The 110,935-nt window shown below is 67.3% G+C and carries 111 protein-coding genes, 4 pseudogenes and 1 riboswitch (1 of these 116 cut by a window edge); of the genes and pseudogenes, 48 read left to right on the top strand and 67 right to left on the bottom strand.

Going from position 1 to position 110,935, the window contains the following annotated elements:
• The 3 genes and pseudogenes from glyA to WS46_RS28465 form a co-directional block, all read right to left on the bottom strand.
• A pseudogene (glyA, locus tag WS46_RS34675) lies at positions 1–146 on the bottom strand (serine hydroxymethyltransferase); the annotation flags it as partial.
• A 320-nt stretch (positions 147–466) separates the two neighbouring features.
• On the bottom strand, positions 467–1,246 hold the full coding sequence (locus WS46_RS28460; RefSeq protein ID WP_059692484.1) for an SDR family NAD(P)-dependent oxidoreductase: 780 nt from the start codon (positions 1,244–1,246) through the stop codon (positions 467–469).
• Positions 1,247–1,279: 33 nt separating this feature from the next.
• Complete coding sequence (locus tag WS46_RS28465; protein WP_059692485.1) at positions 1,280–2,527, bottom strand: D-arabinono-1,4-lactone oxidase; 1,248 nt, start codon at positions 2,525–2,527, stop codon at positions 1,280–1,282.
• Positions 2,528–2,788: 261 nt separating this feature from the next.
• On the opposite strand from WS46_RS28465, the gene WS46_RS28470 reads away from it, so the two are divergent.
• A complete protein-coding gene (locus tag WS46_RS28470) occupies positions 2,789–3,814 on the top strand; it encodes a helix-turn-helix domain-containing protein (RefSeq protein ID WP_059533784.1) in 1,026 nt (341 codons plus the stop codon).
• Positions 3,815–3,960: 146 nt separating this feature from the next.
• Here WS46_RS28470 and WS46_RS28475 read toward each other — a convergent pair whose 3' ends face one another.
• From WS46_RS28475 to WS46_RS28520, 10 genes and pseudogenes are all read right to left on the bottom strand, one after another.
• On the bottom strand, positions 3,961–4,389 hold the full coding sequence (locus tag WS46_RS28475) for a hypothetical protein (protein ID WP_059692486.1): 429 nt from the start codon (positions 4,387–4,389) through the stop codon (positions 3,961–3,963).
• Between the two features lie 44 nt (positions 4,390–4,433).
• Positions 4,434–6,284 carry a peptidase S10 gene (locus WS46_RS28480; protein ID WP_059692487.1) on the bottom strand — a complete coding sequence of 617 codons (1,851 nt, stop codon included), beginning with the start codon at positions 6,282–6,284 and terminating at the stop codon, positions 4,434–4,436.
• Positions 6,285–7,011: 727 nt separating this feature from the next.
• Positions 7,012–8,823: an ExeM/NucH family extracellular endonuclease gene (locus tag WS46_RS28485; RefSeq protein ID WP_059692488.1), complete on the bottom strand. Its 1,812-nt coding sequence runs from the start codon at positions 8,821–8,823 to the stop codon at positions 7,012–7,014.
• Positions 8,824–9,012: 189 nt separating this feature from the next.
• Positions 9,013–9,952 (bottom strand): annotated as a pseudogene (locus WS46_RS28490) (copper resistance D family protein).
• On the bottom strand, positions 9,949–10,329 hold the full coding sequence (copC, locus tag WS46_RS28495) for a copper homeostasis periplasmic binding protein CopC (protein WP_059533811.1): 381 nt from the start codon (positions 10,327–10,329) through the stop codon (positions 9,949–9,951). The pseudogene WS46_RS28490 and the gene copC overlap by 4 nt, the downstream one beginning before the upstream one ends.
• Before the next feature lie 14 nt (positions 10,330–10,343).
• Complete coding sequence (locus tag WS46_RS28500; protein WP_059692489.1) at positions 10,344–10,691, bottom strand: copper-binding protein; 348 nt, start codon at positions 10,689–10,691, stop codon at positions 10,344–10,346.
• 73 nt (positions 10,692–10,764) lie between these two features.
• Complete coding sequence (locus WS46_RS28505; RefSeq protein WP_059692490.1) at positions 10,765–12,060, bottom strand: multicopper oxidase family protein; 1,296 nt, start codon at positions 12,058–12,060, stop codon at positions 10,765–10,767.
• A gap of 1 nt (position 12,061) precedes the next feature.
• Complete coding sequence (locus WS46_RS28510; RefSeq protein WP_059692491.1) at positions 12,062–13,549, bottom strand: TolC family protein; 1,488 nt, start codon at positions 13,547–13,549, stop codon at positions 12,062–12,064.
• The gene (locus tag WS46_RS28515) at positions 13,546–13,839 is read right to left on the bottom strand and encodes a hypothetical protein (RefSeq protein ID WP_059692492.1); all 294 of its coding nucleotides are present in this window, start codon (positions 13,837–13,839) and stop codon (positions 13,546–13,548) included. Before WS46_RS28515 ends, WS46_RS28510 begins: the two co-directional genes overlap by 4 nt.
• 88 nt (positions 13,840–13,927) lie before the next feature.
• Entirely contained in the window at positions 13,928–14,308 is a 381-nt protein-coding gene (locus WS46_RS28520; RefSeq protein ID WP_059692493.1) for a hypothetical protein, read from the bottom strand.
• A gap of 266 nt (positions 14,309–14,574) precedes the next feature.
• Between WS46_RS28520 and WS46_RS28525 the strand changes: the two genes are divergently transcribed.
• The 3 genes from WS46_RS28525 to WS46_RS28535 all read left to right on the top strand — a co-directional run bounded on the left by WS46_RS28525 (position 14,575) and on the right by WS46_RS28535 (position 18,050).
• Positions 14,575–15,246 carry a heavy metal response regulator transcription factor gene (locus WS46_RS28525; protein ID WP_059533764.1) on the top strand — a complete coding sequence of 224 codons (672 nt, stop codon included), beginning with the start codon at positions 14,575–14,577 and terminating at the stop codon, positions 15,244–15,246.
• Positions 15,243–16,658 carry a heavy metal sensor histidine kinase gene (locus tag WS46_RS28530; RefSeq protein ID WP_059692494.1) on the top strand — a complete coding sequence of 472 codons (1,416 nt, stop codon included), beginning with the start codon at positions 15,243–15,245 and terminating at the stop codon, positions 16,656–16,658. The genes WS46_RS28525 and WS46_RS28530 overlap by 4 nt, the downstream gene beginning before the upstream one ends.
• 114 nt (positions 16,659–16,772) lie before the next feature.
• A riboswitch (yybP-ykoY riboswitch) is annotated at positions 16,773–16,948 on the top strand.
• A 91-nt stretch (positions 16,949–17,039) separates the two neighbouring features.
• Positions 17,040–18,050: a sodium:calcium antiporter gene (locus WS46_RS28535; RefSeq protein WP_059533760.1), complete on the top strand. Its 1,011-nt coding sequence runs from the start codon at positions 17,040–17,042 to the stop codon at positions 18,048–18,050.
• 67 nt (positions 18,051–18,117) lie between these two features.
• On the opposite strand, the gene WS46_RS28540 is transcribed toward WS46_RS28535, so the two are convergent.
• From WS46_RS28540 to WS46_RS28560, 5 genes are all read right to left on the bottom strand, one after another.
• Positions 18,118–18,486, bottom strand: a complete 369-nt coding sequence (locus WS46_RS28540; RefSeq protein WP_059692495.1) for a copper-binding protein — start codon at positions 18,484–18,486, stop codon at positions 18,118–18,120.
• Entirely contained in the window at positions 18,483–21,689 is a 3,207-nt protein-coding gene (locus WS46_RS28545; RefSeq protein ID WP_059692496.1) for an efflux RND transporter permease subunit, read from the bottom strand. Before WS46_RS28545 ends, WS46_RS28540 begins: the two co-directional genes overlap by 4 nt.
• Positions 21,686–23,197: an efflux RND transporter periplasmic adaptor subunit gene (locus WS46_RS28550; RefSeq protein ID WP_059692714.1), complete on the bottom strand. Its 1,512-nt coding sequence runs from the start codon at positions 23,195–23,197 to the stop codon at positions 21,686–21,688. Before WS46_RS28550 ends, WS46_RS28545 begins: the two co-directional genes overlap by 4 nt.
• Positions 23,198–23,208: 11 nt before the next feature.
• Positions 23,209–24,501 (bottom strand): TolC family protein, encoded by a 1,293-nt coding sequence (locus tag WS46_RS28555; protein ID WP_059692497.1) that lies wholly within the window; start codon positions 24,499–24,501, stop codon positions 23,209–23,211.
• Positions 24,502–24,592: 91 nt separating this feature from the next.
• Positions 24,593–24,973 carry a hypothetical protein gene (locus WS46_RS28560; protein WP_059692498.1) on the bottom strand — a complete coding sequence of 127 codons (381 nt, stop codon included), beginning with the start codon at positions 24,971–24,973 and terminating at the stop codon, positions 24,593–24,595.
• Positions 24,974–25,230: 257 nt separating this feature from the next.
• Between WS46_RS28560 and WS46_RS28565 the strand changes: the two genes are divergently transcribed.
• On the top strand, positions 25,231–25,419 hold the full coding sequence (locus tag WS46_RS28565; protein ID WP_257130065.1) for a hypothetical protein: 189 nt from the start codon (positions 25,231–25,233) through the stop codon (positions 25,417–25,419).
• Positions 25,420–25,440: 21 nt separating this feature from the next.
• Entirely contained in the window at positions 25,441–25,809 is a 369-nt protein-coding gene (locus tag WS46_RS28570; RefSeq protein WP_059692500.1) for a hypothetical protein, read from the top strand.
• Positions 25,810–25,968: 159 nt separating this feature from the next.
• On the opposite strand, the gene WS46_RS28575 is transcribed toward WS46_RS28570, so the two are convergent.
• From WS46_RS28575 to WS46_RS28585, 3 genes are all read right to left on the bottom strand, one after another.
• The gene (locus tag WS46_RS28575; RefSeq protein WP_059692501.1) at positions 25,969–26,889 is read right to left on the bottom strand and encodes a LysR family transcriptional regulator; all 921 of its coding nucleotides are present in this window, start codon (positions 26,887–26,889) and stop codon (positions 25,969–25,971) included.
• Positions 26,890–27,026: 137 nt separating this feature from the next.
• The gene (locus tag WS46_RS28580; protein ID WP_059692717.1) at positions 27,027–28,487 is read right to left on the bottom strand and encodes an FAD-binding oxidoreductase; all 1,461 of its coding nucleotides are present in this window, start codon (positions 28,485–28,487) and stop codon (positions 27,027–27,029) included.
• 234 nt (positions 28,488–28,721) lie between these two features.
• Positions 28,722–29,066, bottom strand: coding sequence for a cupin domain-containing protein (locus tag WS46_RS28585; protein WP_059692502.1), 345 nt, complete (start codon positions 29,064–29,066; stop codon positions 28,722–28,724).
• Between the two features lie 197 nt (positions 29,067–29,263).
• On the opposite strand from WS46_RS28585, the gene WS46_RS28590 reads away from it, so the two are divergent.
• From WS46_RS28590 to WS46_RS28600, 3 genes are all read left to right on the top strand, one after another.
• Positions 29,264–30,133 (top strand): helix-turn-helix transcriptional regulator, encoded by an 870-nt coding sequence (locus tag WS46_RS28590; protein ID WP_059692503.1) that lies wholly within the window; start codon positions 29,264–29,266, stop codon positions 30,131–30,133.
• Between the two features lie 165 nt (positions 30,134–30,298).
• Positions 30,299–31,249 (top strand): agmatinase, encoded by a 951-nt coding sequence (speB, locus tag WS46_RS28595; RefSeq protein WP_059692504.1) that lies wholly within the window; start codon positions 30,299–30,301, stop codon positions 31,247–31,249.
• Positions 31,250–31,271: 22 nt separating this feature from the next.
• A complete protein-coding gene (locus tag WS46_RS28600) occupies positions 31,272–32,753 on the top strand; it encodes an aldehyde dehydrogenase family protein (protein ID WP_059692505.1) in 1,482 nt (493 codons plus the stop codon).
• Between the two features lie 72 nt (positions 32,754–32,825).
• Here WS46_RS28600 and WS46_RS28605 read toward each other — a convergent pair whose 3' ends face one another.
• Positions 32,826–33,230: a nuclear transport factor 2 family protein gene (locus WS46_RS28605; RefSeq protein WP_059692506.1), complete on the bottom strand. Its 405-nt coding sequence runs from the start codon at positions 33,228–33,230 to the stop codon at positions 32,826–32,828.
• A 243-nt stretch (positions 33,231–33,473) separates the two neighbouring features.
• On the opposite strand from WS46_RS28605, the pseudogene WS46_RS28610 reads away from it, so the two are divergent.
• The 4 genes and pseudogenes from WS46_RS28610 to WS46_RS28625 form a co-directional block, all read left to right on the top strand.
• Positions 33,474–33,650 (top strand): annotated as a pseudogene (locus WS46_RS28610) (hypothetical protein); the annotation flags it as partial.
• Between the two features lie 44 nt (positions 33,651–33,694).
• Positions 33,695–33,955, top strand: coding sequence for a hypothetical protein (locus WS46_RS28615; protein WP_059692508.1), 261 nt, complete (start codon positions 33,695–33,697; stop codon positions 33,953–33,955).
• A gap of 104 nt (positions 33,956–34,059) precedes the next feature.
• Complete coding sequence (locus tag WS46_RS28620; RefSeq protein ID WP_059692509.1) at positions 34,060–36,510, top strand: phosphocholine-specific phospholipase C; 2,451 nt, start codon at positions 34,060–34,062, stop codon at positions 36,508–36,510.
• Between the two features lie 491 nt (positions 36,511–37,001).
• Complete coding sequence (locus WS46_RS28625; protein WP_059533729.1) at positions 37,002–37,592, top strand: GNAT family N-acetyltransferase; 591 nt, start codon at positions 37,002–37,004, stop codon at positions 37,590–37,592.
• 20 nt (positions 37,593–37,612) lie between these two features.
• Here WS46_RS28625 and tam read toward each other — a convergent pair whose 3' ends face one another.
• Positions 37,613–38,398, bottom strand: a complete 786-nt coding sequence (gene tam, locus WS46_RS28630) for a trans-aconitate 2-methyltransferase (protein WP_059692510.1) — start codon at positions 38,396–38,398, stop codon at positions 37,613–37,615.
• A 122-nt stretch (positions 38,399–38,520) separates the two neighbouring features.
• Between tam and WS46_RS28635 the strand changes: the two genes are divergently transcribed.
• The gene (locus tag WS46_RS28635) at positions 38,521–39,417 is read left to right on the top strand and encodes a LysR family transcriptional regulator (protein ID WP_059692719.1); all 897 of its coding nucleotides are present in this window, start codon (positions 38,521–38,523) and stop codon (positions 39,415–39,417) included.
• Between the two features lie 16 nt (positions 39,418–39,433).
• Here the strand turns inward: WS46_RS28635 and WS46_RS28640 are convergent, their stop codons facing one another.
• The 3 genes from WS46_RS28640 to WS46_RS28650 form a co-directional block, all read right to left on the bottom strand.
• Positions 39,434–39,868 (bottom strand): GNAT family N-acetyltransferase, encoded by a 435-nt coding sequence (locus WS46_RS28640; protein ID WP_059692511.1) that lies wholly within the window; start codon positions 39,866–39,868, stop codon positions 39,434–39,436.
• 215 nt (positions 39,869–40,083) lie between these two features.
• Positions 40,084–40,284, bottom strand: a complete 201-nt coding sequence (locus tag WS46_RS28645; RefSeq protein ID WP_059692512.1) for a hypothetical protein — start codon at positions 40,282–40,284, stop codon at positions 40,084–40,086.
• A gap of 30 nt (positions 40,285–40,314) precedes the next feature.
• Positions 40,315–41,634 (bottom strand): DUF3422 family protein, encoded by a 1,320-nt coding sequence (locus WS46_RS28650; RefSeq protein ID WP_059692513.1) that lies wholly within the window; start codon positions 41,632–41,634, stop codon positions 40,315–40,317.
• A 161-nt stretch (positions 41,635–41,795) separates the two neighbouring features.
• On the opposite strand from WS46_RS28650, the gene WS46_RS28655 reads away from it, so the two are divergent.
• On the top strand, positions 41,796–42,671 hold the full coding sequence (locus tag WS46_RS28655) for a LysR family transcriptional regulator (RefSeq protein ID WP_044848057.1): 876 nt from the start codon (positions 41,796–41,798) through the stop codon (positions 42,669–42,671).
• A 33-nt stretch (positions 42,672–42,704) separates the two neighbouring features.
• On the opposite strand, the gene WS46_RS28660 is transcribed toward WS46_RS28655, so the two are convergent.
• The 3 genes from WS46_RS28660 to WS46_RS28670 all read right to left on the bottom strand — a co-directional run bounded on the left by WS46_RS28660 (position 42,705) and on the right by WS46_RS28670 (position 44,795).
• Positions 42,705–43,271, bottom strand: coding sequence for a hypothetical protein (locus tag WS46_RS28660; RefSeq protein WP_059692514.1), 567 nt, complete (start codon positions 43,269–43,271; stop codon positions 42,705–42,707).
• A 105-nt stretch (positions 43,272–43,376) separates the two neighbouring features.
• A complete protein-coding gene (locus WS46_RS28665) occupies positions 43,377–43,757 on the bottom strand; it encodes a hypothetical protein (protein WP_059692515.1) in 381 nt (126 codons plus the stop codon).
• Positions 43,758–43,877: 120 nt separating this feature from the next.
• Positions 43,878–44,795 (bottom strand): LysR family transcriptional regulator, encoded by a 918-nt coding sequence (locus WS46_RS28670; RefSeq protein ID WP_059692516.1) that lies wholly within the window; start codon positions 44,793–44,795, stop codon positions 43,878–43,880.
• Between the two features lie 325 nt (positions 44,796–45,120).
• Between WS46_RS28670 and fae the strand changes: the two genes are divergently transcribed.
• Genes fae through WS46_RS28690 form a run of 3 tightly spaced genes read left to right on the top strand, consistent with a single transcriptional unit; the run spans position 45,121 to position 48,174 of the window.
• A complete protein-coding gene (gene fae / locus WS46_RS28680) occupies positions 45,121–45,645 on the top strand; it encodes a formaldehyde-activating enzyme (protein ID WP_059692518.1) in 525 nt (174 codons plus the stop codon).
• 40 nt (positions 45,646–45,685) lie between these two features.
• Entirely contained in the window at positions 45,686–46,708 is a 1,023-nt protein-coding gene (locus WS46_RS28685) for an aldo/keto reductase (RefSeq protein ID WP_059692519.1), read from the top strand.
• 14 nt (positions 46,709–46,722) lie between these two features.
• Positions 46,723–48,174 carry an NAD-dependent succinate-semialdehyde dehydrogenase gene (locus WS46_RS28690; RefSeq protein WP_059692520.1) on the top strand — a complete coding sequence of 484 codons (1,452 nt, stop codon included), beginning with the start codon at positions 46,723–46,725 and terminating at the stop codon, positions 48,172–48,174.
• A gap of 205 nt (positions 48,175–48,379) precedes the next feature.
• Here the strand turns inward: WS46_RS28690 and WS46_RS28695 are convergent, their stop codons facing one another.
• Positions 48,380–49,255, bottom strand: a complete 876-nt coding sequence (locus WS46_RS28695) for a LysR substrate-binding domain-containing protein (protein WP_059692521.1) — start codon at positions 49,253–49,255, stop codon at positions 48,380–48,382.
• Positions 49,256–49,473: 218 nt separating this feature from the next.
• Here WS46_RS28695 and WS46_RS28700 point away from each other — a divergent pair, with 218 nt between their 5' ends.
• The 6 genes from WS46_RS28700 (at position 49,474) to WS46_RS28725 (ending at position 57,213) form a co-directional block, all read left to right on the top strand.
• Positions 49,474–50,412: a LysR substrate-binding domain-containing protein gene (locus WS46_RS28700; RefSeq protein ID WP_059692522.1), complete on the top strand. Its 939-nt coding sequence runs from the start codon at positions 49,474–49,476 to the stop codon at positions 50,410–50,412.
• 321 nt (positions 50,413–50,733) lie between these two features.
• The gene (aldA, locus tag WS46_RS28705; RefSeq protein ID WP_059692523.1) at positions 50,734–52,158 is read left to right on the top strand and encodes an aldehyde dehydrogenase; all 1,425 of its coding nucleotides are present in this window, start codon (positions 50,734–50,736) and stop codon (positions 52,156–52,158) included.
• A 130-nt stretch (positions 52,159–52,288) separates the two neighbouring features.
• Positions 52,289–53,617: a nitrate/nitrite transporter gene (locus WS46_RS28710; RefSeq protein WP_059692721.1), complete on the top strand. Its 1,329-nt coding sequence runs from the start codon at positions 52,289–52,291 to the stop codon at positions 53,615–53,617.
• Positions 53,614–54,831 carry a mandelate racemase/muconate lactonizing enzyme family protein gene (locus WS46_RS28715; RefSeq protein WP_059692524.1) on the top strand — a complete coding sequence of 406 codons (1,218 nt, stop codon included), beginning with the start codon at positions 53,614–53,616 and terminating at the stop codon, positions 54,829–54,831. Before WS46_RS28710 ends, WS46_RS28715 begins: the two co-directional genes overlap by 4 nt.
• Positions 54,832–54,847: 16 nt before the next feature.
• The gene (locus tag WS46_RS28720) at positions 54,848–56,515 is read left to right on the top strand and encodes a GMC family oxidoreductase (RefSeq protein ID WP_059692525.1); all 1,668 of its coding nucleotides are present in this window, start codon (positions 54,848–54,850) and stop codon (positions 56,513–56,515) included.
• Positions 56,516–56,625: 110 nt separating this feature from the next.
• On the top strand, positions 56,626–57,213 hold the full coding sequence (locus tag WS46_RS28725; RefSeq protein WP_059692526.1) for a class I SAM-dependent methyltransferase: 588 nt from the start codon (positions 56,626–56,628) through the stop codon (positions 57,211–57,213).
• Positions 57,214–57,388: 175 nt separating this feature from the next.
• On the opposite strand, the gene WS46_RS28730 is transcribed toward WS46_RS28725, so the two are convergent.
• The 3 genes from WS46_RS28730 to WS46_RS28740 all read right to left on the bottom strand — a co-directional run bounded on the left by WS46_RS28730 (position 57,389) and on the right by WS46_RS28740 (position 60,298).
• A complete protein-coding gene (locus tag WS46_RS28730) occupies positions 57,389–58,210 on the bottom strand; it encodes a glycine betaine/L-proline ABC transporter ATP-binding protein (protein WP_059692527.1) in 822 nt (273 codons plus the stop codon).
• A gap of 14 nt (positions 58,211–58,224) precedes the next feature.
• Positions 58,225–59,190 (bottom strand): proline/glycine betaine ABC transporter permease, encoded by a 966-nt coding sequence (locus tag WS46_RS28735; RefSeq protein WP_059692528.1) that lies wholly within the window; start codon positions 59,188–59,190, stop codon positions 58,225–58,227.
• Positions 59,191–59,260: 70 nt separating this feature from the next.
• Positions 59,261–60,298, bottom strand: a complete 1,038-nt coding sequence (locus WS46_RS28740) for an ABC transporter substrate-binding protein (protein WP_059692529.1) — start codon at positions 60,296–60,298, stop codon at positions 59,261–59,263.
• A 565-nt stretch (positions 60,299–60,863) separates the two neighbouring features.
• Here WS46_RS28740 and WS46_RS28750 point away from each other — a divergent pair.
• The gene (locus tag WS46_RS28750; RefSeq protein WP_059692531.1) at positions 60,864–62,015 is read left to right on the top strand and encodes a porin; all 1,152 of its coding nucleotides are present in this window, start codon (positions 60,864–60,866) and stop codon (positions 62,013–62,015) included.
• Between the two features lie 297 nt (positions 62,016–62,312).
• Here the strand turns inward: WS46_RS28750 and WS46_RS28755 are convergent, their stop codons facing one another.
• From WS46_RS28755 to WS46_RS28760, 3 genes are all read right to left on the bottom strand, one after another.
• Positions 62,313–62,903: a class I SAM-dependent methyltransferase gene (locus WS46_RS28755; RefSeq protein ID WP_059692532.1), complete on the bottom strand. Its 591-nt coding sequence runs from the start codon at positions 62,901–62,903 to the stop codon at positions 62,313–62,315.
• Positions 62,900–63,187, bottom strand: coding sequence for a hypothetical protein (locus tag WS46_RS35700; protein ID WP_156443200.1), 288 nt, complete (start codon positions 63,185–63,187; stop codon positions 62,900–62,902). The genes WS46_RS28755 and WS46_RS35700 overlap by 4 nt, the downstream gene beginning before the upstream one ends.
• Before the next feature lie 185 nt (positions 63,188–63,372).
• Entirely contained in the window at positions 63,373–63,873 is a 501-nt protein-coding gene (locus WS46_RS28760) for an Lrp/AsnC family transcriptional regulator (RefSeq protein ID WP_059533702.1), read from the bottom strand.
• A 191-nt stretch (positions 63,874–64,064) separates the two neighbouring features.
• Between WS46_RS28760 and WS46_RS28765 the strand changes: the two genes are divergently transcribed.
• Entirely contained in the window at positions 64,065–65,081 is a 1,017-nt protein-coding gene (locus WS46_RS28765; protein WP_059692533.1) for a 1-aminocyclopropane-1-carboxylate deaminase, read from the top strand.
• A gap of 21 nt (positions 65,082–65,102) precedes the next feature.
• Here WS46_RS28765 and WS46_RS36810 read toward each other — a convergent pair.
• Positions 65,103–65,374 (bottom strand): annotated as a pseudogene (locus WS46_RS36810) (sel1 repeat family protein); the annotation flags it as partial.
• 336 nt (positions 65,375–65,710) lie between these two features.
• Between WS46_RS36810 and WS46_RS28770 the strand changes: the two are divergent.
• Genes WS46_RS28770 through atsR form a run of 3 tightly spaced genes read left to right on the top strand, consistent with a single transcriptional unit; the run spans position 65,711 to position 68,958 of the window.
• Positions 65,711–66,589, top strand: coding sequence for a helix-turn-helix domain-containing protein (locus WS46_RS28770; protein WP_059533697.1), 879 nt, complete (start codon positions 65,711–65,713; stop codon positions 66,587–66,589).
• A gap of 47 nt (positions 66,590–66,636) precedes the next feature.
• Positions 66,637–67,137 carry a molybdopterin-dependent oxidoreductase gene (locus WS46_RS28775; RefSeq protein ID WP_059692534.1) on the top strand — a complete coding sequence of 167 codons (501 nt, stop codon included), beginning with the start codon at positions 66,637–66,639 and terminating at the stop codon, positions 67,135–67,137.
• A 9-nt stretch (positions 67,138–67,146) separates the two neighbouring features.
• Complete coding sequence (atsR, locus tag WS46_RS28780; RefSeq protein WP_059533693.1) at positions 67,147–68,958, top strand: hybrid sensor histidine kinase/response regulator AtsR; 1,812 nt, start codon at positions 67,147–67,149, stop codon at positions 68,956–68,958.
• Positions 68,959–69,011: 53 nt separating this feature from the next.
• Here the strand turns inward: atsR and WS46_RS28785 are convergent, their stop codons facing one another.
• Positions 69,012–69,431 (bottom strand): secondary thiamine-phosphate synthase enzyme YjbQ, encoded by a 420-nt coding sequence (locus WS46_RS28785; protein ID WP_059692535.1) that lies wholly within the window; start codon positions 69,429–69,431, stop codon positions 69,012–69,014.
• Between the two features lie 10 nt (positions 69,432–69,441).
• The gene (locus tag WS46_RS28790) at positions 69,442–69,768 is read right to left on the bottom strand and encodes a thioredoxin family protein (protein WP_059533691.1); all 327 of its coding nucleotides are present in this window, start codon (positions 69,766–69,768) and stop codon (positions 69,442–69,444) included.
• A gap of 219 nt (positions 69,769–69,987) precedes the next feature.
• Between WS46_RS28790 and WS46_RS28795 the strand changes: the two genes are divergently transcribed.
• The 3 genes from WS46_RS28795 to WS46_RS28805 all read left to right on the top strand — a co-directional run bounded on the left by WS46_RS28795 (position 69,988) and on the right by WS46_RS28805 (position 71,980).
• On the top strand, positions 69,988–70,680 hold the full coding sequence (locus tag WS46_RS28795; RefSeq protein ID WP_059692536.1) for a flavin reductase family protein: 693 nt from the start codon (positions 69,988–69,990) through the stop codon (positions 70,678–70,680).
• Positions 70,681–70,724: 44 nt separating this feature from the next.
• Positions 70,725–71,057 carry a DUF2322 family protein gene (locus WS46_RS28800; protein WP_059533687.1) on the top strand — a complete coding sequence of 111 codons (333 nt, stop codon included), beginning with the start codon at positions 70,725–70,727 and terminating at the stop codon, positions 71,055–71,057.
• A 62-nt stretch (positions 71,058–71,119) separates the two neighbouring features.
• Positions 71,120–71,980 carry a hypothetical protein gene (locus WS46_RS28805; protein WP_059692537.1) on the top strand — a complete coding sequence of 287 codons (861 nt, stop codon included), beginning with the start codon at positions 71,120–71,122 and terminating at the stop codon, positions 71,978–71,980.
• 243 nt (positions 71,981–72,223) lie between these two features.
• Here WS46_RS28805 and WS46_RS28810 read toward each other — a convergent pair whose 3' ends face one another.
• Together WS46_RS28810 and WS46_RS28815 are read right to left on the bottom strand one after the other, a co-directional pair.
• Complete coding sequence (locus tag WS46_RS28810) at positions 72,224–72,793, bottom strand: hypothetical protein (RefSeq protein WP_059685249.1); 570 nt, start codon at positions 72,791–72,793, stop codon at positions 72,224–72,226.
• 219 nt (positions 72,794–73,012) lie between these two features.
• Positions 73,013–73,471 carry an Lrp/AsnC family transcriptional regulator gene (locus WS46_RS28815; protein WP_006486309.1) on the bottom strand — a complete coding sequence of 153 codons (459 nt, stop codon included), beginning with the start codon at positions 73,469–73,471 and terminating at the stop codon, positions 73,013–73,015.
• Positions 73,472–73,596: 125 nt separating this feature from the next.
• Between WS46_RS28815 and WS46_RS28820 the strand changes: the two genes are divergently transcribed.
• The 3 genes from WS46_RS28820 (at position 73,597) to surE (ending at position 75,624) form a co-directional block, all read left to right on the top strand.
• Positions 73,597–74,334 (top strand): AzlC family ABC transporter permease, encoded by a 738-nt coding sequence (locus WS46_RS28820; protein ID WP_059533681.1) that lies wholly within the window; start codon positions 73,597–73,599, stop codon positions 74,332–74,334.
• Positions 74,324–74,626, top strand: a complete 303-nt coding sequence (locus WS46_RS28825; RefSeq protein ID WP_082721853.1) for an AzlD family protein — start codon at positions 74,324–74,326, stop codon at positions 74,624–74,626. Before WS46_RS28820 ends, WS46_RS28825 begins: the two co-directional genes overlap by 11 nt.
• Before the next feature lie 218 nt (positions 74,627–74,844).
• Complete coding sequence (gene surE, locus WS46_RS28830) at positions 74,845–75,624, top strand: 5'/3'-nucleotidase SurE (protein WP_059533679.1); 780 nt, start codon at positions 74,845–74,847, stop codon at positions 75,622–75,624.
• A 90-nt stretch (positions 75,625–75,714) separates the two neighbouring features.
• On the opposite strand, the gene WS46_RS28835 is transcribed toward surE, so the two are convergent.
• From WS46_RS28835 to WS46_RS28855, 5 genes are all read right to left on the bottom strand, one after another.
• Positions 75,715–76,536, bottom strand: a complete 822-nt coding sequence (locus WS46_RS28835) for an SDR family NAD(P)-dependent oxidoreductase (RefSeq protein ID WP_059692538.1) — start codon at positions 76,534–76,536, stop codon at positions 75,715–75,717.
• 69 nt (positions 76,537–76,605) lie between these two features.
• Entirely contained in the window at positions 76,606–77,073 is a 468-nt protein-coding gene (locus tag WS46_RS28840) for a cupin domain-containing protein (protein ID WP_059692539.1), read from the bottom strand.
• A 140-nt stretch (positions 77,074–77,213) separates the two neighbouring features.
• The gene (locus tag WS46_RS28845) at positions 77,214–78,566 is read right to left on the bottom strand and encodes a pyridoxal-dependent decarboxylase (protein ID WP_059692540.1); all 1,353 of its coding nucleotides are present in this window, start codon (positions 78,564–78,566) and stop codon (positions 77,214–77,216) included.
• Between the two features lie 20 nt (positions 78,567–78,586).
• Entirely contained in the window at positions 78,587–78,886 is a 300-nt protein-coding gene (locus WS46_RS28850) for a helix-turn-helix transcriptional regulator (protein WP_059508066.1), read from the bottom strand.
• Positions 78,887–79,081: 195 nt separating this feature from the next.
• A complete protein-coding gene (locus WS46_RS28855; RefSeq protein WP_059692541.1) occupies positions 79,082–79,969 on the bottom strand; it encodes a LysR family transcriptional regulator in 888 nt (295 codons plus the stop codon).
• A gap of 127 nt (positions 79,970–80,096) precedes the next feature.
• Between WS46_RS28855 and WS46_RS28860 the strand changes: the two genes are divergently transcribed.
• Complete coding sequence (locus WS46_RS28860; RefSeq protein WP_059692542.1) at positions 80,097–81,134, top strand: aldo/keto reductase; 1,038 nt, start codon at positions 80,097–80,099, stop codon at positions 81,132–81,134.
• A 60-nt stretch (positions 81,135–81,194) separates the two neighbouring features.
• Here the strand turns inward: WS46_RS28860 and WS46_RS28865 are convergent, their stop codons facing one another.
• Positions 81,195–82,673, bottom strand: a complete 1,479-nt coding sequence (locus WS46_RS28865; protein ID WP_059692543.1) for a PLP-dependent aminotransferase family protein — start codon at positions 82,671–82,673, stop codon at positions 81,195–81,197.
• Between the two features lie 131 nt (positions 82,674–82,804).
• Here WS46_RS28865 and WS46_RS28870 point away from each other — a divergent pair, with 131 nt between their 5' ends.
• On the top strand, positions 82,805–83,281 hold the full coding sequence (locus tag WS46_RS28870) for a GNAT family N-acetyltransferase (protein ID WP_059692544.1): 477 nt from the start codon (positions 82,805–82,807) through the stop codon (positions 83,279–83,281).
• Positions 83,282–83,312: 31 nt separating this feature from the next.
• Here WS46_RS28870 and WS46_RS28875 read toward each other — a convergent pair whose 3' ends face one another.
• Positions 83,313–84,038: a bifunctional 2-polyprenyl-6-hydroxyphenol methylase/3-demethylubiquinol 3-O-methyltransferase UbiG gene (locus WS46_RS28875; RefSeq protein WP_059533662.1), complete on the bottom strand. Its 726-nt coding sequence runs from the start codon at positions 84,036–84,038 to the stop codon at positions 83,313–83,315.
• Between the two features lie 216 nt (positions 84,039–84,254).
• Between WS46_RS28875 and WS46_RS28880 the strand changes: the two genes are divergently transcribed.
• Positions 84,255–85,268 carry a hypothetical protein gene (locus WS46_RS28880; RefSeq protein WP_059692724.1) on the top strand — a complete coding sequence of 338 codons (1,014 nt, stop codon included), beginning with the start codon at positions 84,255–84,257 and terminating at the stop codon, positions 85,266–85,268.
• Between the two features lie 229 nt (positions 85,269–85,497).
• On the top strand, positions 85,498–86,307 hold the full coding sequence (locus WS46_RS28885; RefSeq protein ID WP_059692545.1) for a TlpA disulfide reductase family protein: 810 nt from the start codon (positions 85,498–85,500) through the stop codon (positions 86,305–86,307).
• Between the two features lie 96 nt (positions 86,308–86,403).
• On the opposite strand, the gene WS46_RS28890 is transcribed toward WS46_RS28885, so the two are convergent.
• Positions 86,404–86,808, bottom strand: a complete 405-nt coding sequence (locus WS46_RS28890) for a hypothetical protein (RefSeq protein ID WP_059692546.1) — start codon at positions 86,806–86,808, stop codon at positions 86,404–86,406.
• A gap of 448 nt (positions 86,809–87,256) precedes the next feature.
• Between WS46_RS28890 and WS46_RS28895 the strand changes: the two genes are divergently transcribed.
• The 7 genes from WS46_RS28895 (at position 87,257) to dbpA (ending at position 94,310) form a co-directional block, all read left to right on the top strand.
• Positions 87,257–87,646, top strand: a complete 390-nt coding sequence (locus WS46_RS28895) for a fucose-binding lectin II (protein WP_059533655.1) — start codon at positions 87,257–87,259, stop codon at positions 87,644–87,646.
• Between the two features lie 121 nt (positions 87,647–87,767).
• Positions 87,768–88,502, top strand: coding sequence for a fucose-binding lectin II (locus tag WS46_RS28900; RefSeq protein WP_059533653.1), 735 nt, complete (start codon positions 87,768–87,770; stop codon positions 88,500–88,502).
• A gap of 374 nt (positions 88,503–88,876) precedes the next feature.
• Positions 88,877–89,752: a mechanosensitive ion channel family protein gene (locus tag WS46_RS28905; RefSeq protein ID WP_059533650.1), complete on the top strand. Its 876-nt coding sequence runs from the start codon at positions 88,877–88,879 to the stop codon at positions 89,750–89,752.
• Between the two features lie 125 nt (positions 89,753–89,877).
• Positions 89,878–90,207: a hypothetical protein gene (locus WS46_RS28910; RefSeq protein WP_059692726.1), complete on the top strand. Its 330-nt coding sequence runs from the start codon at positions 89,878–89,880 to the stop codon at positions 90,205–90,207.
• A 503-nt stretch (positions 90,208–90,710) separates the two neighbouring features.
• The gene (gene mqo / locus WS46_RS28915) at positions 90,711–92,372 is read left to right on the top strand and encodes a malate dehydrogenase (quinone) (RefSeq protein WP_179949197.1); all 1,662 of its coding nucleotides are present in this window, start codon (positions 90,711–90,713) and stop codon (positions 92,370–92,372) included.
• Between the two features lie 341 nt (positions 92,373–92,713).
• A complete protein-coding gene (locus tag WS46_RS28920) occupies positions 92,714–92,911 on the top strand; it encodes a hypothetical protein (RefSeq protein WP_059447636.1) in 198 nt (65 codons plus the stop codon).
• 1 nt (position 92,912) lies between these two features.
• Positions 92,913–94,310, top strand: a complete 1,398-nt coding sequence (dbpA, locus tag WS46_RS28925) for an ATP-dependent RNA helicase DbpA (RefSeq protein WP_059533646.1) — start codon at positions 92,913–92,915, stop codon at positions 94,308–94,310.
• Between the two features lie 29 nt (positions 94,311–94,339).
• Here dbpA and WS46_RS28930 read toward each other — a convergent pair whose 3' ends face one another.
• Positions 94,340–95,224, bottom strand: a complete 885-nt coding sequence (locus WS46_RS28930) for a LysR substrate-binding domain-containing protein (protein WP_059692547.1) — start codon at positions 95,222–95,224, stop codon at positions 94,340–94,342.
• 121 nt (positions 95,225–95,345) lie between these two features.
• Here WS46_RS28930 and hndA point away from each other — a divergent pair, with 121 nt between their 5' ends.
• Complete coding sequence (hndA, locus tag WS46_RS28935; RefSeq protein ID WP_059692548.1) at positions 95,346–96,296, top strand: 2-hydroxy-1-naphthoic acid nonoxidative decarboxylase; 951 nt, start codon at positions 95,346–95,348, stop codon at positions 96,294–96,296.
• A gap of 80 nt (positions 96,297–96,376) precedes the next feature.
• On the opposite strand, the gene WS46_RS28940 is transcribed toward hndA, so the two are convergent.
• From WS46_RS28940 to WS46_RS36610, 17 genes are all read right to left on the bottom strand, one after another.
• Positions 96,377–97,279 (bottom strand): transporter, encoded by a 903-nt coding sequence (locus tag WS46_RS28940; protein WP_059692549.1) that lies wholly within the window; start codon positions 97,277–97,279, stop codon positions 96,377–96,379.
• 67 nt (positions 97,280–97,346) lie between these two features.
• Complete coding sequence (locus tag WS46_RS28945) at positions 97,347–98,168, bottom strand: alpha/beta fold hydrolase (protein WP_059692728.1); 822 nt, start codon at positions 98,166–98,168, stop codon at positions 97,347–97,349.
• Between the two features lie 37 nt (positions 98,169–98,205).
• Positions 98,206–98,400 carry a 2-hydroxymuconate tautomerase gene (locus WS46_RS28950; protein ID WP_257130074.1) on the bottom strand — a complete coding sequence of 65 codons (195 nt, stop codon included), beginning with the start codon at positions 98,398–98,400 and terminating at the stop codon, positions 98,206–98,208.
• A gap of 24 nt (positions 98,401–98,424) precedes the next feature.
• Complete coding sequence (gene dmpH, locus WS46_RS28955) at positions 98,425–99,213, bottom strand: 2-oxo-3-hexenedioate decarboxylase (RefSeq protein ID WP_059692551.1); 789 nt, start codon at positions 99,211–99,213, stop codon at positions 98,425–98,427.
• A complete protein-coding gene (gene dmpG / locus WS46_RS28960; protein ID WP_059692552.1) occupies positions 99,210–100,256 on the bottom strand; it encodes a 4-hydroxy-2-oxovalerate aldolase in 1,047 nt (348 codons plus the stop codon). The genes dmpH and dmpG overlap by 4 nt, the downstream gene beginning before the upstream one ends.
• A gap of 44 nt (positions 100,257–100,300) precedes the next feature.
• Complete coding sequence (locus WS46_RS28965) at positions 100,301–101,221, bottom strand: acetaldehyde dehydrogenase (acetylating) (RefSeq protein ID WP_059692553.1); 921 nt, start codon at positions 101,219–101,221, stop codon at positions 100,301–100,303.
• A 41-nt stretch (positions 101,222–101,262) separates the two neighbouring features.
• Entirely contained in the window at positions 101,263–102,045 is a 783-nt protein-coding gene (dmpE, locus tag WS46_RS28970) for a 2-oxopent-4-enoate hydratase (RefSeq protein WP_059692554.1), read from the bottom strand.
• Between the two features lie 28 nt (positions 102,046–102,073).
• Positions 102,074–103,585, bottom strand: coding sequence for a 2-hydroxymuconic semialdehyde dehydrogenase (locus WS46_RS28975; RefSeq protein ID WP_059692555.1), 1,512 nt, complete (start codon positions 103,583–103,585; stop codon positions 102,074–102,076).
• A 60-nt stretch (positions 103,586–103,645) separates the two neighbouring features.
• The gene (locus tag WS46_RS28980; RefSeq protein WP_059692556.1) at positions 103,646–104,095 is read right to left on the bottom strand and encodes a heme-binding protein; all 450 of its coding nucleotides are present in this window, start codon (positions 104,093–104,095) and stop codon (positions 103,646–103,648) included.
• 20 nt (positions 104,096–104,115) lie between these two features.
• Positions 104,116–105,060 (bottom strand): catechol 2,3-dioxygenase, encoded by a 945-nt coding sequence (locus tag WS46_RS28985; RefSeq protein WP_059692557.1) that lies wholly within the window; start codon positions 105,058–105,060, stop codon positions 104,116–104,118.
• A gap of 25 nt (positions 105,061–105,085) precedes the next feature.
• Positions 105,086–105,442 carry a 2Fe-2S iron-sulfur cluster-binding protein gene (locus tag WS46_RS28990; protein ID WP_059692558.1) on the bottom strand — a complete coding sequence of 119 codons (357 nt, stop codon included), beginning with the start codon at positions 105,440–105,442 and terminating at the stop codon, positions 105,086–105,088.
• A 1-nt stretch (position 105,443) separates the two neighbouring features.
• On the bottom strand, positions 105,444–106,508 hold the full coding sequence (locus WS46_RS28995) for an NADH:ubiquinone reductase (Na(+)-transporting) subunit F (protein WP_059692559.1): 1,065 nt from the start codon (positions 106,506–106,508) through the stop codon (positions 105,444–105,446).
• 25 nt (positions 106,509–106,533) lie between these two features.
• Complete coding sequence (locus WS46_RS29000) at positions 106,534–106,890, bottom strand: phenol hydroxylase subunit P4 (protein ID WP_059692560.1); 357 nt, start codon at positions 106,888–106,890, stop codon at positions 106,534–106,536.
• 74 nt (positions 106,891–106,964) lie between these two features.
• Positions 106,965–108,515, bottom strand: a complete 1,551-nt coding sequence (locus WS46_RS29005; protein ID WP_059692561.1) for an aromatic/alkene/methane monooxygenase hydroxylase/oxygenase subunit alpha — start codon at positions 108,513–108,515, stop codon at positions 106,965–106,967.
• A 38-nt stretch (positions 108,516–108,553) separates the two neighbouring features.
• The gene (locus WS46_RS29010; protein WP_059692562.1) at positions 108,554–108,823 is read right to left on the bottom strand and encodes an MmoB/DmpM family protein; all 270 of its coding nucleotides are present in this window, start codon (positions 108,821–108,823) and stop codon (positions 108,554–108,556) included.
• A 36-nt stretch (positions 108,824–108,859) separates the two neighbouring features.
• Positions 108,860–109,855 (bottom strand): phenol hydroxylase, encoded by a 996-nt coding sequence (locus WS46_RS29015; RefSeq protein ID WP_059692563.1) that lies wholly within the window; start codon positions 109,853–109,855, stop codon positions 108,860–108,862.
• Positions 109,856–109,871: 16 nt separating this feature from the next.
• A complete protein-coding gene (locus WS46_RS36610; RefSeq protein ID WP_257130068.1) occupies positions 109,872–110,258 on the bottom strand; it encodes a phenol hydroxylase subunit in 387 nt (128 codons plus the stop codon).
• A gap of 130 nt (positions 110,259–110,388) precedes the next feature.
• Here WS46_RS36610 and WS46_RS29025 point away from each other — a divergent pair, with 130 nt between their 5' ends.
• Positions 110,389–110,935 carry the 5' portion of a sigma-54-dependent Fis family transcriptional regulator gene (locus tag WS46_RS29025; protein WP_059692565.1) on the top strand. It continues 1,142 nt past the right edge of the window, so 547 of the gene's 1,689 nt are visible here — the first part of the coding sequence; the start codon lies at positions 110,389–110,391; its stop codon lies beyond the right edge, outside the window.

Below are 110,935 nucleotides of genomic sequence, written 5' to 3' on the forward strand. Positions count from 1 at the left end.
CCCTGTGCGGCCATCACGGCCGGGCTCGTGTAGTTTTCCGACGCGATCAGCTCGATGTGCTCTTCCTGGCGGCGGTTCTCGTCCTGAATGGCAGTCCAGAGTTCCGGATCGACGTTGGCGACGGTGCTGGTAGTGCGATTGAACATGATGATTGATCAAAAGAAAGTGATGGATTGACCCTGGTATGCCGGACTTGCCCGGACCCGCGAAGCCGGGCGCCTGACCGGCGCCCGACGACGTCATCGCCCATGCCGCCCCGCGATGCCGGCTGAACGGTGATTCGGCATTGCCATTCCAGCAGACGCAAATCGGTTCAGATAGAAGGATTACGACAATCCGCTAGGACGCATCGCGCGACGACCCAGCAAAAAAAATCGAAGGTCCGCATCGCTGCGGAACCTTCGACGGAACCTGCCGCTCCTGGAGAACGCGTGCCTGCCCTTCGGCCTCCTGCGAATATCGGGGCCTAAACGGCGGAAAAACAGTTGTCGACGAACAGGTGCGTGCCGTTGACGAAGCTCGATTCGTCCGACGCCAGGAACAGCGCGGCCGCGGCCACTTCCGACGGCTCGCACAGCCGGCCTTGCTGCACCGCGATGGCCGCTTCGGTCGCGTCCACGCCCATCGCCTGCAGATCCTTCAACTCGCGCATCCCGTGCGGCGTGCGGATGAACCCGGGCGCCAGCGCGTTGCAGCGGATGCCGCGGTCGCGGTACTCGACGGCGATCGCCCGCGCGAACATGTGGCACGCGCCCTTGGTCGCGTCATACAGCACCTCGCCGGGCGTCGCGCACACGGCCGAGATCGACGACGTGCAGACGATGCTGCCGCGCCCCTTTTCCAGCATCTGCGGGAGGACCGCCTTCGTCATCAGGAACATGCTCTTCACGTTCACGCCCATCAGCCAGTCCCATTCCGACTCCTCGATGTCGAGGAACGGTTTGACGATCAACGTGCCCGCGTGATTGAACAGGATGTCCGCATTGCCATACTGCCCGCGCGCCGCGTCGACCGCCGCCTGCACGTCCGACTGCCTCGACACGTCGGCGCCGAGGCCGATCGCCTGCAAGCCGGCATCGCGCAGCCGCGACGCAAGCGTTTCGGCCGCGTCGCCGTCGCGGTCGACGATCGCCACCTTCGCGCCCTGTGCGGCGAACAGTTCGGACGCGGCGGCGCCGCATCCGCCCGCGCCGCCGCTCACAATGGCGACCTTGCCGGCCAGGCGCCCGTCAATCTTGGCATTCATTCGTCGTTCTCCAGTCTGGTTCGTTCGGATTGCTCAGCTGAACAGCGTCCGAAGATGATCGTTGAGGAACCGGCCTTCCGGGTCCACGCTGCGGCGCAGTTCGCGGAACGCTTCGGCTTTCGGGAACCAGCGATCCACGTCGTCGCGGTTCGTGAAGTGCAGCTTGCCCCAGTGCGGACGCGACCCGTAATCGCGCAGGATGTCGTCGACGTCCTTCAGGAACGGCCAATAGTCGACGCCGTTCGGCCCGCCCGAGCACGAGATGGTTACGCTGTCCTGATTGTTGAACGGGCTGATCCACGCCGGATCGCCCTTCGTGAAGCGGTACTCGACCGGGAAGATGCAGTCGCGATGCTTCGTGAGGATCAGGTCGCGCACGCGGCGCAGCGCTTCCTTGCCGTGTTCGGCAGGCACTGCGTATTCGAGTTCGTGGAAGTTCGCGACGTAGTGAATCGCATAGACCTCGGCGCTGTACGCGATCTTCTCGTGCTCGCCTTCGAAGAACGTGCGTTCGTCGGTGAGGTCCATCACCTTGATTTCGCACACGTCGTAGTCCTTCTTCGAGTTCGACACCTTCGCGGTATCGGGCAGGCAGTACAGGTGGCGGCTTTCGGACGTCGGGCACCAGAAGAAACCGAAATGCCGGTGCGTGGCCGCAAGCTCGTCGTACTTTTCCATCAGCGCCTCGAAGTCCTCGCGCCACACGCGGTCGTGCAGCCAGAACGCGTCGGTCACCTGCAGCGTCAGCTCCGACACCACGCCGAACAGGCCGAGGTTCACCTGCGTCGCATGCAGCAGGTCGAGGTCCTGCCCGTCGCTCACTTCCATGACCGAGCCGTCGGGGCGAACGATCCGCATCCCGACCACCTGTGACGACAGATTGCTCAGCGTCGTCCCCGTGCCGTGCGTGCCGGTTGCGAGCGCACCGGCAATGGCCTGCGAATCGATGTCGCCCTGGTTGACGAGCGAGAAGCCGATGTCCTTCAGATGACGCGTCACCGCGTTGATCCGCGTGCCGGCCTTCACCGTGACGCGCTTTCGTTGCGCGTCGACCGCGACGATGCCCTGGTAATCCTTCAGCGACAGCAGCAGGCCGCTCGTCGCGACGACCGGCGTGAACGAATGCCCCGATCCCGAGCATCGGACGTTCTTGCCCTGGCTCGTCGCGGCATGCACCAGCTCGGCGATCTCCGCCTCGCTGGTCGGCGACGCCATGTGCGCGGCAACGCACGACTGATTGCCCACCCAGTTGCGCCAGAATCCGCCACGTGGAAGCTCCATCGACGTCTCTCCAGAAGTGTGCCGCCGGGCCCACGCCGGCAGCCGTGTTCGGTTCGTCCGGCAACGAAGCGGGAGGCTCCCGGCGCCGGCGCGATGCGATACGTTGTGTTCCGTCCGTGCCAAAGGTATTGCGCCGGCCGGCTTTTCACTATCGGATTTCGGCAAGCGAGGGTTTCTTCGGGGAATCGGGCCATCGGGGTTTTTGACCGGCTCGGGCAGCGGCTACAATGCATCGATCCGGCCCGCCCCTTCCCGACTCCGATGACGCCGTCCGCCGATCCGAGCGATTTTTCTGGCGCCCCGCCGCTCGCACGAACGGTGGCGTTCTGCGCGTTCACCGACGTGGAGGAGCAGGCGAGAATCTTCGACGGCTGGGATCTCAACTACACGCAAATCTCGGGCGGCCGGTTTCATGGCTCGTCGTCCATCGTGTCGCTCGGCGGCATCCGGCTCCTGGTCGAGGACCTCGACAAGGTGATCCTGCAGCAGGGCGCGGTGCCGTCCGACCGCATCGCGGTGGCCGTGCCGCTGGAGCTCGAAGGCCATGCGCGCATGTGCGGCGAGAAGAGCGGGCGCGACAGCCTGCACGTGTTCTCGAGCCAGCCCGTGTTCGAGTTCTATTCGCCGGACCGGCACGTGCTCGTGAACGTCGAGATCGAGCCCGACAAGCTGTCGACGGAGGCGATGCGCACGCTCGCCGCGTCGCTGCGCGCGCGCACCTTCGCGCCGCTGATCCCGATGACGCCCCAGGTCGCGGACCGCTTGCGCGACCTGCTGCGCCACACGATGGCCGCGGCCGCGAAAAGCACGCCGATCGACGACGTGACGACGCAGGAGCGGATCGAGCTGCTCGAGCGGACCGTGCTGTATGCGATTGCCGAAGCGATGACGACGCCCGCGCCGGACGCGGACGCCCTCGCGACACGGCCGACGAAGTACTGGTCGCTCGTGAACGCGGTGCAGGAGCGGCTGCAGGACGCGTCGACGTGTCCGCTGTCGATCGCCGAACTGTGCGTGCAGCTCGGCATCAGCCGGCGTACCGCGCAATACGCGTTCAACGACACGCTCAACCTGAATCCGATCGCGTATCTGCGCGCCGTCCGGCTGAATCACGTTCGTCGCGAACTGCGGCTCGGCGGGTCCGTGACGTCGGCCGCGACGAAGTGGGGCTTCTGGCACCTGAGCAGCTTTGCTCAGGACTACCGCGCGATGTTCGGCGAGTTGCCGTCGGCGACGGCGCGGCGTTACGCGCACCGGGAAGCCGAACATCGATCACGCGATGCGTGACGCGGCTTCGCGCTGCCCGCGCATGAACTGAACCTCCATGAAGAAAGCCGCAGCCGAACGTGCGCCGCGGCGGGTTCAAAACAGACCGTCGGTGCAGGGAGACGGCCCGCATCGGCCATCACCCCGCGCACGACCTCGCTACACCGTCACTCCTGCTGTTCCTGCTCCGCCTGCACCTGCCGCTGCTGGATGAACTGCCGCACATCGCTCATCGTCACGCGACCGGTGTGTTTCGCATCGATCTCGTCGAAGTGCTTCGCGACGAAGCCCAGCCCGCTGCTCTGCGCCTGCGCTTTCGTCACCGCCGCGCCGTTGCTCAGCATCGTGTTGCCGCCGAGCCGGGCGTCGACGCGCTTCTGCGCCTGCTGTTGCAGCGTCGCGCCGGTCGACGGCAATACCGGCGCCACGCGGGTCGCAGGAAAGAACGGACCGTCGACGCCGTGCCCGCCGCGCGGCAGCTTCACCGGCGCCACCGCCTGCGGCGGCAGTGCGTGGGCGCTGCTCATCACGGCACCGAGGACGATCAACGGAGACATACGCCGCATCAAGTTGATTAGGGACATGATCACTCGCATTCAATGGATGAATTGAGGGTTCCTTTTCGCAAGGAGTCCGTCGTTTACGGTGCGGCCGCCAGCGTCGTCGCGGCCGTCGCGCCCGGCACGCTGCCGGTCGGCGTGCCGGCCGGGTTCTCGTCCGGCCACGGCGGCGGCAGTGTGCGCAGCGTCAGCGCGGTCGGAATCCGCCTGCCCTGATAGAAGATCGTCAGGTCGCGCTTCATCTGCGGACGGGCCACGTCATCCAGATACGTCATGTGCCCGCCCTGGAAGAAGTTCACCTGCAGCTTCGGATTCAGGCCCTTCACCGTCTGCAGCCGTGCGAGCTGCTTTTCGGTGTTGAAGAACGGCGTCGCCAGGTCGTGGAGGCCGTTCTCCGCGAGCACCCGGAGCTTCGGATTGAGCTGCAGCGCGCCGAGCAGATCGGGGATCGAGTCGGGCATCGGCTGGCCGTCATGCGAGAAGTCCCACACCTGGATGATGTTGTCGTTCAGCGGCAGGTAGGTCGCGTTCGGCGCGGTGTAGCCGAGGTAGTCGGGCATCTGCGTCGCGAGCGCGTTCGTGAACGGCTGCGAGATCAGGATGTCCGACGGATCGCCGTCCGTTTGCAGCCGCGGATCCGAGTTCGGCAACGACACGCGTCCGTCGTAGCGGCCGATCGTCGTGCCGGGCAGCAGGCTCGTGCCGAACGGATTCGCGTTGAAGTAGCCGCGCAGCGCCTGCTGCGTGAGGCTCGACGGCAGCGACCACAGCTTCAGCGTCGCATCGCTCGGGAACACCGGCGTGCCGAGCGCATCCGGAATGCCGAGCTGGCTCAGCACCCACGACTGCGAGTACTGCTGCAACTGGTTGTAGATCAGCGTCGTGAACAACTCGGTCTGCAGTGCGTACAGATACGGGTTGACCGGCGCCGGCGACACCTGGTTGAAGTACGCCGCGACCGCCGCATAGCCGGGCAGGTAGCCGGCCACGGTATCGGTCTCGAGCAGCAGCCCTTCGGTCGACTGCGTGATCGCCACCGCTTCCACCGCATCGGCGAAGTAGTTCAGGATCGACGATTGCAGCACGATCCCCGTCAGGTGCACGCCGGCCGATTCGAGCGCCAGCGCGAGCATGTCGGTACGCGGCGTGCCGTACGATTCGCCGTACAGGTAGATCGGCGACGTGCCGCGGCTGTTGACGTTCAGGTAGCGCTGGATGAAGTCGCGCATGATGTTGACGTCCGCGTCCGAACCCCAGTACTTCTGATTGGTGTTCGGCAGCACGGCTTCCGACAGCCCGGTTCCCGGCGGATCGATGAACACGAGGTCGGTCGTGTCGATCAGGCTGTCCGCGTTGTCGACGAGCGGATAGTTCGGCCAGTTGTTGCCGAACAACGGATCGGGCGTGGCGACGCGCGTCGGCGCGAAGGAGCCGAGGCGCAGCCAGATCGACGACGAGCCGGGGCCGCCGTTATAGACGAACGTGACGGGGCGCGGCTTGCCGTTCGTGCTCGGCGCGGTGTACGCGACGTACGACATCGACGCTTCGGCGTTGCCGTTCGCGTCCTGCGCGGTCAGGTGGCCCGTGGTCGTCGTGTAGCTGACCGTCGTGCCGCCGGATTTCCACTGGTAATGCATCACCGCCGCCTTCTCCGAGACCTGCGCGGCCGCGAGGCCGTCGGTCGCGTTCATCGAATACGCGACGGGGTCGACGTAAGGCTGGTTTGCCGCCGGCGACTGGCTGGCGGCGGCCGCTTGCGCGCTGGCCTGCTGGCTGGCGGTGGCCTGCGCGAGGCTCGACGCGCCGACCGACGACGAATCGTCGCCGCCGCAGCCCGCGAGCACGAGCGTCACGATGGTCAATGCGCCTAGCCCGGCCAGCCTGCCGCGACGCTCGCGGCGGCTGCCGGTACTGCTCCTGTCTGGTTTCATGCCTCGATCCTTGTGTTGAGTCGGATACCGCTTCACACAGGCCGCCATCGCCGGCGAAAAACGCGCAGGCATACCCGCCACTCGCGTTGCACGGTCGGCAGACGGCGGTTGGGGATTGGACTTCTTCGAGAGACTGAACTTGATGCAGACACAGCAAACTGCTGGCGGAGAATGATGCGGGAACGCCGCCCCCTGGCAGTTTCGACGACTTATCGTATTACCTGAATTTACGACACCACAAAAATAGGCGGTGCTGCGCCGCGTTGTCAAAGATCATTCCGATATTAAAAAATCTCTTATGATGCGAACGGCGATCAGTGTCTGGCATTTGAAAGAAAACACGATTGTTCGCGTTCAGGTCGTTATACGAGGCATTTTTATTGGAATGAGGCGGCGTTTTCGCATGTCGCACCGCCCTTGACGGGATTGGAAAGTGCGCGTTGATCCCCTTCAAATCGACAGGATTTTTCTTTCATTTTAATTATCCCGGATCAATTAGTGAGATTCATTGAATAAAAACCGGCATCGCCCATAAAATACCGATGCCGATTATTTCGCGGAAACACAGCGGAATTATTTACCCGATACCGGAATGAAACTGTGGAGTGCGCCAACCGGCATTGATGCGTCATGCGCAGGCATTCGCGCCGCTCATTCCGGATCGCATGACAGCGCGAGCGGCGCAACCGCCGCCCGCGCGCCGTACTTCAGATACTCGATTCAGCGATCAGCGCCCGCCGCCCGGCAACGCGATATCGATCAGCACCGGATCGTGGTCCGACGAACGATACGGATCCGGCGCGTAGAAGGTTTTCTGCTGCTCGGCCGACTTGTACGCGAGCGTGTACTGCAGCGCGAGCGGCTCGTCCGCGTTGATGTGCCATTCGTGCACGGCCTTCACGTGCGACGCGAGCGGCAGCGATGCAAGCGCGTGATCGAGGTAGCCGGCTTCGCCGTTGTACACGTAGCTGTACGCATTGGCGCCGATCCAGCGCGACACCAGGTTGCGGTAGCCGCGCGATTCGAGCAGGCGGATCGGGTCTTCATACGTGTAGCTGTTGAAGTCGCCGATCAGCAGCGTGCCCTGCCCCGCGATGCCCGTCGGCGTGCCGGCGAGCCAGTCGGCCAGCTTCGCGGCCGCGCGCGTGCGGGTCGGATTCCAGCAGCCCTGGCCGTCCCCCTGGTCGCGGTCGTCGTTCGCCGCGTCCGGGCAGTTCTTCGACTTCAGGTGGTTGACCGCGATCGTCAGCGCCTGCTTGCCGCCGATCCGGCGGAACGACTGCGCGAGCGGCTGGCGGTTCTTGTCGTCGATCGCGAGCGTCGACGTGCGGCCGACGGGTTCGACCGCGCGGCTGTCGTAGATCATCGCGACCGCGATCGCGTCGCCGCCGAGGCGCGACGTGCCCGGATCGACGACGCGCCAGTGGCTGCCGAGCTTCGCGGCGAGCTGGCGCACCGCGCTCAGTTCGCCGTAGCCGTTGTTCTGGATCTCCATCAGGCCGATCACGTCGGCGTCGAGCGCCTTCAGCGCGCTGACGATCTTCGCTTCCTGGCGCTGGAATTCCTGATAGGTCTTCGCGCCGCGGTTGTTCGGATCGTCGAAGCCGCCGCCGAGACCGTTGCCGTTGAAATAGTTGAGGACGTTGAACGACGCGACGCGCAGGTTCGATTTCGGATCGCGCGCCGGGGCGTTGGTGCGCGGGTTCGAACGCGTGTCGAACGTCGGCGCGGCCGCGCCGGGCAGCGGCTGCACGCGCCACGCGCCGTAACGCACCTCGAGCACGCCTTCGACGTCGCGCACGGTGTAGCCCGAGCGCAGCGGGTTCGCGGCCGACAGTTCCGGCGCCGGATACGGCACGGTCGCCGGGTTCTGCTTGTTCGAGCCGTCGTCGAGGATCAGCCGGTTGCGTGCGTTCGCATCGATCTGCGTCTGCGCCTGCGACGGCGGCACCACGCTCGTCGGCGTGCGCAGGCGGCCGTTGCTCAGCATCACGCTGCCGTAGCGGCCGAGTTCGTAGTTGTCGGTGACGGTGAGCGTCTGCGGCAGGCGCACGCGCATGCCTTCATATGCGGCGAACGCGTTCGGGTTGTCGACCGGCAGCGTGAGCGTGGCCGGCGTGACCGTCTGGCCGTTCGCGCACACCGCGATCGCGCCCGACAGCGTGAGCTGCGTCTGCCCGTACTTTTCCTCGACCTTGCCGGTCACGTGCACGAGATCGCCGGCCTTCGCGCGCACTTTCGGCGCATAGACGAACAGGCCTTCGGAGACGCCCGCCTGGTTGCGGCGCTGCGCGTCGGCCTGCTGGACGAAGAAGCCGCCGAAGCCGTCCGTGCCGCCGAAATCGGCGGTGACGACCGCTTCGATCGACACGTTCTGGCCGGCGAGCGGCGACGGCGCGCCCGGCCCCTGGATGTCGGCGATCGGCGTCGTGCTGCCGCCGCAGTTCGGACTGACGGGCGCGGCGGTGGCGGCGAAGACCGGCGCGGCAAGCGTGGGCAGCAGCAATAGCGGGGCAAACAGGCGGATTGTCGAGCGCATGACGGGGAATCCCGGTTGTGAGGGTGGCGAAAGCTTAGCGGCGCTCGGTGACAGTTTTTAGTAACCAAACGACAGATGGATGTAATCGTCCAGCTTTGCTACCCCGGTCGGAAAGCGGGAAATCGTCTGATCAAAACCGCCGCTGTTCCGACGATTTCCCGTTACCGGCCTCGCCTGCCGACCGTGGCGCTAAACCGTCCCCGGCAACGCGCTCGACACGAGCACGGCGGCCACCATCAGCACGCCGGCCAGCACGACCGCCTCGATCCGCAACACCGCGCCGAACCGTCGCAACAGGCCGGCCGGCGTCGCGGCCGCCGGATCCTTCAGCGCGGCCAGCAGCTTCGGCATCTCGAAGAAGCGGTTGTGTCCGCCGAGCGCCGCCGCGATCAGCACGAGCGCGAGCTTGAACAGCAGGATCTGCCCGTACGTCGACCCGAGCAGGTTCGCGGGCGTATCGACACCGCGCCAGCCGTTGTAAGCGCCGGTCGCGAACAGCACGATCAACGCATACGTCGACGCGTCGGACAGCGACTGCACGAACGATGCGCCGGTCGCGCGTTCGCTCGCGGGCATGCCGGCAAGACGCGGCATCACGCCGAACGCCGTCACGAACACGAGCCCGACCCACGCGCTGATCGCCAGCAGATGCAGCCAGTCGACCCACACCGGCACGCTGAACAGGCCCGCGTCGACCGGATGCCCGCCGTTGCTGCGCGAGTGCGACGCCCGCGAGCGCGGCCCAGATCGCGAACGGAAAGCGCGTATCGTTCGCACGCCGGAACAACGACAGCAGCACGACGACCGCCGTGAACACCGCGCCGGCCAGCCACGCGTGGCCGAAGCCGGTGCCGGCGAGCATCGCGCGGACGGCCGGCCCGGCGTCCAGCATCGACACGTCGCTCATCAGCGCGCAATGCGCCCAGAACGCGGTGACGCTCGCGAGCAGCGACACGCTGGACGCGATGCGCAGCGTCGCGACGAGACGCCGCGCGATGCCGCGCTGCCACGCCGACTCGCCGCGCGCGAGCCAGTGGCTGCCGAGCAGCGCACCGACGATGACGGCGAACCCGGTGTTCTGGATCGCCACCGACACGAGCCTCAAAAGGCCGACGAAGCCCTCGTTCACCCCTTCACCCTGAACGAATAGGCGCCCTTGGTGCGATGCGCGTCGGCCGTCATCGCCACCCACTGCACCGTGTACGCGCCGGGCGCGAGCTTCGGTATCGCGACGGTCATCACGCGCGGGTTCGACGCATCGACTTTCGCCTTTTCGTGCGCGACGGCATTGCCGTTCGCGTCCGACACCTTCACCGAGCTGAACGCCGGTTCGAGGTCTTCGTTGAACGTCAGCCGCAACGTGTCGGGCGCGGTATCGACCGCGCTGCCCGTCGCCGGTGCGGCGCTTTCCAGCTTGCCGTGCGCGAATGCCGCGGCCGGCACGGCGGCGGCGATCGCGCCGGCCGCGGCGAGGGCGGCCAGCCGCCCGAGGGGGGTGATCTTCATGGTCATGCCCGGCGTCACGGCTTCTTCAGCTCGACGACGGTCAACGCGCCGCCCACGTCCTCGGCGACGAAGTCGACCTTGTCGCCCACCTTCACCTGCGACAGCATCGCCGGGTCCTTCACCTTGAACGCCATCGTCATCGCGTCCATCCCGAGGTTGTCCAGCGGGCCATGCTTGATCGTCAGCTTGCCGGCGCCCGTGTCGATCTTGCGGATCTCGCCGTGCGACATCTCGTGCTTCGCGGCGGCGCCCTGCATCGCGCCGCCGCTCATGTCCATGCCGGCCATGTCGCCGGCCGCGTACGACGCGGCGGAAAACGCCAGCATGCAACCCGTTGCAATCGAAACCAGTTCCTTCTTCATCGTGCGTGCTCCTGAGTGAATGAAACGAAAACCGGCGGCCGCGTCATCACGGCCGCCGCGTGCTGCCCGCGGCTCAACCGTCCGGCAATTCGCCGGTGTATTCGTACGCGACGGTGCCCTTCGGATGCCGGAACCAGCCCGGATCGCGATAATCGTTGCGGCCGAGCCCCTGCCGGACCTTGCAGACAGTGAACATGCCGCCCATCTCCAGCGGCCCGAACGGGCCGGTGCCCGTCATCATCGGCAGCGTGTTGTCGGGCAGCGGCATTTCCATGCCGCCCATCGCGCCGCCCGTGCTGCCCATCGCCATGTAGTCGGGCACGAGCTTGCCGATCTTCTTCGCGAGATCCTTCTGCGGCACGCCGATCAGGTTCGGCACCTGATGACCCATCGCATTCATCGTGTGATGCGACTTGTGGCAATGGAACGCCCAGTCGCCCGGACGATCGGCGGTGAACTCGATCGCGCGCATCTGGCCGACCGCGACATCGGCCGTCACCTCCGGCCAGCGCGCCGCCGGCGGAATCCAGCCGCCGTCGGTGCCGGCCACCTCGAAGCTGTAGCCGTGCAGGTGGATCGGATGATTCGTCATCGTCAGGTTGCCGAAACGAATCCGCACGCGGTCGCCCGCCCGCACCGGCAGCGGGTCGATGCCCGGGAACACGCGCGAGTTGAACGTCCACATGTTGAAGTCGGTCATCTCGTTCACGCGCGGCGTGTAGCTGCCCGGATCGATGTCGTACGCGGCGAGCAGAAAGACGAAGTCGCGATCGACCGGCATCGTCGCGCGATCCTTCGGATGCACGATGAACATGCCCATCATCCCCATCGCCATCTGCACCATCTCGTCGGCGTGCGGGTGATACATGAACGTGCCGTGCGCCTCCAGCTGGAACTCGTAGACGAAGGTCTTGCCGGGCGGAATATGCGGCTGCGTGAGGCCGCCGACGCCGTCCATCCCGTTCGGCAGCCGCAGCCCGTGCCAATGGATCGTCGTGTGCTCGGGCAGCCGGTTCGTCACGAAGATCCGGACCTTGTCGCCTTCGACGGCCTCGATCGTCGGGCCCGGCGACTGGCCGTTGTAGCCCCACAGGTTCGCGTTCATCCCGGGCGCCATCTCGCGCACGACGGGCTCGGCCGTCAGGTGGAATTCCTTCCAGCCGTTTTTCATTCGCCACGGCAGCGTCCAGCCGTTCAGCGTCGCGACGGGCGTGTACGGGCGGCCGTTGGGCGGCACGAGCGGGGGCTGCGTGCCGGCCTTCGCCATCGTGGGCGCGTCGGGCAGCGACGCCGCGCCGGCCTTGCTGACCATCGCCGCACCGAGCAGCGCGGCGCCCGAGCCGCTGAGAAATTGTCGACGGGACACCATGTCAATGACCTTCCGGATGCGTTGCGGGCGCCGGTTGCGCCACGGGTGAAGAAGCCGGCTGCGGCGCAGCGTCGGTCGTGGGTGCGGCGGACGCGTCCGCGCGCTGCGTCGGCTGCGTCGGCTGCGCGGTCGGCAGACGGCCGCCGACGGCCGCCTGCAGATCGGTTTCGGCGAGCCAGTAATCCTTCAGCGCGTCGATGTAGCCGTTGACCGCGCCGACCTGTTCGCGCGCATCGCTCAGCAGCTCGAACACGCTCGCGAGCATCCCGTTGTAGCGCAGCAGCAGTTCGTCCGAGATCGTCTTGCGCAGCGGCACGACTTCGTCGCGATAGTGCTTCGCGACGTCATAGCTCGTCGTGTATGCCGCGTACGATTCGCGCACGTCCGAGCGCGCGTCGATCGCCGTCTGCGCGAGCCGGTTCGCCGACTGCATGTAGACAGCCTCGGCCCGCGCGACCTTCGCGTCGCCCCAGTCGAACAGCGGAATCTCGACGCTGATCTCGTAGCCGTGCTCGTGCCCCTTGCCGGTCTCGTAGTTGTTCACGTAGCCGAGATCGACCGCGTTGACGAAGCGCGTCGCCTTGCTGAGCCCGAGCGACGACGCGACGCCCTGCGTCTGCAGCTTCGCGGCCTGGATGTCGAGGCGATTGCTCATCGCGTAGCGTTCGAGATCGGGCAGATCGGGGCGTGCCTTCGGCAGGTCGGGCAAGCGCTCGGGCAGCGCGTACCGCGTGCGCTCGCCCCACAGCCCCATCGCGCGCGTGAGCTTCTCGCGCGCGGCCACGGCCTGCTGCTGCGCCTTCGCCTGCTGCGCGACGGCATCCGCATGGAATGCCTGTTCGCGTGCATAGTCGAGCCGGCTGAAGTTGCCGGCCTGGCGCATGCGCAGCGCGAGCTCGGCGCCGGCGCTCGCGGCATCGCGGACCTGTCGCGCATAATTCGCGGCCTGTTCGGCGGCGACGGCTTCGACATACGCGCGGCGCGCGTCGGCCGCGACTTTCAGCATTGCGTCGGCGGTTTCGAGCCGGGTCTGCTCGAAACGGCGGCGTTCGATGTTCGTCGCGAGCGGCAGCGTCAGCAGCGCGAACACGTTGGCCGAGAACGTGCGGCCGAGGCTCAGTTCGCCGTCGCCGGCCCGCGTGCGGCTGAACGAGAAGCGCGGGTTCGGCAGCCGGCCGGCCTGCACGAGATCGGCCTCCGACAGCCCGAGTTCCGCGTACGACGCCTGCAGGCCACGGTTGTTCAGCAGCGCGAGCTGCACCGCGTCGTCCATCGACAGCGGTTTCTCGAGCAGTTCCTTCGTCCGCTTGTCGACGGCTGCGCGGTCGGCGTCGGTCCTGACGATGACGGCGTCCTTCCCGATGCGCTCCGATGCGACGGACGACACGGCGTCGAAGCCGCCGTCCTTCGAGAACGTCGTGCAGCCGCCGAGGAATGCGAGCACGAGCACGATCGCGCCGATTCGCGGTGAAATCGCAAGTCTCGTCATTGCGCGGCCCCTCCGTGCATCGAACGGGACGCGCCGGCTGCCGCATTGCCGGGTTTCGCGTGTCCGGCGGTGTTTCCCTTCGCGGGCCGCGCCATCACGTCCCGGTTCAGTTGCTTCCAGCCCGGGCCTGCATCGTCCCGATACGGCACGTAGCCGTCGAACGCGGACGTCACCGTGACGTCCGGCACCGACGCGGCCGCGTCGGCCGGATCGGGAAAGGCGGTTTGCGCGGGCGCGAGCGACGGCACGAGCGCCGCCGCGCCAAGCAGCGCCGCAGTAATCAATCGCATGGATGTTTCTCGTCGTGAGTCGTGCGGCGGACGTCGCGCGCTCGCCGGCACGGTTTGCGGATCGCGGCCGGTCGGCCGCGGGCAAGGATTAGACGGGAATCCGGCGTGGCGGCCGGTCGATGCCGCCGGTCAAAAACGACACGACGACCGTCGACGGTGCGGACGAGACGATCGCGAGGCCGACGTCCGACGTAACGGACACGGCAGGCGCCTCCACCATGCCCGAGCCGAAACAGCAGGACCCGCATGCGGAACAAGGCGTCGCATGGCGTGCGGGGTCGTCGTGCTGATGCCGCACGCCGTGCGCGCCCGGCATCGCATGCGACGCGGCCTGGGCATCGACGCCGGCCCCCGCGTGCGGTGCGGCAGCGGCAGCGCCCGCGCATGGCGTCGACACGGTCGCGAACGACTGGATCGGCACGCACAGCGCCAGCAGCACGACGAGGATGAATTTGCGCCAGTACGACATGGATGCGGAATCACGCAGACAATGACCGGATGAACGGGAGCGGCGCCGCGACGACGCGCTCCGGATACAAGACGGCCGCAGCTTATCGCCGCCGGCGTGACGACGACATGGCCGAAACATGACCGAATTTTCATGAAGCGCGGCCACGCATTGCACGCACGCTTCATGACAATTCCGTCATCCGGCGGTCATCTTTCGCGCACGCGCTGCGCCGTAAGCTCACGCGTTACACTGACCGGCTGGAATCACGAACGGCCTGCTCCACCATGCGGATACTGATAGTCGAAGACGAACCCAAGATGGCGTCGTACCTCCGCAAGGGGCTGACGGAGGCGAGCTACACGGTCGACGTGGCCGAGAACGGCCAGGACGGGCTGTTCCTCGCGCTGCACGAGGATTTCGATCTCGTCGTGCTCGACGTGATGCTGCCGGAACTGGACGGCTTCGAGGTGCTCCGCCGGCTGCGCGCGCAGAAGCAGACGCCGGTGCTGCTGCTGACGGCCCGGGAGGCGGTCGAGGACAAGGTCACGGGGCTCGAACTGGGCGCCGACGACTACCTGCTGAAACCGTTCGCATACGCGGAGTTCCTCGCCCGCATCCGTTCGCTGCTGCGGCGCGTGCCGCGCAATTCCCGCGAAATCCTGCAAATCGCCGATCTCGAAGTCGACCTGATCAAGCGCCGCGTGCGGCGCGCCGACGCCCGCATCGACCTGACCGCGCAAGAGTTCGCGCTGCTGCAACTGCTCGCGGAACGCGAGGGCGAGGTGCTGACGCGCACCTTCATCACGTCGCAGATCTGGGACATGAATTTCGACAGCGACACGAACGTCGTCGATGCGGCGATCAAGCGCCTGCGCGCGAAGATCGACAACGCGTACGAGAAGAAACTGATCCACACGATCCGCGGGATGGGCTACGTGCTCGAGGATCGCGCGTGACAAGCGGCCCCGCGCCCTATTCGCTGCTCCGGCGCCTGACGCTCGCGTTCGCGGTCGTGGCCGCGCTCGTGTTCGCGCTGACCGGCGCGTATCTGTATCGCTCGCTGTCCGCCGAGTTGACCCGGCGCGACGACATCGAGATCGCCGGCAAGCTCAACCAGTTCCTGCAGCTCGCGCGGGCGAGCGGCTCGACCGCCGCGTTGCGCGCCGATCCGGCCGTCTTCCATGAAGTGCTGCTGTCGCATCCGGGCGTCTATCTCGGCATCTACGACGGCGCGAACCATCCGCTCGTCGAACACACCGACGAAGCCGGCCACTCGCTCGCGTCGGTGATCGCGCGGCCGCAGCCGGCCGGTGCAGCGGGCGCGGCGGCCAGCCCGTTCACGTGCTCGCCGCCCGGCATCGGCACGTCGCGCTGCGTCCGTGCGCGCGCCACGCTGCCGTCGGGCGAAACCGTTCAGGTCGCGCTGGCGCGCACGGCGGCGGATCGCCAGTCGCTGCTGGAAAGCTATCGCGTCGACATCTGGCTCGCGGCCGCGCTCGGCGCGCTGCTGGTCGGCGCGCTCGGCTACGCGGTCGCGTCGCGCGGCCTGCGTCCGGTCGAGAGCCTCGGCCGGCAGACGTCGCGCATCGAGGCGCACAACCTGACTGCGCGCCTCGATGCGCGCGGCGGCCCGATCGAGCTGCGCGAGCTCGCCACGTCGGTCAACCGGATGCTCGACCGACTCGAGCGCGCGTTCGTGCGGCTGTCGCAGTTTTCGTCCGATCTCGCGCACGACATGCGCACGCCGCTCGCGAACGTGATCAGCTCGTCGCAGGTCACGCTGTCGCGTGCCCGCACCACCGAGGAATACGAAGCGCTGATCGATTCGAATATCGAGGAATGCGAACGACTTCAGCGGATGATCGAGAACATGCTGTTTCTCGCGCGCACGGACAATGCGCAACAGCACCTGAAGACGGTCGAACTCGACGCGGGCAACGAGCTGCGCCGGCTCGCGTCGTATTTCCAGGCGCTGGCCGACGAGACCGGCGTGCGCCTCGACGTGCACGGCGCCGCGCCGGTCGTCGCGGACGCGACGCTGTTCCGGCGCGCCGTCAGCAACCTCGTCTCGAACGCGCTCGAACACGCGGAAGCCGGATCGACGATCGAGCTGGCCGTATCGACCCGGCCCGGCTACGCGGTCGTCGAAGTCACGAACCGCGGCGTCGCGATTCCGCCCGAACAGATCGAGCGGATCTTCGAGCGCTTCTACCGGATCGATTCGTCGCGGCACGGTGCGGCGCGCAACACCGGGCTCGGGCTCGCGATCGTCAAGTCGATCGTCGAGCTGCATCGCGGCAAGGTCGAGGTCGCGAGCCGCGACGGACGGACGACCTTCGCGCTGCACTTCCCGGCCCGCGTTTCGTGACATGCGGACGATGCCGCCGCACGCGCATGCCGATTGCTTCCCGACACGCCATGGCATCCGTCACGACGCGGCTTGACCGCGCGCTTGCCGAAAGCGGCCGCCTCGGCTAGACTGGCCCTCGTCTTTGGGGAGTAGCCTGCTTTCCATCCCCGGAAAGCGAACGCGTCAACACACTCGGCCTGCGGCCGTGGCGCATTCGGCCGAATCGGTCTGGCGAGACCATCGACGCATCGCGTCGTTCCTGGTCGGACGTCGGCAGATGCGTCATGGTTCGTCCACGTCCGACCACGGAGTCCCCATGTTCCTTCCAGCCTTCCCCCTGCGTTTCGTTCGCTGCGTCCGTTCCGCCCCTGCCGGCGTGCCTGCCTGCGGAGGTGCCGCATGACGTTGATGCTCGTCGAACTGGCGTTCATGCTGATCGTCATCCTGATCGCCGCCGAACTCTTCACGAATGCGCTCGAACATCTCGGCGAGCGGCTGAAGATTTCGGAAGGCGTGACCGGTTCGCTGTTCGCCGCCGTCGGCACCGCGCTGCCCGAAACGATGGTGCCGTTGCTCGCGCTCGCGGGCGGCACGTCGAACGCGGCCGTGAACGAGGAAATCGGCGTCGGCGCGATTCTCGGCGCGCCGCTGATGCTCGCGACGCTGACGACCTTCCTCATGACGCTCGCCGTGATCCGCTCACGCGGGCTGACCGGCACGATCGCGCCCGAGCGCACCGGCTTCGTGCGCGACCTGAACTACTTCATCGCCGCCTTCACGCTCGCCACCATCGCGATGTTCGTCCCGCATCACGTGTGGGCGGTCCGCGCGCTGCTCGCCGCGATGCTGGTCGGCATCTACGTGATGTACGTCTTGATGACGTTCCGCGCGTCGACGCAACTCGTCGATGCCGGGCATGGCACCGAGGCGCCGCATGCGATGTTCCTGTCGCGCGTCGGGCTGCCGACCAACCTGGCGACCATCGCGCTGCAACTCGCGCTCGGCGTCGCGTTGCTGGTCGGCGGCGCGAAGGGCTTCATTCACGGCGTCGAGGGCGTGTCGCACCTGCTCGGGATCTCCGCGCTGCTGCTGTCGCTGATCATCGTGCCGATCGCGACGGAATTGCCGGAAAAGGTCAACAGCGTGCTGTGGATCCGCCGCAAGAAGGACACGCTCGCGTTCGGCAACATCACCGGCGCGATGGTGTTCCAGGGCACGCTGCTGCCGGCGATCGGCATCATGCTGACGCCGTGGGAACCGCGCCCCGAAGTGCTGACCGGCGTGGTCATCACGCTCGCGGCGGCGGTGTGGCTGCGCGTCAATGCCCGCGCGCGCGGGCTCGCGATCTGGGCGTTGCTGGCGAACGGCGCCGGGTACGTCGGCTATCTGTTCGTGACGCTGACGCGCTGAAGGCGCGGATCGGGCGGTCGCCCGACGACGCTCGATGCGGGCGGCCTTGCCGCCCGCCTTCCCGCGCTTACGACACCTTCACGAGCTTGACGATCGTCAGCGTGCCGTTGATGTTCTCGACGCGGACCTTCACCTTGTCGCCCGCGTGAACCTCGGCGAGCATGGCCGCGTCCTTCGCCTTGAACGCCATCGTCATCGGCGGCATCCCGACGTTCTCGAGCGCGCCGTGCTTCAGCGTGATCTTGCCGCTCGCGAGGTCGATCTTCTTCACCTCGGCATCGGTCAGCACGGCATTCGATTCGGCTGCGGCACCCGACGACATCTTCATGCCGGACATGTCCATGCCCGACATGTCGCCCGCGGCCAATGCGGGTACGGCGAACGCGCCGGCGGCGAAAACGGCGGCGGCGGTGGCGATCAATTGATTCATCTTCATCGAGATTCTCCGGTTGGGGTGGATGGCACGTTCATGCCGTGAGGAACTGCATCGGACTGCCGCTGACGGCTCGCGCCTCGCGCGCGACGGCGCTGAAGCAGAAGCCATGCGGCGGGAATGACGAACATCGACAGCAAAGGCGCGGTGACCATGCCGCCGACCATCGGCGCAGCGATACGCTGCATCACTTCGGAGCCGGCGCCGTGTCCGACCATGATCGGCACGAGGCCGGCCAGCACGACGGCGACCGTCATCGCTTTCGGCCGCACGCGCAGCACCGCGCCTTCGCGAATCGCGTCGAGCAGCACCGCATCGGTCAGCGGCGCGCCGGCATCCAGGCGGCGCTGCAGCGCGCCCTTCAGGTACAGCAGCATCACGACGCCGAACTCGGCGGCCACGCCCGCCAGCGCGATGAAGCCCACCGATGTCGCGACCGACACCGCATGGCCCAACGCCCAGACGAGCCAGAAGCCGCCGACCAGCGCGAACGGCACCGTCGACATCAGCAGCAGCGCATCGGCCGCCGAGCGGAACGTGACGAACAGCAGCACGAAGATCACGACGAGCGTCAGCGGCACCACGGTGCGCAGCGTCGCCGCCGCGCGTTCGAGATACTCGAACTGCCCCGACCACGCGATCGAATAGCCGGGTGGCAACGCGACCCGTTGCGCGACCGCCTGCTGCATCGCGCGAACCGCCGTGCGCAGGTCGGTGCCGCGCAGGTCGACGTATACGTAGCCGGACAGCCGCGCGTTCTCGCTGCGGATCATCGGCGGCCCGTCGGCGATCGCGACGCGCGCGACGTCGCCGAGGCGGATCTGCGCGCCGCGCGCTGTGACGACCGGCAGTTGCCGCAGGTTCTCGAGCGAATCGCGGATCTCGCGCGGATAGCGGATGTTGATCGGGAAGCGCTCGCGCCCCGCGATCACTTCGCCGACATCCTCGCCGCCCACCGCCGACGACACGACCGCCTGGACGTCGGCCACCGACAGCCCGTAGCGCGCGGCCGCGAGCCGGTCGACATCGACGTCGATGTAGCGGCCGCCGTTCAGCCGTTCCGCGAGCGCGGACGTGACGCCCGGCACGCGTTTCACCGCCGCCTCGACCTGCGTCGCGATCGCGTCGATTCCCGTCAGGTCCGGCCCGGAAATCTTCACGCCGACCGGCGTCTTGATGCCGGTGGACAACATGTCGAGCCGGTTGCGGATCGGCGGCACCCACACGTTCGACAGGCCCGGCACCTTCACCGTCCGGTCGAGTTCGTCGACGAGCTTCTCCGGCGTCATCCCCGGCCGCCATGCGCTGCGCGGCTTGAAGCGGATCGTGGTTTCGAACATCTCGAGCGGCGCGGGATCCGTCGCCGTATCCGCGCGCCCCGACTTGCCGAACACCGTGTCGACCTCGGGCACGGTCTTGATCAACCGGTCGGTCTGCTGCAGCAGTTCACCCGCCTTGTCGGCCGAGATGCCCGGCAGCGCGGTCGGCATGTACAGCAGGTCGCCTTCGTCGAGCGGCGGCATGAACTCGCCGCCGAGCCGCGACAACGGCACGACGGTCAGCAACAGCGCGACGATCGCGACGCCGATCGCGAACCACGGGCGCCGCAGCGTCGCTTCGAGCAGCGGCCGGTACACGCGGATGAGCACGCGGTTGATCGGATTCGCGTGCTCGGGCGGAATGCGGCCGCGCACGAGATACCCCATCAGCACCGGCACCAGCGTCACCGACAACCCGGCCGCGGCGGCGATCGTGTAGGTCTTCGTGAACGCGAGCGGCGCGAACAGCTTGCCTTCCTGCCCTTCGAGCGAAAACACCGGAATGAACGACAGCGTGATGATCAGCAGCGAGAAGAACAGTGCCGGCCCGACCTCCGCGGCCGATGTCGCGACCAGCTCCCAGCGGCGCGCGGCCGTGATCGGCTCGCCGGGATGCGCATGGTCGTACGCCTCGAGATGCTTGTGCGCGTTCTCGATCATCACGATCGCCGCATCGATCATCGCGCCGATCGCGATCGCGATGCCGCCCAGCGACATCAGGTTCGCGTTCACGCCCTGATGGCGCATCACGATGAACGCGGCGAGCACGCCGAGCGGCAGCGACAGGATCGCGACGAACGCGCTGCGCAGGTGGAACAGGAACATCGCGCAGACGATCCCGACGATCACGAACTCCTCGATCAGCTTGTCCCTGAGGTTGTCCACCGCGCGCTCGATCAGTTGCGAGCGGTCGTAGGTCGTGACGACGTCGACGCCGGGCGGCAGCGAACGCTTCAGATCGGCAAGCTTCGCCTTTACCGCATCGATCGTCGTCAGCGCGTTCTTGCCCGACCGCATCACGACGACGCCGCCCGCCACCTCGCCCTGCCCGTTCAGCTCCGCGATCCCGCGCCGCATCGCCGGGCCGACCTGGATGCGCGCGACGTCGCCGAGCAGCACCGGCGTGCCGGCGTCGTCGGTGCGCAGCACCACGTGCCGGAAGTCGTCGAGCGTGCGCAGGTAGCCGGACGAACGCACCATGTACTCCGACTCGGCCAGCTCGACGACCGATCCGCCCGATGCCTGGTTCGCCTTGCCGAGCGCGTCCGCGACCGCCGCCTGCGTGATCCCGTACGCGCGCAGCCGGTCCGGGTCGAGCACGACCTGGTACTGGCGCACCATGCCGCCGATGCTCGCCACTTCCGATACGTCCGGCACGGCTTTCAGCTCGAACTTCAGGAACCAGTCGTTGAGCGCACGCAGTTGCCCGAGGTCGTGACGGCCGGTGCGGTCGACCAGCGCGTACTCGTACACCCAGCCGACACCGGTCGCATCCGGCCCGAGCGACACGGTCGCGCCGGCGGGCAGGCGGCTCTGCACCTGGCTCAGGTATTCGAGCACGCGCGAACGCGCCCAGTACGGGTCGGTATGGTCGTCGAACAGCACATAGACGAACGCGTCGCCGAACGACGAGTACGCGCGAACGGTTTTCGCGCCCGGCACGCCGAGCAGCGTCGTCGTCAACGGATAGGTGACCTGGTCCTCGACGACCTGCGGCGCCTTGCCCGGATACGACGCCTTCACGATCACCTGCGTGTCCGACAGGTCGGGCAGCGCGTCGAGCGGCGTCTGCCGCAGCGAATGAACGCCCCATGCCGCGATCAGCACGGTGGCGAGCAGCACCAGGAAGCGGTTGCGGACGGACCAGCGAATCACGTGCGCGATCATCGTGCGCCTCCCTGCGGCTCGACCTTCGTCAGTCGATAACCGTCATCGGTCTGCTCGAACGCGAAACGCACGGTCTGGCCGGCCTTCACGTCCGCGAATGCGTGCGCCGACGGCTTGCCGAACGCCATCGTCATCGCGCCCCAGCCGAGCGCCGGCACCGGCTGATGCGAGAACGTGATGTCGTCGTCGGTCACCTTCTCGACCTTGCCGATCGTTTCGTACACCGGAGGGGTCGCGGCGGCGGACGCGGCGGACGCGGCCGTCGCGCTGGCGCCGGCCGCGCGCGCCAGCCGCGGCAACACGCTTTTCAGGCTCGCTTCCGAATCGATCAGGAACTGCCCTGATGCCACCACCGTATCGCCTTCGTGCAATCCGTCGAGCACTTCCGTGTCGCCGCCGATGTCGTTGCCCACCGTCACCGACACCGGCTGCAGACGGCCGTCGCCGTTCTTCACGATGACGATCGAGCGCGTGCCGGTCGCGATCACCGATTCGGACGGCACCAGCAGGCGCGACACCGTCTTGCGCGCCGCGACGTGTACGCGCATCAGCATGCCGGGCGTCAGCTCGAGCGCCGCATTGTCGATCGCCACGCGCGCCTGCAGCGTGCGGCTGCCCGTGCTGATACCGGGCAGCACTTCGCGGATGCGGCCGGTGAAGTGCCGTGCCGGGTCGCCCGCGAAGGTTGCGTCGACCGACATTCCCGGCTGCACGTTCAGCGCGAGCGCTTCCGGCACCTCGACGACGAGCCAGAGCGTCGCCAGCCCGGCGATCTTCGCGAGCGTCTGCCCCGGCGCGACCATCGCGCCGTCCCGCACGTTCAGCTCGCTGACGACGCCGGTTTCCGGCGCGCTCAGCACGACGTGCGTCTGCGCGCGGCCGGTGCGATCGAGCGCGGCGATCATCGCGTCGGGTATCGACAGCGCACGCATCCGTGCGCGGGACGCATCGAGCAGCGTGCCGTCCATCCCGCCCCGCTTGAGCGCGAGATATTCCTCCTGCGGCGCAAGCCATTCCGGCACGAACAGCGATGCGATCGGCGCGCCCTTCTCGATGCGCTGCATCGGCGTCCGTGCGTAAAGCCGGTCGATGTAGCCGGTGACGCGCGACTGCACGACGTCCGCGCGCGATTCGTCGAATTGCGTCGTGCCCACCGCGTCGAAGCCGTCCGCCGTCTGCTGGCGGCGCACGACTGCATAGCGGATGCCGAGGTTCTGCTGCAGGCCCGGATCGATCCGGATGCCCGGTGCGCTACCGGCCTCATCCGCATAGACGGGCTGCAGCTGCATGTCCATGAACGGCGATTTCCCCGGCTTGTCGAAATGCTGGTTCGGCACCATCGGGTCGTGCCAGTACAGCACCTTGCGTCCCGCCTGCGGATCGGGCATGGCCGCCGTCGTTCCCGCGCCGCCCGCTGCATGGCGCATGCCCGCGACATACCCCGCGCCGAGCAGCGCCGCGCCGGCAACGGCCAGCGTCACCGCGCGCGCCAGTGATTGCTTCGTCATGAGGTTCTCCTTCACTGCGCGGCGACCATCGCCGACGGCACAACCTGATATTCGAGCTGCGCCCAGGTTCGCGACACGTCGCGATCGAGATCGAGCACCTGCAACTGCGCGTCCAGTTGAGCGCGCCGGGCGGCGAACGTATCGGCGAGCGAACCGGTGCCGGCACGGTAGGCGGCCGTGGCGAGCTGCACGCGCTGCTCGGCGGCGGGCAACAGCGCTTCGCGCAGATTCGCGATGCGTTCGCGGCCGCTGGCCAGCGTTTCGGATTGCGTGCGGATATCGGCCTGCACCTGGCGTAGCGTGTCCTCGTACATCAGGCGTGCCTTCGTCGCGAGCGCCGCCTTTTCGGCGACGTCGCGGTTCTGCCGGTTCTTGCGGTTGAGCGGCAACGGGATCGTGACGCCGACGGACACCATGTTCGAATACGCGCCGCCGCGCTGCTGGTACGCGATCTCCCACGTCCAGTTCGGGCTGCGCTCGCTGTTCGCCACCGCGGTTTCGGCCTCGGCGACCGCGATGTCGTCCGCCGCGGCGACGAGCGCCGGTTGCGACACGCGCAGTTCGTCCGGCGGCAGCGACGACACGAAGGATTCGGGCGCGGGTGGCGTGCCCGTCACGTCCGCGACGGGCATGGCCGTCCAGCGGCCGAGCGCGATGAGCGCGGTGCGATACGCCTGCCGCGCGTCGAGCACCTGATCCTGCGTCTGCGCCAGCATCGCGCGAGCCTGGACGACCTCGCCCGCACTCGCCTTCGCGCCGCGATACGATGCCTGCGTCGCATCGAGTTCATGCCGCATGTGATCGAGCAGCGCCTGTCGAAGCGCGAGCGCCTGCTTCGCGTAGACGGCATCGAGCCAGGCCGCCGCGGTCCGCTGGCGCACCGTCGCAAGCTGCGCGAGAGAGTCCGCGCGTTCGCGGCCGACCTGCTCGTCGGCCAGCGCCGCGCGCAGTCGCCGCTTGTCGGCGGACACCCATTCCTGCTCGATGCCGATGCGGCGCATCGTCATGAAGTCCTGGCCGACGGTGAAGCGCTGCCCGCCGTTGACCGGCAGGTTGTCGATGCCGGCCTTGAGCATCGGGTCCGGCAACTGGCCGGCCCGGGCGGCCGCTTCGAGCCGCGCGTGTACCGACGCCTGCGCGGCCTGCATCGACGCGGAATGATCGGTGGCGGACTGCAGCGCGGCGTCCAGCGTGACGGGCGACTGCTGCGCCTGGACGGCACCCGCCGTCAGCAGCGCGGCCCACAATACGGGCGCGCGCCGATACGCACGCCGCATGCGCGGCGTGCAGAAATCGAATGACATGGTGTAACCCCAGATCGGAATCCGAATGGATTCCACGTCCTGAGCACAGGACGAACCTCACCGCCTCGGCGGTGAACCGGTCAAATCGGGATCAGCTGATGCGGGGTGGACGCCACAACCCGTTCGGGTCGCGGATCGGGACGGACCGCGTGTAGTGGAAGACGATCGTGCTGGCGAGTGCAGCGGGACGGCTGACGTCGGCGCGGGTGGCCGGGTGATAGAGACTGCCGAACTGGCACTGGGCGGTCACCTTGCAGGCCATGCCTTTCGCTTTGGCCTTCGTGGTGTCGGTGGGCGACGCCTTCATCGAATCGCAGTCGCTCATGTCGGCGGGCATGGTCATGGCCGCGTTCGCGTCCATCGACATCGTGTACTGCATCGGACATTCACCGGTCAGGCCGCTCGCTGCCAGCCCGCTGATGGGCAGCACCGCGCAGAGCAGCAGCAGGATGAAGGTTCGAAGCAGTTTCATGCCCGCGATTATAGCGCCGCGATCTGCCGTGTGGCGCGCCGGCGTATGCAGAGTCGCTTCCTCCGCGCGGTTGCCGACGACGCACTAGCGTGCCGGGCCGTCCGCGGCCAGCACCTGCCTATCGATTCGCCGCGACGCGGGCGCTAATATCTCGCATCGGCGCGGTGCCGAGAAGAAGGCAGTCGTTTGTGCCGTAGTCACAAAAAAGTTACCGACCAGGGTTCAGCACGATGAAAACGAGTGCGACAGGATGTTCCGTGGAAGCGGCGATGCGCCTGCTCGGCGGCCGCTGGCGGCTGCTGCTCGTGTCGTACTTGCTCGACGGGCCGAAGCGCTTCAGCGACCGGCTGCGGCCCGTCGTCGAGGTCATGCGCGAGTTCGGGCTGTGGCTGAAGACGCGCGATGCGCATTTCGAGGTCGAAACGGAAACCGCGCTGCCCCGATAACCCCACATCGAGAGAAACATCATGGAACTCCATGCCACCGTCGGCGCGGCGACGTCCGACATCGACGACGACGAAAGCTGCGCGAACATCTATTGCCACGACGCGGCGCAGAACTATTGCTTCTCGCTGCTGCGCTTTCCGGAGGAAACGTCGATCGAGGTGATGGTGCTCGACCAGCTCACCGCGCACGTGAAGGATCTGACGGTGCGCCTCACGGGCGACACGATCGAAGTCGAACTCGACGAGCGCACCGCCGCGCGGCTCGACGGCAACACGCATTACGTGATTCATCTCGCACCCGGCGAGCACGATCCGGTCGTGCTGCGTGCCGCGCTCAAGGAAATCTTCGACGGCAAGAGCGGGTATCGCGACGACAGCGCAAGCACGTGACCCGGCCTGCCCGGCACTCGTCCGCATCTCACGCGTTCGCGCTTCGCTCATGACACGCGCTTCGCGATTCCAGCTGCTTCGCCGCCGCTGCTCGCGTTCAACGTCGACGACACCGTCACGGCGCGTGTCGAACGCATCGACGCCTGAGCAGGCCCCGCGCTACGCGGCCAGCGCGATCGATTTGATGTTGAACGCGCGCAGCAAATCCTCGCAGAACGCGTCGACGATCGGCTTGTCGCTCGCGCTGCGCTTCATCGCGAGATGCAGCGGCACGTCGAAGCTGAAGGTCGTGCGGCCGATGGCCTTCACGAGCCCGCGCTGCTCGAACGGCTCCGCGTAATGCGCGGGCAGATAGCCGAGATGGCCGCCCGACAGGATCAGGATCGTCGCGGCCTCGATGCTATCCGCGCTCGCGGTCACGCGCCGCTCCGGCAGCGGATACTGCTCCTCCGGCACCGGATAGGTGCGCCATACCCAGTCGTGCGCCTGCAGGTCGTCGGCCGACACCGGCCGTGACGCATGAAACAGCGGATGGCCGCGCCCGCAGTAAATCACCTGCTCCTCGGTAAACAACGGCGTGTAGTCGAGCCCCGGCACGCGATGCCAGAAATACCCGATCGCGAGATCGAGCTGGTTGTTGACGAGACTTTCCTCGAGTTCCTGCGGCGACGCCACCTTCATCGAGAACGTGACGGCCTGGTCGCGCTTGCGGAACGCGCCGATGGCATCGGCCAGGCGTGCGTTCTCGACGAGCGGCGCCTGCCCGATCAGGCCGATCGACAGCGTGCCGACCAGCTTGCGGTCGATGTCGCGCACGCGCGCGACGAACTCGGACGTCGCCGCGACGAGCGTGCGTGCCGTCGCCGCGAAGCGTTCGCCCTTCGACGTCAGCCGAAACCCGCCGCGGCCGCGATCGCACAGCTTGAAACCGACGCGCGCTTCCAGCGCGGACAGCTGCGTGCTGATCGTCGACTGCCGCACGCCGAGCGAGGCCTCTGCGGCCGTGATGCCGCGTGCGTCGACGACGGCGAGAAAGACCCGGATGAGCCGGAGATCGAGATCGGTGGTATTCGAAAACATGCTTCGAGCCGCTGCGCCTGAGCGCGTTGTCGGGCCGGCGCGACACCGGCCGTCTTCGCCGATGAACCTTGCCGGACGCGCGCCGCCATCGGCAACGGCACACGCCATACGCGTCGCTCGCGGACACCGCGCGCCGCTTACATCGGGAAGCCCATCGCCTTGATCCCGTTGATCCACGCGCGCTTCCAGCCGCCTTCGGCATCCGCGCCGTCGAACGCATGGAACGTGATCTTCGCGGCGACCCATCGCATCGGCTCGGGCGGGATGTAGCTCGGGCTCTGGTTCGCGATGTCGAGCTTGCGTTCCGGGCTGTCTCGATCGAACAGGATGTTCAGCCCCATGAACGCGCCGAACCGGCTCGCCGCGACGCCGAAACCCGTGTAGCCGGCGACGAACACCGCCTTGTCGCCGAGATAGCGCTTCGCGAACACCGAGCCGCGCGAGCAGTAGTCGATCGGGCCGCCCCATGCGTGCGAGAAGCGCACGTCGGCGAGTTGCGGGAACGTGCGATGGAACGCCTCCGCGAGCCGGTAGTAAGTTTGCCGCTCGCCGTCCTGGTGCGGCTCGGGATCGCCGTCGAAGTGATAGCTGACCAGCCCGCCGAAGATGATGTTGTTGTTCTTCGTCAGCCGGAAATAGTTCAGCTGCGTGCGCGTGTCGTACACGCCCTGGCGATTCTTCCAGCCGATCCGCGCGAGCTGTTCGTCGGTGAGCGGCTCGGTCGCGAGCACGTGATCGCGCACCTGCATCACGCGGCGGTTGATGTCGGGAATGCCGACCTTCGCCGTGCCGCTGCCGAACACGACGCGTGGCGCGCGCACGCTGCCCCTCGGCGTCTTCGCGTAGACCGTGTCGCCTTCGTCGGTGACCGTCGTGAGCGGCGTGTGTTCGTACAGCTTCACGCCGAGCGACAGCGCCGCGCGCTTGAGCCCCCACGCGAGCTTCGCCGGATGCACGATGCCGCTGCGATTGCGCGACCACAACGCGCCGGCGAACAGCGGCGAATTCAGTTGCCCGAGCGTTTCGTCGCGATCGAGCAGCACGACGTCGTGGCCGTATTCGCGATGCAGGTCGTAGTCGCCCTTCAGGTGCGCGACGTGCTCGGGGTCGACCGCCACCGTCATCTCGCCGTTCCACTCGATGTCGGCGTCGATGCCGTAGCGCTTCAGCGTTTCCTCGAAGCCGTCGAGGTTGCGATGGCCGAATGCCTCGAGTTGCGCGATGTCGTTCGGGAACACGCGCACCGCGTTCGGCAGCCCGTGCATCACCGATGTCGAGATGATCCCGCCCGCGCGGCCCGATGCGCCGTGCGCGACCTTGCCGGCCTCGATCAGCACCACGCTCAGGTGCGGCATCTGCTCCTTCGCCTGCACGGCCGCCCACAGCCCCGTGAAGCCGCCGCCGACGATCAGCAGATCGGCCGTCGCGTCGCCGACGAGTTCCGGCTCGGCGGCCGGTGCGGCCGGGTTGTCGAGCCAGTACGGGAACAGCTTCGTATTCGCGAGCGCCTCGGCGGCGCTCAGTGCGACCGGCGCGCGACGCGCGTCATGCGCGTGTGCCGGCGCGGCCTGCGTTGTTTCGTTGACTTCCATTTCCATGATCCCAGCCATCCCGCGTGATCGCGGCCCGCGCGTGCCGAGCGTGCGCGGCGTGCCGAATTCGCCGATGTCATCGGTTGTTCCGCCGATGGCAATTCGCGGCGCATGCACCGCAAGTCGCGATGTATGCCGTCGGCAAGCGCGCGACGGGTTTCGCTTGCGGTCGATCGAAAACGCAACCGCCGCCAGGCGCGCGTCGATCCAGCGACGACACCTCGGCGGCGGTCGCTCGCATCACGACTTCTCGAGCAGCACGTAGAACTTCTTCGCGTCCTCGATCGTCTCCCAGCGGCCCGCGAAACCGGCCGGCAGCAGGTAACCCTGGCCCGGCGTGAATTCCTTGCGGTTGCCTTCCACGTCGGTCAGCGCGATGCGGCCCTCGACGAGCCACACCGCCTCGTCCGCCGCCGTTTCCGGGAACGCCACCGAGCCGACCTTGCCTTCCCACCAGCCGATGAGGTAGCCGCCGCTCTTGCCTTCGGCCGCGCGCCAGTCGCTTTCGTCCATCCCGAAGTCGAGCTTCGTGAATTCGCCAATGCCTGCGCCGAGCGGCAGGATGTCCTTGATCAGTTTGGTCATCTGAATCTTTCGTCTCTTGATTGAAAAAGCAGAGACGAAGTTACTCATTTACACTGCCCCGGTATGCCCCCCTTCGGGGGGGACAAGCCGCGTTTTCCGCTGCGCGCGGGGCCGCAGGACTCCGTACCGTATTTCCCCCTAATGACGTTTTCGGCTTCCAACGCTAAAATCGCCGCCGCTTTTCACCGGGGAACCGCATGCTGCTCAACGTGAACCCCTTCCTCCGCGACACCGACCGCTTCAACGTGTCGTTCAAGGCGCTGGGCGAGCTGATCGAGACGGTCGGCACGCCGCACTTCGTGCCGCGTCTCACGCAATTGCTGAACGACGTGGTGCCGCTCGACGTCGCGCACGTCGAACGCTCGCGCGTCGACGGCACGATGCCCACCGGCTACCGCTGCGAATGGATCGGCAGCAGCGGCATCGGCACCGCGACCGCCGAAATCTCCGACGTGATGACGCTCTACTACGAGCGCTTTCTCGACAGCGACCCGCTGTTCGCGGGGCTGCGCGGCAAGACGGGCACGATGCTGGTCGTGCGCGATATCGCGGCGATTCCGCCCGGCGAATTCCGCCAGCGGCTGTTCGACGACGTGCATATCGGCCACGAATGCGTGCTCGCGCGCGGCACCCGCTACGCGCAGCATTCGATCGCGCTGGAACGCGGCCGCGATCGCCCGCCGTTCACGCTCGCCGAGATGAACCGCTTTCGCGGCATCAGCGACATGCTGTTCCCGCTGCTCGAGCTGCATGCGTCGACCACCGCCGCGCGACGCGTCGCGCATCCGATGCCCGAGGTGCATCCGCTCGCGCAGTTCGACGCGCGGATCGCGGCCGACGGCGTGAAGCTGTCGAAGCGCGAATACGAAACCTGCAAGCATCTGATCTCCGGCAAGACCGTGCCGGAAACCGCCGACATCCTCGGCGTGCGGGTCGCGTCGGCCGAGTCGTACGTGAAGCGTGCGTTCGCGAAGCTCGGTGTGCGCACGAAGCGCGAGCTTGCCGCATGGGGGTCGGCCGCGCCGCACCACGGCGACGACGCGCCGCCGCCCGCGATCGCGCGCTGATCCGGTCCGACGCCGACCGCCCGCCGGCGGTCACGCCGCGTCGATGCGGCCATGCCACTCGCATCGAGCCACATCGATGTAAACGTTGCGACTTCAAAATCTTCGCGTGCGCGTTCTCCTCTACCATCGGCCGAGCGTTTTTCACCAGAAAGAGGAGACGGCCCCATGCACCGCGAACTGAATCAACCGATGGGCGGCAACGAGATGCCGCGCTTTGGCGGCATCGCCACGATGATGCGCCTGCCGCAGGCCGACACGACCGACGGCCTCGACGTGTGCTTCGTCGGCGTGCCGCTCGATCTCGGCACGTCGAACCGCTCGGGTTCGCGCTTCGGCCCGCGTCAGATCCGCACCGAATCCGTGCTGCTGCGCCCGTACAACATGGCCACGCGCGCGGCCCCGTTCGATTCGCTGCAGGTCGCCGACATAGGCGACGTCGCGACCAACCCGTACGACCTGAAGGATTCGGTGCGCCGCATCGAGCAAGCGTATGACGAGATCGTCGCGAACGGCTGCCGGCCGATCACGCTCGGCGGCGATCACACGATCGCATGGCCGATCCTGCGCGCGCTGCACAGGAAGTACGGTCAGGTCGCCGTGGTGCACGTCGACGCGCACGCGGACGTGAACGACACGATGTTCGGCGAGAAGATCGCGCACGGCACGCCGTTCCGTCGCGCGGTGGAGGACGGCCTGCTGCATTGCGACAAGGTCACGCAGATCGGCCTGCGCGGCACCGGCTACCACGCGGACGATTTCGACTGGTGCCGCCAGCAGGGCTTCACGGTCGTGCAGGCGGAGGAATGCTGGAACAAGTCGCTCGCGCCGCTGATGGCGCAGGTGCGCGAACGCATCGGCGACACGCCGGTCTATCTGAGCTTCGACATCGACGGTCTCGATCCGTCGTTCGCGCCCGGCACCGGCACGCCGGAAATCGGCGGGCTGACGGTGCAGCAGGGTCTCGAGATCATTCGCGGGATGAAGGGGCTGAACATCGTCGGCGCGGATCTCGTCGAAGTGTCGCCGCCGTACGATCCGACCGGCACCACCGCGCTGGTCGGCGCGAACCTCGCGTACGAGATGCTCTGCGTGATGCCGGGCGTCGCCTACCGCTAACCCGATCGACAGGAAAACGTTGATGTCCACCGCTCAGCTTTCCCCTTCCGCCACGGCCAACGTGCTGCCCGCCGCGCGCATCGCCGGCCAGCCCGTGCGCACGCATTCCGATGAAGCCGGCGCGCCGATCTTCAATGCGTCGACCGGCGAGACGATCGGCTGGCAGGAATTCGCGACGGCCGCGCACGTCGACGCCGCGGTCCGCGCCGCGCGCGACGCGTTCGCCGGCTGGCGCGACACGCCGCCCGCCGAGCGCGGCCGCCTGCTCGCGACGATCGCCGCGCGCGTCGAAGCCGAGCGCGAACGCCTTGCGGCGCTGCAAATGCAGGTGAGCGGCAAGCCGCCGTTCGAAGCGGACGCCGACGTCGGCGACGTCGCCGCGACGTTCGCGTACTACGCGCAGCTGTGCGAGAACCCGGCGCTGTTCGCGGCCGAGCCGGTCGCGCTGCCGAGCGACGCCGTCGCCGCCGAGCGCTTTCACGATGCGGTCGGCGTGGCCGCGCTGATCGTGCCGTGGAATTTCCCGATGGTCACGACCGCGTGGAAGCTCGCGCCCGCGCTGGCGGCCGGCTGCACGGTCGTGATGAAGCCGTCCGAACTGACGTCGCCGACCGAGCACGCGCTGCTCGACCTGATCGCCGAAGCCGGCGTGCCGGACGGCGTCGTCAACGTCGTGAACGGTGGCGCGGAGGTCGGCGCGGCGCTGAGCGCGCATCCGCTGGTCGACAAGATCTCGTTTACCGGCAGCACGGCCGCCGGCCGCAAGGTCATGCAGGCCGCGGCCGAGGACATGAAGCGCGTGACGCTCGAACTCGGCGGCAAGTCGTCGCTGATCGTGCGCGACGACGCCGATCTCGACGTCGCGGTGTCGCTGGCGGTGGCCGGTGCGTTCACGAACGCGGGCCAGATGTGCTCGGCCACCGCGCGCATCCTCGTGCACGACAGCGTGTACCGCAGCTTCATGGCCGCGTTCGAGACGGCCGTGCGCGCGCTCGTCGTCGCGCCGCCTTCCGCCGGACACGTCGCGATGGGGCCGCTGATCTCGGCCGCGCAGCGCACGCGCGTCGAGGCGATGCTCGAGCAAGGCATCGCGGCCGGCGCGCGCATCGCGTTCAGCGGGCGCGTCGCCGAGGGGGGCGGCAATGGCTTCTTCATGGCGCCGGTCGTGGTCGCCGAACCGGCCGTCGACAACCTGCTGTGGACCGATGAAGTGTTCGGCCCGGTCGCGTGCGTCAAGTCGTTCCGCACCGACGACGAGGCGATCGCGCTCGCGAACGACACGCGCTACGGGCTCGTCGCGACCGTCGTGACGCGCGACGCGGAAATCGCGAAGCAGTTCCAGGCGCGCGTGCGCGCCGGGCTCGTGTGGATCAACGCGCCGCAACTCATCTACCCGCACGTGTGCTGGGGCGGCTTCGGGCTCAGCGGGATCGGCCGCGAACTCGGCGTGACGGGCCTGCGCAGCTACCAGGAACTGCGCCACGCGATGCGCGCGATCGATTGACCGGGGCGGTCGACCGAAGCATGCGATGCATGCTTCCGAAAGTGACGATGTCCGCGCACGATCGCGGCGTCGTCACGGTCGATGTGCCGCCGCTTCGGCCTCGGTGTCGTGATACTCGACGAACGTCGCGATCTTCCCGTTTTCGATCGTGAACAGATGCACCCAGTCGTCTTCGTACGTGCGACCCGTGGCATGAACATGCCAGCGTTGCGTGCCTAGCACGACGACCCGGTTGCCGCTCGCGATGAACTCGAGCGGCTCGAACCGTTCCGCGGTCTGCGTCGACGCAAGCGCCGCGAAGAACGCCGCGACCGCCTGCGGCCCATGTCTTCTGCCGACGAACGGAACGACGTCGGCCGGCCCCGGGATGAACCAGTCGATACTGTCGGAAAGCGTCTGCAGAATGCCGTCGATATCGGCCCTGCCGAACGCCGCGTATGCCTGCTGCACGAGTTGCACGTTGTCTTGTTCGCTCATCGCACCCTCCCGCCTTCGCCGGTTCGCCGCGTCGCGGCGCGGAATTCGGGCCGCGGACAATTCAGCATAGTCGAACCGCGAGGCGGCACTTATGCGTATTCTCCAGCAGTCGCGCGGCGTGAATTCCGTATGAGCAATCGGCGGTGGCGCTGACCCGACGCCACGATGACGTGCGCCTGAATCCTGCCGACCACCGGCCCGTCGCCATGACGGCCAGCAATGGCCGCGGCGGCTCGATATCACTGCTGCATCGTCACCGCGACCAACGTGGTCGTGACGCGTCCGATCGCCGCCGAGTTTGGAATCGAGCATCTACTCGGCATCGAGCGCGATACCGACGACGGCACGCCGGGCGGAAGATTCACCGGGCTGTCGCACGTCGCCGGCACGCGCGGATGGCCTGTCATGAAGTTGTTCTGATTCGAACGATATTCTCCGCTGTTCATTTCTTTTCTGGAGGGGCAATGAAAGCAGGAACAGGAACGACGCACGTCAATCACTCAGGAATCCGACTCGAATCGAGTCGCGACCACTCCGCTCCGCCCGCTGGTAAGGAAAGTCATTTCCCGCACTGGCGCGGCGCTTTCATGATCGCGCTCCTTTGCACGCTGGCCGGTTGCGGCGATGGCGATTCCGGCGCGGCCGGCAACCTCGCCGCGAACCGCGCATCAGCATCGGGCCCGGCCGCCGCGCCGGTCCTGCACTGCGCCACGGCTTGCCACTGACGGGCACCTGCCCTTGTCCGGCGTGACTGCGATCGCAACGCGCGGCGTTTGAAGCGCGAGGGCGTCCGGCCAGTCCGTCCGGCCATTCATGACAGAGAGCGAAAATGCAAAACAAATCCACGACACGACGTCAGTTCCTGGCCGATGCGCTGAAGCTCGCGGGCGCCACGGCAGTCACCGGCATGCTGCCCGAAAGCATCCTGCGCGCGCAGTCGATTCCGGCAGCGACCGTCACCGGCACGATCCAGGACGTGAAGCACGTCGTGATCCTGATGCAGGAAAACCGGTCGTTCGACCACTACCTCGGCACGCTGCGCAGCGCGCGCGGCTTCGGCGATCCGCGCCCGGTCGTGATCTCGAGCGGGTATCCGGTCTGGCGCCAGCCGTGGCTGCTGTCGTACGTGTTCCCGTTCAACCCGTCGCCGCCGGCCGGCAGCGCGAACGGCGACACCTATTACGGCGACCTCGACCACAGCTGGAACGGCACGCACAGCGCATGGAACAACGGCCGTTACGACAACTGGGCCGGCGCGAAGACCAGCGGCACGATGTACTACTTCACGCAGAACGACATCCCGTTCTATTACGCGCTGGCGAGCGCCTTCACCGTGTGCGACGGCTACCACTGCTCGATGCTCGGGCCGACCGACCCGAACCGCCTGTATCTGTGGACCGGTTGCTGCGGCAACGTGCCCGGCTACACGCCGTACACGACCAACACGATGACCGGCACCGGCTGGACCACGATGCCGGAACGGCTGAATGCGGCCGGCGTCACGTGGAAGTTCTACCAGGACAAGGGCAACGGGCTCGATGCCGCGCACGGTTACGGCGAGTACAACGGCTCCAGCAAGGATCTCTGGTGGAACGGCAACTACGGCGACAACGTCATCCTCAACTTCAGGCAGTACCAGAACCTCGGCGCGACCGATCCGCTCGCGCCGGCGCTCAACGGCACGCAAATCGACCCGACGGGCGGCGGCACCGAATACGACACGCGCCTGTTCAGCCAGTTGCAGGCCGACGTCGCGAACGACACGCTGCCGCAGGTATCGTGGATCGCCGCGCCCTACGCGTACTGCGAACATCCGTCGTGGGCCGCGAGCGGCGGCGAATGGTATGTGAGCAACGTCCTCAACGTGCTGACGTCGAATCCGAAAGTCTGGGCCAGCACGGTGCTGCTCGTGATGTACGACGAGAACGACGGCCTGTTCGACCACGTGCCGCCCGCCGTGCCATCCAGCGCATCCGCGGGCACCGGCCGTTCGACGGTCTCGACCGCGGCCGAATTCGTCGGCAGTAGCGGCGCGGCGTCCGACGGATCGGCCAGCGGCGACGTGCCGATCGGCCTCGGCCCGCGTGTGCCGATGTTCGTGATCTCGCCGTGGTCGAAAGGCGGCAAGGTCAACTCGCAGGTGTTCGATCACACGTCGGTGATCCGCTTTCTGGAAACGCGCTTCGGGCTGCAGGAAACCAACATCACGCCGTGGCGGCGCACCGTGTGCGGCGATCTCACGTCGGCATTCGACTTCACCAATCCCGACCAGACGGTGCCCGCGATCCCGAGCCCGGCCAGCAACATGGACCCGAACGGCTGGACGGTCATCATCCCGCCGGCGACCACCACCGCGGTGCCGGCACAAACGACCGGCCGCAATGCGGCATGCCGGCTGCCGTACGAGTTTTTCGTGCAGGGCAAGGTCAACCGCTCCGGCAGGACGCTCGCGCTGACGATGACCAATACCGGCACGGCGGGCGTGCATCTGCAGGCGTGGGTCGACGGCACCAGCACGATCCCGCGGCAATACACGATCGGCGCCGGCGCGAACGCGTGCACGACCCTGTCCGATTCGCTCGCGCTGAACTCGGCTGGCGGCTACGACTATTCGGTCTACGGGCCGAACGGATTCCTGCAGACGTTCCGCGGCAACGTCGGCGCGTCGGGCAATACCGGTTCGTCGGCCGAAGTCAGCCTCTGTTACGACGTGCAGAACGGCAACGTGCAGATCACGCTCGACAACACCGCCGGAGCGAGCGCGACGACGTTCCAGCTCGTCGACAACGCGTACGGAATGAACACGCCGCAGTCGGTCAGCGTGCCGGCCGGCGCGACGCAGGCCGTGACGTGGTACGGCGACGCAGGCTGGTACGACGCGAGCATCCGCGACGCGAACGACCCGAACTTCCTGCGCCGCGTGGCCGGCTGCGTGCAGGCGCAAGCGGGTGCACTGCTGACCGATTCGGCGATCGGCAATACGAACGGGAAATTCGTGCCCGCGCTGTCGTCGCAGGGCTCGTCGTACGGCACGCTGCGGTTCGACTACGTCGTGCCGCCTTGGCGTCACAGCCCGAAGAACTGGGTCGGCATCTACCCGCGCGGCGCGCAACCGACCAAGGGCGGCTACAAGTCGTGGGCGTATCTGCCGAAGAGCACGGGCTCGCTGCTGTTCTCGACGACGGCGAACAGCGCGCTGGCGTCGGGCCAGTACGATGCGTGGTTCCTCTTCGACGACGGCTACACGCCGCTGGCAGGCCCGGTCGCGATCAGCATCTGACGATGCGGCCGGCGACGCGCGTTCACGGCGCGCGTCGCCCGGCTCGGCTCTCATCAGCAAGTCTTCGTGGAACGCGCCGAACGGCCGCGTCGGATGCGCGCTCCGGATTTCGATTGATCGCGTGCATTCTTGCGTGCCGCATCGCGTCGAGCGAAAACGCTTCGCCGACGGCTTCCCGCTGCGTCGAATTCAACATGATGCTCCTGTGCCGGCGAATATGGGTCGGTTAGGTCGATCGCCATTTCGATATGCATCGCTGAACATATCGCGTTCCGCGCCGATGCGTGGCGTGATTGCATTCCCGTTCCAGGCCGGTGCAGCGTCGCTGCCGATATCCCGCATAATCGGGCGTTGAATCGCGCCGCGGGGAGAAGCATTGTGCGAGCGCAGCAATTCGAAACAGGAACGGGCGCGATCCGGCTCGCCGCAAGGCGGCGCTCGCCCCGGGGGAAATACTTGGCAATCCCGCTGAAGACAGGACACCGACACACATGGACCGAGCCGAGCACATCAGCATCGAACAGGCGGTCGATCTGCCCGCCGACGAACTGAACGGATGCGACTTTTCGTTCGAGATCGCGTGGGAGCTGAATGCGCCGTACCAGGATCTGCTCGATTTGCGCGCGCTGCCCGTGCGGCGCAAGGACTACGGCTTCGACCCGGCCGGCTGGGCGCGCGAGGCGTCCAACGGCACCGCGCTGTTTCGCGCGAGCGCGGGCGGGCGCCTCGCGGGATTCGTCGCGATCACCGAAAGCTGGAACGGGATGGCCGAGATCGCGGAACTCGCGGTCGACCGCGGTTGCCGGCGCCAAGGGATCGGCCAGTTCCTGCTGGCGGCCGCGGAAGCGTGGGCGCGCAACCGCGGGTTCGGCTTCATGCGGCTGGAAACGCAGGCGAACAACGTCGCGGCCTGCTGCACGTACGCACGTGCGGGCTTCGTCATCGGCGGCCACGACCGCTTCCTGTACGCCGACGGCGCGAACGACGGCGAAGTCGCCCTCTTCTGGTACAAGGACCTGCGTGACGGGCAGTCCGCGAAGAGCCGGACGGTCGATCCGGAATCGATGCGGCCGGCGTCCTGACCGACGACCATGCTTTCGCGTTACTTCCGCGTCGCGACGATGAACAGGCGCGGAAACGGCAGCAGCACGGTGCCGTCGTCGAGCAGCGGATAGCCGTCCGGACCGGCGAGCGCGTCGCGATAGCGCGCGACGAATGCGTCGCGTTCGCTTTCGTCCAGCGCCGCGAGGAACGGCCGCAGCGCGCTGCCCTTGAACCATTCGACGACCGCATCGACGCCGCCGCGCAACGGATGGTAGTAAGTCGTGCGCCAGACATCCACCCGCGAACACGACGGCGACAGCAACGCGTAGTAATACCGCGCGTCGAACCGCTCGGTGCGCGCCGCGTCCTTCAGCTTGTGCGCCCACGGTCCGGCCGCGGCGACCTCGCGCATCAGCCGGTGCGCGGGTTCGTCGAGGTTGTCCGGCATCTGCACGGCGAGATGGCCGCCCGGCGCGAGCCGGCCGACGAGCGACGGAAACAGCGTGTCGTGCGCGGGCACCCATTGCAGCACCGCATTCGACAGAATCAGATCGTAGCCGCCCGGATCGTCCCAGGTGGAGACATCCGCGAGATCGAAACGCAGCGCGGGCAGGCGCTTGCGCGCGGCCGCGATCATGTCCGGCGACGCGTCGATCCCGCGAACCGTCGCGTCGGGGGCGCGCGCGATCAGCGCTTCGGTCGAATTGCCGGGCCCGCAGCCGATGTCGATCGCGGTATGGATCGGCGTATCCGGCACGGCGGCCAGCAGATCGCGCACGGGCCGCGTGCGTTCGTCTTCGAATCGCACGTACTGGTTGGCGTATTGATCGAGTGATGTCGTCACGGCATGCCTCCTGGTCGGCGTGGACGGTGTCGGAATATCGACAGCCGTCGATGCAGCGCATTCTGCGATCTCGCCGTTCTTCAGTAAAATGAATTTAATATCGTCATTGATTCATGTTTCTGATGAAAATCGATACGCTCGGTGTCCAGGCTTTCGTCGCGATCGCCGACGGCGGCAGCTTCAGGCAGGCGGCCGACACGCTGCACGTCACGCAAACGGCGATCACGCAGCGGCTGCGCAAGCTCGAGTCGTTTCTCGGCGTCGCGCTGATCGAGCGCACGACACGCCGCACCACCCTCACCGAAATCGGCCGGCGTTTCCTGCCGCAGGCGCGCCGGCTGCTGAACGAGCTGTCGGATGCGCTGACCGAAATCCGCGAAACGGGCTTGAGCCAGCGCGGCGACGTGACGATCGCGTGCGTGCCGACGGTCGGCGTTCAGTATCTCCCCCGTATTCTGCGGGCGTTTTCCGGGCACCGGCCGCACGATCGCGTGAAGATCCTCGATCACGCGTCGGCGTCGGTATTGCAGGCCGTGCTACGCCGCGAAGCGGAATTCGGGATCAGCATCGCGGGCGACCAGCACCCCGAACTCGTCAGCGTGCCGCTCATGCATGATCCGTACGTGCTCGTCTGCCGCGACGATCATCCGCTCGCGAAGCGTCGGCGGATCCGTTGGGCCGCGCTGCAGCCGCATCCGCTGATCTTCGCGGGCGAAGTGAGCGGCAATCGCGGGCTGCTCGAAGGTGCGCTGAAGACGAGCGGCGTGACGCTGCATTCGTTCTACGAAGTGCAGCGCAGTTCGACCGCGCTCGGCCTCGTCGCCGAAGGCCTCGGCGCGGCCGTGGTGCCGAAGCTCGCGATCCAGAAGAACGCGTATCCGATGATTCGCACGATCGAACTCGTCGAGCCGTCGGTGTCGCGCACGCTCGTGCTGGTCAAGCGCCGGGCCGCGCAGTTGTCGCCCGCGGCGGAGGCGCTGTACGACATGATCGTCGAGCGCGCGACGCCGGGGCGGTGACGTCGGGCACCGTCGTTCAAAGCGCCTTGACCATGAACACGCGCGCCGTCCCTTCCGGCTCGCACGGCACTTCGCCGAATGCCTCGTACCCGTGCTTCCGGTAGAAATCCGGCGCCTGGAACGTAATCGTGTACAGCACCGCGCGGGCGCATCCGCGCCGCTTCGCTTCCGCTTCGGCCTCGCGCAGCAGTCTGCTGCCGAAGCCGCCGCCGCGCAGCGATTCCGGCAGGTAAAAAAGGTCGATGAAGAAGAGACCGAGCGACGTTCGGCCGGTGAGCCCGCCCAGGACCTCGCCGGTCGCGGGATCGGTCACGTAGACGTCGAGCGCTGCCGTGTCGCTACGGCCCGTCATCGCGTGGTTGAATTCGCCGAGCTTGCGGCTGATGAATTCGCGGGCAGCCGGTTGTTCGGTGTCGGTGAGCTGAAGGGAAACGGCGGGATGCGCGGTCATGGAATGGAGACGTGCGTGAAGGAGCCGCCGAACGTGCAGTGTTCGCGGCGGGCGTCGGGCGACTATAGCGCGTAGCGCGTTCGGCGGCAGCGGGAGTCTGCGCCGATCATGACGAACGTACAAACGACGGGCACATCCCGCACCCGCCGTTTCGTCACGCCTGGAGCCTGCTCAAGCCGCGGCGAATGCTTGAATCGACGCGATCCAAACCCGCGTCAGTTGTACCCAAGAATCGCCACCGCCGCGACATCCGGCCGATCGATCGTATTCCCGACGAGCGACGTCATCGGCTCCTGCAGCACGGCCTGATACGACGTCACATGCGCCTCCTCCGGCGCGCCGGCTTCGTCCCATACCGGCTCGTCGAATGCGTCGAGGCCACTGAAGAACCCGGGTTGCGTTTGCGTAAAAGTCATCTCCACTCCTTTTGATATGTCGTCGATGTTCTAATTTGCCTGTTTCAACGCCGCTGCCTGCACGGGTGCGCCGTCATGCGCGCCCTCCGACCGTGCAAGTTGCGCGCGCGTGCGCCGCGTGATGTGAATCACCGCGAACACGACCGGTGCGATCAGCAGGCCTTCCGCCAGTTCGGGATCGACCGGCAGGTTCATCACGTGCAGCGCCTTGAACGCCGCTGTCGCGAGCGACAGCACGTAGTACGAAATGGCCGCCACCGACAATCCTTCGACCGCGTGCTGCAGATGAAGCTGATTGCGTGCGGTGCGCTCCATGCCGGCCAGCAAGCGCGTCACGTCCTTTTCCTGCGCGAGATTCACGCGCGTGCGCAACAGGTCGACCGCGCGTGCGATCCGCGCGGCGATCTGCTCGTGACGCGCCCACACGCTGCGGCAGGTTTCCATTGCCGGCGCGAAGCGCCGCTCCATGAACTCGGCGATCGTCGGCATCCCTTCGATGCGCTCCTCGCGCAATTCCTGGATGCGCGCCAGCACGAGCTTTTCGTAGGCACGCGACGCGCTGAAGCGGCCGCCGGACCCCGACAGCGCCTCGACCCGCACCGCGAGATGCGTGAGCTTCACGAGCAAGGCCGCGTCGTCGCCGTCGGCGCCGCTCGCGTCCATCCGCTGCATCAGCGCATGCAGCGCCGCATGGATTTCGTCGAGCTCGCGGCTCATCCGCCGCGCGACCGGCAACGCGAGCAGCGCCATCATCCGGTACGTCTCGATTTCATACAGGCGCTGCAGCAGTCGGCCGCCCTGCTCCTCGCGAAAATCCTCGTCGACGACGAGAAAACGCATGAAGCCGTCGTCACGCACGTGCCAGTCGCAAAACACCTTGCCGCCGCCCAGCACGTTGCTGCCGACGAGCGCGGGCCCGTCGATCCAGCGGCGCATGTCACCGCACACGAGCCGCGCGGCATCGCCCGACAGCAACTCCATGCGCACCGCGACGAAGCGGATACCCGCGAGCCGCGCGAACCACGCGGCAGGAATCCCTTCGATCGCGAGATCGTCGAAATAGCCGGTGTCGCGACGCGGCGCGACGAACGTGAACGTCGAGAATTCGGTGTGGCGCTCCCACTTCAGATGCCAGCCGCACGGCGACTGCACCGCATGGTGGGTCGCGCCGTCCTGCGGCACGGCAATGCCGGTGTCGCGACACAGCGCGTGCAGCAGCGTTTCGTGGATGTCGGGCTGGCCGTCCGCGTAGATCGCGTAGTGCGTGAGCGACACGGCCTCGGCGAGCCGCAGGAACGGCCGGGCATGCAATTCCGCGGCCAGTGCGGCGCGCAACGGATGATCCATCATCGGTACACCACTCTTCCCTGTTCAACGCTGCGTGCCGGGCATGCCGGCGTGATGGCCGCACCGCATCGAACGAAACGGCGGGCTCGATGCCACTATGGCAGACACATAGCGACAATAAAAACGCATAATGCTGATCGTTACATTCAGTTTTCCTGATACCGATGAAGATGCTCGATCACGACGTGCTGGCCACCGTCGTCGCCGTTGCGGAAACCGGCAACATGACCCGCGCCGCCGAAGCGGTGAACCGCTCGCAATCGGCTGTGAGCATGCAGATCAAGAGCCTCGAGGACGCGATCGGCCGGCCGCTGTTCGTGCGCAAGCCGCGCAGCATCGTGCTGACGCGCGAAGGCGAGGTGCTGCTGGGATTCGCCAGACGAATGCTGGCGCTGCGCGACGAGGCGTGGGCGGCCGTAGTGCGGCCGGAAGTGACCGGCAAGGTCGTGATCGGCGTGCCGGACGACTATGCGTCGTCGCTGCTGCCGTCGGTGCTGAAGAAGTTCTCCGCGACCTATCCGAAGGTCGAGATCCAGGTGATCGGCCTGCCGAGTAGCGCGCTCGCGCCGCTCCTGAAGGACGGCACCGTCGATCTCGTGTGCGGCACGCGCATCAAGGGGCTGTCCGGCGACTTCATCCGCCACGAGCCGATGGCGTGGGCCGCGATGACGAACGGGCCGCGCGTGTGGGAAGAACGGCCGCTGCCGATCGCGGTGTTCATGCCGGGCAGCGTCGCGCGCGAGAACGCGATCCGCAGCCTCGAACGCGCGAAGCTGCCGTTTCGCACGTCCTATGAAAGCCCGAGCCTGCTCGGGCTGCTCAGCATGGTCGAGGCCGGGCTCGCGGTCGCGCCGCTCGCGCGCTGCGCGATTCCCGCGCAATTGTCGATGCTCGGCCGCTCGCACGGGCTGCCCGATCTGCCGCCGCTCGAGCTGATCCTCGCGCGCAGCACGAAATCGAAGCGCCCGCCGTGCGACTTTCTCGCGGAACAACTGATGGAAGACCTGCAGCGGCAAACCGGCCAGACCGGCGACGCCTGAACCGCGGCCGGACGCGCGCCGCCGCCCGCGCCGTCACGAACTGCCGGGCCGTGGATGGCCGGCCGCGAGCAGCGCCGCGTTGACGATGCCCGCTACCGTGTCGACGAGCGCCTCCAGCGTGTCGCCATGCACATGCCTCCCGGCCGGCGGAATGCATTCGGTACGCCGGCCGCCCCACTGCGACCCGGCCGTCACCGACAGCGTCGCGCCGAACCGGTTGCCGTGCCGCCGGCCGAAGATGCCGACGCGCTGCTCGCCCAGATACGCCTGCTCCGGAAGAAACAGCCGAATGTCGACCGCGACCTGGTCGGGATCGCCGGCGCGCGCGTTCGCATCGGCCGACGGCGCGAACGTCTTCGCGATGCGCAGCGTCACGTGCGAATCCCAGGCGGCCAGCGGCCCGCCGGCCGCGTCGACACGTTCGAGGTCGACCGACCACTGATGGCGGTCCGGCAGCCGGATCGCCTGACGCAGCAGCACGTCCGCCGCGCGCACGGTCACCCGCAACTGCAGGGCCAGCTGCGTGCCCGACGGCAACGTCACCACGCGCACGCGGCCGCTTGCCGGACGCGTGGTCTGCACTTCTTCCATGAGGTGCATGGATTCCTCCCTGTCAAGGGCCGGCGCCGCGTGCGACGCGGCGCACAAACGCTCGCCGCGACCGGCCCGCCCACGGCACGATGGCCGGCGAATCGGCGGCGAACCCTACGGTACGAGCAATCGGCGTTCCCCGGCCGGACGATCCTGCGTCGCCACGCGCAGACGGCGGGCAACGGGACCGATCACGGCATCGACCTGCTGCGCGATCAGCATGTGCAGCGTGAAGTCGAGATCCTCCGACGCGATGTCGAATTCCACATGGATCACGTCGCGCACGGTACGCGCGCTGACCACATACACGCCGAGCGGGGAATGCAGCAACGCCGCGAGCCGGGCGTGCGCGAGCGCGCCGGTGTCGGCCGTCAGCGTGACGGGCAACCGCAGGCGCGGGCGCGGCGGCGGAAACGGGATGACGGTCGTGCGCGCGCCGGCGCGCAGTTGGCGGCCGGCGATGTCGTATTCGGGTACGGGATGGATGAAGGTCATGGCGCGGACGGAGGGCGTCCTGGCTGTTGGACACGTCCCGAGCTTAGAAGGCGCCGCATCAATACCGTGCAAAAAAACGGCTTTGCAGTGAAAAAAACGGCATGCGTGCCGGCCGTACCGCTATGCGAACGCCTCGAGCGACGCCCGCCGCCGCTCGTCGACCATGGCTTCAATCAGCGAGACCAGATCGTCGGTCAGCGGATCGCAGATACCCGGCGAGCGATGCAGTTCGAGGTCGGCGGGCGGTAGCGGCGGCAAGCCGTCCGCTTGGTCGAGCACGCGCCAGTTCGCGGGCAGCGTGCAGCGGTCGATCATCGTCACGGCCGCGCCGTGGTTCACCGCGATCTTGATGCCGGTCGGGCTCTGGCTCGTATAGACGACGTGATACGGCCGCTCGGCGGTCGCGAGCGCCTGCAGGCCGCGCTGCCGATAGCAGCACGTTTCCGGAAACAGCGCGAGCGGCACCGATGCGTGCCGGTCGAGCGCGAAGTCGCGATGCGCGGCCCACACGACGTCGTGACGGCCAAGCAGCCGCCCGGCCGCATTCGGCCCGTGCCGCACCACGAGCGCGACGTCCAGCTCGCCGGCCTGCAGCCGCTCGACCAGCTCCAGCGACATCCGGCAATGCACGTGCAAGCGCGCGCCCGGCCGCAGCGCGTAGAACGACTTCAGCAAGTCGGGCAGCCACAGCTCCGCGTAATCCTCGGGCAGCCCGAAACGCACGACACCGCGGTCGCTGCTCGTCTGCTTCAACGCGATGATTGCGTCGTTCTGCACCTGGATGATCCGGCGCGCGTGGATCAGGAAGTTCTCGCCATCGCGAGACAGCTCGAGCCGCCGGCTGTTGCGCATGAACAGGTGCGTGTCGAGCCGCTCCTCGAGCGTGCGGATCCGCAGGCTGATGGTCGACTGCGTGCGATGCAGCTGCCGGGCCGCCGCGGTGAAGCCGCCGCTCTCGACGACGGCGACGAATGCGCGGATCAGCTCCGGGTCGAGAGAGCTGAGCTTCGACCAATCGGGTCTCTGAATGGCTGCCATCGGAATTACTCGCTTTCGAAAAAGGACGGGGCGTCGAAAGATAAGGCCCGGGGTACGCCGATTGTTGTCCAGACGCGCGCGGCGCTCCAACCCCTGCCCGGGTATGACAAACCCGGAGCCAGCACGCCGCCGCCCACCCGCACCGCCCGTTCCGCGACATCGTCCGGCAGCGCCGGCGGCCCGACCGGCGGGCGTTCGCGCGTGGCGGCCAGGGTTTTCACGGAGACGACGAAAACGCATACCTCGATCAGAAAACATCGATTCACCGGCCGCATCGCGGCCCCGGACAATCGCCTCACACCAACCTCATCGACGAGACACCGCAATGACCGCACCGCATCCCAGACAGCTTTTCATCGGCGAAGGCTTCGAAGGCCCCGGAGTCAACCTTGCGCACATCAACGTGCTGATCGGCCCCCGCGACGGCCCCGCCGGGCAGGCGTTCGCGACCGCGCTTGCGACGCCGTCGGCCGGCCATGCGCCGTTCGTCGTGATCGCGCAGCCCGGCATTCCGACCAAGCCGCTCACGCTGTACGTGAACAAGGCTCAGATCGACGGCGACTTCCACGGCAATGCGACATGGGGCGCCTCGCAGGCCGGCATCGCGAAAGCCGTGGCCGAAGCGCTCGAAAACGGCACGCTGCCGCCCGAAGCCGAAAACGACTGGGTCGTCGTGTCGGCGAACTGGGTCAATCCGCGGACCGACGATCTCGACGCCGTCTTCGAGAACAACTACCGCGCGTGCCGCAACGCGATCGTCGCCGCGATGGAAGGGCTGCCGCATCGCGACGCCGCGTTCGCCGCCGCGCGCGACGTATCGAATCCGTTCTACACGCCCAAAAAGAACTGACCGACAACGAGCGGCCGGCAAGGCCGTGACAGGAGGAAGCATGGAATACGTCCGCCTCGGCCAGTCCGGCCTGAAGGTGTCCCGCCTGTGTCTCGGCACGATGAACATGGGCACGCCCGAATGGAAGCCGTGGATCTTCGACGAAGCGCAGAGCGAGCCGATCGTGCGCCGCGCGCTCGATGCCGGCGTCAACTTCATCGATCTCGCGGATTTCTATTCGACGGGTGTCGGCGAGGAAGTGGTCGGCCGCATCCTGAAGCGCAACGCGCGCCGCGAGGAGCTGGTCGTCACGACCAAGGTCGGCTACGACATGGGCAGCTATCCGAACGCGGGCGGCCATTCGCGCAAGCACGTGCTGGACGGCATCGACGGGTCGCTGAAGCGTCTCGGAATGGATTACGTCGACATCTTCATGCTGCACTTCTTCGACGTGAACACGCCCGTCGAGGAAACGATGAGCGCGATGCACGACATCGTGCGGGCGGGCAAGGCGCGCTATATCGGCGTGTCGACGATGTACACGTGGCAATTCGCGAAAATCATGCAGGCGTGCGAGCGCAACGGCTGGGACAAGCCGATCAACATGCAGTTGCAGCTGAACCTCGCGTATCGCGAGGAAGAGCGCGAGATGGTGCCGTACTGCATCGACCAGGGCGTCGGCGTGTCCGTGTTCAGTCCGCTCGCGCGCGGCCTGCTGACATGCGAGCCGCAATCGACGCGCAACCAGACCGACTTCTTCACCGCGCAGATGTACGGCGACGCGTCGTCGCTCGCGATAGCCGAATCGGTCGCGAAGGTCGCGAAGCGGCGCGGCGTGCCGCCCGCGCAGATCGCCCAGGCCTGGGTGCTGAGCCGCCCCGGCATTGCCAGCATGCTGGTCGGCGCCGATTCCGTCGCGCAGTTCGACAGCGCGCTCGGCGCGCTCGAGACGCAACTCGGCGAAGACGAACTGCACGAGCTCGAGCGCAACTACACGCCGTGCGACCTGATCAACGACTACACCGCCGGCAAGCGCATCGCGCGCGAGTCGCGCCCGGCGCAGGGCAGTTTTGCGGCAGACTGAAGGAACGAAACGCAATGAGCGAATTTCTGAGAACGGGCCACTACATCGGCGGTGAATGGCACGAGCCGCATCGCGCGAGCGATGCAACCTATCCGGTGCTGAATCCCGCCACGGGCGAGACGATCGCGAAAGTCGCGAAAGGCGATGCCGAAGACGCCCAGCGCGCGATCGACGCCGCCGCGCACGCGTTGCCCGCATGGCGCGCGCTGACCGCGAAGGAGCGCGGCACCCGCGTCAAGCGCTGGGGCGAACTGATGCTCGAACATCGCGACGCACTCGCCGAGCTGCTGACGCGCGAACAGGGCAAGCCGCTCGCGGAGGCGCGTGGAGAAGTCGCCTACGCCGCGAGCTTTCTCGAATGGTTCGCGGAAGAAGCGAAACGCATGTACGGCGACGTGATCCCGAGCCCGAAGCCCGACACGCAGATCGTCGTCACGCGCGAACCGGTCGGTGTCGTCGCGGCGATCACGCCGTGGAACTTCCCGCTCGCGATGATCACGCGCAAGGCCGGCCCCGCGCTCGCGGCCGGCTGCACGATGGTGCTGAAGCCGTCCGAGGAAACGCCGCTGTCGGCATTCGCGCTGGCGGTGCTCGCCGAACGGGCGGGCGTGCCGGCCGGCGTGTTCAACGTCGTGTCGGGTGACGCGGTCGCGATCGGCGAGGCGCTCACGCATTCGCCGGTCGTGCGCAAGCTGTCGTTCACGGGCTCGACACGCGTCGGCAAACTGCTCGCCAGGCAATCGGCCGACACGCTGAAGAAGCTGTCGCTCGAACTCGGCGGCAATGCACCGTTCATCGTGTTCGACGACGCCGATCTCGACGCGGCCGTGCAGGGCGCTATCGCATCGAAGTTCCGCAACACCGGCCAGACCTGCGTGTGCGTGAATCGCTTTCTCGTGCAGGACGGCGTATACGAAGCCTTCACGCGCAAGCTCGCCGACTCGGTACGCGCGCTGCGCGTCGGCAACGCGCTCGCGGGCGACGTCGACCAGGGGCCGCTCATCAACGAAGCGGCACTCGACAAGGTCGAGCGGCACGTGGCCGATGCGACCGCGAAAGGGGCACGCGTGGTCGTCGGCGGCAAGCGCCACGCGCTCGGCGGCACGTTCTACGAACCGACGGTGCTGACCGGTATGACGCCCGACATGCTGATCGCCGAAGAAGAAACCTTCGGCCCCGTCGCCGGCTGCTTCCGCTTCACGACCGAAGACGAAGCGGTCGCCGCGGCGAACGACACGCCGTTCGGTTTGTCCGCCTACTTCTACACGCGCGACCTCGGCCGCGCATGGCGCGTGTCCGGCGCGCTGGAAAGCGGGATGGTCGGCATCAACGACGGGATCATCTCGACCGAGGTCGCGCCGTTCGGCGGCGTCAAACAGTCGGGGCTCGGCCGCGAAGGCTCGAAGTACGGCCTCGACGAGTACGTGGAGCTCAAGTACACGCTGATGGCCGGACTCGGCCGCTGACCACGACCGACGGTCGATGCGCGCCGCGCGACGAGGTTCGTGCTGGCCGGCGTGCTGCCGGCCGGGAAGATCGTGCCGATCGCGTGGGCGCCCCGGACGAAGCATTCGGCGCTGGAGGAGGCGGCCGGGCGTCGAGGCGCGCGCTCGCCCGGTTACGCCGGGCGGTCGCCCTATTCGACACGTCTCACGCTCGGCGTCCACATGCCTACCCCTTCCTCGCCGCTTGCGCCCGCAGCCACGCCGCGAATGCGCCCACATGCTCGACCACCGCGTTTTCCGGCGCGATGTCGAGCCAATAGCCGAACGGACCGATCGGCTGTACCGGCGACAACCGCACGAGGCTACCCTCGCCGATCTCCTCCTCGATCATGGTGAGGTCGACCACGGCAAGCCCCGCGCCCTTGCGGGCCGCGCGAATCGCCTGTTCGAGCGTCGAGAATTCGATGCCGTCGCCAATCCGCTCGACTGCGACGCCAGCCTGCTCGCACCAGTCGGCCCACAGCGTCAAACGCTTGCCCTCGTGCAGCACATGCAGTGACGGCAACCTGCGGAACAGCGCCTCGAGCGTATCGCCGCGATAACGCGGCGCACCGACCAGCGCGTGCCGCTCCATCATCAGCAGTTCGGATTGCATACCCGGCCGCGCCGCGCGCCCGAAACGGATATGGCAATGACAATCGTCGGCCGGCTCGGTGCGGATCGACAGCTCGACGTCCGGGAGTGCCTCCGCGAGCGTGCCAAGTCGTGGCGAAAACCACTGCGTGGCAAACGTCGGCGGCAGCGATACCGTGAGACGTCGTTTCGCGTCCGGCCGCGCGACGGCGATCCCGCCGATGCCGCGCTCGATCGTATCGAACGCCTTCCCGACGAACGGCAGCAGCCGCTCGCCGGCCTCCGTCAGGCGCACGCCCTTGTGATCCCGCTCGAACAGCCGCACGCCGAGCGCGTCCTCGAGCAACCGGATCTGACGGCTCACCGCGCCTTGTGTCACGCATAGCGAAACCGCCGCGCGATTGAAGCTCAGATGACGCGCGGTCTCCTCGAAAAACCGCAACGCGATCAACGATGGCAGGCGTCGCATGATATGTGTGTCCCTCTCCGTCTTTCGTCCGGCTGCCAGTCGGCCTGCCAGCAATCTCGAGCGCAGCTTTATCGCAGAAAAGCGCGCGCCCCGGCAGGCCGTGAAAACCCCGATATCCGTTGCGCGCGCGGCCGCCGCATTCGGCGTTCCCGTCTCGTCGTCTCCCCGCCTACAATGAGCATCCCGCACCAAAACGACACCGCCCCGTGAGACGCAAGATGCCGGCGCTGAATGCGCTGAAAGCCTTCGAGATGGCCGGCCGCACCGGCAGCTTCACGCGCGCCGCCGAACTGCTCAACGTGACGCAGAGCGCGGTGAGCCGCCAGGTGCGTCAGCTCGAAAGCCAGCTCGGCGAAACGCTGCTCGAGCGCCGCCATCACCAGCTCGAGCTGACGGCGGCCGGGCGTGTGCTGCTGCGCGCGCTGCAGCAATCGTTCGACAAGATCGAGCTGACCGTGCGCGGCCTGCAGGAGAAAACCCACCTGAACCGCCTGCGCGCGAACGTCCCGCCGACCTTCGCCGCGCGCTGGCTGGTGCCGCGTCTCGGCCGGCTGCGCGACGCGCATCCGGAATTCGAGCTCAGCCTCACGACGCGCATCCACGACAGCCTCGGCGAATCGCGCGTGCTCGACTGCGCGATCCGCTTCGGCGACGGCGAATGGGACGGCTTCGACAACGCACTGCTGATGCAGGAGCAGCATATCGCCGTCTGCGCCCCCGCGCTCTATGCGCGGCTTAGGCAGGACGGCGCGCCGATCGGCCTGAATCGCTTCACGCTGCTGCACGTGCTCGCCACCGACGACCAGCGCTACCTGACCTGGCAGCACTGGCTGAAGGCCGCCGGCATCGCCGACGTCGACACGCGCGGCGGCTACGAATTCGACCTGCTCGACCACGCGATCCGCGCGGCGATCGACGGCCTCGGGATCACGATCGCCGACCGCCACATGGTCGCGCGCGAACTTGCGACCGGGCAATTGATGCAGGTGCTCAACGTGCACGTCGACGGTCACCAGTCGTACTGGTTCGTCACGCGGCCCGAACAGACGAACCTGCCGCACATCGTGCAGTTCCGCGACTGGCTCCAGCAGGAAGTATGGCTCGCGAAGCGCCATCTCGAGCCGTCGTCGCCGCTGCCGCAAGTGCCGCTGGCCTGACGGGCGATCCGTCCCCGCCTGGCCCTCCATCGAGCCTCGGCCCCGGTCGCAGGCGAGACCTGGGCGGCTTCCGCGCCCGTGCGCACCTGGCCCCGTGTGAACCGGGCCCCGTCACCGTCCGGCGCCCCGGCGCGCGCCACGACAGTCTTGCCGGACGGACGATTCCGGCTGATCGGTGGAGTAACGTGCATTTTTCTCATGCACGGCGCGAAAATAAGTCGTTTGTCGTGCGATAAACGCATGAGCAGAATGGCTTCCGTCCCGTGCCGCGCGTTTCGCCGCTAGAAGCGATCCGCCCGCACCCATCGGAGGAGCCACTTCATGCGTACCGAACGCAACTACGTGAACGGCCGTTTCGTCGCCCCGGAAAACGACGCGACCATCGCCGTCCACAATCCCGCCACCGAAGCACCGTTCGCGCGCGTGCCGGCCGCGACGCCGGCCGACGCGCTCGCGGCCGTCGCCGCCGCGGCCGTCGCGCAGAAAACGTGGCGCAAGCTGCCGAGCGCCGAACGCGCGACCTGTCTGCACAGGCTTGCCGACGCGCTGACCGCACGCGCGCCCGCCATCGGCGCGACGCTCGCGCAGGAATCCGGCAAGAGCGTCGAGGACGCAGCGAACGAAGCGGTCTACGCGGGCCAGATCACGCGCTATCACGCCGAGTGGGCGCGCCGGATCGAGGGCGAGATCATCCCGAGCGATACGCCCGACGAGAACCTCTTCCTGCAGCGCGAGCCGATCGGCGTCGTCGCGTGCCTGATCCCGTTCAACTTCCCCGTCTACACGCTGCTGCGCAAGATCGCGCCCGCGCTGATCGCCGGCAACACCGTGGTCGTGCGGCCGAGCAACCATACGCCGGTGTCGGCGTTCGAGATTGCGAAGGCCGTCGACGAAGCCGGCTTCCCGCCGGGCGTCGTCAACATCCTGACGATGGACCACGCGACGGCCGAAGCGCTGTGCACGCATCCGGCAGTCGGGATGATCACGCTGACGGGCAGCGTGAACGCGGGTCGCAAGGTGCTCGACTACTGCAAGGCGAACATCGCGAAGCCGTCGCTCGAACTCGGCGGAAAGACGCCCGCGATCATCAAGCCGGACGCCGACCTCGAGCGCGCGGCCGCCGCGCTCGTCGCATCGAAAACCACCCACTGCGGCCAGCTCTGCACGGCGATCGAGCGCGTGTACGTGCACGACAGCGTGCACGACCGTTTCGTCGCGCTGCTGAAGGAGAAGATGGCGGCCGTGCGAATCGGCGACCGTGCGGAAGACGCAACGCGGATGGGGCCGCTCGTGAGCGCATCGGCGCGCGCGCACATTCACGGAATGGTCGAACGCGCGATCGCGGCCGGCGCAACGCTCGAAACGGGCGGCGCGATCCCCGACGGTCCCGGCTTCTTCTACCCTGCCACGCTGCTCACCGGCGTACGGCAGGACATGGAAATCGTGCAGGAGGAAACTTTCGGCCCGATCATGCCCGTGCTGCGTTACGCGACGATCGACGAGGCCATCGCGTTCGCGAACGACCACCAGTTCGGCCTGTCGTCGGTGCTCTACACCGAGAACTACCGCACCGCGATGAAGGTGGCGAACGCGATCGAAGCCGGCGAGCTGTACGTGAACCGAACGCCGGCAGATCCGTACCAGGGCTTCCACGCCGGCTGGAAACGTTCGGGTCTCGGCGGCGACGACGGCAAGCACGGCATGCTCGAATTCACGCAGACGCGCCTCGTCGTCATGAAGTACTGACGCTCGCCCCCGGGTCCATTTCCGGCACGCGCGGCCACGACACCACGCCGCGCGCCGCCCCCAACGATCGAACGACACATAACGAATCTGCAGGCGTCCGCATCCGGAACGCCTGATGGAGGAAGACACCATGACGATCCAACCGTCGACGCCCGTCGCGTCGCTCGCGTCGCCCGGCGCCGCGCACGAGTCGCGCGCGCAACGCTATCTGCAACTGCTGCTGCTCGTGATTGCCGCGGGCGCGATCTATCCGATGCTGTACCTGCGGCAGGTATACCAGCCGACGATGCTGCAATTCTTCCGTATCGACGACGTGCAGCTCGGCTATCTGTACTCGTCGCTCGGCACGATCTTCCTCGTCAGCTATCTGCCGAGCGGCTGGCTCGCGGACCGCCTGTCGCCGCGCTGGCTGATCTGCTTCTCGTTGCTCGCGACCGGCGCGCTCGGTCTCGTCTATGCGACCGGGCCGTCGTTCAACGCGCTCGTGCTGATCTTCGGCGGCTGGGGGCTGACGACCGGCCTCACGTTCTGGGCGGCCGTGATCAAGCGCGTGAACATGATCGCCGGTCCCGACGAACAGGGCCGCTTCTTCGGGCTGCTGGACGGCGGACGCGGGCTCGTCGAGGCGCTGCTCGCGACCATCGCGATCACGCTCTTCGCATACGTGACGCAGGCACGCGGCGGCACCGACGCGGCCGGCTTCACGCTCGTCGTGCATCTGTACGCGTTCTTCTGCATCGCGCTGGGCGTGCTGCTCGCGCTGGTGAAGGATCCGGCACACGCGGACGATCGCGGGGCGGCAGCGCAACGCCGTCGCGACAGCGGCCGCCGGGGCAACGTGCTGACGGACCTGAAAACACTCGCGGCGATCCCCGAGCTGTGGCTCGTCGCCGCCATCGTGTTCTGCGGCTACCAGGTGTTCTGGGCGACCTACAGCTTCTCGGCCTATCTGCACGAAGGCAATTTCGGGCTTACCGCGACGGCGGCCGGCTTCATCACCACGCTCAAGCTGTGGATGCGACCCGTCGGCGGCATCGGCGGCGGTTTCCTCGGCGATCGCGTATCGAAGGTGTCCGTGCTGTTCTGGGCACTCGTGCTCGCGGCACTGTCGCTCGTCGGGCTGATCGCCGCGCCGCCGCACAGCCCGCAAGCGATGCTCGTCGTGCTCGTGCTGTTCATCGGCATCCTCACCTACGCAATCCGCGGCCTCTACTGGTCGCTGCTCGACGAATGCCGCGTGCCCGAGCACTGCGCGGGTCTCGCGATCGGCCTGATCTCGGTGCTCGGCTATTCGCCTGACGTGTTCGTGCCGCTGATCAACGGCTATGTCACGCAGACCTGGCCCGGCGCGCACGGCTACCAGCTCTATTTCGGCTATATCGCGGCCATCGCGCTGTGCGGCGCGGGCGCCGCCGCGCTCCTCAAACATCGCCTCGACCGCACCAAGGAGTCCGTATGAAGATCGTTTCACTCGACACCCATATCGTCGCCGTACCACCGCCGCACATTGGCGGGATGTACTGGATCTTCGTCACGCTGAAGACCGATTGCGGTATCGAAGGCGTCGGCGAAATCTATTCGGCGACGTTCCATCCGAAGGCGATGGGCCCGATCATCGACGACGTGTTCGAGCGCTACCTGCTGAACCACGATCCGCACCACGTCGAGCGGCTGTTCCGCCAGGCCTATTCGAGCGGCTTCACGCAGCGACCGGATCTCACGATGATGGGCGTCGTCAGCGGGCTCGAGATGGCGTGCTGGGACATCATCGGCAAAGCCGCCGGCAAGCCCGTGCACGAGCTGCTCGGCGGCAGGATCCACGAACGACTGCGCTCGTACACGTACCTGTATCCGAAAAACGCGAACGGTGAATACGACTACGACGATCCCGATCTCGCCGCCGAGTGCGCGGCCGAAAACGTGAAGCTCGGCTTCACGGCGGTCAAGTTCGACCCGGCCGGTCCGTACACGGCTTATTCGGGCCATCAGCTGTCGCTGGAAGTGCTCGACCGCTGCGAGCTGTTCTGCCGCCGCGTGCGCGACGCAGTCGGCAGCAAGGCCGATCTGCTATTCGGCACGCACGGGCAGATGGTGCCGTCGTCGGCGATCCGGCTCGCGAAGCGGCTCGAGAAGTACGACCCGCTGTGGTTCGAAGAGCCCGTGCCGCCGGGGCAGGAAGAAGCGATCGCGGAAGTTGCGAAGCACACGTCGATTCCGATCGCGACCGGCGAGCGCCTGACGACCAAGTACGAATTCCACAAGCTGCTGCAGGCGGGCGGCGCATCGATCCTGCAGCTGAACGTGGCACGCGTGGGCGGCCTGCTCGAAGCGAAGAAGATCGCGACGCTCGCCGAAGTGCATTACGCGCAGGTCGCGCCGCACCTCTACAACGGGCCGGTGGGCGCGGCCGCGAGCATCCAGCTCGCGACCTGCACGCCGAACTTCCTGATCCAGGAAAGCATCATGACCTGGGGCGGTTTCCATGCGCAGGTCGTGAAAACGCCGATCCACTGGGAAGACGGCTACATCATCCCGTCGAACGAGCCGGGCCTCGGCATCGAGCTCGACATGGACGTCGTGCGCCGTCACGCACCGTACACCGGCGAACGGCTTCACCTGCAGATGGGCGAACACCCCGTCGACGTGAAGGATCTCGCGCCCGCGAAGGGCTGACCGCGAAGGACGAAACATGACCTACGACTACATCATCGTCGGCGCGGGTTCGGCCGGCTGCATTCTCGCGAACCGAATGAGCGAATCGGGCCGCTATTCGGTGCTGCTGCTCGAAGCGGGCGAACACGACGCGTCGTTCTGGTTCAAGGTGCCGATCGGCTTCACGAAGACCTACTACAGCCGCCGCTACAACTGGATGTACTACAGCGAGCCGGAGGCGCAGCTCGCCAATCGCAAGCTGTACTGCCCGCGCGGCAAGGTGGTCGGCGGGTCGGGCTCGATCAACGCGATGGTCTACGTGCGCGGCCAGCGCAGCGACTACGACGACTGGGCGAAGGCCGGCAATCCGGGCTGGGCGTACGACGACGTGCTGCCGTATTTCCGCAAGCTCGAGACACACGCGGCCGGTGCGACCGATCCGCAGCATCATGGCTCGACCGGGCCAATCCATATCACGTCGATGAAGGCCGACGTGCATCCGATCATCCATGAGTTCCTGAAGGGCTGCGCGCAGCTGAACCTGCCACACACCGACGACTTCAACGGCGCGCAGTTCGAGGGTGCGGGCATCTACGACCTGAACACCAGGAACGGCGAACGCTGCTCCAGCAGCTTCGCGTACCTGCGTCCCGCGCTGCGCCGTTCGAACCTCACACTGCGCTCAGGTGTGCTCGTGCGGCGCGTGACGTTCGACGGCACGCGTGCGACCGGCGTGATCGTCGCGGGCGAACACGGCGACGAAACGCTCGCCGCCGCGCGCGAGGTGATCCTCGCAGCTGGCGCGGTCGATACGCCGAAGCTGCTGCAACTGTCGGGGGTGGGCGATCCGGCGCTGCTCGCGCGCCAGCGCGTGCCGCTCGTGCATGCGCTGCCGGCCGTCGGCCGCAACCTGCAGGATCACCTGTGCGTGAGCTTCTACTTCAAGGCGAACCGGCCGACGCTGAACGACGAGATGGGTACGCTCCTCGGCAAGCTCAAGATCGGCTTGCGCTACCTGCTGACCCGGCGCGGCCCACTCGCGATGAGCGTGAACCAGGCGGGTGGCTTCTTCCGCGGGACGGCCGATGCGCAGGAGCCGAATATCCAGCTCTACTTCAACCCGCTGTCGTACCGGATCCCGAAGAACGATCGCGCGAGCATCAAGCCCGAACCCTATTCCGGATTCCTGATCGCGTTCAACCCGTGCCGGCCGACGAGCCGCGGCACGATCGAGATCGCGTCGAACCGCGCGGAAGATGCCGCGAAGATTCGCATCAACGCGCTCACCACTCAAAAGGATCTCGACGAAGCCGTTCAGGGCAGCAAGGTGATTCGCGCGCTGATGCGCGCACCGGCGCTGACGTCGATGACCGTCGAGGAAATCTCGCCGGGGCCGCAGGTCGATTCCGACGAAGCGATGCTCCAGTATTTCCGCGAGCAGTCGGGCTCGATCTATCACCTCTGCGGCTCGTGCGCGATGGGGCCGGACGCGACGACGTCGGTGGTCGATGCGGCGCTGCGCGTGCACGGACTGCAGGCGCTGCGGATCGTCGATGCGTCGGTGTTCCCGAACATCACGTCGGGCAACATCAACGCGCCGACGATGATGGTCGCGGAGAAAGGCGCGGATCTGATTCTGGCGGATGCGTTGCGAGGCGAAGCGGCCGGCGCGCGGATGCACGAAAGGGAAGCGATCACGCCCTGACGCCACGGTCACGCCGCCACGCCGCCGCGGCAACCGGCCTTGCGCGTGCTCCCCGAACGTCGCGGCGGCGGCACGCTGCTTGCTCGTCGTCGAACCGGAGGGCAAACACCATGAAGACTCATCTCGGGCAAGCCGGCTTGCCGCGTGGCGTGATCGGCCGGATCGTCGGCCGCATCATGCGTCGGCACAACCGGCCGGACAACGCATGGACGCTGTCGCTGCTGGCGATCGCGGACGACGAGCATGCACTCGAAGTCGGGTTCGGCCCCGGCGATGCGATCCGGCTCGCCACCGAAGCGGCGCCGTCCTGCCGCATCGCCGGCGTCGATCATTCGCCGACCATGCTGACCGCCGCACGGCGCCTGAACCGCATCGCGATCGACCAGGGTCGCGTGCGGCTTGCGCTCGGTTCCGTCGATGCGCTCCCGTTCGCCGACGAGGTGTTCGACAAGGCATTCTCGATCAATTGCATCTATTTCTGGCCGGCGCCAACACGCGGCCTGCGCGAATTGCACCGCGTCGTCAGGCGCGGCGGGATCGTCGCGATCACCGTCCGCGACCTCGGGCGGACACCCTACGACGCATACCGGCCCGAGAAGCTGGCGCGGCTGATGACCGAAGCCGGTTTCGCCTCGGTTGCCGTGCATCGCAACGGCGTGCCGTCGCATCCGCTCGCTTGCGTGCTCGGCACGAAGTAACCCGCTCGCTGCCGGCGTCAACGGCCCGGACGTGCTGCAACGCAAGGGGTCGTACGACCAGGCCGCCCGGCGCATCCGACGTCCCGGGCCTGGAAATCGAAGGCGAAGGCGTCGCGGCCGGCGAGGGCGTGCCGACGAAGGCCGCGCACCGGACGGCGTGACCGGATACCGCGCGTCAGCTCACACTCGTGCGCTTCTCGACGAACCGCCGCACATAATCGTCCGCCGGCCGCGACAGGATTTCGTCCGGTGTCCCGACCTGCACGAGCGTGCCGTCGCGCAGGATCGCGATCCGGTCGCCGATGCGCAATGCCTCGTCGAGATCGTGCGTGATGAAGACGATCGTCTTCGACAGCGTCGCCTGCAGCTCGAGCAACTGATCCTGCATCTCGGTGCGGATCAGCGGATCGAGCGCGGAAAATGCCTCGTCCATCAACAGCACGTCGGTATCGGCCGCCAGCGCACGCGCGAGGCCGACCCGCTGCCGCATCCCGCCCGACAACTCGTCCGGATAATGCTCGCCGTAGCCGTCGAGCCCGACCTTCGTCAGCCAGTTGCGCGCGGCTTGCGTCGCGTCGTGGCGGTTTTCACCGCGCGTGCGCAGCGCATACGCGGCATTGTCGAGCACGGTCTGGTGCGGCAGCAGTCCGAAGTTCTGGAACACCATGCTGACCTTGTAGCGGCGCAGCTCACGCAGCCCGTGCGGATCGAGCTTGATCACATCGTTGCCGTCGATCACGATCTCGCCGGCCGTCGGCTCGATCAGCCGGTTGAAGTGCCGCACGAGCGTCGATTTCCCCGAGCCCGACAGCCCCATGATCACGAAGATCTCGCCCGACGCGATGCCGAGGCTCACGTCGTTCAGTCCGACGTTGCAGCCCGTTTCCGACAGCACGTCGGCCTTGCACCTGCCCGCGCGCAACAGATCGAGCACGCGCGGATGCGCCGCCTCCGGCCCGAACAGCTTGTACACGTGTTTGACTTCGATGGTCGCCATGTGTGCCTCCCTGGCTATGCGCGCGACGATTGCGCCGGCTGGTTCGAATCGGTGCCCGCCGGCGCCGCCTTGCGCGGCAGCCGGTACGGCACGCGCGACGCGCCCTTCTCGCGGCGCTGCCGCGCAAGCCGCCGCCGCGCACGGCGTTCCTGGCCGAAGCCCTGGCTGATTCGATCGATCACGATCGCGAGGATCACGATCGCGACGCCCGCCTGCGTGCCCTTGCCGACGTCAAGCGTCTGGATGCCCGCGAGCACGTCCTCGCCAAGGCCGCGCGAGCCGATCATCGACGCGATCACGACCATCGACAGCGCCATCATCGTCGTCTGGTTGATGCCGGCCATGATGCTCGGCCGCGCGAGCGGCAACTGCACGTTCACGAGCAGTTGCCAGCGTGTCGTGCCGAACGCGCGCGCGGCCTCGGTCACGTCCGGATCGACGTGACGGATGCCGAGATCGGTGAGCCGGATCAGCGGCGGCAATGCGTAGATGATCGTCGCGAGGATGGCCGGCACCTTGCCGAGCCCGAACAGCATCAGCACCGGAATCAGGTAGACGAAGCTCGGCAGCGTCTGCATCACGTCGAGCACGGGCAGCAGCAGCCGGCGCAGCCACGGGCTGCGCGACGCGAGAATGCCGAGCGGCACGCCGATCGCGACCGACAGCACCGTCGCGACGAGCATCAGCGCGAGCGTCTGCATCAGCTTGTCCCACAGGCCGAAGCAGCCGATCGCGTAGAGCAGCAGCATGAAGAGCACGCCGAGGCCGATGCGGCGCGTCGCGTTCCACGCGATCGCGCCGACCACGAGCAGCACGAGCCACGGCGGCGCAACGCGCAGCGCGCCTTCGAGCGGCACGAGCAGGTAGCGCAACAGCAGCGCGCTGAAGTGATGAAAGCTGTCGCCGTATTGCGCGACGAACGTCTCGAGCGCGCCGTTGACCCAGTCGGCGATCGACAGGTGCAGGAAGAAGCCGTTCATGATGATTCTCCGTCGCGCCGCAAAGGCGCGTGACGGCGGCGGCGGGTGCAGGCCCGCCGCCGCGCGCAGGTTACGCGCCCTTCAGGCTGCCGGCGATCTTCTGCGCGACGTCGGCCGGCACCCACTGCTTCCACATGTCCGGGCGCGTCTTCAGGAACTGCGTGGCCATCGCCGCGCCGTCGACCTTCTTCGTGGTCATCTCGAGAATCGTCTGATTCAGGAAATCCATCGGAAAGCGCACCTTGCCGAACACGCCGACGAGATCGGGGTTCGCGTCGGCGAACGGCTTCGACACGCCGACAGTCAGCCGCGACACCATGTACGACGACGCGCACTGATGCGTGCTGCTCTCGTCGCGCAGCGTCTTCCAGCAAGCTTCGTTATAGGCCGGCATCTTCAGCGCCGCGAACTTGTATTTCGCCATCAGCGCGGCCGGGCCCCAGTAATAGAACACGATCGGCGCACCGCGCTGGTATGCCGATGCGATCGCCGCGTCGAGCGCCGCGCCCGTGCCCGGATGGAAGTTCGTGTACGACTGGTCGAGCTTCAGTACCTTCAGGAGGCGCGTGTTCACGCGCTCGCAGTCCCAACCCGTCGGGCAGTTCAGGAAGCGGCCCTTGTCCGGCTCCTCCTCGTCGGCGAATACCTGCTTGAACTTCGGCAGATCGTCGACCGACGCGAGCCCCGGAGCGATCGGCTTGATGTTGCGCGCCGGGTCGCCCTTCACCACGTACTCGGGCACGAACCAGCCTTCCGTCGTGCCGCCCGGCAGCGTGTCGCCGATCAGCTTCACGGCGCCCGACGCGACGGCCTTTGCGGTGATCTCGCTGCGGCCCGTCCACTGCTCGGCCCAGATCTGCAGATCGTTGCGCGCGAGCGCCGTTTCCGTCGCCGCCGTGCTGCCGGGCACGACGTCGGTCTTGCAGCCGTAACCCTTCTCCATGATCTGCCGCAGCACCTCGGTCGCGAACGATCCGCTTTCCCACGTGATGCCCGCGAAATGGACCGTCTTGCCGTCGGCGCACGCGCCGCCGGCCGCATGGGCCGCGGGCGCGGACAGGATCGTCGCGGCGGCAAGAAGGACCGTTCTCAGTCGTCGAATCTGCATGGTGGGTCGTCTCCAAATCGAATCTGTTGTTTATGCGTCGCGGCATGCGCGGCGACCGGCGAATCGCGTATCCATCCACGTCCGGTCAGCCTGCATGGTCGAGCCGCCGATATGTTTAGGGAAACGAGTAATTCCGATCATTGCAATCGGCCGCGCCAATCGATCTCCGGCTGCCGCGTCAGGCCCGCCGAACGGGCCTCGCGGCCGATTCTCCGGGGCCGCTGCCGGCCCCGGCGCAGGCGCGTCGCGCCTGCGTTCGGCAACGGCTCGGCCGGCGCCGGCGCGCAGCCGCGGCACGCCGTACCGGCGGTCGAAAGCGGTCGGCGCACCCATCGACGAACCCGATTCCATCCATCGAAATTACTCGCTTTCGGTTCCGTTTCGGCTTCGGAACAATGCGCGGTGTCATCGGAGGAGACAGGATCGGACGCCGCCCGTCGGCACGCCGCCGCGCTCGCGCGGACCAGTGCCGCGCGCGCCGCGCCGCTTCGCCCAGGATGACGGGACGCGCCTCGCCAGACGCGCTCACGACAACCGATACAAGCTGGATACCCCGGAGATCTCAATGAACAGGAAACTGACCGCGCTCGCCGTCACCGCAGCCTTCGCGTCACCCGCATTCGCGCAAAGCAGCGTCACGCTGTACGGCGTGATCGATGAAGGCCTCAACTACACGAACAACGTCGGCACCGGCCACGTCTACGAAATGGCAAGCGGCTATGCGCAGGGCAGCCGCTGGGGCCTGAAGGGGAACGAGGATCTCGGCGGCGGCCTGAAGGCGATCTTCCAGCTCGAGAACGGCTTCGACGTCAACAGCGGCCGGCTCAACCAGGGCGGTCGCATGTTCGGCCGCCAGGCCTATGTCGGCCTGAGCCAGGCGCAGTACGGCACGCTGACCTTCGGTCGCCAGTACGATTCCGTCGTCGACTATCTCGCGCCGACCACCGCCAATGGCAACTGGGGCGGCTACCTGCTCGCGCACCCGTTCGACAACGACAACACCGACAACTCGTTCCGCCTCGACAACACGGTGAAATACGCGAGTCCGAACTTCGGCGGCTTCCAGTTCGGTGGCGCATACAGCTTCAGCAACAGCACGAACTTTTCGGACAATCGCGCATACAGCTTCGGCGCGCAATATCAGAACAACGGGCTGCTGATCGGCGCCGCGTACCTGCAGGCGAACCACCCCGGCGACGGTTCGGCCGGCGCGATCACCGCGAACGACGCCAGCTACATCGCCGAGCGCATGCGCGTGTTCGGCGCGGGCATCAACTACACGTTCGGTCCAGCGACGGTCGGCTTCGCGTACACGAACTCGAACTACAAGAACCCGACCGGCAACGGCTATCTCGGCACGCCGGGGGCGATCATCGCGCCGGGTGCGACGGTCAGCGCGATCAAGTACCAGAATTTCGAAGTGAACGGCGCCTACCAGATCACGCCGGCGTTCATGGTCGGCGCGCAGTACGTGCTGTCGCTCGAGAAATACGACGCGTCGACCGGCGACGCGAAGCCGAAGATTCACTCGGTCGGGCTGATGGCCGACTACAACCTGTCGAAGCGGACCGACGTGTACGTGCAAGCCGCATACCAGCACATCGCCGGCGACAAGACCGGATCGATTCTCGACCAGGCTTTCATCCCGGGCACCGACGCGCCGTCGTCGACGTCGAATCAGGTGGCCGTGCGACTCGCGCTGCGCCACAAGTTCTGACCCGTTTCGCCGTCTTCACGCGACACCCGCGCGGATCTGCCGTGGTGTCTTTGCCCGCCCGCAGGCGCAAGCCTGCCGGCGGGCTTTTTGCTTAGTGCCGGCGACGTGGCGGCGCAACGTGATTCATCGCAGGTCGTGCGTGCGGCCCGCCAACGCTGACAGGACAACCGCCGACTATCCACCGATACACGTGTACCGCCTCGACGCCCGGTGTCCTTCATGCCGGACGCCGCGACTTGAACCGCGACCGACGGCATCCGCAGGGTCGATGAAAGGAAGCGCGCCACGATGCGGGCATCACGCCACCTGTCCGATGGCGGCCCTGCGCATCGTGACGATGCGCGCGGGCGGAATATTTGCCCACACGATCCGGCTGGCGTCGGCAACAAATGCCGGATCGCGCAGCGGGTGACGCTCGGGCACGCGCAAATCATAGGTGAACTGGATCATCACGCCGTCGACCGACAGCACGCGCTCGCACTGCCCGACGATCGCCGTCACGTCCTCGCGCGGCAGCGTGCGCAGCGGCAGGCAGGACACGATCGCATCGACCGCCGCGTCGGGCGGCAGCAGCCGCTCGAGTTGCCGCGCGTCGCCCGACACGATGGAGATGCCGGGAAAGCGGCGTCGCAGGTGCTGCACGAACGCCGGCGACCGCTCGACCACGACGAGACGCCGTGGCGCGACGCCGCGTTCGAGCAACGCGGCGGTGATTGCGCCGGTGCCGCCGCCGAGCTCGACGACGAGTCCGTCGCCGTCCGGCACCGCATCGGCCATCTCGCGCGCCAGATGCCGCGAACTCGGGCACAACGCGCCCACCGCGGCCGGGCGGCCGACCCACTCGCGCACGAACAGTGCCGAGACACGCAACGCGTTCGGCCAGGTCATCGGCCGACCTTGCGCGGTTGCGCGTTCGGCTTCGACGTGCCAATGACTGCCTGCAACAGGGCTACGACGACACGGGGTTCTTTCACGTGCATCCTCCTGAGGAATCGGTTCGCCGCGCTCGCGCGGCGATCAATCGATTCTAGGAAATGCAAACTTAAGGCGACGTGAAGATTGTCCCTGATTGCGTCACCGATGCGGGCCGTGCAACCGACGGCGGCCCGATCAGCGGTCGACGCGCTGCTGAAACTGCGCGGGATACCGCTCGCCGACAATTCGTCGGTCAACGGTTCGCGCCGCCCCGCTGCCTCATCGCAGGTTGGTCCGCGCGTGCTCGACGCGCACGCTGAAGATCCCCGCACACCAGTCGTTTTCTCCGCGAAGCGCTGCCCTGCGGAGTGGCGCTAGCCCCTTCCGCTGGCCCCCGCATGCCGTTCAACGCAGCGTGCGCGGCCGACCACATCGCGATGCGCTACACCGGCAGCGCATGCGTCGACAGAATCTCCTTCAGCACCATGAACGAGCGCACCTGCCGCACCCCGGGCAGGTACAGCAGTTGTTCCGCGTGCAAGCGGTTGAAGCTCTCGTTGTCGCGCGTGCGCACCAGCATGAAGTAGTCGAATTCGCCGGTCACCACGTGACATTCGACACACCCCGACACCTTCTGCGCGGCCTTCTCGAACTCGGCGAACGCCTCCGGCGTCGAACGATCGAGCACGAAGCCGATCACCACCAGCATCCCGGCACCCAGCGGCTTCGGGTCGAGCAGCGCCACGATGCCGCGAATCAACCCCATCTCCTTCAACCGCTCGACGCGCCGCAGGCACGCCGGCGCGCTCAGCTTCACCTTCGCGGCGAGGCTCACGTTCGAGATCGACGCATCCTGCTGCAACTGCCGCAGGATCGCGCGGTCGATGCGGTCGAGCACCGGCGCCGTTTCGGCTGGCACTGCGCTTCCACGATCTAATTTCATTGCGTTTCCCGTACATTTTACGAATCAAAATTAACTATCTGATCGCTATTCCATCGTTAACGTAGGTCGCCAGTACTTATTTCGCAAGCTCATTTCGCGGGATCCTGCCTATCATTTTTCCATCGGGACACGGCGTGCCGGCCGCACCCGACCGACTCGAATTCCCGCCCACCGCCTTTCGGAGCTTGCCGATGAACCTGCAACGTTTCCCCCGTTATCCGCTCACGTTCGGCCCGACACCGATCCAGCCGCTCAAGCGCCTGAGCGCGCACCTCGGCGGCAAGGTCGAGCTATATGCGAAACGCGAGGACTGCAACAGCGGCCTCGCTTTCGGCGGCAACAAGACGCGCAAGCTCGAATACCTCGTCCCCGACGCGCTCGCGCAAGGCGCCGACACGCTCGTGTCGATCGGCGGCGTGCAGTCGAACCAGACCCGCCAGGTCGCGGCCGTCGCCGCGCATCTCGGGATGAAGTGCGTGCTCGTGCAGGAGCACTGGGTCAACTACGAGGATCCGGTGTACGACCGCGTCGGGAACATCCAGCTGTCGCGGATGATGGGCGCCGACGTGCGGCTCGTCGCCGACGGCTTCGACATCGGCATTCGCCGCAGCTGGGAAGAAGCGATGGAAAGCGTGCGGCAGGCGGGCGGCAAGCCGTATCCGATTCCTGCCGGGTGTTCCGAGCATCCGCTCGGCGGGCTCGGGTTCGTCGGCTTCGCGGAAGAAGTACGCGAGCAGGAAGCGCAACTCGGCTTCAAGTTCGATTACGTCGTGGTCTGCTCGGTCACGGGCAGCACGCAGGCGGGGATGGTGGTCGGCTTCGCGGCCGACGGACGCGCGGACCGCGTGATCGGCATCGACGCGTCGGCGACGCCCGAGCGCACGCACGAACAGATCACGCGCATCGCCCGGCACACGGCCGAGCTGGTCGGGCTGGGGCGCGATATCGACGAGCAGGACGTGGTGCTCGACACGCGCTATGCCGGGCCCGAATACGGACTGCCGAACGACGGCACGCTGGAGGCGATTCGTCTGTGTGCGCGGCTGGAAGGCATGCTGACCGATCCCGTCTATGAAGGCAAATCGATGCACGGGATGATCGACAAGGTGCGGCGCGGGGAATTCGAGCCGGGGTCGAAGGTGCTGTACGCGCACCTTGGCGGGGTGCCGGCGTTGAGCGCGTATAGCGGGATTTTTCGGGAAGGTTGATCTCGCCTTGCGGCAGACCGGCGACGCATGCGCGACGTCGGCGCCGCGGAAATAACGCGAGGCGGAAGTCGCAGGCGGCCTTCGACGGCTGCTTCAACGAAACGATGCGCGGATCCGTCGCCGTCGTCGGAATCGCCCTTTTTTGATAGGAAACCTGATCTTTAGGGCGATCGGAACACCCGGTGTCATCGCAGATCCGCACCATGTTGCCGGTGACGGACGCATCACGCGCATGCGGCCAACAGCAACAGCCCCGGCGCCAGCAAACGACGAACCGTCGTTTCTTCTCCCACGATCCATTTGCGCCGCACTGCTTCGCGCTATCTTGCCGCGAGCGCATACCCGGCTTGCGCGCGGCGGGGCGAATACAATTCACCCACGCCGACACGCAGTCCAAGGCTCTCTCAGGCTCTCTTCGAATCGTTCAGTCACGCGCTGGTTGCCGCTTTTCGCTGGGCCGACCGTCGTCGACACCGGCTTCCAAACATGACGCAACAAACAATAGTGACGTGGTGAGCAATAATAATGGAGAAAAATGGCATGTCAAGGTGATTCGCGATTTCAAAGTTTGCGCATCGCGTCACTTTTGAATATGCTCTTCGTCGCTCAAACCAGGAGACCCCTTCGAGATGCCCAATAGCGAGCAGGCCAACGCCGACCTCATCACCGCCACCAAGGTGCGCGATCTGCTGACGCGCAACGGCATCCCGCCGCGCAGTCACAACACGACGATCGCGAACGTGCTGGGCCTCAGTTTCTCGGTCGTCACGCGCAAGATGAAAGGCCTGATCCCGTGGAACCTGTCGCAGTTGCAGGACATCGCGACGCACTTCGGCGTGCCGCCCGCGATCCTGCTCGACGACAAGGGCACGCAGCCAGCCGCCGCCGAGATGATCGACGCGACGCTCGTGATCGAGTCGCGTCGTTTCCGCTGCCGCGCGGCGATCTCGGCGAAGGCCAGCAGCCAGACCGAAACGGATTTCGTCGCGTTGCAGTGGCAGGGCGAATGGATCGTCACCGAACGCCAGCACGCGCGCGAAGGCCGCCTCTATCCGGTCGACGTCATCGAACTGCGCTCGAGCCAGCCGACCGTGTACGCGGCGCGGATCGCGGTCGTCGACGATTCGCGGGACGTCGCCGAAACCGTCTGCGAATACTTCATCGAAAAAGGCGTGAACGCGATTCCGTACCATGACGGCGCGTCGTTCCGCAAGGCGCTGGAAGTCGAGGATTTCGACGGCTACATCCTCGACTGGATGCTCGGCGACCAGACGGCCGCCGAGCTCGTGCGCGGCATCCGTTCGAGCGAGAACGGCGGCGCGCCGATCTTCCTGCTGACCGGCAAGATCTCCACCGGCGAAGCGAGCGAGGACGAAATCGCGCACATCGTGTCGCACTACAACGCGCGCTGCGAGGAAAAGCCGGTGCGCCTGCCGATCCTGTTCGCCGAAGTCGCGCGCGAACTGAAGATCGCGCTGCCGGCCGCCACGGCCGCCGCCGCGAGCTGAGACCACGACAAGAACTCCACCACACGAACACGATCAAGGGGAAACACATGCGAATTTCGACCATCTGGGTCAAGAGCCTGGTCACGGCCTGCCTGCTCGGCATGGCCGCCGCGAGCTGGGCCGCGTCGTTCACGTTCACCGTCGACGGCAAGATCGGCCGCAGCAACCAGCCCGGCAAGACGACGTTCGTCTTCACCGAGCAGGCGCTGATGGCGCTGCCGCAGCACACGATCGTCACGTCGACGAGCTGGACGCCGAAGGCCACCTTCACGGGCCCGCGCCTGTCCGACGTGCTGAAGACCGTCGACGCGCACGGCACGCAGATCGAGTTCCGCTGCATCGACGAATACACGTTCACGATCCCCGTGTCGGATGCCGACAAGTACGGCGTGATCCTCGCGCGCACGATGAACGGCAAGGTGTTCGGCAACGACAACTACGGCCCGCTGTGGATCATGTATCCGCGCGACCAGTATCCCGACGAGCTGAAGACGCCGCTCGGCGAAGCCAAGTTCGCATGGCAGATCATCGGCCTGACCGTGAAGTAAGCGCGTGACATGATGCGCGGGCGGTGGAAGAACAGAAAGATCATCCTCATCCTGGGATCGTTGTGGATCCTGGGATTCGCCGCGTGGGCATTCCTGCTGTGGGACCTGCTCGCGACCTCGGTCAACGAGGGCGTGCTCGAAGGGCCGCGCGAAGGCGTGTTCTGGACGGCCGCGCAATACCGGAACGCCTACACGCGCTTCGACCGCCAGCTGATCCTCTACTCGACGCACGTGGACGACGACTTCGACCACGTGCAGATGCAGCTCGACAGCCTGTCGGTGTCGTTCGGGTTCCTGCAGCGGCCGTCCGAAGTGTCCGAATACTGGTTGCGCATCCCGCGCGCGCGCGCCGAAATCGCGGTGCTCGGCGCATTCATGGCGCGCCTGAAGCACGACGTGCCGCTGCTGCGCAACGCGCCACAGGATGCGCCGCACGTGATCGACGACGTCAACGCATACTGGCCGAAGGTCAACGGCCTCGCGAACTACTTCCGCGCGATCGAGATGGCGCAGCGCGACTTCACGTTCCATCAGCTGAAGGAAAAGCAGCGGGCGATCCTGTCGCTCGGCATCATCCTCGGCGTGATCCTGTGCGCGCTGTTCCTGCTGCTGTTCTACACGATGCGCACGCGCGACGACCTGCTCGAACGACAGGACGCGGCGCTCGATGCGGAGCGCAAGGCATCCGATCGCGCGTTCGAGATGATCGAGGCGAAGAACGCGTTCCTCGGGATGGTCAGCCATGAACTGCGCACGCCGCTGCAGGCGATCTGCGGTTCGATCGAGATCCTGCTCGCGCGGCCGCAGTCCGACGCCAACCTGAAGACGATCCGGCGGCTGCAGAATTCCGCGTCGTCGCTCGAAGCGCTGGTCAAGGATCTGACCGATTACATCAAGCTGCGCTCGACCAAGCGCCTCGCCGAAACCGAAACGGTCGGCATGGCGTCGCTGCTCGCCGAGGTGCTCGATCCGCTGCGCGAGAAGATCGCGGCCAAGCGGATCGCCGTCGCGCAGCGCGTCGAGCCTCACGACCTCGCGATCCGCTCCGATCGCAAGCTGTTGCGTCAGGTGCTGTCGAACCTGATCGAGAATTCGGTGAAATACACCGCCGACGGATCGATCGACGTATCGATCATGCTCGTCGACGCACCGGCCGGCCGCCAACTGAAACTCGCGGTGCGGGACACGGGCGCCGGTATCGCGAAGCAGCATCTGCCGAAGATCTTCGAGCCGTTCTACCGCGCGAACGACGCGGTCGGCCTGCATGTGGACGGAATCGGCATGGGGCTCGCGGTCGTGCGCGAGATCGTGACGACGCTGCGCGGCCACGTCGACGTGCGCAGCGTCGTCGGCGAAGGCAGCGAGTTCGTCGTGACGCTGCCGGCCGAGGTGCCGGATGCCGGCGAAACGACCGGCGACGCGCCCGCGTGGCCGGCCGTCGCCGCGCATCGCAACCGCCGCGCGCTCGTCGTCGACGACAACGACAACGCGCGCGAAACGCTCGGCGCGATGCTGTCGGCGCTCGGCCTCGACGCCGATCTGTGCGGCACCGGGCAGGAAGGCATCGCCCGTTTCGGCGACACGCATTACGACCTCGTCGTGCTCGATCTCGAACTGCCGGACCTGAGTGGCTTCGAAGTCGCGCACCGCATCCGGATGGTCGCGCAACCGGACGACGACGGAAAGTTTCCGTCGATCCTCGGTGTCAGCGCGTACGAATCGGCCGCGCTGCGCGAAAACCAGCGGGTGTTCGACGAATTCCTGCCGAAACCCGTTCACCTGCGCGAACTCGGCGCGCTCGTCGAGAAGCTGCTCGGCTGAGCGGGGACGCGACGCGTGACGGGCGTTCCGGCCGCCCGCTGCGCGTTTCCCGCTTACTCGCCGATCAAATGCAGCACGATGTCGCGCCGATGCGCGGCGCGACGATGCTCGAACAGATAGATGCCCTGCCACGTGCCGAGCACCATGCGTCCGTGCTCGATCGGGATCGACAGCTGCACTTGCGTGAGCGCCGTGCGCAGATGCGCGGGCATGTCGTCGGGGCCTTCGGTGTCGTGCTCGTAGCGCGTGTCGTCCTCGGGCGCGAGCGTCGCGAAGTAGCGTTCGAGATCGCGCTGCACGGACGGATCCGCGTTCTCCTGAATCAGCAGCGACGCGGACGTATGGCGGCAGAACACGGTCAGCAGCCCGGTGCGGATTGCCTGCTGGTCGACGAATGCGCGCACTTGCGGCGTGACCTCGACGAGGCCGCTGCCGCGCGCGTCGACGCCGATATGCGTGATGGCCTGTTGCATGACGACGGCCTCAGGCGAGCGCGGCGAAGCCGTCGGCCTCGATCTGACCGGCATCGGCGGGGCGCACGACGCGCGCGACTTCGACCCCGTCGCGCAGGAATACCAGCGTCGGCCACAGCTTCACGCCGAACGAACGGCCGAGCGGCCGACCCGGGCCATCCTCGATCTTCAGGTGCCGCACGGCCGGATGCGCGGAAAACGACGCGACGATCGCGGGCTGCGCGCCCGCGCAGATTCCGCACCAGTTCGTGCCGAATTCGATGACGGTCGCACCGGCCAGTGCGTCGACTTCCGCGCGCGTCGGCGCGTTGGCGGTGTAGCGTTGCTCGATGTCCATCGGTCCCTCGTGTGCAATTGCGGAACGTGGCCGCCGCGCGCCGGCGTGGGCGGCACATGCGACCTTCGATTTCCCACTGTAGCGGAAAAGCACGCGCGATGCCGACGGCGGCCGCGCCGCGCCACGCCGCGCCACGCGAATGACACGACAAGAATCGGAACGCCGCGCGGCGGCGACGCGATCAGCATGCGAACTGATCCCGTCACCGAAGGAAAGGCCATGAACGCCCCGCATCGCGTCACCGAACCCAACATCCTCTATTTCGGCACGCCCGTCGTGCTGATCAGCACGCTGAATCCGGACGGCACGGCCAATCTTGCGCCGATGTCGTCCGCGTTCTGGCTCGGCTGGCGCGGCATGCTCGGGCTCGCCGCCAGCTCGCAGACCACGCACAACCTGATGCGCACCGGCGAATGCGTGCTGAACCTGCCGTCGGCGGCGCAGGCGCAGGCGGTCGACCGCATCGCGCGCACGACGGGCACGCATCCGGTGCCCGAGTCGAAGCAGGCACGCGGCTACGTGTACGAACCGGACAAGTTCGGCACCGCCGGGCTCACCGAGACGCCCTCGCAGACCATCGCCCCGCCGCGCGCGCTCGAATGTCCGGTGCATCTGGAAGCGGTGGTCGCCGCCACGCACGGCATCGGCGACGAAGTACCCGACCTGCGCGGCCGCATCCGCGTGTTCGAGGTGCGCATCCAGCGCGTTCACGTACATCCCGACCTGCTGATGGACGGTCATCCCGACCGCATCGATCCGGACAAATGGTCGCCGCTGATCATGAGTTTTCAGAAGTTCTATGGCCTCGCGCCGCATCAGGTGCATGCGTCACGGCTCGCCGAGATTCCGGAGCGCGCGTATCGCAGCCCCGACATCGACCGCGCGCGCGAAGCGGGCATGTCGATCGGATAAGATACGGGCCGATCGACCCATGACCGAACCGACGGAGTGTTTCAGTGATTCAACCGACCCAAGTATTCAAGGACAATCTCGCGCAACTGCCGGCCATCGACGGTGTCGCGCGCATCGATCTCGTCGGCGCGAACGGCGACGTGGTCGCCAGCATCGAGAACCAGCCCGGCAAGCAAGGTTCGCTCGCGGTGTACAACTACCTGAAGCAGGCATTCGGCACGCTCGACGCGAAGGCCGCCGAGCACGGCCTCGCCGTGTTCGCGGAGCACACCGCCGACGCGCGTAACCGCCCGGGCGCACACCCGAACGTCGATCGTCTGCTGGCGATCGTCGACGGCGGCGACGCGCTGCGGATCGACGTGGTCGCGAAGGCCTGAATGCCCGGCGACGGGCACGCACGCAAACGGTCGATGCCCGTCCTTTCCCGGAGACCCTCCACATGCGTCGCATGACTGTCCGGCCGTTCACCCGCCGCGTCGCATCGTTCGTCGCCCTCGCGTGCGTCGCGCACGGCGGCGCGGCGTCCGCCGAGACGCTGCACACGGCTTCCGATATCGCCGGCGCGTCCCTGGTTCCGCTCGGCGCGCTGCCGCGCTCGCCGGAGAACGGCACGCTCGACGCATTCTGTGCGCGATATCGCGCGAAGACCGCAACCGCGGCCGGCCGCGACGTCGCGAAGCTCGGCTGGATCGTGACGTCGGAAGCGCCGCTCGGCCGCTATACGGTCGTCACGTTCGCGAGCGGTTTCAAGCCGGGGACGAGCGCGATCTGTTACGCGCGCAACGCAAACATCGGCGTCTTCGACGGCACGACGCTCGTCGCGCTCGGCTATACGGCACGCTCGGCCGGCTGGCAGCTCGGCTCGGTCGAGTCGCTGGAAAGCGGCGCGCTGCTGGTCTGGGGAGGCGACGGCCCGTCGGCGCCCGTCGGCGAGCTGCGCGAAGAGCATGGCGGCTTGCGGCTGACGGCGGTCGCCGCCGAACGCACGTATTGCCACGGCCGTGCAGTCGTGCCCAACGTGTACGGCAAGCCGCTCGATACGGCGCGCAAGATCCTGATCTCGCGTGGCTGGCAGCCGCTGCGTCCGCGCGAGAAGCCGGACCCGGCGGACGGCGCGGCCACGCTCGCGAAGCACGGGATCATCGAAGCCGAAGCGTGCTCCGGCACCGGCATGGGGTATTGCGCGCTGCGGTATCGGAGCGCGGCCGGCGTGCTCGGTGTGACGACGGCCGGCGGCGAGCCGGACACGCCGTCGGCGAATACCGTGATCGATTATCAGGTGGCCTGCAGGAAAGAGTGATCGGCGCGGTGACATTCGCCTGATTCATCGCTCCCGGCCACCCGTCGCTCGAGCGGCACGCGCGTCACCACGGTCGTTCAAAACGCGGACGATGCCGCGTCAGCAATCACATGCGCCGCCGGTTTCCCCATCTTTCGAGTCACGCAGGTCCGGCGCCCCGGCATGGCGTTCACGCGTATCCACCACCACGCGCAACTCACCGGTAGCGAATTCCGGTACCGGCGCGCGGCGCGCGCGCAATCGTCAGCGATTCGCGCCGAGCGCCACGCGCAGCCGCTCCATCAGCCGCGTGTAGTGCCGCACCACATCCGCCTTGTCCGTCACGTTCGCGGTCGAGAACCGCTCGGACCACGCGGCCTTCCACTCATACGTGCCGTGCACGCTGCGGTCGCCGTCCGGCGACTGGATCAGCGAACGGATCCGCGCGTCGCGCCCCGGCCCCGTGTGCATCTCGAACAACGCGTGGATGAACGTGTGATACGCGTCGTACACGTCGTCGTCGAACAGGTAGCGGTAGATGTGAAACGTGCGGTCGAGTTCGCGCTTCGCGCGGATCACGTCGTCCGGCGAGATGTCCTTCCAGTAGCCGATCCACGTGTAGAAGCACAGCAGCGCATTGAGCTGCGGCGCGACCGTGTCGTACAGCGTGAGGCGCTTCTCGATCAGCCGCTGGTTGGTCCACTGCACGAGCTCGAGCCGCTTCAATCGGCGCGCGACGAGCCAGCCGAGACACGCAACCGACAACGGCGTCAGCACGCCGAGCACGAGCTTGACGATTTCCAGCGAATTCCACGGATTGTTGAATGGCTGCATGAATGGCTCGACAAGAAGGACGCACCGCCCGGCGGATCGCATCGCGCGCAGCGCGCGCGTTCGCCGATCCCTTCGCGGTTGACCGTTAGTTGCTTGCGCATCGAAGTCACATCGTGATGCAGCGGATGCGCGGCGAAGCGGCTCGTCCCCCCAGTGTATCGGCCAAATGTCACTGGCCGGTGACGATTCGCCGAATCGTCGTCACGCGCCCGTGCCGCGTTACGTCGGCAGCGCCGACGTGAGCTTGACCTTCTGCATCGGAATGTCGGTCTTCACGCTCAGCACGCCCGGGATGCGCGTCAGGTATTCCATCTGGAAGCGCCGGTAGTCGTCGATGTCGGCGGCCACCACGCGCAGCAGGAAATCGCAGTCGCCGGCCATCAGGTGGCATTCGACCACTTCCGGCATCTGCTGGACGGCCTCGGCGAAGCGGTTCACGGATTCGGCGTCCTGCCCCTTCAGCCACACGCGCGTGAAGATCGTCAGCCCCTTGCCGACCTTCGCCGGGTTCAGCACGGCCACGTATTTCTCGATCACGCCCGCTTCCTCGAGCAGCCGCACGCGTCGCAGGCACGGCGACGGCGACAGCCCGACCTCGTGCGCGAGTTCCACGTTCTGCATGCGGCCGTCGCGTTGCAGCGCGCTCAGGATCCGCCGGTCGATAGCGTCAAGCTTCATTGGCATCAAATTCCAAAAAATTCGCGAATCGCTCACTCAATGCCAAATTCTCGTGAATATCGATCCGCAACGCAACCCGATTCGAGTCAAAAAAGCAGACAATCCTCCTCCCAGAAGGAGGAGTAATGAGCAGTAGCGTTTCAACGTCGTCCGGGCTTCGCGACAGGCCCGCCTATGTCGCCGAGATGGGCCGCGGATTGCGCGCGGCGCTACCCGTCATGCTGGGTTTCGTGCCGTTCGCGCTGGTGCTCGGCGCGCAGGCCGCGCAAAAGGGGCTGAGCCTGTTCGAGGTCCCGATGATGACGGGCCTGAATTTCGGCGGCGGCTCGGAATTCGCGGCGATCCATCTGTGGACGTCGCCGCCGCACATCGCGCTGATCGTCGCGATGTCGTTCCTCGTGAATTCGCGTCACATCCTGATGGGCGCGGCGTTCGCGCCGTACATCCGGCGCCTGCCGCGCCGCCGCGCGTTCGCCGCGCTGTTCTTCATGTGCGACGAAAGCTGGGCGATGTCGCTTGCCGACGCACGCTCGCGCTCGGCCACGCACATCAGCGTCCCGTATTACGCGGGCGTGTGCGCCGGGCTGTACCTGACGTGGATCTCGATGACGACGCTCGGCGCGGCGGTCGGCCCGACGATCGGCAACGTCGAGCAGTACGGCTTCGACATGGCGTTCACGGCCGTGTTTCTGGTGCTGCTGCGCGGGATGTGGAAGGGCATGCGCGCGAGCCGTCCGTGGTTCGTGAGCCTCGTCGTCGCGGCCGCCACGCACCTGGCCGTGCCCGGCGCGTGGTACGTCCCGGCCGGCGCGTGCGCGGGGCTGATCGCCGCGCTGCTGTGGGAGCCGCGCGATGCTGCCTGATTTCGCGACGGTCGCGACCATCGTGCTGATGGCGTCGACGACCTACCTGTCGCGCGTGCTCGGCTACGTGCTGCTGCGCAACCGCACGCTGAGCCCGCGGATGGCGTCGGTGATGGAGAACGTGCCCGGTTGCGTGCTGATCTCGGTGATCGCGCCGGCCTTCGTGTCGACGCGCCCGGCCGATCTGCTCGCGCTCGCCGTCACGCTGATCGCGGCGACCCGCCTGTCGATCCTGCCGACCGTCATCGTCGGCGTCGTGTCGGCCGGCCTGCTGCGGTATTTGCTCGGGTAATCGGGTAACGCGGTTCCGAGCGCCGCGCGGGCGGCACATCGAAGCGGAAGACGGGCGCGCCATGCGCCCGTTTTCGCATCCGCGCGCCGGCTTTGGCTCCGGCTTTGGCTCCGGCTCTGCGTGACGCGGCAAGCGGCACGCGTCGCGACGGGGTGTTAGCCTTGCGGCTATACCCGCGATGCCTTCCCCCTCATTGCCTGCCTGCGAGGATCGTCCCGATGCAAGAAACCCGCCCGCTGTTCGACCGCGTCCTGCTCACCAACGACGACGGATTCGACGCCCCCGGCCTTGAAGTGCTCGAACAGGTCGCCACGCAACTGGCGCGCGAAGTCTGGATCGTCGCCCCGGCGGAAGACCAGAGCGGCACGTCGCATTCGCTGAGCCTGCACGAACCGCTGCGCGTGCATCGCAAGGGCGAGCGCCGCTTCGCCGTGCGCGGCACGCCGGGCGATTGCGTCGCGATCGCGGTCAGCCACCTGATGAAGGACGCACGGCCCGACGTCGTGCTGTCCGGCGTGAATCGCGGCGCGAACCTCGGCACCGAAACGGTGTTCTCGGGCACCGTCGGCGCCGCGATGACGAGCATGCTGGTCGGCGTACCGGCAATCGCGCTGAGCCAGGCGTTCAGCGACCGCAACGCGGTGCCGTGGACCACGGCGCTCACGCATGCGCCGGACGTGATTCGCCGGCTGGTCGCGGCCGGCTGGGACAGCGACGCATGCCTCAACGTGAATTTCCCGGCGCGGCCGGCCGACGACGTGCGCGGCCTGAAGGTGACGAACCAGGGCGCCGGCACGCTGCAGGGCGTCGAAATCGTGTCGGGGCGCGATCCGCGCGACATCGAATACCACTGGCTGAAACTGGCGCGCGCACCGCGCGACGACGATGCGGATTCGGAAACGGTCGCGCTCGGCGAAGGCTACATTGCGGTCACGCCGCTGAAGTTCGAACGCACGCACGACCACGCGCTCGCGCGGCTGCGGTCGAATCTCGGCTGACCTCGGAGGTGATACCGGCCGGCGGCTTCGCCGTCGGCGCGCATCGCCCCGGCACAACGCCGCCGCGCCGCCCGCATCGCCCGTCCGCGGTCACGTCAGGTTCAATCCCCCGTCGAGCATCACGATCTCGCCCGTCACGTAATCGGACGCGACGAGCATCGCGACCGTCTGCGCGACGTCGTCCGGCGTCGCCGCGCGGCGCATCGGCGCGCGCTCGCGCCAGAGCTGCTGCGCGTCGGTCCAGTCGGCGGTCAGCGGCGTATCGACGAGCCCCGGCGCCACCGCATTGACGCGAATCGCCGGCGCGAGCGTGCGCGCCAGCAAGCGCGTCGTGTGATTGAGCGCGGCCTTCGCGGCCGCATACGGAATCGACGCGCCCTTCGGCCGCACACCCGCATGCGAGCTGACGTTGATCACGCAACCGGCGCGCCCGCTCGACGCCGCTTCGAGCAGCGCCGGCTGCGCTTCGGCGACGAGCCGGAACGGCGCGATCACGTTGATCTCGTGCATCTCGCGCCACACGTCGGGCGTCGCGGCGGCGAGATCGTCGTGCGGAATCACACGGCTGACGCCCGCGTTGTTGATCAGCACGTCGAGGCGGCCGTGCACCGCCACCGCGTCGCGGATCAGCCGCACGCGCTGCGCATCGTCGGCGAGATCGGCCTGCACGTAGGCCGCGCCGAGTTCGCGCGCCATCGCGCGACCGGTTTCGGCGGAACTGCGCGAATGCAGGATCACCGCGTAACCGTCCGCCGCCAGCCGTCGCGCGATGGCCGCGCCGATTCCCGACGTCGATCCGGTGACGAGCGCGACGGGCCGCTGCACGCGCGACGCGCGCGGCTCGGTGACGGTTTCGGTTTCAGGTTCCGTTTCGGAGACCGGGGCATTCATCGGCGGATGCGGCGCGTCCATGGCGTGGAATCCTGTCAGTGGCGTTCCCGCATCATAAGCATGACGGCGGCCGATGCGGATGCGTGCCGTCTACGGCCGTTTCGGCAGATCGACGAAATCCTCGAGCTCGCCGGCGATGTGAAGCCGCTTGCCGATTCTCGGGTATTCGCAGACGTCGTGTTCGAGGCGCTGGCCGAGGACGAACAGTTCCAGCGGCACGTCGCCGGTGTTCTGCAATGTGTGCGCATCGCCGCCGCGCGGGAAGCCAAGAAAGTCGCCCGGCCCGATTTCGCACGTGCGTTCGCCGATCGTGACCGTGCCGGTGCCGGACAGCACGTACACGCATTCTTCCTCGTACAGGTGGCGGTGATACTCGGCCGATTCGTGGCCGGGCATCAGCGTCAGCAGATGCGCGCCGATCTGCGTGAGGCCGGTCAGGTCGCCGAGCTGTCGTTTGAGGCGAACGGCGTTGGGATTGAGCGAATGCACCGCGCGGGTCGGTTCCATTTTCGCGATGTCGGCGGCTTTCAGCAGTTCCCGGGGAGGTGTCGTGGACATGGGGATCTCGTCGGCGTCAATGCAGCGGTTGAACGCGCCGCCCGGGCGGGCGCGGCGTGCATGCCGCGCTATTGTCCGACATTTTCACGCGGACGAGATCACCGGCACGATCCTCGTCCACTGCACCCTTGAGACGTCGCTCAGCTCACGTGCACGCCGCGCAGCTTCGTCAGCAAGGCGACGAGGCGATCGATGTGTTCGTCCTCCGTGCGCCACGACGACACGCTGATCCGGAACGCCGGCCGCCCCTGCCACACGGTCTGCCCGAACCAGACGTCGCCCGAATCCTGCGCGGCCTGAAGGATCGCGATCGTCTCGTCGTCGGTGCCGGCGCGCACGAGCACCTGGTTCAGCACGACACGGTTCAGCACGTCGTAGCCGGCCGCGCGCAGGCCGTCGGCGACGCGCTGGGCCTGCGCGCAATGCCGCTCGACCAGCGTCGCCACGCCGGCGCGGCCGAGCGCGCGCAGCGCGGCCCACACCGGAATGCCGCGCGCCCGCCGCGAGAATTCGAGGTTGAGGTTCTTCTGCGCGTCCTGCGCGCCGCTCAGGTAGACGGCATCGCTGTTCATCGCGGTCGCGAGCGCGGCCGCGTCGCGGCAGATCACCATCGCGCCGTCGTACGGCGTGTTGAGCCACTTGTGGCCATCGGTGGTCCAGCTGTCCGCGCCGTCGATGCCGTCGGTCAGCGCGCGCTTCGACGACGCGCGCGCCCACAGCCCGAACGCGCCGTCCACGTGCACCCACGCGCCGGCGGCCTTCGCGCGCGGAATCAGCGCCGCGAACGGATCGAATTCGCCGGTGTTCACTTCGCCGGCCTGCACGCAGAGGATCGTCATGTCGTCGAGCGGCGGCAATTGCGCGGGATCGATGCGGCCGTGCGGGTCGACCGGCGCGACGATCAGGCGCTTCATCCCGAAGCCGAGCACCCGCAGCGCCTTCTTCACCGTGATGTGCGCAAGCTCGGAGAGCACGACCTTCACCTCGGGTGCGCCGATCAGGCCTGCTTCGTCGACGTCCCAGCCCTTGCGCGCGAGCAGCGCACGCCGCGCGGCGACCAGCGCGACCAGCGTGCAGGCCGTCGCGCTCGTGCCGAAGCCGACCGCGCTGCCCTCCGGCAGCCCGAGCACGTCGACGACCCAGCGCGCGGCCTGCCGCTCGATCGTCGCGGCCACCGGCGAATTCGCGAACGACGACGCGCACTGGTCCCACGCAAGCATCAGCCGCTCGGCCGCCGCCGCGGCCGGCAGCGTCGCGCCGATCACGAAGCCGAAGTAGTTCGGGCCGTTCGATGCGACGGTCGCGGGCGTGCCGCGCTCGTCGAGCAAGCGCAGCACGTCGTCGGCCGGGTAGCCCGTATCGGGCAGCGGTTCGTCGAAGGCCGCAAGGCCGGCGAGCGCGGCCGCATCGGGGTACGCGCGCCGTTCGCCGATCGCTGCGAGATACGCGTGCGCGCGCCGGTCGGCGTCGGCCAGCAGGGCGAATTCATCCATGTCGTTTGCCTCTGTGAAAATCAGAGTTGCAGGAGATCGCGACCGAGCTGCTGCAGCGCATCGTCGATCCGCTTGTAGTACGTGAACTTGCCGACGCGCGTCGCCTGCACGAGCCCGGCATCCGCGAGGATGCGCATGTGGCGCGTGGTCGTCGCCGGCGCGATGCCGAGCTTCTCGGTGATGTACGTGCAGCACACGCCGAGTTCGTCGAAGTCGCCATGCGGCTGCGGCGGGAAATGCTTGCGCGGCTGCTTGAGCCAGCGCATCACGGCCAGACGGCTTTCGTTGGCCAGTGCGCTGATGCGGGTGACGTCGTCCATGGTTCGGCCTCGTTTGACGTTTCGAATATTAGCTAAATGACGAAACGTGGGCAACCGGTTGCGCGCGCGATCGTTGCGTTTGCCGGCGTGCGGGAAGGTGCCGGAAGCGGCCTCTGCGCTGCTGCGTCGCATTCGACGTCATCGCGTCGGAGGCCGACCCGGGAGCGCCAGCCGATGTGATCCGGTTGGCTGCGATCACTCGGCGGTCAGCGCCTGCGCCAACCTTTCGATCAGCGCCCGCACGCGCCGCGGCTGCACCGCACCGCCCGGATAGACGATCTGCAGGTCGACTTCGCCCGGCGAGAAGTCGCGGAGGATCTCGACGAGCGCGCCGGACGCCAGATCCTGCTCGACGTCGAGTCGCGATTTCAGCGCGATACCGCGCCCCGCGACGCACCACGCGCGCACAAGGGCGCCGTCGTTGGCCACGCGCCGGCCGCGCACCATCACGCGTTTCAGTTCGTCGTCGATGCGGAACGGCCACTCGGCATACAGCTCCTGGCCGAAGCGCATCACGATGCAGTCGTGCGCGGCGAGTTCGTCCGGATGCCGCGGCGTGCCGTGCGCGGCGAGATACGCGGGCGCGGCGCACACCACGCGGCGCGAACGGCCGAGCGAACGGCTGCGCAACGCGCTGTCCGCGAGTGTGCCGCGCCGGATCGCGAAATCGAGCCCCTGCCCGACGAGATCGACGTAGCCGTCGCCGAGATGCAGGTCGACCGTGACGCCAGGGTGCTCGGTCAGGAACGCGTCGACCACCGGCACGACGCGCGCCTGCCCGAGATCGGCCGGCGCGCTCAGCCGCACGGGCCCCGACAGCGTCTGCGCGCCCAGCCTCACGCGGCTTTCGAGTTCGTCGGCCTCGGCGAGCAGGCGCCGCGCGCCCGCGACCAGCGTGCGTCCTTCGTCGGTCAGGCTGATCGCGCGGGTCGTGCGCGTGAGCAGCGCCGCGCCGTAGTAACTCTCGAGCGCCGCCAGCCGTTCCGAAACCGTGGCCGGCGACAGCCCGACCTCGCGGCCGGCCGCGGCCAGCCCGCCCTTCTCCACGATGCGCAGAAACAGCGCCAGATTGTCGAGCAGCATTCTTCGCTTCCTCCGAAGGATATTTTCGAAGTCTGCCCAATTATCCGGATCAACCGCAAGCGCTAGAGTGAGCGCTACCTTTCCGGCGCGCTCACGCGCCGGCCTCGACGACGAGAGGGCACACGACATGGAATACCGCACGCTCGGCCGCTCCGGCCTCAAGATTCCCGTGCTGAGCTTCGGCGCAGGCACGTTCGGCGGCACCGGCCCGTTGTTCGGCGCATGGGGCAACACGGGCGTCGACGAAGCGCGCCGCCTGGTCGACATCTGCCTCGATGCCGGCGTCAACCTGTTCGACACGGCCGACGTGTATTCGGACGGCGCATCCGAGCGCGTGCTCGGCGCCGCGATCCACGGACGGCGCGACCAGGTGCTCATCTCGACCAAGACGGGCCTGCCGACCGGTGACGGCCCGAACGACGCAGGCACGTCGCGCCCGCGGCTGATCCGCGCGGTCGACGACGCGCTGCGCCGCCTCGATACCGACTACATCGACCTGCTGCAGCTTCATGCGTTCGACGCGGCCACGCCGGTCGAGGAAGTGTTGTCGACGCTGGACGACCTGGTGCGCGCGGGCAAGCTGCGCTATATCGGCGTGTCGAATTTCGCGGGCTGGCAGATCATGAAGTCGCTCGCTGCGGCCGACCGGCACGGCTGGTCGCGCTACGTCGCGAACCAGGTCTACTACTCGCTCGTCGGCCGCGACTACGAGTGGGACCTGATGCCGCTGGGCGCCGATCAGGGCCTCGGCGCACTGGTGTGGAGCCCGCTCGGCTGGGGCCGGCTCACGGGCAAGATCCGCCGCGATGCGCCGCTGCCCGAACGCAGCCGCCTGCACGACACGGCCGGTTTCGGCCCGCCGGTCGACGACGAACGGCTGTACGACGTGGTCGATGCGCTCGACGCGATCGCCGAGGAAACCGGCAAGACCGTGCCGCAGATCGCGCTGAACTGGCTGCTGCAGCGCCCGACCGTGTCGTCGGTGATCGTCGGCGCGCGCAACGAGGAGCAGTTGCGCCAGAACCTCGGCGCGGTCGGCTGGTCGCTGACCGACGCGCAGATCGCGAAGCTCGATGCGGCGAGTGCGGTCGAAGCGCCGTATCCGTACTTCCCGTATCGCCGGCAGGACGCGTTCGCGCGACTCAATCCGCCGATGCGCGGCTAAGCGGACCAGCGGGCAGGCACGCGCCGACGCAACGGCGGACCGGCGCGACGGACGTCAGTCTCATCGCCCGGCCAGCGCCCGGTCGATCATCTCGCCGATCCGCCGCGCGAGCGCGTCCATCCGTTCAGCCGGCACGCCGCCGTAGCCGAGCACGAGCCCGTTGTAGCCGTGCGCGGTGCCCGGCAGGCAGAACGACGACAGCGGCTGCAGGATCAGCCCGTGCGCCTGCGCGACGCGGCTCAGTTCAGTGTCCGCCACCGGCACGTCGAGCCGCGCGGACAGATGCATGCCGCCCGCACCGCCCGACACCGTCAGCCGCGTGCTCAATCGCCGCACCAGCGCGTCGTGCAGCGCATCGCGCCGCTCGGCATACACGCGGCGCATGCGCCGCAGATGCCGCGTGAAATGCCCGGCCTCGATGAAGTCCGCGAGCGCGCGCTGCTCGACCGCGCGGCCCTGCAACATCAGCGCGCCCGCCGCGTCGCGCAGCGGCTGCGCGAGCGCGGGCGGCACCACCATGAAGCCGAGCCGCAACGCCGGAAACATCACCTTGCTGAACGTGCCGAGGTAGATCACAGGCGCGTCGTCCGCGAGCCCCTGCACGGCCGCGTGCGGCGTGCCGTGGTGGCGAAACTCGCTGTCGTAGTCGTCCTCGACGATCCATGCGCCGGCCGCGCGCGCCTGCGCGACGAGCGCGAGCCGCCGTTCGAGGCTCATCACCGCGCCGAGCGGATACTGATGCGACGGCGTGATATAGACGAGCTTCGGCGGACGATCGCGCCAGTCGTCCGGATGCGGCGCCAGCCCCTGCGCATCGACGCCGATCGGCTCGACGCGCAGGTCGGCCGCGAGAAACGCGTTGCGCGCGCCGTGGTAGCCCGGGTTCTCGATCCATGCGACGTCGCCCGCGTCCGCCAGCGCGCGGGCGCACAGGTCGAGCGCGCCCTGCGTGCCGTCGGTGACGATCACCTGCGCGGCGTCGCAACGCACGCCGCGCGATGCGCGCAGATAACCGGCGATCGCGTCGCGCAGCACCGCGTCGCCTTCCGCCGATTGATAGCCGAGCTGCGCCGGCCCCGCCGCGCGCCATGCGCGTTCGACGCAGCGCCGCCACTGCGCGAGCGGGAATTCGTCGACGGCCGGCACGCCCGGCATGAACGGCAGCGATTCGTCGAGGCCGCTCGTCGCGCGCTCCGCCTGCGCGACGCGCCGCGACAGCATCGCCGCATCGCCGGCGGGCGCCGCGGCGACGATCCGCGCCCCGCGCAAACCCATCCGGGCGACCACCGTGCCCTGCCGCGTGCCGGTCACGAACCCTTCCGACGCGAGCCGCTCGTACGCGTACAGCACCGAGTTGCGCGCGATGCCGAGTTCGTCGGCCAGCGTGCGCGAGGCGGCAAGCCGCGCGCCTTCGGCGATGCGACCGCTCAGGATCGCGTCACGCAGACACGCGTACAGCCGCTGCTGCTGCGACATCCGCGTGACCGCGTGCGGCCCCGCCTCGCGCTCGACGGTCGACAGCAGCACCGCGTAATCCATCGTGGCTCCAGAATGTGGGAATGTCATGGGTCTACACATGGTGCCACGAACTTTCTATCGTGGATGTCCGTTCTCGTTTCCGGCCGCGCCGGCAACGCTTCAATTCATCCATCCTCGAAAGGTTCGCGACCATGAACGCTACCGACACCGGCCTGACCGTACGCCCCGTTCGGGAAGACGATTTCGACAACTGGCTGCCGCTGTGGGAGGGCTACAACCGCTTCTACGGCCGCTTCGGCGACACCGCGCTGCCGCACGAGATCACGCAGCTCACGTGGTCGCGCTTCTTCGACGGCTACGAGCCCGTGCATGCGCGCGTCGCGGAACGCGACGGCCGGCTCGTCGGGCTCGTGCATTTCCTGTATCACCGCAGCACGACGCTGATCGGGCCGACCTGCTATCTGCAGGATCTTTTCACGCTCGAGAGCGAACGCGGCAAGGGCGTGGGCCGCGCGTTGATCGAAGCCGTGTACGACGCCGCGCAGGCGCAACGCGCCGAACGCGTGTACTGGCAGACGCACGAGACGAATCGCACGGCGATGCGGCTCTACGACACCGTCGCGGAAAAAACCGGATTCGTGATCTACCGGAAGGTTTTGCCGCGCTGAGGGGGCCGCACGCGGGGGCGCGGCGGCGGGTTCATGCCAGCGGCCGCGCCTTGATCCACAGGAACAGCGGCACGCGCGACCACTGCTTCAGCGTGTCCGTGTCGGCGCGGTCGGGCGGCGGCTCGCGCAGCGACACGATCGCGAAGCCGGCCGCCTCCAGCGCATCCATGTAGGCCTGCAGCGGCAGCGACCAGCCCGCGAAATGCATCGACAACCCGTCGCGCGTTTCCACGCCTTCGAAATGCTCGCTGCCGAAATACGTGCCTTCGAGCACGAACGGCGCGTCGGGCTGCGGCCCCGCGAAACGGCCGCGATCGCGGAACGGATGCACGAGCGACACGAACAGCAGCCCGCCCGGCTTCAGCACGCGGCGCGCCTCGCGCAATGCGGCCGCCATGTCGTCGAGATCCATCAGCACGTTGTACGCCATCACGACATCGAAGCTTGCCGGATCGAATGGCAGCGATGCCGCATCGGCGAGTGCGTAGCGGTGCGCGGAATCCGCGCGACGGGCGGCGTCGAGCATCGCGGGCACCGCGTCGCTCGCGGTCACGTCGTAGCCGAGCGCCTTCAGCTCGCGGCTCACGCGGCCCTCGCCGCAACCGATTTCCAGTGCGTGGCCGCTGCCGCGGCCGAGGTAAGCCGCCAACCCCTCGCGATACTTCCAGAACGCATCGTGGCCCGGCCTGCCGGCCCAGTCGATCCATTGGTCGGCGACGTGCGTCCAGTGTTCGGTAATGGCTTTCGTGTCGGTCATGTGCGCTCCCGATCGGTGTGCGTCGTGCTGGCCCAGGATGCGCATGGTAAGCCGAAGCGTCGGTGCGCGTGAACGCGTTGCGCGAGTTGGGGCCGCCGCGACCGGTTTCCGTTTCCGGCGGCGGCGTTCTACAGTTACGAGAGACGACATGCGGCGCCAGCCACTTTCACGTTCGGTTCGCGTCCGTCGATACGCACCCGATTCCGAGGAATGTCCATGCCGAGTATCGTCGCCGGTCCCGCCCATCTTCCGCCGAGCCCCGTCGCCGCCGAAACGCGCATGGTGCACGACGTCGCCACGCTGCGGCTGTCGGACTATCGCTCGGCCGACGGTGCAGCGTGGGTCATCGCCACCCTCACGCCGGCCCCGGACAGCGGCGAAAACGTGACCGGCACGACCTACTTCGATACCGCGAAACAGCAAACCGTCGCGGTGCCCGACGCGCGCCGGCGTTATGCGAACCGCGGCACCTGGCAGGTTGTCGCGAGTTCGAGCCCGTCGGTGCCCGCCACCGGCCGCTACGACTGGCTGACGCTCGCGTGGCTGCCGATCAACCAGCGGCCGCTGCCGCAAACGCCCGAGCATCTGTATTCGCCGTTCATTCACGGCGGCACGATCGTTTATCGCTGGAATCCGGCCGCACAAGGCGGCGAGCAGTTCGGCAACGTGCGGATGATCTTTCCGGAGTGGCGCCAGCAGGTGGCGGACGTGCTGCGCGCCGCGTCCAGCGACAACGCGCAAGCGGCGGCCACCGCGTCTGCATCGGCGCTCGATCGCGTGAAGCAGGACGGCAACCCGATGGCCGCCGTGCTCGACTTCGGCGCCGCGCTGCATGAGGAACCGGCCGACCGGATCGCCGCACGCCTGCCGGCATTGCTGCGCGCGAACGACCTGCATGAAGTGTCGGCGATCGTGTTCCAGTGCTTCGCCGCGTCGCGCGAAGCGGACCGGCCGCGCTTCGTCGAAGCGATCAGCGCGTCGATCTTCTCGATCGACGACAGCGCGCGCCTGCTCGCGATCGCCTACGGCGCGTTCGCGGCGGGCAGGGCGAAGCCGCGTCCGTTCAGCGATGCCGCGCAGGCCGCGCGTATCGACGACGTGTTCGCGGCATTGAAGCAGCGGACGTCGGCGCTCGGCGTGCCGGTCGGTCAGGGTTCGCCGTGGTACGAGTTCTTCACCGCGTACCGGCTCGGCGGCGCATCCCCCGGCTCCGGCGGAAACAGGCAGTAATTACCGGTGCTGCGCGATCGTCAGTCGACCTGATGCTTCGAGACGCTTCGACGAAAGCAACGTCATCCTGAATGCTCGTACCCGGCATGCAATCCGCGCGCGCAGGGCGACGCATGTCGCGAGCTCGCAACGGGAACCCGCATGCGTCGCGCAGGGTCGAAACGCCACATGACCGGCAACGGTGTCGCCTTCACCGGTCGATCCACGATCCCCGCACTTTTTTCTTCCCATGTTGAGCATCGGTCCCTTCTCGATCCGCGTCGTCGCGGTAGCCGCCGCCGCGCTGCTGGCGTGGCTCGTCGCCCGCTTCATCCAGCGCCGCCCGCCCGACGGCCAGCACAAGACCGCGTCGAGCCTGATCCTCGACGTGCTGCTGCTCGGGCTGGTCGCCGCGCGCATCGGCTATGTCGCGCAATGGTGGCGCGAATATGCAACGGCGCCACGGTCCATCATCGCGCTCGGCGACGGCGGCTTCGACTGGCGCATCGGCATCGCCGTCGCGTTGGTGTTCGCCGTGTGGCGGCTGCGTCGCCTGCCCGCGCTGCGCCGCCCGGTGGCAGCCGGCATCGTCGCGGGTCTCGCCGCATGGGGTATCGCGCAAGGCACGCTCGCGACGCTGCAGCGCACCGCGCCGCCGTTCGCCGCGATGCGGCTCGAAGCGCTCGATTCGACGCCCGTGCTGCCGCAACGCTTTGCCGGCAAGCCGGTCGTCGTGAACCTGTGGGCAACGTGGTGCGCGCCTTGCCGGCGCGAAATGCCGATCCTCGAACAGGCGCAGCGGGAGCATCCCGGCATCACGGTGCTGATGCTCAACCAGGGAGAAAACGCGCAGGCGGTGCGCGCGTTCCTCGAACAGCAGGGGCTGCGCTTCGACAACGTGCTGCTCGATCCGCCGTTGCGTGCGATGCATGCATACGGGTCGCGCGGGCTGCCGACGACGCTGTTCTTCGATGCGAAGGGCGAACTCGTCGAATCGCACATGGGCGAGATCACCGCCGCGCGGTTGAAGGACGCCGTCGTGCAGCGCTTCGGTCAGTGATCCCGTCGGCCGCCTGCGCGCGGCCATGCTCGATCGTCGATGGCAGCGCACGTTCCCGCTGCCGCTGCTGACGCGCCCCACGACATGCCGCCACGCTTACGGCCTCGACAACACCATCACGCGCCCCGACACGCGCTGAAGCTTCAACCAACCCGTGTCGGCCGTGAATCGAAGCTGCTGCAACGGAAAATCGAACCCCGCCCGCTGCGCGGCGCTGACCACCGCGTCGGCGATCCAGCGGATCAGTTCCTTTCCTTCGTCGGTCGTCTGGTGACCGTTCTGGACGCCGTAGAAATAGCGATTCCCTGCGTTGACTTCGTTTTGCAGCTGCATCCAGTGCCCCGGGAGGCCCGGCAGGGTTCTGAACAGATCGGCCACGCGCTGCGTCGTCAGGCCACGCGCCCAAAACGCGCCATTCACCGCCGGCCGCGCCAGGTTGTGACGGTCTGCCTCCTGAGCCTGCCCCTTTATCTCGCCTTTCAGACTATCGGGTTTCGTCATCGCACTGTCCTCGTGAGGGCCCGGCAAGGGTCGATTGAATAAAAGCCGCCGAATATCAAGCGCGCGCCGTGCACGATAACTCCAATCTCGAAATTAATCGCCTGTCAGGTGTATCAGGCGAGCGCATCGCAACATTGAAGGAATAAATCTGCGCGTTCCGACGGGCGCCGAAGCCCGATCCTCCCGCTGTTCCCGCCCGCGCACCCGTTCATTATTCAAAAAAGCGTGACGCGCAGCGAAATCATTTCGCGGAAACCTATATCCATATTCAATTAAAAACTCATCATTAAATCGGACTGTTTCGATCTCCGATTTTCTGGACAATTTCCATTCCCGGTCGAATATTTTTTTATTTATTTTTCGCCATGCTTGGCCGCGTCGCGTTTTAAACGGCAAACGTTTGCGCGACGCACAAAACGCCTTATCCACCGACCTTCAGGAGGCAAGCATGGCCGACTCTCAAACGTCCTCGAATCGCGCCGGCGAGTTTTCGATTCCGCCGAACACCGACTTCCGCGCGATTTTCTTCGCGAACGCCGCCGAGCAGCAGCACATCAAGCTGTTCATCGGCGACAGCAAGGAGCCCGCCGCCTATCACAAGCTGACCACGCGCGACGGCCCGCGCGAAGCCACGCTGAATTCCGGCAACGGCAAACTCCGCTTCGAAGTGACGGTGAACGGCAAGACGTCGGCCACCGATGCCCGCCTCGCGCCGATCACCGGCAAGAAATCGGACGGCTCGCCGTTCACGGTCAACTTCGGAATCGTCGTGTCGGAAGACGGTCACGACAGCGACTACAACGACGGCATCGTCGTGCTGCAATGGCCGATCGGCTGACGGCCGAACGCTGACGAAGAATCGCGGCGCGGCATGTCCGGCGCGCCGCGCCACGCACGACACGGCGACATCCGCTCGCCGGCCGCATCACGCAAAGACAAACCATCAAGACGAGGACGACATGACACAACCCTTTACCCACGACGACCTGTATGCGCTTCTCCAGCTCGCCGGCAACGACGCAACCGCCGTACAGGCGAACGGCGACCAGGCGGTGCTCGACCGGATGCGTCAGTTCATGACCGCGCAGCTCGTGGAAAAACTGCCGCAATACGACGTGTTCGTCGACATCGCGACCATCCCGTACAGCTTCGACGTCGGCAGCTGGCAGAACAAGGTGAAGGCCGATGCGGCGGGCCAGGTGATCGCGTGCACGGTGACGTGGGCCGGCGCGCCCGGTGTCCTGCCCGGCGCGGCGGCGAAGTTCGGTGTCGGCGCGGTGGTCAATTACTTCTCGAAGGCGACGCCGCAACCCGCGCAGCCGGAACCGACGACGGCCGGCGGCGGCGAGCGCGACGGCATCTTCAACCTGCCGCCGAACATCGCGTTCGGCGTGACGGCGCTGGTCAATTCGTCCGCACAGCAGACGATCGAAGTCTATGTCGACGACAACCCGAAACCGGCCGCGACGTTCCAGGGCGCCGGCACGCAGGATGCGAACCTGAACACGCAGATCGTGAACTCGGGCAAGGGGAAGGTGCGCGTGGTCGTGACGGCGAACGGCAAGCCGTCGAAGATCGGCTCGCGCCAGGTCGACATCTTCAAGAAAACCTACTTCGGGCTGGTCGGCTCGGAAGACGGCACGGACGGCGACTACAACGACGGCATCGCGATCCTGAACTGGCCGCTGGGCTAAGCCGCTCGATCCTGTCGATGTTCGCCACGCCTTCCGGCGTGGCGATCCGCATCGACGCCGCCCGCCGGCGCGGGGCGGCGCGGCCGCATGCGCCACGTGCGGCCGGCGTCGCGAACCGCGCGTCCGCGCGCGGCGAGCGGTCGAGGTCGAGGTCCCGGCACGGGCATCCGACGAGCCCGTTTCCGCGGAAAACCACACCGCCGCGACGCGCTGGACGCGAAACCGGAATTCGCGTGCCGTCACCCATGCGTTCGCGCGAAAACCCGCATGGCGTGTACAGTCGAGGGCTGCCGACGCGCGAGCGCATGCCTGTCCGACATTGACGGTCGCCGGCATCCGTCGCGCGCCTTCCGCCCTCAACCCGGAATCCCGTCATGTTTCTCGATCATCTTCATCCGGAACGCTGGACGTTCCTGTGGAACGCGCTGTCCACGCTCTCGCTCAGGCTCTGCGCCGCCCTCGCGCTGCTCGTCGCGGGCTGGTGGCTGTCGAAACGCATCGGCAACTGGCTGAACCGGCTGCTCGCGAACAAGGAGCGCGTCGACGACACGCTGCGGCCGATCCTCTGCGACGTCGCCGTGTGGGGCATCCGCATCGTCGCGATCGTCGGCGCGCTGTCGCAGCTCGGCATCGAAACCGCGAGCGTCGTCGCGGTGCTCGGCGCGGCCGGCCTCGCGATCGGGCTCGCACTGCAGGGCACGATGCAGAACATCGCGGCCGGCATCATGCTGTTGCTGCTGCGGCCATTCAAGGTGGGCGACTTCATCGACGGCGGCTCGAACGTCGCCGGGACGGTGGAAGAAGTCGGGCTCTTCATGACGCGGCTGACGAAGCCGGACGGCATCTGCGAATACGTGCCGAACAGCGCGCTGTGGGGCAGCGCGATCCGCAACTACACGCGCAATCCGACGCGGCGTCTCGATCTGGAAGTGGAAGTGTCCGTGCACGACGACATCGATCGTGCACTCGACGCACTGCGCGCGCTGGCGGAAGCCGATCCCGACGTCCTCCAGGATCCCGCACCGGACGTGATGGTGATGCGTTTCGACGACAGCACGGCGATCGCGAACGTGCGCGTGTGGACGCACCCCGACACGTTCTGGGCGATGCGCTGGCGCCTCGCGCGCCAGGTGCGCAAGACGCTTGCCGATGCGGACTGCGCACTGCCGATCCGCACGCGCGAGCTGCACATCGTGCACGACGCCGAACAGCAGCGCCGGGCCGACACGCGCCGCGTGCAGGCGTCGTGACGCGCATCGCGCCGCGCGAGGTCACGTTCTCGTCGCGCGTGCCGGTGCCGGATGCGTGATCGAATCGTTCAAGCGCCCGTCCGCGGGCATCCACCGTCGAACCTCATCCCATGGAGCGCTACCGTATGAAGCATTGCATTTCTTCCGCGTCGCTTGCCGCCATGATCGCCTGCGCGCTTGCATTGGGCGCGTGCGCGACTCAGCCGGCTTCCCCTCTCCCACCCGATGTCGCCTGGCAGGACACGCGGGCCTCGCAGGCCGCGCAAACCGCCCAGGCCGCGCCGCCGATCGTCGGCGGCGATCGCGATGCGCATGGCTGCATCGGCTCGGCCGGCTACGCATGGTGCGAACGCACGCAGCAATGCGAGCGTCCGTGGGAACTCGCGAAGGCGCAAGGCTTCGCGAATTCGGCGCAGGCGTACGAACAGTTTTGCCGGAGCGCTTCGTCGAAGTGATGCCGTGACCGGAACCGGATCGCGGTGCAACGCCGCGGTCCGGATGAAGTATCGATATCGCGCGCGCCGCGACCGTTCCGACCCCGCCGTTCCTCCCGTTCCGCGCACCGTCGTTCCGGAAACCCGGACACGCAAAAAACCCCACGAAAACAAGGATATTCCGCGCCTGCGACACGGCAATCGAGTTCGGTTATATTACGCGCCCCTTGCCATCCCGCCCCCGCGAAACGCATTGCGCGCGGCCTCTTTCGACGCGGCCTGAAGCGCCGTCCGGCGAGGCCTCCGGCACGGGCCCGCGCGCGCCCGGCACGACCGCGAAGCATGCGATTGCGTGACGTCATGAAGTCGATCCGAAGGTGTCCTTCGCAACGGCTTCGCGTGCGCAAATGCAACGGCGAACGCGGCCGTTCCGGAATTCCGGATTCGCGATCCGGATCTCCGGATGCGCGGGCCGAACGCGAATCCGCATCGGCCGGGCGGCATGGCAAACCGATGCATCCAAGTTGAAAAAGGGATCTGCTGTGATCAAAACGTTACGGGTAATACTGTCGGCGCTCGCGCTGTGCGTCGCGGCGTCGTCCGCGCATGCCGCCGATACGAAGAAGGTCGACGTCCTGCTGGTGGGCGGCGGCATCATGAGCTCGACGCTCGGCGTGTGGCTGCACGAGCTTCAGCCCGACTGGTCGATGACGATGGTCGAACGCCTCGACGGCGTCGCGCTGGAAAGCTCGAACGGCTGGAACAACGCGGGCACCGGCCACTCGGCGCTCGCGGAACTGAACTACACGCCGGAGAAGGCGGACGGCAGGATCGACATCTCGAAGGCGATCGAGATCAACGAGTCGTTCCAGATCTCGCGCCAGTTCTGGGCCTGGCAAGTCAGGCAGGGCGTGCTGAAGAATCCGCACTCGTTCATCAACTCGACGCCGCACATGAGCTTCGTGTGGGGCGACGACAACGTCCGCTTCCTGAAGAAGCGCTACGACGCGCTGCAGGCGAGCCCGCTGTTCCGCGGGATGCAGTATTCGGAAGACCACGACCAGATCAAGCAGTGGGTGCCGCTGATGATGGAAGGCCGCGACCGCAACCAGAAGGTCGCGGCGACGTGGACGCCGATCGGCACCGACGTGAACTTCGGCGAGATCACGCGCCAGTTCGTCGGCTACCTGAAGACGCAGCCGAACTTCACGCTGTCGCTGTCGAGCGAAGTGCGCGAGATCTCGCGCAACGCGGACGGCACGTGGCACGTGTCGTGGGTGAAGCTGCATTCGGATGAACCGCCGCAGGCCGTCGACGCGAAATTCGTGTTCATCGGCGCGGGCGGCGGTGCGCTGCACCTGCTGCAGGCGTCGGGCATCCCCGAGGCGAAGGACTACGGCGCGTTCCCGGTCGGCGGCTCGTTCCTCGTGACCGACAACCCCGAGGTCGTGAAGCGCCACCTCGCGAAGGCGTACGGCAAGGCGTCGGTCGGCTCGCCGCCGATGTCGGTGCCGCACCTCGACACGCGCATCATCGACGGCAAGAAGATCATCCTGTTCGGGCCGTTCGCGACGTTCTCGACCAAGTTCCTGAAGAACGGCTCGTACTTCGACCTCGCGAAAAGCACCAACCTGCACAACGTCGCGCCGATGATGCGCGTGGGCGTCGACGAATTCCCGCTCGTCCAGTACCTCGCCGGCCAGCTGATGCTGTCCGACGACGACCGCTTCAACGCGCTGAAGGAATATTTCCCGGACGCGAAGAAGGAAGACTGGCGCCTGTGGCAGGCCGGCCAGCGCGTGCAGATCATCAAGCGCGACCCGAAGAAGGGCGGCGTGCTGAAGCTCGGCACCGAGATCGTCAGCTCGCAGGACGGCAGCATCGCGGGCCTGCTCGGCGCATCGCCGGGCGCGTCGACGGCCGCGCCGATCATGCTGAACCTGATGCAGAAGGTGTTCAAGGACAAGGTCGCGACGCCCGAATGGCAGCAGAAGCTCCGCCAGATCGTGCCGAGCTACGGCACGAAGCTGAACGACAGCCCGGCGAAGGTCGTCGAGGAATGGACCTACACGAGCGACGTGCTGCAGCTCTCGCCGCCGCCGAAGATCGACCTGACGGCGCCGTCGCAGGCGACGGGCACCGCCCCGGCGCGCCCCGCGAAGGCATCGGCGGACATGGCGCTGTAACGCGTCCGGCCCCGTTTCGCCGCATCGCACGGCCGCCCTTCGGGGCGGCCGTTTTTCATGGCGGATGCGGGCGGCACCGCTCGCACCCGTCGGCGGCGCCCTCCCCGGCCGCGCCTCGACGCTCGCCCGCTGCCGGTCCGCGCACCGTGTCGCCCACTGCCGGCCCCCCGCATCCGCTAGAATTGCGGGCACGCGCGACGCCGTCGCCACCCGATCCACCATCCGCATCGACGCGGTCCACGCGACCGCCGGTGCGGCCCGCGCCCGAGCCGCGCGAGCGCCGCACGCCGTTGCCGCGCCCGCCGGGTGCGCCATCAACCGAATTCAGCTGGAGAAAGACCGTGTTTACCTGCCGAAACCAGAGCTGCGGCACGCAGTGGGAGACATCCGACGTCGTCATCAAGGACGAAGGCCAGGGGCTGCTGTTCCGCTGCCCGCTGTGCGGCGCGCGCAACTATCTCGAACGCTTCGAGGACGATGAAGGTAACGTCCTCTACGAACAGATGGAAGGCCGCCCTTACCTCGGAGACCTCTCCTGACATGACCCAATCGACCGCCACGCCGTTCAGCGCACTGCCGCTGACGCCCGCCACGCTCGCGAACCTCACGCAGCTCGGCTATGTCGACATGACGCCGATCCAGGCCGCGAGCCTGCCGATCGCGCTGGCCGGCCAGGACCTGATCGCGCAGGCGAAGACGGGCAGCGGCAAGACTGCCGCGTTCTCGCTCGCGCTGCTGGCGCGCCTCGACGCGCGCCGCTTCGACGTGCAGGCGATGATCCTGTGCCCGACGCGCGAGCTCGCCGACCAGGTCGCGCAGGAAGTGCGCCGCCTCGCGCGCGCCGAGGAAAACGTGAAGGTGCTGACGCTGTGCGGCGGCACGCCGATGCGGCCGCAGGCGCAGAGCCTCGAGCACGGCGCGCATATCGTCGTGGGCACGCCGGGCCGCATCATGGATCACCTCGACCGCGGCAACCTGAAGCTCGACGCGCTGAACACGCTCGTGCTCGACGAAGCCGACCGGATGCTCGACATGGGCTTCTTCGACGACATCGCGAAGGTCGCGCGGATGTGCCCGACGACGCGCCAGACGCTGCTGTTCTCGGCGACCTATCCCGACGGCATCGCGAAGCTGAGCCAGCAGTTCCTGCGTAATCCGAAGGAAGTTAAGCTCGAAGAGCGCCACGACGACAGCAAGATCCGCCAGCGTTTCTACGAAGTGACGGAAACCGAGCGACTGCACGCGGTCGGCCAGTTGCTGAACCACTACCGGCCGGTGAGCACGATCGCGTTCTGCAACACCAAGCAGCAATGCCGCGACCTGCTCGACGTGCTGCACGCGCAGGGCTTCCACGCGCTCGCGCTGCACGGCGAGCTCGAACAGCGCGAACGCGACCAGGTGCTGATCCAGTTCGCGAACCGCAGCTGTTCGGTGCTGGTCGCGACCGACGTCGCCGCGCGCGGGCTCGACATCGCGCAGCTGGAGGCGGTGATCAACGTCGACGTGACGCCCGACCCCGAAGTGCACGTGCACCGCATCGGCCGCACCGGCCGCGCGGACCAGGAAGGCTGGGCGCTGAGCCTCGCCAGCATGGACGAGATGGGCCGCGTCGGCGCGATCGAGCAGGCGCAGAAGCGCGACGTCGAATGGCATCCGCTCGCGGAACTGAAGCCGGCCGGCAACGACACGCTGCTGCCGCCGATGGAAACGCTGCAGATTCTCGGCGGCCGCAAGGACAAGATCCGTCCGGGCGACGTGCTCGGCGCGCTGACCGGCGACGCGGGGTTCGACGGCAAGCAGATCGGCAAGATCAACGTGACCGAGTTCTCGACCTACGTCGCGATCGAGCGCGGCGTCGCGCGCGACGCGCTGCGCAAGCTCAATGCGGGGAAGATCAAGGGCAAGCGGGTCAAGGTCCGGTTGATGGACGAGGAATGACGCGGTGATGCCGGCGCGGGCCGCGGCGCTTACGCGGCGCGCCCGCCCAGCATCGCCAGATACTGCTGTACCGCTCCCCATTCCCCGCCGGTCCGGCTCAGCGCGACGAGTTCGGAGCCCGGCACGTCGCCCGCGAGTTTCCGGTACACGATGTTCGGCGCCGCGATCCGGCTGAGCGGCGCCGGCACCAGCGCCACGCCGAGGCCGGCCCCCGTCAACGCCAGCACGGACAGCGTGCTGCTCACCTTGTGCGCGATGCGCGGCGCCCGGCCAAGCACCCGCCGCAGAATCGCCAACTGCCCTTCGTCGTCGCCGTCGGCCGCATAGAAAATGAACGGCTCGTCCACCAGCGCCGCGACGCTCACCGAGCGCCGCTTCGCGAGCGCATGCCGGTCGCTCATCATCACGTCCCACGCCCAGCTGCCGACCGTCCGCACGGCCAGTTTCGGATCGAACGCCGCGCCGAAGGCCGGGCAATAGCCGATGTCGAGCCGGCCCGCCAGGATCGCCTCCTGCTGCGCGGCCGGCGCCATTTCGTGCAGGTCGAGTGTCACCTCCGGCCATGCCGCGTGAAACGCGATCAGATCGTCGGACAGCCGCCCCGTCGCGACCGCATTGCCGACGAAGCCGATCCGCACCACGCCCGTCTCACCGCGTGCGGCACGCTGCACCACCGTCTTCGCGCGCTCGGCCTGCTCGAGCGTATGCCGCGCTTCGGTGACGAGCAACCGGCCCGCGTCGGTCAGCAGCACCTTGCGGGTGGTGCGCTCGAACAGCGTGGCGCCCAGCTCCTCCTCGAGCGCGCGGATCTGCGCGCTCAACGCAGGCTGCACGATATGCAGCCGTTCCGCCGCCCGGCCGAAATGCCCTTCTTCGGCAACCGCGAGAAAGTAGCGCAAATGGCGAAGGTCCATGACGTCGATTGATCACTCATAACAATTAATCTCGAAATTTAATCTATTGGAATGAAAAATCAACCGCGCGCATCCTGATCGACATCCGCTGCATCGCAGCGCACGTCCAGGGAGCCCGATCATGTCCGACCGCAACCGCATCGATGTTCACCAGCATGTCGTCCCGCCGTTCTGGGCCGACGCCCTGCCCGCCCACGGCGGCGACCCGTCCGGCTGGGGCAGCCCCACGTGGAGCCCCGAAGCCGCGCTCGCGTTCATGGATTCGCTGGAGATCCGCACAGGCGTGCTGTCGCTGACGGCGCCCGGCGTGCAGGGCTGGAACGGCCAGGCGAAACGCGACATGGCGCGTCAGGTCAACGAATACGTGGCCGGCCTCGTCGCGAAATGGCCGACCCGCTTCGGCAACTTCGCGACGCTGCCGCTGCCCGACGTCGACGGCGCGCTCGCCGAAATCGACCACGCATTCGACACGCTGAACGCCGACGGCGTCGTGCTGCTCAGCAACTACGGCGGCGTCTATCTCGGCGATGCGGCATTCGAAGCCGTCTGGGCCGCGCTCGATCGCCGTCGCGCGGTGGTGTTCATTCATCCGGCCAAGCCCGCGATCGACGTCCTGGCCGGCATGCCCGGCCCGCTGCTCGACTATCCGTTCGATACGACGCGCACCGCGCTGCAGGTCGTGCTCAACGGCGTGGTCGCGCGCAACCCGAACGTGCGCATTATCCTGTCGCACGCCGGCGGCTTCCTGCCGTACACGGCATACCGCTTTGCCGAACTCGCGCCGGGCGTGCGCGACGACGTGCCGTATCGCGACGGGCTGCTCGACCTGCTGCGCACGTTCTACTTCGACACCGCGCTGTCGTCGCCGTCCGCGCTGCCGAGCCTCACGGCGTTCGCGAGGCCCGGTCACATCCTCTACGGTAGCGATTTCCCGTATGCGCCGCCGTCCGTCAGCACGTCGTTCGCCGCGGCGCAGGACGCGTATGCCGCGCTGGACGCCGACGGCCACGCCGCGATCAACCGTGCGAACGCGCTGCCGTTGTTCCCGCGCCTCGCCGCGCTCGCGCGGTAACGCACGACGACGTGCAGCGTGACGCCCCGCAATGGCGGCGTCACGCGCTCGCTCGGCCCGCGGCCATCCGCGCCGCGCCGTCAGAACGGAATGACGGCCTTCGCCCACACGGCCTCGCCGGCCGGCCGGTTGCGCACGAAGAACTCCTTCACGACGCGCGCCTCCACGCTGATCTTGCCGAACTGGTAACGGAAGCCGGGCCCGATCGCGAACGTCTGCCCGCGAAAGCCGTCGCCCGCGACCGGCTGCCCGTTCTGCCTGTCGTCGGTGGTCTGCTTGACGAAGTACCCCGACAGCCCGACACGCGCCTGCGGCGTGACCGCATAGCTCGCCGAGTAATCGATGTGGAACAGGTTCCCCGAGTGGTAATGGGTGTCGTTGTTCGGCGAGTTGAAGCTGTAGGTCATCTTCGCGGACACCTCGATCCTGTCGTTCGGCAACCACGACACGCCGAACACCGGCCGCGCGGTGTAATAGTTCTTCCCGGTGTTCAGCGCCGCGTGCGCATCGTACTGTCCGGTCGGAAACACGAACTCGATCGCCGCGACGGTGCGCAGTGCGCCCGATCCCCATGCGATCAGCGCGGGGCTGACGATCAGGTCGCCGAGATTGGTGCGGTCGAACGACGCGCCGCCCGCATCCAGCGCCAGGTGCTCCATCGGCAGTACCGCATACGCGCCGTAGCGCCCGCCGAGCACCGACAGGTTCGACATCCAGACGACGCGCGGAATCAGCACGTCGGCATTGAGCTTGAAACCCGGCACCGAGCCGTTGCCATGCGAATCGTTGAAGCGCGACGCATGGTAATGCGTGTAGTACAACAGTCCGTACAGCCCGGCCGGCGGCAGCGCGCCGGCGAAGAACGCCTCCGCGCCCTCGCCGATCGTGTCGCTGCCGCCTTCCGTCGCCGATGCGCCGGTGCTCAGCACCATGCCCGCGCACGCGGCGAGCGAGACCAATCCGAATGCAGCCTTTCGTTTCATCGATGTCTCCAATATTCGTTCTACTGAATTGATTTTTTATGGTCGTCCTGCGCGCCGCCTTCGCTGGCTACTCGTTGAAGTGCTCGATCACGAGCCGGTTGAAGCGTGCCGCATGCTCGATCTGCGTCCAGTGTCCGCAGCGGCCGAACACGTGCAGTTGCGCGTTCGGCAGCAGTTCCAGCAGCCTCATCGAACTGTCGAGCGGAATCACGCGATCCTCGCGGCCATGGACGATCAGCGTGTCGTGCGGCAGCGCACGCAGTTTCGCCTCGTCGCTCGCGAGCGCATCGACCCAGCGCTGGCGCGGCGCCGGAAACATGTTTGCGAACGCCTCCTGGTAGCCGGGCCGCACGCTCGCGTCGTAGCGCAGCTTCGCGAGCTCGTCGTTCACCAGCGCGCGATCGAATGCGAAGATGTCCAGCAGGCCGCGCATGTTCGCGATCGACGGCGTATAGCCCCACACGGCATCGAGCCCCTCGGTCAGCGTGAAGCGCGTGCCCGCCGCGCCCATCAGCACGAGGCGGCCGACCCGGTCGGGCGCACGGATCGCCAGCGCAAGCGCGAGCGCGCCGCCGAACGAATTGCCGATCACGTGTGCGCGCTCGACGCCAAGCGCATCGAGCAGGCCGAGCGCGTGGTCGACCCAGTGGTCCATCGAATACACGTAATCGCGCGGCCGCTCGGTTTCGCCGAATCCGGCCATGTCCGGCGCGATCACGCGAAACTGCTCGGCGAGCGCGGGCATCGTGAGCCGCCAGTTCGCGTAGGCCGTGACGCCCGGCCCCGAGCCATGGATCAGCAGCACGGGCGGCCCGTCGCCGAGGTCGTGATAGTTGGTGTCGAGGCCGCTCGCGACGATCCGACGGCCCAGTTCGGGATTGGTTGACATGACGCTCCTCCAGTCGATTTCGATGGCGCGCGGCGCGTCAGCGGCCACGCTTTTTCGCGCTCTGCCCGCCGATCCCGAAGTGCGCCTTCGGCATCTCGGTGATGATCACGCGCACCGATTCGAGCGGTGCGTCGAGCGAGCGATGGATGGCTTCGGTGACTTCGGCGATCAGGCGTTCCTTCTTGTCGTCGTCGCGGCCTTCCAGGATGTACAGATGCGCTATCGGCACGATGGCCTCCCTTTGCGTTCGAAACGTTCAGATGAATCGCAGGCCCACCGACCCGATGTCCTGCACGCGCAGCGTCACGTTGTCGCCGGCCGCGACGGCCACCGCCTCCGTGATGCCGCCCGACAGGATCAAGCTGCCCGCCGGAATCGATTCGCCGCGCGCGCCGAGGTGGTTCGCGAGCATCGCGATCGCGGCGGCCGGGTGCCCGAGCACGGCCGCGCCGGCGCCGAACGCGACCGGCAAGCCGTTCTTCTCGAGCACGATGCCGAGCGTGCGCAGGTCGACGCCGTCCACGGCCAGCGGTCGTCCGCCCGCGACGAAGCGCGCGGCCGACGTGTTGTCGGCCACCACGCTCTTCAGGTCGAACTTGAAGTCGCGGTAGCGACTGTCGATCACCTCGATCCCGGCGACGACGAAGTCCGTCGCGGCAAGCACCGCGCCGACATGACAGCCCGGCCCCTTCAGCTCGGCCTTCGTCACGAATGCGATCTCGGGCTCCACCTTCGGATGAATCAGCGCGGACGTATCGCACTCGCCGCCGTCGGGCAGGTCGTGGACGTCGGTCAGGAATCCGAACACGGGCGTGTCCACGCCCATCTGCCGCATCTTCGCGTGCGACGTCAGGCCGGCCTTGTAGCCGACGATCCGCGCGCCGCGCGCAAGCTGCAGGCGGCGGATCGCATCCTGCACCGCGTATGCGTCGTCCCAGTCCATCTCCGGATGACGGTCGGTGATCTTCGGCGTGTCGCGCGCCTCGCGCATGCAGTCGTCGAGATGCGCGGCCAGCGACTCGATCGTGTCGGTCGTCAGATTCATGCGGCCTCCCGCTTCGTTTGTGCCGCGCGCGCCTTCGCGAGCGTCAGCGCGGTGTCCTCGATCATGTCCTCCTGCCCGCCAACCATGCCGCGCCGGCCGAGCTCGACGAGGATGTCGCGCGCCGGAATCCCGTATTTCTCGCCCGCGCGCTTCGCGAACAGCAGGAACGAGCCGTACACGCCCGCATAGCCGAGCGTCAGCGCGTCGCGGTCGATGCGGATCGGGAAATCCATCATCGGCACGACGAGATCCTCGGCGACGTCCTGTATCTTCCACACGTCGACGCCGGTCTCGATGCCCATCCGCTCGCAGACGGCGACGAACACTTCGAGCGGCGTATTGCCCGCGCCGGCGCCGAGCCCGGCCGCCGCGCCGTCGATCCGGTTCGCCCCGGCCTCGATCGCGGCGATCGAGTTCGCGACGCCCATCGCGAGGTTATGGTGACCGTGGAAGCCCAGTTCCGTCTCGGGCTTCAGCGCGTCGCGCACCGCGGCGAGGCGCGCCTTCACGTCGTCGGGCAGCATGTAGCCGGCCGAATCGGTGATGTAGATGCAGTTCGCGCCGTACGACTCCATCAGCTTCGCCTGCGTCACCAGCCCGTCGGGGCTGTTCATGTGGCTCATCATCAGGAAGCCGACGGTATCCATGTCGAGCTTGCGCGCCATCGCGATGTGCTGTTCGGACACGTCCGCCTCGGTGCAGTGCGTCGCGACGCGGATCGTATGCACGCCGAGCGCGTGCGCTTCCTTCAGGTGGTCGACGGTGCCGATGCCCGGCAGCAGCAGCGCCGACACCTTCGCGCGCTTCAGCAGCGGGATCACCGCGCCGAGGTATTCCGCGTCGGTATGCGCGGGAAAGCCGTAGTTGACCGACGAGCCGCCGAGGCCATCGCCGTGCGTGACCTCGATCAGCGGCACGCCGGCCGCGTCGAGCCCGCTCGCGATCGAGCGCATCTGGTCGAGCGTCATCTGGTGACGCTTCGGGTGCATGCCGTCACGCAGCGTCATGTCGTGGACGGTGATTCGTTTGCCTTTGAGATTCATTTCCGTTCCTTGTCGTCCGGTCGTGGAAGTCGCGTTGGCGGGCGTCAGGCCGCCTCGGCAGCCGATGCCAGCGTGAGGCGGCCGGCCAGCAGTTCCTCGGCGAACATCTCGGCGGTGCGCGCGGCGGCGGCCGTCATGATGTCGAGGTTGCCCGCGTATTTCGGCAGGTAGTCGCCGAGGCCTTCGACCTCGAGATAGACCGACACGCGGTTGCCGTCGAACACCGGCCCGTTGACGAGCCGGTAGCCGGGCACGTAGCGCTGCACGTCGGCGATCATCGCGTGCACCGATTCGACGATGCGCGCTTCGTCGGGCGCGCTTTCCGTCAGGCAGTGCACGGTGTCGCGCATGATGAGCGGCGGGTCGGCCGGGTTGATCACGATGATCGCCTTGCCTTGTCTCGCGCCGCCGACCTGCGCGACGGCCGCGGCCGTCGTACGCGTGAACTCGTCGATGTTCTTGCGGGTGCCGGGGCCGACCGAACGCGACGACACGGTCGCGACGATCTCGCCGTACGCGACCGGCTGCACGCGGGAGATCGCGCGCACCATCGGAATCGTCGCCTGGCCGCCGCACGTGACCATGTTCACATTCATCTCGCCGGAGCCGATGTGATCCTTCAGGTTGACGGGCGGCACGCAGTACGGGCCGATCGCGGCCGGTGTCAGGTCGATCATCAGCACGCCGAGCGCGTTCAGCTTGCGGCTGTTTTCCGCATGGACGTATGCGCTCGTCGCGTCGAACGCGATCTGCACGCCGTCCGCCCGCACATGCGGCAGCAGGCCGTCGACGCCGTCGGCGGTGGTCTTGAGGCCGAGTTCGCGCGCGCGCTTCAGGCCATCGGAATCGGGATCGATGCCGACCATCCACACGGGTTCGAGCACGGGGCTGCGCATCAGTTTGGCGAGCAGGTCGGTGCCGATGTTGCCGGGACCGATCAGTGCGCAACGGATCTTTCGGGTCATGGAAAATTCCTCGTTTGCGTGAAAAGGGGAACGGGCGTCGCTCACGCGAACCGCACCGAACACGCGCCGATCCCGCCGATCGACACGCGGAAGTTGTCGCCGCGCGCGACCGGCGCCATCGCGGCGAGCGCGCCGGACAGGATCACTTCGCCGGCCTTCAGCGGAATGCCGAGGCGGCCGAGCGTGTTGGCGAGCCACGCGACCGCGTTCACCGGCGAGCCGAGCGCGGCCGCGCCGGCGCCGGTGCCGATCACGTCGCCGTTCTTCTCGAGCACCATTCCGCAGGTCGACAGATCGACGCTGCGCGTGCTCACCGCCCGGTCGCCGAGCACGAACACGCCGCACGACGCGTTGTCGGCGACCGTGTCGCCGATGCGGATCTTCCAGTCGCGGATGCGCGAGTCGACGATCTCGAAGCACGGCATCACACATTCGGTCGCGGCGAGCACCATCGCGTTCGTCACGCCCGGGCCGAGCAGGTCGCGCTTCAGCACGAATGCGATCTCGCCTTCGGCTTTCGGCTGGATCAGCGTGTCGAGCGCGATGCACTCGCCCTCACCGACCACCATGCCCGACAGCAGGTAGCCGAAGTCGGGCTGGTAGACGCCGAGCATGTCCATCACCGCCTTCGACGTGACGCCGATCTTCTTGCCGACGACGGTCTCGCCGGCGCCCAGGCGGCGCTGCACGAAGCGCTGCTGGATCCGGTACGCGTCGTCGACCGACAGGTCCTCGTGCTGCGACGTCAGCGGCGCGATGGGCTCGCGCGACGTCATCGCGTCGTACAGCCGGTCGCCCAGCGTGGTAATCAACGTGGAGTCCATAAGAGTTTTCCAGTCGTGAACGGTTGGGTCAGAGCTTGATGCAGACGTTGCGAAGCTCCGTGTAGAACTCGAGCGAATGCACGCCGCCTTCTCGGCCGATGCCCGATTGCTTCGCGCCGCCGAACGCCGTACGCAGGTCGCGCAGGAACCACGAATTGACCCACGCGATGCCGACGTCGATCGACGCCGCGACGCGGTGCGCGCGCGACAGGTTGGTCGTCCAGATCGCGGTCGACAGCCCGTACGCATTCGCATTCGCGCGGCCGATCACCTCGGCTTCGGAATCGAACGGCATCACCAGCGTGCACGGCCCGAAGATCTCTTCGCGCGCGATCGGCGAATCGTCGCCGAGGCCGGTCCAGATCGTCGGCTGCACCCACGCGCCATCGCGCAGATCCGCCGGCATGTCGGGCACGCCGCCGCCCGTCACGACCGTCGCGCCGAGTTCGGCCGCCTTGCGGTAATACGACAGCACCTTGTCGCGATGCTCCTGGCTGATCAGCGGGCCGAGGCCGGTCGACTCCGCTTCCGGACGGCCGGGCCGCAGCCGTTCGGCACCGGCCTTCAGCGCGGCGACGAAACGCTCGAACAGCGGACGCTCGACATACACGCGCTCGGTGCCGAGGCAAACCTGCCCCGCGTTCGCGAAACACGAGCGCAACGTGCCCTCGACGGCCGCGTCGAAATCGCAATCGGCGAACACGATCGCCGCGTTCTTGCCGCCCATTTCGAGGCTGACGGGCCGCGCACCGTCGGCGGCCGCCTTCATGATGGCCGCGCCGGTGCGCGTCTCGCCGGTGAACGTGATCGCGTTCACGCCCGGATGCGTCGTCAGGAATTCGCCGGCCGAACCCGGCCCGAAGCCGTGCACGACGTTGTAGACGCCGCGCGGCACGCCCGCCGCGTTCATCACTTCGCCGAGCAGCGCGGCCGTCTGCGGCGTCTCCTCCGACGGCTTCACGACCACCGTGTTGCCGCAGGCGAGCGCGGGCCCGACCTTCCACGTCATCAGCAGCAGCGGCAGGTTCCACGGGCAGATCACGCCGACCACGCCGACCGGCCGACGGATCGCGTAATTGAGCGCGCCCGCGCCGTCCGGCGTCGCCATCTCGAAGGTTTCGCCGGGCACGTTCTTCACCACGTCGGCAAACACCTTGAAGTTCGCGGCGCCGCGCGGGATGTCGATATGGCTCGCGAGACTCACCGGCTTGCCGGTGTCGGCCACTTCCGCTTCGAGAAAATCGTCGAAGCGGTGCGTGATGCCGTCGGCCACCGCATACAGGAGTTCGACGCGCTGCGCGACCGTCAGAGCGCCCCACGGGCCGGCCAGCGCCGTGCGTGCGGCCTGTACCGCCGCGTCGACATCCGCGCGGCTCGCTTCGGCGACGCGCGCGATCACCGCGTTGTCGAGCGGCGAGCGCTTGTCGAACCAGCGTTCGCCCGCGCGATATTCGCCGTCGATGAAGTTGCGGACGAGCCGCGGGTCCGGCTGCCCGCCGGCGGGGCCGCGTGTCGCGGCGATGGGTTCGGTGTCGTACATGATGTGTGTGCCGATGATCGTGAATCCGTGGGTTCGTGGAGCGCGTTCGCGTGCCGAGCGTCATGGCCCGCCGAAGCCGGCCGCGTCGAGCCCCGCGTGCGCGCATTGCGCGTCCTGCATCTCGCTGCCGCCCGATACCCCGATGCCGCCGATCAACGCGCCGTCATCGACGATCGGCAGCCCGCCGCCGAACGCGACGAAACGCGGCCGCAGCACGAGGCCCTGCCGCACGGCGTCCGAGTGCGACGCCAATGCGGCGTGCCACGCGCCGGTGGGCAGACCGAAGCTCGCGGCCGTGTACGCCTTGTCGATCGCGATATCGATCGAATGCAGCGGCGCGCCGGGCATGCGCACGAATGCCGCGAGCAGCCCGGCCGCATCGACGACCGCGACGTTCACGCGCACGCCGAGCCGCTCGGCGGCCTCGGCCGCCGCCTGCGCCGCGCGCGCCGCGGCGGGCCAGTCGATCGTGCGCGTGTCGACGCTCCGGTTCGTATCGTTTCGATCCATGACGCTGGACTCCTTGCGGCTCAGGTGTAGACGGTCGTGAACGCTTCGTTCAGCTCGCCGGAGTGGAAGAAGATTCCGCGCCCGAGTTCCTCCTCGGTCCACGTCGTGACCGGGCGATCGGGTTGGGCGAGATAGCCGAGCCCCGCGAACGTCTCGTTGCGGTTGCCGCTCGGATCGAAGAAATAGATGGTGGTGCCGCGCGTGATGCCGTGCCGCGTCGGCGCGACGTCGATCTTCACCTTGTTCTTCGCCATCACGTCGGCCGACTTCAGCACGTCGGCCCAGTCGTCGAGGAAAAACGCGATGTGATGCAGGCCGTTGCTCGGGCCGCCGACGAACGCGATGTCGTGCGGCGTCGTGCTGCGGAACATCCACGTCGCGGCCTGGATCGTGTTGCCCGGGCCGACCATCACCTGTTCCGCCAGATGGAAGTCGAGACACTCGGCCATGAAGCGCGTGTTCTCCTCGACACGGTTCACGCCGGTTTCGGGGTTCAGTTCGCACATCAGCAGGCAGTGGTCGAGCCAGTGCACGGCCGAGCCTGGAACGTCGTCGGGCCACGGATCGGGGTTCAGCGAGCCGACCGCGGTGCCCACGAGTTCCTTCTTCGCGAACAGCCGCAGCTCGTGCCCGCTCGGCAGCAGGAACCGCAGTTGACGGCCGACGGCCGGCAGCGCACCTTCGGGCAGCATCTCGGTCGCGATCCCGTATGCCTCGATACGCTGCTGCAACGCGTCCAGGTCGGCGTCGTGCTCGACCTTGTACGCGGCGTGCTTGAGCCCTGCCTGGTCGGACGGCGACAGGATCAGCGAGTACTTGTCCCATTCGTCCCAGCATTTCAGATAGACGTTGCCCGCCGCATCGCGCATCGTCTCCTGCATGCCGAGCACGCGCACGTAATGACGCAGCGCCGCTTCCATGTCCATCACCTTCAGACTGACATGACCAATACGCATCACACCCATGATGTGTCTCCTCCTGGTTTCCTGGTTACTTGTCGATCGTCGGCGCGCCGGCACCGGCCGCGCCGCAGAAGAACGGCTTTTTCAGCCGGCCGGCCACTTCGAGTTCGACGTCGCCGTCCGGCACCACACGGCACGCGAGCGCATAGCCGTCGTTCTCTTCTTCCGCGCTGACGTGCGCGCGGCTGACCGGCCCGAGCTTGCGCACCGCGCCGCGCAGCACGCGCACCTTGCACACGCCGCACCCGCCGTTCAGGCAGCCGACCGGAATGCCGCGCCGGCCGAGCTTCGCCATGCCGGCCAGCAACGACTCGCCGGACACGCACGCATAGCGCTCGTCGGTCTGCGCGATCCTCACCGTCCCGCATACGCGGCCCGCGTCCATGTCACACCCGCCGGAACAGCGGGCTGCGCGTCTGCTGCGCGTCGGCCGCCGAGATGAACTTCTCGTGATAGATGTCGCGCTCGAACAGGCGGCCCTGCATCAGCGTCGTGATGCATGCGTCGATCATCGCGGGCGGTCCGCACAGGTACGCCTGATGCCCCGAGAAGTCGCCGTCGAAATGCGCCTTCGCGACGTCGTGCACGAACCCTTGCGCGACTTCGCCGCCCGCATCGGGTGCGCCCTCGGACAGCGCCGGCACGTATGTGAAGTTCGGGTAACGTTCGGCCAGCGCGCGGAATTCGTCGTGGTAGTACAGCTCCTTCGCGTTGCGCTGGCCGTAGACCAGCGTGATCGGCGCGGTGACGCCGCTGGCGAGCAGGTCCGCGATCATCGAGCGCGGGCTCGACAGGCCCGACCCGCCGGCCATGAAGATCATCGGCCGCGCGGCCGAGCGGCGCACGAAGAAGCGGCCGTACGGGCCCGACAGGCTTACGCGGTCGCCGGTCGCCAGCTGCTCGTGCAGATAGCCGGTGCCCAGGCCGCCCGGCACCTGCCGTACGTTCAGCTCGATCTCGCCGGTGGCCGCGACGTCGGCCGGCGCGTTCGCGATCGAGAACGCGCGACTCTGCCCGAGGCCGGGAATCTCCAACTGAACGTACTGACCGGCCTGGAAATGGATCGGCTGCGACAGCTTCAGGCGGATCGACTTGATGGTCGGCGTGAGCTGCTCGATGCGCGTGACGTCGGCCGCGAAATCCTTGACCGGAATGATCTCCGCGTCCGGTTCCTCGTCGACGTCGGCCTCGATCACGGTGTCGGCCTGCAGCGTCGCGCAGCACGCGAGCGCCTTGCCTTCCTCGCGCTCGAAATCCATCAGCGCGAACGGGTTCGCATCGCCGAGATCGGTCTCGCCGTCGAGCACCGCGACCTTGCAGGTGCCGCACAGGCCGTGACAGCACGCATGCGGAATGTAGATGCCCTGGCGCAGCGCGGCATCGAGCATCGTCTGTCCTTCCTCGACCTCGATCGTGACGCCCAGCGGCTCGATGGTAAGTTGGTGGCTCATGATGGTTCGCTCGTCCGCATGACGGTCAGAAGCTCGCGCCGCCGAGGCCATCGAGGCCCGGCGTGCGGAAGCTGATCAAATCCTTGTGCCCGAGGCCGTTGTCGGCCAGACTCTTCGCTGCGTCCGGCGTCCACGGCTCGCCGGAGCGAAACCACTCGACGCGGTCCCAGTCGATCTTCGCGAAGTCGGGGTGATAGCCGTAGACCGGCGGCAGCACCTTGTCGGCAAGCGCGCCGAACGGCAGGTCGGGCGGCAGCGGCAGGCAGAACGGCGCGGGAAACATCAGGTGGTCTTCCCAGCACACGTAAAGCAGCGGCGCCGGAAACTTCCCGACCGCATCCTTCACCGGGAAGTCGTAAGGTTTGAGCGCGATGACGGCCATGTTTGTCTCCTGTCGGCCCGCGTTCGCGCAGCAGCGCGCGCGGGCCTTCTTCGAGGTTGCTTGTCGGTTGCGGGTCAGTTGCTCGTGGCCTGGCCGCGCCAGGCCGCGAAGTTCTTCTGGTCTTCCGAGCCGTCGAAATCGAGGTTGTCGCGGCCCATCTGCACTTCGTAGTAGTCGAGCACCGCGGCGAGCGGATCGAAGCCTTCCGCGCTCGGGTCCGCGTCGGGCGGGAAGCAGTTGCCCTGATAGATCTGGTGCACGGGCAGCCACGCCTGCACGTATTTCTGCGGCTCGTGGTCGAAGATTTCCTTGCAGTGATCGCTGCAGAAATGGAACTTGTTGCCGAGGTAGTTCGACTCGCGCGCGCCGATCTTCGTCGGGTTGCCGGGCTCGGTGAACAGCATCGGGATCTGGCAGGTCTGGCACAGCATCGGCAGCGTCTTCATGTAGAAGCGGTTGCCGGCCTTCGCCTGCTCGCCCCAGTAGTCGAAGCGCGGGCGGTAATAACGGTCGAACGAGTCGGGATACTTCGCGGCGAGCCACGCCATCTCGTCTTCGGTCGGCACCCAGGTGTGGAACGCCGAGGCTGCGTTGAAGCCGTAGAACGTCGACCATGCCTGGTGGCTGATGTGGTCCTTGCCTTCGCATGCGTCCTGCCAGCCCTTCGGCTCGCGAATGCCGTAGCGCGCGAGATCCTTGAACAGCGCGCCGCCGTTCTGCTCCGCGTACATCTCCCACGATTCGCGCCAGCTCATCACGCGCTTCGGCTGCATGTAGTCCATCATCATCGCGACCAGCGTGAGCAGCCGGTAGCCGCGCCAGAACCACTTGTCGATCCAGCGCTGCACGATCGGCACGTTGTCCGGGTCCTGCTCGAGCAGGAACTTGATGCACTCGATGCCGAGCGTCATGTGCCGCGATTCGTCCGACTGCGCGGAGAAGCCGAACGTGACCGTCGACATGTCGCCGTTGTACGCGGCGCCCGACATGAACGGCACGAACAGCAGGTTCGTCAGCACGTATTCGAACGAGAAGCTGACCGCCGTCAGGAATTCGAACGGCCCTGACGAATACGCGTCCTCGAAGAACGACTTTGGCACCGACAGGTACCAGACGCGGTCGAACCAGTGGTTCGAGTGATGGAAGCCGTTGAAGAACTTGTTGTACGTCGACATCGCGTGCGTTTCGGTCTGGTAGTGCCGCAGCTCGTCGATCGACTGCATCTGGCACGCGATGCGCGCGCCCTCGCCGGTGAAGTGCCTGCCGACGTGCGCGAAACCGCGATGCGCGAGATATTCGAGCGGCGTCACGCCCTGGATGAACAGCTTCAGCGCATTGATGTAGCGCGCGTCGGTCACGCCGAGGAACGCGTTGTTCTGCGTGAACGCGTCGATCACCGCGTACAGCTTCTTCTCCTTCTCGCCCTGGTATTTCCAGTACGCATCCATCGTCAGGCGGAACGGGTCGACCCACTTGTCCCAGTCGTGGATCTTGATGCCCTCGTAACGGTCGTACGGGAAGACCTTGTCCATCGGCTGGTAGGTCGTCTCCCAGCCGAGGCCGCGCGTCATCGCCGCGTAGCGGTCCTTCAGGCCGAGCCTTTTCTTGAGCGTTGGCGTGTCCATTCGTGTCTCCGGTGTTGTCGGTGCGTGTTGCGCGGCGTTCAGTGCGACCAGCTCAGCGTGAACTCGTCGTCGTCCTCGTCGATGTGGCCGGACAGCGTGATCAGGTTCACCTGCAGCTGCTGCAGGTCGAAACGCGTGCCGGTCAGTTCCTCGATCGTTTCGCGGCGAATCGTCAGCCGGTCCGGCGCGTCGATCTTGACCATCCCGGGCGACTCGACCACCACCGCGCGCGGGTTGTCGGCGACGATCGCGTCGACGATCGGTCTGGAGTCCTCATTGGCCTGAAAGGCGATGAATACGTTCGACATGCTGGCTTTCCTTGGGTTGAGGGGAGATGCGCGGCGTCAGAGCGCGAGGCCGAGCTTGGCGACGCGTGCATGGAACTGCTCGCGCACTTCGTCGAGCGCCGCCCGGCCGGCATCCTGCAGCGCGCGCGCCGCGACCGGCGCGAGCGCCGCGTCGGCCCGCGCGGACCAGTCGCAGGTCCAGCGGGCGAGCAATGCGCGGTTGTCGTCGGATTCGGCGGCCATGGTCTTCACCACCGCGTCGATCCAGCGACTCGATTCCGCGTGCCATTCCGGCATGAACGCGGTGAGCATCGCGACCGCCGAGCCGCCCGCGAGCGCGATCCGTTCATCGACGAAGCGGTCGTAGACGAGCGGATACAGCAGGCCGTCGAGCGCGAGGTTCTGCGCGACGAACAGCTCGACCGGGTCGGCCACGACCAGCGTGTCCTCGACGTAACGGCGCAGCGGCTGCCAGGCGGCGTCGGTCGTCCAGCTGGCCTTGGCCGCGTCGAGCACGTCGGGCTCGGCCATCGCGAGCGCGAGGCGCGTCAGGTATTGCGCGACGCCGAGGTTGTCCATCGCATGGAACATCGCGGGCGCGGTGAACGCGGTGCCGTAGCCGAGCGCGCAGATCTGCGCGTTGTTCATGTTCGCGCCCCACGCGGCATGGCGCAGCGGCACCAGCACGTCGAGCGCCTGCGCGGCCACGTCGTCGCGCATCAGGCCGATCATCCGGCGCGATTCGACGAACTCGAAGTTCGACTCCATCGCGTCCTGCTGGCGCGCGCGCGTCGTCGCCCACGACGCGTAGTAGAACTGGCGCGGATCCTTCAACGCATACCAGTTCGCCATCCTGATCGCCGAGCGCGACGGATCGAAGATCTCGTGGTCCGGGTCCCAGGTCGGCCGGTAATGGAAGTTCGCCTGGGGCTGCGCGCCCATCATGCCTTCCTGGTAGCGCGTCGCCGTCTTGTCGCCGCCGATGTTCTGCGCGACGTGCGCGAAGGTGTGCCGGAGCGGCTTGATGTCGACTGTCTTCAGCTCGATGGTCACTTCTTGCTCCTCAAGGTCATGGGTTCGCTTCGACGTCGAGCCGCGTCACCTGCTGTTCGCGGCAGAACGCGTCGAAGGCGGCAGGAGACAACGTCAGCTCGACGAACAGATCCGGCGCGCCGCCGAGCGAAAACTCGAATTCGACGAAGCCGCGCGTGTTCGTGCCGGTCACGCGCGCGCATTTGCGGCCCAGGTCGAGCGGGGAAAGATCGGTCGGGTGCTGATTCATGATCGGTGTCGCCTCCATGCCGGACTTCAATGCACCATCCGTGCCACGTCCGGGCAGGCGCCCAGAAAATCTCGATAATTCAGGGAAAGCCCTGACGCGAAGTTCGAATTCGCGATCCACAATGGCGGTTAACCAGAACGGAAACCGCTCGCCAGCGGTCACGCCAGAAGCCATATCCGGTGGTGCTTTTCATCATTTGAGCAACCCGGTCGAGCGCATTTGACGAAATGATCAAATCGATTCGCCTGCCGCGGCGCCGTTGGCGAAAACCCTGAAAATCACGAGAAATCTCGACGGAGGAGACATGACGCGGCCCAGCCTGCCCCCCTTGCCGCCGGACACCGACCTGCGCAAGCTGATCCATTTTTCGGCGAGCGACGGTCGCATCTGGCTGGCCGGTCAGCGGATGGTGCTGCTGCATGCCGGCGCGCTGGCGACGCTGCGCCAGGAACTGATGGAAAGCGTCGGACCGGCACAGACGCGACGCTTCTTCACGCGCGTCGGCTTCGCCGCCGGCGAACGGGACGCCGCGCTCGCCCGCGAGATTCGCAGCGGCGCGTCGTTGTTCGACATGTTCCATGTCGGCCCGCAACTGCACATGCTCGAAGGCGCCGTGCAGGTCACGCCGTTGCGGTTCGAGGCCGATCCCGCGACGGGCGCGTTCTATTGCGAATACCGCTGGGAACATTCATGGGAAGCCGACGTGCACCGCCGCACGTTCGGGCCGCAACCCGAACCCGTGTGCTGGATGCTGATCGGCTATGCGACCGGCTACACCAGCGCGTTCATCGGCCGGACGATCCTGTTCAAGGAAACGACCTGCGTCGGCATGCACGACCCGCACTGCACGA

Origin of the sequence: Burkholderia sp. RF4-BP95, from assembly GCF_001521985.1 — a bacterium.
Lineage (GTDB): Bacteria > Pseudomonadota > Gammaproteobacteria > Burkholderiales > Burkholderiaceae > Burkholderia > Burkholderia diffusa.

Bases quoted from the DNA above. Each gene is read 5' to 3' on its own strand.
- WS46_RS28640 (WP_059692511.1), bottom strand. From the start codon at position 39,868: ATGACCGCGCATCCCGCCGTTTCCCTTCAGCTCACCGACACCGAACAA.
- WS46_RS28895 (WP_059533655.1), top strand. From the start codon at position 87,257: ATGGCCGACTCTCAAACGTCCTCGAATCGCGCCGGCGAGTTTTCGATT.
- WS46_RS28600 (WP_059692505.1), top strand. From the start codon at position 31,272: ATGTCCACCGCTCAGCTTTCCCCTTCCGCCACGGCCAACGTGCTGCCC.
- WS46_RS28545 (WP_059692496.1), bottom strand. From the start codon at position 21,689: ATGATCGCGCACGTGATTCGCTGGTCCGTCCGCAACCGCTTCCTGGTG.
- WS46_RS28810 (WP_059685249.1), bottom strand. From the start codon at position 72,793: ATGCAGCCATTCAACAATCCGTGGAATTCGCTGGAAATCGTCAAGCTC.
- WS46_RS28900 (WP_059533653.1), top strand. From the start codon at position 87,768: ATGACACAACCCTTTACCCACGACGACCTGTATGCGCTTCTCCAGCTC.
- WS46_RS28905 (WP_059533650.1), top strand. From the start codon at position 88,877: ATGTTTCTCGATCATCTTCATCCGGAACGCTGGACGTTCCTGTGGAAC.
- WS46_RS28520 (WP_059692493.1), bottom strand. From the start codon at position 14,308: ATGTCGTACTGGCGCAAATTCATCCTCGTCGTGCTGCTGGCGCTGTGC.
- atsR (WP_059533693.1), top strand. From the start codon at position 67,147: ATGATGCGCGGGCGGTGGAAGAACAGAAAGATCATCCTCATCCTGGGA.
- WS46_RS28540 (WP_059692495.1), bottom strand. From the start codon at position 18,486: ATGAAGATGAATCAATTGATCGCCACCGCCGCCGCCGTTTTCGCCGCC.
- WS46_RS28725 (WP_059692526.1), top strand. From the start codon at position 56,626: ATGAAGACTCATCTCGGGCAAGCCGGCTTGCCGCGTGGCGTGATCGGC.
- WS46_RS28460 (WP_059692484.1), bottom strand. From the start codon at position 1,246: ATGAATGCCAAGATTGACGGGCGCCTGGCCGGCAAGGTCGCCATTGTG.
- WS46_RS28875 (WP_059533662.1), bottom strand. From the start codon at position 84,038: ATGACCGACACGAAAGCCATTACCGAACACTGGACGCACGTCGCCGAC.
- WS46_RS28665 (WP_059692515.1), bottom strand. From the start codon at position 43,757: ATGACCTTCATCCATCCCGTACCCGAATACGACATCGCCGGCCGCCAA.
- WS46_RS28480 (WP_059692487.1), bottom strand. From the start codon at position 6,284: ATGAAACCAGACAGGAGCAGTACCGGCAGCCGCCGCGAGCGTCGCGGC.
- WS46_RS28815 (WP_006486309.1), bottom strand. From the start codon at position 73,471: ATGAAGCTTGACGCTATCGACCGGCGGATCCTGAGCGCGCTGCAACGC.
- WS46_RS28710 (WP_059692721.1), top strand. From the start codon at position 52,289: ATGACGATCCAACCGTCGACGCCCGTCGCGTCGCTCGCGTCGCCCGGC.
- hndA (WP_059692548.1), top strand. From the start codon at position 95,346: ATGTCCGACCGCAACCGCATCGATGTTCACCAGCATGTCGTCCCGCCG.
- WS46_RS28670 (WP_059692516.1), bottom strand. From the start codon at position 44,795: ATGGCAGCCATTCAGAGACCCGATTGGTCGAAGCTCAGCTCTCTCGAC.
- WS46_RS28975 (WP_059692555.1), bottom strand. From the start codon at position 103,585: ATGTACGACACCGAACCCATCGCCGCGACACGCGGCCCCGCCGGCGGG.
- WS46_RS28770 (WP_059533697.1), top strand. From the start codon at position 65,711: ATGCCCAATAGCGAGCAGGCCAACGCCGACCTCATCACCGCCACCAAG.
- WS46_RS28965 (WP_059692553.1), bottom strand. From the start codon at position 101,221: ATGACCCGAAAGATCCGTTGCGCACTGATCGGTCCCGGCAACATCGGC.
- WS46_RS28695 (WP_059692521.1), bottom strand. From the start codon at position 49,255: ATGCGACGCCTGCCATCGTTGATCGCGTTGCGGTTTTTCGAGGAGACC.
- WS46_RS28785 (WP_059692535.1), bottom strand. From the start codon at position 69,431: ATGCAACAGGCCATCACGCATATCGGCGTCGACGCGCGCGGCAGCGGC.
- WS46_RS28525 (WP_059533764.1), top strand. From the start codon at position 14,575: ATGCGGATACTGATAGTCGAAGACGAACCCAAGATGGCGTCGTACCTC.
- WS46_RS29000 (WP_059692560.1), bottom strand. From the start codon at position 106,890: ATGGCCGTCATCGCGCTCAAACCTTACGACTTCCCGGTGAAGGATGCG.
- aldA (WP_059692523.1), top strand. From the start codon at position 50,734: ATGCGTACCGAACGCAACTACGTGAACGGCCGTTTCGTCGCCCCGGAA.
- WS46_RS28465 (WP_059692485.1), bottom strand. From the start codon at position 2,527: ATGGAGCTTCCACGTGGCGGATTCTGGCGCAACTGGGTGGGCAATCAG.
- WS46_RS28760 (WP_059533702.1), bottom strand. From the start codon at position 63,873: ATGAAATTAGATCGTGGAAGCGCAGTGCCAGCCGAAACGGCGCCGGTG.
- WS46_RS28765 (WP_059692533.1), top strand. From the start codon at position 64,065: ATGAACCTGCAACGTTTCCCCCGTTATCCGCTCACGTTCGGCCCGACA.
- WS46_RS28940 (WP_059692549.1), bottom strand. From the start codon at position 97,279: ATGAAACGAAAGGCTGCATTCGGATTGGTCTCGCTCGCCGCGTGCGCG.
- WS46_RS28470 (WP_059533784.1), top strand. From the start codon at position 2,789: ATGACGCCGTCCGCCGATCCGAGCGATTTTTCTGGCGCCCCGCCGCTC.
- WS46_RS28515 (WP_059692492.1), bottom strand. From the start codon at position 13,839: ATGCGATTGATTACTGCGGCGCTGCTTGGCGCGGCGGCGCTCGTGCCG.
- WS46_RS28870 (WP_059692544.1), top strand. From the start codon at position 82,805: ATGAACGCTACCGACACCGGCCTGACCGTACGCCCCGTTCGGGAAGAC.
- WS46_RS28635 (WP_059692719.1), top strand. From the start codon at position 38,521: ATGAAAATCGATACGCTCGGTGTCCAGGCTTTCGTCGCGATCGCCGAC.
- WS46_RS28660 (WP_059692514.1), bottom strand. From the start codon at position 43,271: ATGCACCTCATGGAAGAAGTGCAGACCACGCGTCCGGCAAGCGGCCGC.
- WS46_RS28570 (WP_059692500.1), top strand. From the start codon at position 25,441: ATGGAACTCCATGCCACCGTCGGCGCGGCGACGTCCGACATCGACGAC.
- WS46_RS28910 (WP_059692726.1), top strand. From the start codon at position 89,878: ATGAAGCATTGCATTTCTTCCGCGTCGCTTGCCGCCATGATCGCCTGC.
- WS46_RS29005 (WP_059692561.1), bottom strand. From the start codon at position 108,515: ATGGACACGCCAACGCTCAAGAAAAGGCTCGGCCTGAAGGACCGCTAC.
- WS46_RS36610 (WP_257130068.1), bottom strand. From the start codon at position 110,258: ATGGCTTCTGGCGTGACCGCTGGCGAGCGGTTTCCGTTCTGGTTAACC.
- dbpA (WP_059533646.1), top strand. From the start codon at position 92,913: ATGACCCAATCGACCGCCACGCCGTTCAGCGCACTGCCGCTGACGCCC.
- WS46_RS28720 (WP_059692525.1), top strand. From the start codon at position 54,848: ATGACCTACGACTACATCATCGTCGGCGCGGGTTCGGCCGGCTGCATT.
- WS46_RS28775 (WP_059692534.1), top strand. From the start codon at position 66,637: ATGCGAATTTCGACCATCTGGGTCAAGAGCCTGGTCACGGCCTGCCTG.
- WS46_RS28865 (WP_059692543.1), bottom strand. From the start codon at position 82,673: ATGGATTACGCGGTGCTGCTGTCGACCGTCGAGCGCGAGGCGGGGCCG.
- WS46_RS28715 (WP_059692524.1), top strand. From the start codon at position 53,614: ATGAAGATCGTTTCACTCGACACCCATATCGTCGCCGTACCACCGCCG.
- WS46_RS28700 (WP_059692522.1), top strand. From the start codon at position 49,474: ATGCCGGCGCTGAATGCGCTGAAAGCCTTCGAGATGGCCGGCCGCACC.
- WS46_RS28510 (WP_059692491.1), bottom strand. From the start codon at position 13,549: ATGACGAGACTTGCGATTTCACCGCGAATCGGCGCGATCGTGCTCGTG.
- WS46_RS28820 (WP_059533681.1), top strand. From the start codon at position 73,597: ATGAGCAGTAGCGTTTCAACGTCGTCCGGGCTTCGCGACAGGCCCGCC.
- WS46_RS28620 (WP_059692509.1), top strand. From the start codon at position 34,060: ATGCAAAACAAATCCACGACACGACGTCAGTTCCTGGCCGATGCGCTG.
- WS46_RS28535 (WP_059533760.1), top strand. From the start codon at position 17,040: ATGACGTTGATGCTCGTCGAACTGGCGTTCATGCTGATCGTCATCCTG.
- WS46_RS28845 (WP_059692540.1), bottom strand. From the start codon at position 78,566: ATGGATGAATTCGCCCTGCTGGCCGACGCCGACCGGCGCGCGCACGCG.
- WS46_RS28560 (WP_059692498.1), bottom strand. From the start codon at position 24,973: ATGAAACTGCTTCGAACCTTCATCCTGCTGCTGCTCTGCGCGGTGCTG.
- dmpE (WP_059692554.1), bottom strand. From the start codon at position 102,045: ATGGACTCCACGTTGATTACCACGCTGGGCGACCGGCTGTACGACGCG.
- WS46_RS28575 (WP_059692501.1), bottom strand. From the start codon at position 26,889: ATGTTTTCGAATACCACCGATCTCGATCTCCGGCTCATCCGGGTCTTT.
- WS46_RS28625 (WP_059533729.1), top strand. From the start codon at position 37,002: ATGGACCGAGCCGAGCACATCAGCATCGAACAGGCGGTCGATCTGCCC.
- WS46_RS28615 (WP_059692508.1), top strand. From the start codon at position 33,695: ATGAAAGCAGGAACAGGAACGACGCACGTCAATCACTCAGGAATCCGA.
- WS46_RS29010 (WP_059692562.1), bottom strand. From the start codon at position 108,823: ATGTCGAACGTATTCATCGCCTTTCAGGCCAATGAGGACTCCAGACCG.
- WS46_RS28650 (WP_059692513.1), bottom strand. From the start codon at position 41,634: ATGATGGATCATCCGTTGCGCGCCGCACTGGCCGCGGAATTGCATGCC.
- WS46_RS28790 (WP_059533691.1), bottom strand. From the start codon at position 69,768: ATGGACATCGAGCAACGCTACACCGCCAACGCGCCGACGCGCGCGGAA.
- WS46_RS28890 (WP_059692546.1), bottom strand. From the start codon at position 86,808: ATGACGAAACCCGATAGTCTGAAAGGCGAGATAAAGGGGCAGGCTCAG.
- WS46_RS28655 (WP_044848057.1), top strand. From the start codon at position 41,796: ATGAAGATGCTCGATCACGACGTGCTGGCCACCGTCGTCGCCGTTGCG.
- WS46_RS28980 (WP_059692556.1), bottom strand. From the start codon at position 104,095: ATGGATCGAAACGATACGAACCGGAGCGTCGACACGCGCACGATCGAC.
- WS46_RS28755 (WP_059692532.1), bottom strand. From the start codon at position 62,903: ATGACCTGGCCGAACGCGTTGCGTGTCTCGGCACTGTTCGTGCGCGAG.
- dmpG (WP_059692552.1), bottom strand. From the start codon at position 100,256: ATGAATCTCAAAGGCAAACGAATCACCGTCCACGACATGACGCTGCGT.
- WS46_RS28990 (WP_059692558.1), bottom strand. From the start codon at position 105,442: ATGGACGCGGGCCGCGTATGCGGGACGGTGAGGATCGCGCAGACCGAC.
- WS46_RS28590 (WP_059692503.1), top strand. From the start codon at position 29,264: ATGCTGCTCAACGTGAACCCCTTCCTCCGCGACACCGACCGCTTCAAC.
- WS46_RS28850 (WP_059508066.1), bottom strand. From the start codon at position 78,886: ATGGACGACGTCACCCGCATCAGCGCACTGGCCAACGAAAGCCGTCTG.
- WS46_RS28505 (WP_059692490.1), bottom strand. From the start codon at position 12,060: ATGGTGTCCCGTCGACAATTTCTCAGCGGCTCGGGCGCCGCGCTGCTC.
- WS46_RS28995 (WP_059692559.1), bottom strand. From the start codon at position 106,508: ATGAGCCACCAACTTACCATCGAGCCGCTGGGCGTCACGATCGAGGTC.
- WS46_RS28945 (WP_059692728.1), bottom strand. From the start codon at position 98,168: ATGTCAACCAATCCCGAACTGGGCCGTCGGATCGTCGCGAGCGGCCTC.
- WS46_RS28645 (WP_059692512.1), bottom strand. From the start codon at position 40,284: ATGACTTTTACGCAAACGCAACCCGGGTTCTTCAGTGGCCTCGACGCA.
- WS46_RS28735 (WP_059692528.1), bottom strand. From the start codon at position 59,190: ATGAACGGCTTCTTCCTGCACCTGTCGATCGCCGACTGGGTCAACGGC.
- WS46_RS28485 (WP_059692488.1), bottom strand. From the start codon at position 8,823: ATGCGCTCGACAATCCGCCTGTTTGCCCCGCTATTGCTGCTGCCCACG.
- WS46_RS28855 (WP_059692541.1), bottom strand. From the start codon at position 79,969: ATGCTGCTCGACAATCTGGCGCTGTTTCTGCGCATCGTGGAGAAGGGC.
- WS46_RS28885 (WP_059692545.1), top strand. From the start codon at position 85,498: ATGTTGAGCATCGGTCCCTTCTCGATCCGCGTCGTCGCGGTAGCCGCC.
- WS46_RS28750 (WP_059692531.1), top strand. From the start codon at position 60,864: ATGAACAGGAAACTGACCGCGCTCGCCGTCACCGCAGCCTTCGCGTCA.
- WS46_RS28555 (WP_059692497.1), bottom strand. From the start codon at position 24,501: ATGTCATTCGATTTCTGCACGCCGCGCATGCGGCGTGCGTATCGGCGC.
- WS46_RS28740 (WP_059692529.1), bottom strand. From the start codon at position 60,298: ATGCAGATTCGACGACTGAGAACGGTCCTTCTTGCCGCCGCGACGATC.
- WS46_RS28860 (WP_059692542.1), top strand. From the start codon at position 80,097: ATGGAATACCGCACGCTCGGCCGCTCCGGCCTCAAGATTCCCGTGCTG.
- WS46_RS28795 (WP_059692536.1), top strand. From the start codon at position 69,988: ATGAACGCCCCGCATCGCGTCACCGAACCCAACATCCTCTATTTCGGC.
- WS46_RS28605 (WP_059692506.1), bottom strand. From the start codon at position 33,230: ATGAGCGAACAAGACAACGTGCAACTCGTGCAGCAGGCATACGCGGCG.
- fae (WP_059692518.1), top strand. From the start codon at position 45,121: ATGACCGCACCGCATCCCAGACAGCTTTTCATCGGCGAAGGCTTCGAA.
- copC (WP_059533811.1), bottom strand. From the start codon at position 10,329: ATGAAGATCACCCCCCTCGGGCGGCTGGCCGCCCTCGCCGCGGCCGGC.
- WS46_RS28805 (WP_059692537.1), top strand. From the start codon at position 71,120: ATGCGTCGCATGACTGTCCGGCCGTTCACCCGCCGCGTCGCATCGTTC.
- WS46_RS28690 (WP_059692520.1), top strand. From the start codon at position 46,723: ATGAGCGAATTTCTGAGAACGGGCCACTACATCGGCGGTGAATGGCAC.
- surE (WP_059533679.1), top strand. From the start codon at position 74,845: ATGCAAGAAACCCGCCCGCTGTTCGACCGCGTCCTGCTCACCAACGAC.
- dmpH (WP_059692551.1), bottom strand. From the start codon at position 99,213: ATGAATCTGACGACCGACACGATCGAGTCGCTGGCCGCGCATCTCGAC.
- WS46_RS28500 (WP_059692489.1), bottom strand. From the start codon at position 10,691: ATGAAGAAGGAACTGGTTTCGATTGCAACGGGTTGCATGCTGGCGTTT.
- WS46_RS28835 (WP_059692538.1), bottom strand. From the start codon at position 76,536: ATGGACGCGCCGCATCCGCCGATGAATGCCCCGGTCTCCGAAACGGAA.
- WS46_RS28730 (WP_059692527.1), bottom strand. From the start codon at position 58,210: ATGGCGACCATCGAAGTCAAACACGTGTACAAGCTGTTCGGGCCGGAG.
- WS46_RS28930 (WP_059692547.1), bottom strand. From the start codon at position 95,224: ATGGACCTTCGCCATTTGCGCTACTTTCTCGCGGTTGCCGAAGAAGGG.
- WS46_RS28585 (WP_059692502.1), bottom strand. From the start codon at position 29,066: ATGACCAAACTGATCAAGGACATCCTGCCGCTCGGCGCAGGCATTGGC.
- speB (WP_059692504.1), top strand. From the start codon at position 30,299: ATGCACCGCGAACTGAATCAACCGATGGGCGGCAACGAGATGCCGCGC.
- WS46_RS28475 (WP_059692486.1), bottom strand. From the start codon at position 4,389: ATGCGAGTGATCATGTCCCTAATCAACTTGATGCGGCGTATGTCTCCG.
- WS46_RS28985 (WP_059692557.1), bottom strand. From the start codon at position 105,060: ATGGGTGTGATGCGTATTGGTCATGTCAGTCTGAAGGTGATGGACATG.
- WS46_RS28580 (WP_059692717.1), bottom strand. From the start codon at position 28,487: ATGGAAATGGAAGTCAACGAAACAACGCAGGCCGCGCCGGCACACGCG.
- WS46_RS28550 (WP_059692714.1), bottom strand. From the start codon at position 23,197: ATGACGAAGCAATCACTGGCGCGCGCGGTGACGCTGGCCGTTGCCGGC.
- WS46_RS28685 (WP_059692519.1), top strand. From the start codon at position 45,686: ATGGAATACGTCCGCCTCGGCCAGTCCGGCCTGAAGGTGTCCCGCCTG.
- WS46_RS28880 (WP_059692724.1), top strand. From the start codon at position 84,255: ATGCCGAGTATCGTCGCCGGTCCCGCCCATCTTCCGCCGAGCCCCGTC.
- WS46_RS28825 (WP_082721853.1), top strand. From the start codon at position 74,324: ATGCTGCCTGATTTCGCGACGGTCGCGACCATCGTGCTGATGGCGTCG.
- WS46_RS28840 (WP_059692539.1), bottom strand. From the start codon at position 77,073: ATGTCCACGACACCTCCCCGGGAACTGCTGAAAGCCGCCGACATCGCG.